General features: G+C 42.2%; 94 protein-coding genes, 2 tRNA genes and 1 pseudogene (2 of these 97 cut by a window edge). 61 read left to right on the top strand and 36 right to left on the bottom strand.

What is annotated here, in order from left to right:
* The 10 genes from ACQY1Y_RS02185 to ACQY1Y_RS02230 all read left to right on the top strand — a co-directional run.
* On the top strand, positions 1–7,635 hold the 3' portion of the coding sequence (locus ACQY1Y_RS02185) for an SDR family NAD(P)-dependent oxidoreductase (protein WP_430013877.1). 1,167 nt of this gene lie to the left of the window's left edge; the window shows 7,635 of its 8,802 coding nt (coding positions 1,168–8,802); its start codon lies beyond the left edge, outside the window; it ends in the stop codon at positions 7,633–7,635.
* 14 nt (positions 7,636–7,649) lie between these two features.
* Positions 7,650–8,966, top strand: a complete 1,317-nt coding sequence (locus ACQY1Y_RS02190) for an aminotransferase class I/II-fold pyridoxal phosphate-dependent enzyme (protein ID WP_016517172.1) — start codon at positions 7,650–7,652, stop codon at positions 8,964–8,966.
* Positions 8,967–9,063: 97 nt separating this feature from the next.
* Positions 9,064–10,182 (top strand): amidinotransferase, encoded by a 1,119-nt coding sequence (locus tag ACQY1Y_RS02195; RefSeq protein ID WP_430013878.1) that lies wholly within the window; start codon positions 9,064–9,066, stop codon positions 10,180–10,182.
* Between the two features lie 10 nt (positions 10,183–10,192).
* Positions 10,193–10,858: a GAP family protein gene (locus ACQY1Y_RS02200; protein WP_430013879.1), complete on the top strand. Its 666-nt coding sequence runs from the start codon at positions 10,193–10,195 to the stop codon at positions 10,856–10,858.
* Positions 10,859–10,950: 92 nt separating this feature from the next.
* A complete protein-coding gene (locus tag ACQY1Y_RS02205) occupies positions 10,951–11,547 on the top strand; it encodes a TetR/AcrR family transcriptional regulator (RefSeq protein WP_430013880.1) in 597 nt (198 codons plus the stop codon).
* Positions 11,537–12,844 (top strand): ABC exporter membrane fusion protein, encoded by a 1,308-nt coding sequence (locus ACQY1Y_RS02210; protein WP_430013881.1) that lies wholly within the window; start codon positions 11,537–11,539, stop codon positions 12,842–12,844. The genes ACQY1Y_RS02205 and ACQY1Y_RS02210 overlap by 11 nt, the downstream gene beginning before the upstream one ends.
* A gap of 22 nt (positions 12,845–12,866) precedes the next feature.
* Positions 12,867–14,030, top strand: coding sequence for an ABC transporter permease DevC (gene devC, locus ACQY1Y_RS02215; RefSeq protein ID WP_016517167.1), 1,164 nt, complete (start codon positions 12,867–12,869; stop codon positions 14,028–14,030).
* Positions 14,031–14,050: 20 nt separating this feature from the next.
* Positions 14,051–14,758 (top strand): DevA family ABC transporter ATP-binding protein, encoded by a 708-nt coding sequence (locus ACQY1Y_RS02220; RefSeq protein WP_125732551.1) that lies wholly within the window; start codon positions 14,051–14,053, stop codon positions 14,756–14,758.
* Positions 14,759–14,819: 61 nt separating this feature from the next.
* Positions 14,820–14,911 (top strand) — tRNA-Ser (locus tag ACQY1Y_RS02225).
* A 19-nt stretch (positions 14,912–14,930) separates the two neighbouring features.
* Entirely contained in the window at positions 14,931–15,737 is an 807-nt protein-coding gene (locus tag ACQY1Y_RS02230) for a radical SAM protein (protein WP_430013882.1), read from the top strand.
* Here the strand turns inward: ACQY1Y_RS02230 and mrdA are convergent.
* Together mrdA and ACQY1Y_RS02240 are read right to left on the bottom strand one after the other, a co-directional pair.
* Positions 15,734–17,608 (bottom strand): penicillin-binding protein 2, encoded by a 1,875-nt coding sequence (gene mrdA / locus ACQY1Y_RS02235; protein WP_430013883.1) that lies wholly within the window; start codon positions 17,606–17,608, stop codon positions 15,734–15,736. The genes ACQY1Y_RS02230 and mrdA overlap by 4 nt on opposite strands.
* 597 nt (positions 17,609–18,205) lie before the next feature.
* Entirely contained in the window at positions 18,206–19,315 is a 1,110-nt protein-coding gene (locus ACQY1Y_RS02240) for an S-(hydroxymethyl)glutathione dehydrogenase/class III alcohol dehydrogenase (protein WP_190538150.1), read from the bottom strand.
* 83 nt (positions 19,316–19,398) lie between these two features.
* On the opposite strand from ACQY1Y_RS02240, the gene ACQY1Y_RS02245 reads away from it, so the two are divergent.
* A complete protein-coding gene (locus ACQY1Y_RS02245; protein WP_430013884.1) occupies positions 19,399–23,037 on the top strand; it encodes a tetratricopeptide repeat protein in 3,639 nt (1,212 codons plus the stop codon).
* 226 nt (positions 23,038–23,263) lie between these two features.
* Here the strand turns inward: ACQY1Y_RS02245 and ACQY1Y_RS02250 are convergent, their stop codons facing one another.
* A complete protein-coding gene (locus tag ACQY1Y_RS02250; protein WP_002749954.1) occupies positions 23,264–23,614 on the bottom strand; it encodes a hypothetical protein in 351 nt (116 codons plus the stop codon).
* The gene (locus ACQY1Y_RS02255) at positions 23,615–23,923 is read right to left on the bottom strand and encodes a hypothetical protein (RefSeq protein ID WP_008198070.1); all 309 of its coding nucleotides are present in this window, start codon (positions 23,921–23,923) and stop codon (positions 23,615–23,617) included. It lies immediately after the preceding gene.
* Between the two features lie 312 nt (positions 23,924–24,235).
* On the opposite strand from ACQY1Y_RS02255, the gene ACQY1Y_RS02260 reads away from it, so the two are divergent.
* Positions 24,236–24,733, top strand: coding sequence for a DUF29 domain-containing protein (locus ACQY1Y_RS02260; protein ID WP_002798842.1), 498 nt, complete (start codon positions 24,236–24,238; stop codon positions 24,731–24,733).
* 235 nt (positions 24,734–24,968) lie between these two features.
* On the opposite strand, the gene ACQY1Y_RS02265 is transcribed toward ACQY1Y_RS02260, so the two are convergent.
* The 3 genes from ACQY1Y_RS02265 to ACQY1Y_RS02275 form a co-directional block, all read right to left on the bottom strand.
* Positions 24,969–25,382 carry a toll/interleukin-1 receptor domain-containing protein gene (locus ACQY1Y_RS02265; protein WP_002736736.1) on the bottom strand — a complete coding sequence of 138 codons (414 nt, stop codon included), beginning with the start codon at positions 25,380–25,382 and terminating at the stop codon, positions 24,969–24,971.
* A gap of 56 nt (positions 25,383–25,438) precedes the next feature.
* The gene (locus ACQY1Y_RS02270; RefSeq protein ID WP_002735722.1) at positions 25,439–25,882 is read right to left on the bottom strand and encodes a toll/interleukin-1 receptor domain-containing protein; all 444 of its coding nucleotides are present in this window, start codon (positions 25,880–25,882) and stop codon (positions 25,439–25,441) included.
* 105 nt (positions 25,883–25,987) lie between these two features.
* Positions 25,988–26,296 carry a hypothetical protein gene (locus ACQY1Y_RS02275; RefSeq protein WP_430013885.1) on the bottom strand — a complete coding sequence of 103 codons (309 nt, stop codon included), beginning with the start codon at positions 26,294–26,296 and terminating at the stop codon, positions 25,988–25,990.
* A gap of 321 nt (positions 26,297–26,617) precedes the next feature.
* Here ACQY1Y_RS02275 and ACQY1Y_RS02280 point away from each other — a divergent pair, with 321 nt between their 5' ends.
* The 8 genes from ACQY1Y_RS02280 to ACQY1Y_RS02315 all read left to right on the top strand — a co-directional run bounded on the left by ACQY1Y_RS02280 (position 26,618) and on the right by ACQY1Y_RS02315 (position 36,370).
* Entirely contained in the window at positions 26,618–26,968 is a 351-nt protein-coding gene (locus ACQY1Y_RS02280) for a DUF433 domain-containing protein (protein WP_190720862.1), read from the top strand.
* Complete coding sequence (locus ACQY1Y_RS02285; protein ID WP_002793699.1) at positions 26,946–27,308, top strand: DUF5615 family PIN-like protein; 363 nt, start codon at positions 26,946–26,948, stop codon at positions 27,306–27,308. The genes ACQY1Y_RS02280 and ACQY1Y_RS02285 overlap by 23 nt, the downstream gene beginning before the upstream one ends.
* Positions 27,309–27,544: 236 nt before the next feature.
* Complete coding sequence (locus ACQY1Y_RS02290) at positions 27,545–28,165, top strand: restriction endonuclease subunit R (protein WP_430013886.1); 621 nt, start codon at positions 27,545–27,547, stop codon at positions 28,163–28,165.
* 204 nt (positions 28,166–28,369) lie between these two features.
* Entirely contained in the window at positions 28,370–29,536 is a 1,167-nt protein-coding gene (locus ACQY1Y_RS02295; RefSeq protein WP_430013887.1) for a SpoIID/LytB domain-containing protein, read from the top strand.
* 138 nt (positions 29,537–29,674) lie between these two features.
* Complete coding sequence (gene metH, locus ACQY1Y_RS02300) at positions 29,675–33,238, top strand: methionine synthase (protein WP_430013888.1); 3,564 nt, start codon at positions 29,675–29,677, stop codon at positions 33,236–33,238.
* 234 nt (positions 33,239–33,472) lie between these two features.
* On the top strand, positions 33,473–34,075 hold the full coding sequence (locus ACQY1Y_RS02305) for a J domain-containing protein (RefSeq protein WP_193957229.1): 603 nt from the start codon (positions 33,473–33,475) through the stop codon (positions 34,073–34,075).
* Positions 34,076–34,077: 2 nt separating this feature from the next.
* Positions 34,078–35,079, top strand: a complete 1,002-nt coding sequence (locus tag ACQY1Y_RS02310) for a hypothetical protein (RefSeq protein WP_046663498.1) — start codon at positions 34,078–34,080, stop codon at positions 35,077–35,079.
* 232 nt (positions 35,080–35,311) lie between these two features.
* A complete protein-coding gene (locus ACQY1Y_RS02315; protein ID WP_430013889.1) occupies positions 35,312–36,370 on the top strand; it encodes a D-alanine--D-alanine ligase family protein in 1,059 nt (352 codons plus the stop codon).
* A 142-nt stretch (positions 36,371–36,512) separates the two neighbouring features.
* Here the strand turns inward: ACQY1Y_RS02315 and ACQY1Y_RS02320 are convergent, their stop codons facing one another.
* The 5 genes from ACQY1Y_RS02320 to ACQY1Y_RS02340 all read right to left on the bottom strand — a co-directional run bounded on the left by ACQY1Y_RS02320 (position 36,513) and on the right by ACQY1Y_RS02340 (position 41,265).
* A complete protein-coding gene (locus ACQY1Y_RS02320; protein WP_002775607.1) occupies positions 36,513–37,256 on the bottom strand; it encodes a Uma2 family endonuclease in 744 nt (247 codons plus the stop codon).
* Positions 37,257–37,322: 66 nt separating this feature from the next.
* A complete protein-coding gene (ribBA, locus tag ACQY1Y_RS02325) occupies positions 37,323–38,999 on the bottom strand; it encodes a bifunctional 3,4-dihydroxy-2-butanone-4-phosphate synthase/GTP cyclohydrolase II (protein WP_103113197.1) in 1,677 nt (558 codons plus the stop codon).
* Positions 39,000–39,136: 137 nt separating this feature from the next.
* The gene (locus ACQY1Y_RS02330; protein ID WP_002736362.1) at positions 39,137–40,015 is read right to left on the bottom strand and encodes a phycobilisome linker polypeptide; all 879 of its coding nucleotides are present in this window, start codon (positions 40,013–40,015) and stop codon (positions 39,137–39,139) included.
* 176 nt (positions 40,016–40,191) lie between these two features.
* Positions 40,192–40,680, bottom strand: coding sequence for a phycocyanin subunit alpha (gene cpcA, locus ACQY1Y_RS02335; protein ID WP_002736555.1), 489 nt, complete (start codon positions 40,678–40,680; stop codon positions 40,192–40,194).
* A gap of 66 nt (positions 40,681–40,746) precedes the next feature.
* Positions 40,747–41,265: a phycocyanin subunit beta gene (locus ACQY1Y_RS02340; protein WP_002735500.1), complete on the bottom strand. Its 519-nt coding sequence runs from the start codon at positions 41,263–41,265 to the stop codon at positions 40,747–40,749.
* A gap of 294 nt (positions 41,266–41,559) precedes the next feature.
* Between ACQY1Y_RS02340 and ACQY1Y_RS02345 the strand changes: the two genes are divergently transcribed.
* From ACQY1Y_RS02345 to ACQY1Y_RS02380, 8 genes are all read left to right on the top strand, one after another.
* Entirely contained in the window at positions 41,560–41,751 is a 192-nt protein-coding gene (locus tag ACQY1Y_RS02345) for a hypothetical protein (RefSeq protein WP_133158939.1), read from the top strand.
* Positions 41,752–41,863: 112 nt separating this feature from the next.
* Positions 41,864–43,087, top strand: coding sequence for a M20 family metallopeptidase (locus tag ACQY1Y_RS02350; RefSeq protein ID WP_002793688.1), 1,224 nt, complete (start codon positions 41,864–41,866; stop codon positions 43,085–43,087).
* Between the two features lie 79 nt (positions 43,088–43,166).
* Positions 43,167–44,054, top strand: a complete 888-nt coding sequence (gene argB / locus ACQY1Y_RS02355; RefSeq protein ID WP_272105005.1) for an acetylglutamate kinase — start codon at positions 43,167–43,169, stop codon at positions 44,052–44,054.
* 168 nt (positions 44,055–44,222) lie between these two features.
* Positions 44,223–44,444, top strand: a complete 222-nt coding sequence (locus ACQY1Y_RS02360) for a DUF4327 family protein (protein ID WP_002749922.1) — start codon at positions 44,223–44,225, stop codon at positions 44,442–44,444.
* A 43-nt stretch (positions 44,445–44,487) separates the two neighbouring features.
* Positions 44,488–45,708, top strand: coding sequence for an efflux RND transporter periplasmic adaptor subunit (locus ACQY1Y_RS02365; RefSeq protein ID WP_430013890.1), 1,221 nt, complete (start codon positions 44,488–44,490; stop codon positions 45,706–45,708).
* Positions 45,709–46,315: 607 nt separating this feature from the next.
* On the top strand, positions 46,316–47,956 hold the full coding sequence (locus ACQY1Y_RS02370; RefSeq protein ID WP_430013891.1) for a DNA methyltransferase: 1,641 nt from the start codon (positions 46,316–46,318) through the stop codon (positions 47,954–47,956).
* Positions 47,957–48,213: 257 nt separating this feature from the next.
* Positions 48,214–48,429, top strand: coding sequence for a hypothetical protein (locus tag ACQY1Y_RS02375; RefSeq protein WP_002736470.1), 216 nt, complete (start codon positions 48,214–48,216; stop codon positions 48,427–48,429).
* Positions 48,426–48,845, top strand: coding sequence for a type II toxin-antitoxin system VapC family toxin (locus tag ACQY1Y_RS02380; protein ID WP_002736619.1), 420 nt, complete (start codon positions 48,426–48,428; stop codon positions 48,843–48,845). The genes ACQY1Y_RS02375 and ACQY1Y_RS02380 overlap by 4 nt, the downstream gene beginning before the upstream one ends.
* Positions 48,846–49,022: 177 nt before the next feature.
* Here ACQY1Y_RS02380 and ACQY1Y_RS02385 read toward each other — a convergent pair whose 3' ends face one another.
* The 3 genes from ACQY1Y_RS02385 to ACQY1Y_RS02395 form a co-directional block, all read right to left on the bottom strand.
* Positions 49,023–49,796, bottom strand: a complete 774-nt coding sequence (locus ACQY1Y_RS02385) for a hypothetical protein (protein WP_430013892.1) — start codon at positions 49,794–49,796, stop codon at positions 49,023–49,025.
* A 134-nt stretch (positions 49,797–49,930) separates the two neighbouring features.
* Positions 49,931–52,411: a CPBP family glutamic-type intramembrane protease gene (locus ACQY1Y_RS02390; protein ID WP_430013893.1), complete on the bottom strand. Its 2,481-nt coding sequence runs from the start codon at positions 52,409–52,411 to the stop codon at positions 49,931–49,933.
* A gap of 497 nt (positions 52,412–52,908) precedes the next feature.
* Positions 52,909–54,645 carry an IS1634 family transposase gene (locus ACQY1Y_RS02395; protein WP_430014635.1) on the bottom strand — a complete coding sequence of 579 codons (1,737 nt, stop codon included), beginning with the start codon at positions 54,643–54,645 and terminating at the stop codon, positions 52,909–52,911.
* A gap of 363 nt (positions 54,646–55,008) precedes the next feature.
* Here ACQY1Y_RS02395 and ACQY1Y_RS02400 point away from each other — a divergent pair, with 363 nt between their 5' ends.
* From ACQY1Y_RS02400 to ACQY1Y_RS02440, 9 genes are all read left to right on the top strand, one after another.
* On the top strand, positions 55,009–55,524 hold the full coding sequence (locus ACQY1Y_RS02400) for a hypothetical protein (protein ID WP_069475255.1): 516 nt from the start codon (positions 55,009–55,011) through the stop codon (positions 55,522–55,524).
* A 90-nt stretch (positions 55,525–55,614) separates the two neighbouring features.
* Positions 55,615–56,100 carry a DUF29 domain-containing protein gene (locus ACQY1Y_RS02405; protein ID WP_002737591.1) on the top strand — a complete coding sequence of 162 codons (486 nt, stop codon included), beginning with the start codon at positions 55,615–55,617 and terminating at the stop codon, positions 56,098–56,100.
* 106 nt (positions 56,101–56,206) lie between these two features.
* A complete protein-coding gene (locus ACQY1Y_RS02410) occupies positions 56,207–57,106 on the top strand; it encodes a lysophospholipid acyltransferase family protein (RefSeq protein ID WP_002737483.1) in 900 nt (299 codons plus the stop codon).
* A 141-nt stretch (positions 57,107–57,247) separates the two neighbouring features.
* A complete protein-coding gene (gene fabG / locus ACQY1Y_RS02415) occupies positions 57,248–58,024 on the top strand; it encodes a 3-oxoacyl-[acyl-carrier-protein] reductase (protein ID WP_002775997.1) in 777 nt (258 codons plus the stop codon).
* Between the two features lie 240 nt (positions 58,025–58,264).
* Positions 58,265–59,032: a UDP-N-acetylglucosamine--N-acetylmuramyl-(Pentapeptide) gene (locus ACQY1Y_RS02420; protein ID WP_002737281.1), complete on the top strand. Its 768-nt coding sequence runs from the start codon at positions 58,265–58,267 to the stop codon at positions 59,030–59,032.
* A gap of 31 nt (positions 59,033–59,063) precedes the next feature.
* Positions 59,064–59,801, top strand: coding sequence for a sulfite exporter TauE/SafE family protein (locus ACQY1Y_RS02425; RefSeq protein WP_002735178.1), 738 nt, complete (start codon positions 59,064–59,066; stop codon positions 59,799–59,801).
* A gap of 119 nt (positions 59,802–59,920) precedes the next feature.
* Positions 59,921–60,340, top strand: coding sequence for a tetratricopeptide repeat protein (locus ACQY1Y_RS02430; protein ID WP_430013894.1), 420 nt, complete (start codon positions 59,921–59,923; stop codon positions 60,338–60,340).
* Entirely contained in the window at positions 60,333–61,220 is an 888-nt protein-coding gene (locus tag ACQY1Y_RS02435) for a M48 family metallopeptidase (protein WP_002754507.1), read from the top strand. The genes ACQY1Y_RS02430 and ACQY1Y_RS02435 overlap by 8 nt, the downstream gene beginning before the upstream one ends.
* A tRNA-Leu gene (locus ACQY1Y_RS02440) sits at positions 61,199–61,283 on the top strand. Before ACQY1Y_RS02435 ends, ACQY1Y_RS02440 begins: the two co-directional genes overlap by 22 nt.
* Positions 61,284–62,062: 779 nt before the next feature.
* On the opposite strand, the gene ACQY1Y_RS02445 is transcribed toward ACQY1Y_RS02440, so the two are convergent.
* The gene (locus tag ACQY1Y_RS02445) at positions 62,063–62,533 is read right to left on the bottom strand and encodes a type II toxin-antitoxin system VapC family toxin (protein WP_103113143.1); all 471 of its coding nucleotides are present in this window, start codon (positions 62,531–62,533) and stop codon (positions 62,063–62,065) included.
* Positions 62,530–63,297, bottom strand: coding sequence for a hypothetical protein (locus ACQY1Y_RS02450; RefSeq protein ID WP_016515559.1), 768 nt, complete (start codon positions 63,295–63,297; stop codon positions 62,530–62,532). Before ACQY1Y_RS02450 ends, ACQY1Y_RS02445 begins: the two co-directional genes overlap by 4 nt.
* A gap of 299 nt (positions 63,298–63,596) precedes the next feature.
* Here ACQY1Y_RS02450 and ACQY1Y_RS02455 point away from each other — a divergent pair, with 299 nt between their 5' ends.
* Entirely contained in the window at positions 63,597–64,490 is an 894-nt protein-coding gene (locus tag ACQY1Y_RS02455) for a DNA adenine methylase (RefSeq protein ID WP_002736931.1), read from the top strand.
* 9 nt (positions 64,491–64,499) lie between these two features.
* Here ACQY1Y_RS02455 and ACQY1Y_RS02460 read toward each other — a convergent pair whose 3' ends face one another.
* The 6 genes from ACQY1Y_RS02460 to ACQY1Y_RS02485 all read right to left on the bottom strand — a co-directional run bounded on the left by ACQY1Y_RS02460 (position 64,500) and on the right by ACQY1Y_RS02485 (position 70,458).
* Positions 64,500–65,330, bottom strand: coding sequence for a restriction endonuclease (locus ACQY1Y_RS02460; protein WP_430013895.1), 831 nt, complete (start codon positions 65,328–65,330; stop codon positions 64,500–64,502).
* A complete protein-coding gene (locus ACQY1Y_RS02465; RefSeq protein ID WP_036386251.1) occupies positions 65,308–65,568 on the bottom strand; it encodes a helix-turn-helix domain-containing protein in 261 nt (86 codons plus the stop codon). The genes ACQY1Y_RS02460 and ACQY1Y_RS02465 overlap by 23 nt, the downstream gene beginning before the upstream one ends.
* A gap of 113 nt (positions 65,569–65,681) precedes the next feature.
* Positions 65,682–67,688, bottom strand: coding sequence for a transketolase (gene tkt, locus ACQY1Y_RS02470; RefSeq protein ID WP_430013896.1), 2,007 nt, complete (start codon positions 67,686–67,688; stop codon positions 65,682–65,684).
* An 82-nt stretch (positions 67,689–67,770) separates the two neighbouring features.
* Positions 67,771–69,021, bottom strand: coding sequence for a beta-ketoacyl-ACP synthase II (gene fabF / locus ACQY1Y_RS02475; protein ID WP_430013897.1), 1,251 nt, complete (start codon positions 69,019–69,021; stop codon positions 67,771–67,773).
* 69 nt (positions 69,022–69,090) lie between these two features.
* A complete protein-coding gene (gene acpP / locus ACQY1Y_RS02480; protein WP_430013898.1) occupies positions 69,091–69,345 on the bottom strand; it encodes an acyl carrier protein in 255 nt (84 codons plus the stop codon).
* Positions 69,346–69,738: 393 nt separating this feature from the next.
* Positions 69,739–70,458: a heme oxygenase (biliverdin-producing) gene (locus tag ACQY1Y_RS02485; RefSeq protein WP_002737675.1), complete on the bottom strand. Its 720-nt coding sequence runs from the start codon at positions 70,456–70,458 to the stop codon at positions 69,739–69,741.
* Positions 70,459–70,968: 510 nt separating this feature from the next.
* Between ACQY1Y_RS02485 and ACQY1Y_RS02490 the strand changes: the two genes are divergently transcribed.
* Complete coding sequence (locus ACQY1Y_RS02490) at positions 70,969–71,709, top strand: response regulator transcription factor (RefSeq protein WP_002736267.1); 741 nt, start codon at positions 70,969–70,971, stop codon at positions 71,707–71,709.
* A gap of 492 nt (positions 71,710–72,201) precedes the next feature.
* Here the strand turns inward: ACQY1Y_RS02490 and ACQY1Y_RS02495 are convergent, their stop codons facing one another.
* Both ACQY1Y_RS02495 and ACQY1Y_RS02500 read right to left on the bottom strand, forming a co-directional pair.
* The gene (locus tag ACQY1Y_RS02495; protein WP_002736451.1) at positions 72,202–72,369 is read right to left on the bottom strand and encodes a hypothetical protein; all 168 of its coding nucleotides are present in this window, start codon (positions 72,367–72,369) and stop codon (positions 72,202–72,204) included.
* 61 nt (positions 72,370–72,430) lie between these two features.
* Positions 72,431–73,594, bottom strand: coding sequence for an LptF/LptG family permease (locus ACQY1Y_RS02500; protein ID WP_002775983.1), 1,164 nt, complete (start codon positions 73,592–73,594; stop codon positions 72,431–72,433).
* A 207-nt stretch (positions 73,595–73,801) separates the two neighbouring features.
* On the opposite strand from ACQY1Y_RS02500, the gene ACQY1Y_RS02505 reads away from it, so the two are divergent.
* Positions 73,802–74,854 carry a dipeptide epimerase gene (locus tag ACQY1Y_RS02505; protein ID WP_430013899.1) on the top strand — a complete coding sequence of 351 codons (1,053 nt, stop codon included), beginning with the start codon at positions 73,802–73,804 and terminating at the stop codon, positions 74,852–74,854.
* The gene (locus tag ACQY1Y_RS02510; protein WP_430013900.1) at positions 74,847–75,890 is read left to right on the top strand and encodes a DUF1611 domain-containing protein; all 1,044 of its coding nucleotides are present in this window, start codon (positions 74,847–74,849) and stop codon (positions 75,888–75,890) included. The genes ACQY1Y_RS02505 and ACQY1Y_RS02510 overlap by 8 nt, the downstream gene beginning before the upstream one ends.
* A 267-nt stretch (positions 75,891–76,157) precedes the next feature.
* Here the strand turns inward: ACQY1Y_RS02510 and ACQY1Y_RS02515 are convergent, their stop codons facing one another.
* The 8 genes from ACQY1Y_RS02515 to ACQY1Y_RS02550 form a co-directional block, all read right to left on the bottom strand.
* Entirely contained in the window at positions 76,158–76,304 is a 147-nt protein-coding gene (locus ACQY1Y_RS02515) for a hypothetical protein (protein WP_184891194.1), read from the bottom strand.
* A gap of 325 nt (positions 76,305–76,629) precedes the next feature.
* The gene (locus ACQY1Y_RS02520; RefSeq protein WP_430014636.1) at positions 76,630–78,900 is read right to left on the bottom strand and encodes a tetratricopeptide repeat protein; all 2,271 of its coding nucleotides are present in this window, start codon (positions 78,898–78,900) and stop codon (positions 76,630–76,632) included.
* 646 nt (positions 78,901–79,546) lie between these two features.
* Positions 79,547–80,305, bottom strand: coding sequence for a hypothetical protein (locus ACQY1Y_RS02525; protein ID WP_430013901.1), 759 nt, complete (start codon positions 80,303–80,305; stop codon positions 79,547–79,549).
* Positions 80,306–80,346: 41 nt separating this feature from the next.
* Positions 80,347–81,024, bottom strand: a complete 678-nt coding sequence (locus ACQY1Y_RS02530) for a hypothetical protein (RefSeq protein ID WP_430013902.1) — start codon at positions 81,022–81,024, stop codon at positions 80,347–80,349.
* Positions 81,025–81,350: 326 nt separating this feature from the next.
* Positions 81,351–82,394: an IS630 family transposase gene (locus tag ACQY1Y_RS02535; RefSeq protein WP_069474877.1), complete on the bottom strand. Its 1,044-nt coding sequence runs from the start codon at positions 82,392–82,394 to the stop codon at positions 81,351–81,353.
* A gap of 112 nt (positions 82,395–82,506) precedes the next feature.
* Positions 82,507–82,746 (bottom strand): hypothetical protein, encoded by a 240-nt coding sequence (locus ACQY1Y_RS02540; protein ID WP_069475261.1) that lies wholly within the window; start codon positions 82,744–82,746, stop codon positions 82,507–82,509.
* 107 nt (positions 82,747–82,853) lie between these two features.
* Positions 82,854–84,659, bottom strand: coding sequence for an aspartate kinase (locus ACQY1Y_RS02545; RefSeq protein WP_069475262.1), 1,806 nt, complete (start codon positions 84,657–84,659; stop codon positions 82,854–82,856).
* Between the two features lie 322 nt (positions 84,660–84,981).
* Entirely contained in the window at positions 84,982–86,550 is a 1,569-nt protein-coding gene (locus ACQY1Y_RS02550) for an NAD(P)H-hydrate dehydratase (protein WP_430013903.1), read from the bottom strand.
* A 401-nt stretch (positions 86,551–86,951) separates the two neighbouring features.
* Here ACQY1Y_RS02550 and ACQY1Y_RS02555 point away from each other — a divergent pair, with 401 nt between their 5' ends.
* The 14 genes and pseudogenes from ACQY1Y_RS02555 (at position 86,952) to ACQY1Y_RS02620 (ending at position 100,008) form a co-directional block, all read left to right on the top strand.
* Positions 86,952–88,955, top strand: a complete 2,004-nt coding sequence (locus ACQY1Y_RS02555; protein ID WP_002775976.1) for an N-6 DNA methylase — start codon at positions 86,952–86,954, stop codon at positions 88,953–88,955.
* 3 nt (positions 88,956–88,958) lie between these two features.
* A complete protein-coding gene (locus ACQY1Y_RS02560) occupies positions 88,959–89,285 on the top strand; it encodes a DUF6883 domain-containing protein (protein WP_002749521.1) in 327 nt (108 codons plus the stop codon).
* 3 nt (positions 89,286–89,288) lie between these two features.
* The gene (locus tag ACQY1Y_RS02565) at positions 89,289–89,513 is read left to right on the top strand and encodes a DUF4926 domain-containing protein (protein WP_002735184.1); all 225 of its coding nucleotides are present in this window, start codon (positions 89,289–89,291) and stop codon (positions 89,511–89,513) included.
* A gap of 300 nt (positions 89,514–89,813) precedes the next feature.
* Positions 89,814–90,118 (top strand): annotated as a pseudogene (locus ACQY1Y_RS02570) (N-6 DNA methylase); the annotation flags it as partial.
* 135 nt (positions 90,119–90,253) lie between these two features.
* Positions 90,254–90,481, top strand: coding sequence for a type II toxin-antitoxin system Phd/YefM family antitoxin (locus tag ACQY1Y_RS02575; RefSeq protein WP_002742618.1), 228 nt, complete (start codon positions 90,254–90,256; stop codon positions 90,479–90,481).
* A 2-nt stretch (positions 90,482–90,483) separates the two neighbouring features.
* Positions 90,484–90,870, top strand: a complete 387-nt coding sequence (locus ACQY1Y_RS02580) for a type II toxin-antitoxin system VapC family toxin (RefSeq protein WP_130757333.1) — start codon at positions 90,484–90,486, stop codon at positions 90,868–90,870.
* Between the two features lie 17 nt (positions 90,871–90,887).
* Positions 90,888–92,189 (top strand): type ISP restriction/modification enzyme, encoded by a 1,302-nt coding sequence (locus ACQY1Y_RS02585; protein WP_430013904.1) that lies wholly within the window; start codon positions 90,888–90,890, stop codon positions 92,187–92,189.
* A 25-nt stretch (positions 92,190–92,214) separates the two neighbouring features.
* Positions 92,215–92,463 carry a hypothetical protein gene (locus ACQY1Y_RS02590; RefSeq protein ID WP_002737385.1) on the top strand — a complete coding sequence of 83 codons (249 nt, stop codon included), beginning with the start codon at positions 92,215–92,217 and terminating at the stop codon, positions 92,461–92,463.
* Positions 92,456–92,866 carry a type II toxin-antitoxin system VapC family toxin gene (locus ACQY1Y_RS02595; protein ID WP_016516241.1) on the top strand — a complete coding sequence of 137 codons (411 nt, stop codon included), beginning with the start codon at positions 92,456–92,458 and terminating at the stop codon, positions 92,864–92,866. Before ACQY1Y_RS02590 ends, ACQY1Y_RS02595 begins: the two co-directional genes overlap by 8 nt.
* Positions 92,867–92,928: 62 nt before the next feature.
* On the top strand, positions 92,929–93,117 hold the full coding sequence (locus tag ACQY1Y_RS02600) for a type ISP restriction/modification enzyme (protein ID WP_353734372.1): 189 nt from the start codon (positions 92,929–92,931) through the stop codon (positions 93,115–93,117).
* Between the two features lie 18 nt (positions 93,118–93,135).
* The gene (locus ACQY1Y_RS02605) at positions 93,136–97,362 is read left to right on the top strand and encodes a helicase-related protein (RefSeq protein WP_430013905.1); all 4,227 of its coding nucleotides are present in this window, start codon (positions 93,136–93,138) and stop codon (positions 97,360–97,362) included.
* A gap of 303 nt (positions 97,363–97,665) precedes the next feature.
* Positions 97,666–98,259, top strand: a complete 594-nt coding sequence (locus ACQY1Y_RS02610; protein WP_306766099.1) for an alpha/beta hydrolase — start codon at positions 97,666–97,668, stop codon at positions 98,257–98,259.
* On the top strand, positions 98,256–99,596 hold the full coding sequence (locus ACQY1Y_RS02615; protein ID WP_430013906.1) for a 16S rRNA (cytosine(967)-C(5))-methyltransferase: 1,341 nt from the start codon (positions 98,256–98,258) through the stop codon (positions 99,594–99,596). The genes ACQY1Y_RS02610 and ACQY1Y_RS02615 overlap by 4 nt, the downstream gene beginning before the upstream one ends.
* A gap of 1 nt (position 99,597) precedes the next feature.
* Positions 99,598–100,008, top strand: a complete 411-nt coding sequence (locus tag ACQY1Y_RS02620) for a TerB family tellurite resistance protein (protein WP_430013907.1) — start codon at positions 99,598–99,600, stop codon at positions 100,006–100,008.
* A gap of 68 nt (positions 100,009–100,076) precedes the next feature.
* Here ACQY1Y_RS02620 and ACQY1Y_RS02625 read toward each other — a convergent pair whose 3' ends face one another.
* The gene (locus tag ACQY1Y_RS02625) at positions 100,077–101,711 is read right to left on the bottom strand and encodes an alpha-D-glucose phosphate-specific phosphoglucomutase (RefSeq protein WP_430013908.1); all 1,635 of its coding nucleotides are present in this window, start codon (positions 101,709–101,711) and stop codon (positions 100,077–100,079) included.
* A gap of 293 nt (positions 101,712–102,004) precedes the next feature.
* A complete protein-coding gene (gene pruA / locus ACQY1Y_RS02630; RefSeq protein WP_430013909.1) occupies positions 102,005–104,974 on the bottom strand; it encodes an L-glutamate gamma-semialdehyde dehydrogenase in 2,970 nt (989 codons plus the stop codon).
* Between the two features lie 400 nt (positions 104,975–105,374).
* Here pruA and ACQY1Y_RS02635 point away from each other — a divergent pair, with 400 nt between their 5' ends.
* On the top strand, positions 105,375–106,559 hold the full coding sequence (locus ACQY1Y_RS02635) for an NAD(P)H-quinone oxidoreductase subunit H (RefSeq protein WP_002760089.1): 1,185 nt from the start codon (positions 105,375–105,377) through the stop codon (positions 106,557–106,559).
* Positions 106,560–106,677: 118 nt separating this feature from the next.
* Here ACQY1Y_RS02635 and ACQY1Y_RS02640 read toward each other — a convergent pair whose 3' ends face one another.
* Entirely contained in the window at positions 106,678–106,857 is a 180-nt protein-coding gene (locus ACQY1Y_RS02640) for a hypothetical protein (protein ID WP_430013910.1), read from the bottom strand.
* Between the two features lie 126 nt (positions 106,858–106,983).
* Between ACQY1Y_RS02640 and ACQY1Y_RS02645 the strand changes: the two genes are divergently transcribed.
* The 5 genes from ACQY1Y_RS02645 to ACQY1Y_RS02665 all read left to right on the top strand — a co-directional run.
* On the top strand, positions 106,984–108,336 hold the full coding sequence (locus ACQY1Y_RS02645; protein WP_430013911.1) for a hypothetical protein: 1,353 nt from the start codon (positions 106,984–106,986) through the stop codon (positions 108,334–108,336).
* A complete protein-coding gene (locus tag ACQY1Y_RS02650) occupies positions 108,318–109,337 on the top strand; it encodes an AAA family ATPase (RefSeq protein WP_430013912.1) in 1,020 nt (339 codons plus the stop codon). The genes ACQY1Y_RS02645 and ACQY1Y_RS02650 overlap by 19 nt, the downstream gene beginning before the upstream one ends.
* Positions 109,338–109,345: 8 nt before the next feature.
* Positions 109,346–112,063: a formylglycine-generating enzyme family protein gene (locus tag ACQY1Y_RS02655; protein WP_430013913.1), complete on the top strand. Its 2,718-nt coding sequence runs from the start codon at positions 109,346–109,348 to the stop codon at positions 112,061–112,063.
* A gap of 506 nt (positions 112,064–112,569) precedes the next feature.
* A complete protein-coding gene (locus tag ACQY1Y_RS02660) occupies positions 112,570–114,918 on the top strand; it encodes an HD family phosphohydrolase (RefSeq protein ID WP_430013914.1) in 2,349 nt (782 codons plus the stop codon).
* Between the two features lie 35 nt (positions 114,919–114,953).
* Positions 114,954–115,343 carry the 5' portion of a Uma2 family endonuclease gene (locus ACQY1Y_RS02665; RefSeq protein WP_430013915.1) on the top strand. Its footprint extends 252 nt past the window's final position, so the window shows 390 of its 642 coding nt (coding positions 1–390); it begins with the start codon at positions 114,954–114,956; the stop codon falls past the right edge of the window.

Here is a 115,343-nt window from a genome sequence, read left to right on the forward strand (position 1 = left end):
AATGCTCAATTATTAGTTGGTTGTGGTCACGCTTGGTTATCAGAAAAAATTGTAATTGTAAATCCTGAATCTTTAACTGAATGTCGAGATGGGGAAATAGGAGAAATTTGGGTATCTAGTGACAGTGTAGCTCAGGGTTATTGGAATCGACCCGAACAGACAGCAGAAACTTTCAAAGCTTATTTAGCTGATACCCAGGTTAGACCATTTCTGCGGACAGGAGATTTAGGATTTTTACTGGCTGGTGAGTTATTTATCACAGGAAGACTCAAGGATTTAATTATTGTTCAGGGACGTAATCATTATCCTCAAGATATTGAATCCACCGTCGAAAAAAGTCACCCAGGATTGCGGCAAGGGTGTGGAGCAGTATTTTCAGTGGAAATTGCTGGTCAAGAAAGGCTAGTAGTTGTTCAAGAAGTCGAACGAAGCTATCTGCGTAAATTAGACTCACCAGCGGTAATTGAGCAAATTATTCGCTCTGTTGCCGAAGAACATCAACTAGATGTTTATGCCGTGGCACTGCTGAAAACAGCAAGTATTCCCAAGACATCTAGTGGCAAGATTCAACGTCAAGCTTGCCGAGCTAGTTTTCTAGCAGGAACTCTTAATGTGATTGGCGATTGGAGTAAGAATCCTGAACATAAGAATGGATTTAAGCAGCTTAAATCAGATATTAACTCTCTGCTAAAACAAGTCAAAAGTTATCAGGTTGTTGAAGAATTCTCTGAGGTCAGTCAGAATCAAATTGTGTCCGATACTCAAGAATCAATTGAAGAGTGGCTAATTAAAAAAGTGGCAGAGATCTTGCAAATAGCACCAGAAAAAATAGATATTCAACAAGACTTAGCAAGTTATGGACTGAGTTCTTTAGCGGCAGTAAGTCTTTCGGGAGAGCTTGAGCAATGGCTGGGGAAAAGTGTATCTCCTATGCTGGTTTATGAATATCCTAGCATTCATGCGGTTGCTCACTATTTAGCCCTAAATGGATTAAGTTCTGAAGCTCTAGCTACAACTTCATCCACAGTCGCTCAAAAAACCTCATCACAACCTCAAAATGAGCCGATCGCTATTATCGGTATTGGCTGTCGTTTTCCTCAAGCTAAATCTCCAGACGCATTCTGGCAACTATTACGCCAAGGAGGGGATGCAATAACAGAATTATCTTCTCAAAGATGGAATCATCAAGAACTGGGCAATTTAAACCCCATAAATGGTGGATTTTTAGATAATGTTTATGATTTTGATCCTCAATTTTTTGGCATCTCACCTCGGGAAGCAGTGGAAATGGATCCCCAGCAAAGACTTCTCTTAGAAGTTAGTTGGGAAGCTCTCGAAAATGCTTGTATTGCCCCCGAAACTTTAGCAGGGAGTCAAACAGGTGTATTTGTTGGCATCAGTAGTGATGATCATGCTCGCTTGTTATCTAAAGATAATGAGTCTATAGGCACTTACTATGGCACGGGTAACGCTTTTTGTGTGGCGGCTAATCGTTTATCTTATTTTCTAGATTTCCATGGGCCTAGTTTAGCTATAGATACGGCCTGTTCTTCCTCGTTAGTTGCTGTCCACGAAGCTTGTAAGAGCTTAACAGATGGGGAATGTCATCTCGCATTAGCAGCCGGGGTAAATTTGCTGCTATCTCCCCAATTAACTATTAATTTCTCAAAAGCAGGGATGTTAGCCGCTGATGGTCGCTGTAAAACCTTTGATGAACGTGCTAATGGCTATGTAAGGGGCGAAGGTTGTGGGGTGGTTATCCTCAAACGCCTAGAGAAGGCTATTCAAGACGGCGATCGCATTTATGCAATTATTCGCGGTTCAGCAGTTAACCAAGATGGTCACAGTAATGGACTAACTGCACCCAATAAACAAGCTCAACAAGCTGTTATTAAAAAAGCCTTAGCCAAAGCTCAGGTAAGCGCCAAAGATATTAGCTACGTGGAAGCTCATGGTACAGGTACATCTTTAGGGGATCCGATTGAGCTTAATGCTCTCAAAGAAGTATTAATGGAGGATCGTCAATTAGATCAGCCCTGTTGGATCGGCTCTGTAAAAACTAATATTGGTCATCTCGAAGCAGCCGCAGGAATTGCCGCACTGATTAAAGTTTGCCTCGCTTTACAAAATCGTGAAATTCCTCCTCACCTTCATTTGCAAAAACTCAATCCTTATATTTCTCTAGAAGGAACTTCCTTATCTATTCCTACTCAATTACAGCCTTGGAAAAAGGGTAAAAAAGGGCGATTAGCTGGGGTATCTTCTTTTGGTTTTGGTGGCACTAATGCTCATGTTATTTTAGAAGAATTTGTTCCAGAAACCTTGGAGCAAGAGCAAAATAAACCATCTCTTGCTATCTTGACTATTACCGCTAAAACTAAGTCATCTTTGCGAGAATTAGTATCAAGTTATCACAATTATCTTCAAGCAAATCCGCAAATCAACTTACAAGACTTTTGCTTTAGTGCTGATGTGGGGCGCTCGCATTTTCATCATTGTTTAGCTATTCAAACTGAGTCTTTAACTCAATTACAATCCCAGTTAGAGGCTATTATTGAGGGCAAAGAAGCTGGGGGAATTTTGACCGGTGAACTATCGCACCAGAAGCACCAGAAAATTGCGTTTCTTTTTACAGGTCAGGGGTCACAATATATCAATATGGCCCGGGAACTTTATGAGACTCAACCTACTTTCCGTAGAACCCTTGAACACTGTCAAGAGATTCTTAGTATCTATTTAGACAAACCTTTGCTATCTATTCTCTATCCTCAAGAGGGAGAGAACTCACCCATAGATGAAACAGCTTACACCCAACCCGCCTTATTTGCCATAGAATACGCACTCGCTCAATTATGGAAATCTTGGGGTATTGAACCTAGTGCAGTTATGGGTCATAGTGTAGGAGAATATGTGGCCGCTTGTATTGCCGGGGTGTTCAGTCTTGAAGATGGGTTAAAACTCATCGCTTATCGAGGTCGTTTAATGCAAGCATTACCGTCTAACGGTAAAATGGTAGCAGTTACTGCCGACGAAGAAACTGTCAGACGTGCCATTATTTCTTATGAAAAACAGGTTTCTATCGCTGCTATTAATGGGCCATCTAGCATTGTTATTTCTGGGGACAGTCAAACCGTTGATGCAGTAGTCGCTAATTTAGATACCGAATGGGTGAAGACAAAAACCTTACAAGTTTCTCATGCTTTTCACTCACCTTTGATGGAGCCAATATTGACCGAGTTTGCCAAAATTGCCCGAGAAATCACCTACTCAAAACCAAATATTAGCTTAATTTCTAATGTCACTGGTAAAATAGCGACAGCCGAAATAGCTACGCCTTCTTATTGGGTAAATCATATTCGCCAGACCGTAGAGTTTGCCGCAGGAATGAATACACTAGCGAGCCACGGTTATGAGGTTTATCTAGAAATTGGTCCCCAACCCATTTTAATAGGAATGGGAAGTCATTGTATTCCAGAAGGCAAGGGAGTATGGTTGCCAAGTTTGCGATCTAGAAAATCAGATTGGCAACAAATGTTACAAAGTTTGGCAGAATTATATGTTAAAGGAACACCTGTAAATTGGACTGGATTTTCAAAAGATTATTCCTATCATCGTTTGAGTCTGCCAACTTATCAATTTAGCCGACAATTGTATTGCCATGGCAGTATATTGTCCGACTGCTCCACTACAAGAGTTGAGTCAACCAATGGTAAAGGACATATTTCTCACAACAATCCTCAGGGTACTCAGCAATTTGAGTTATACTCTAGCAATGGCAATGGACATCTTCATCCTTTAATAGGAAAACGGTTACATTTGCCACTAAAACCAATTATCTTTGAATCTCAAATCAGTCAAGATTGTCCCAATTATATTCAACACCATCAGATTCAAGCAACCACTATTTTCCCTGCTACTGCTTACTTAGAAATGGCTCTTGTCGCTGGGATCAATGTTTTTAAATCCGACTCAATCAGCCTAGAAGATGTGAAGATTGAGCATCCCTTATTTTTCGAGGGTAATCAAGTCAAAGACATCGAGTTAATTCTGACTCCTCAAGATTCCCAGACTTATACCTTTGAAATCTTTAGTCTTAATCCTGTTGGCGATTCTTGGACACTTCATACTTTGGGTAAAATTATCAAAGTAACAGATATTACTCAACCCAGTCCAGTCAACTTAGAAAACTTATCAATTGATTCTCTTGAATCCGTAAATGTTGAAGATTATTATCAACAATTACAACAACGAGGAATGGACTACGGAGCAAGTTTTCAAGCCATTACAGACCTGTGGCAGTATGAAGGAATGGCTCTCGGACAGATTCAGTTACCAGAATCCTTAGTTAATGAAGCTTGTAACTACAAATTACATCCCGTTTTACTGGATGCTAGTTTACAAGTATTAGGGGCGGCTTTATCAAGAGAAGACTCTGGCGATGCTTACCTACCTGTGGGTTTAAAGCAATATCAAGTCTATGGTTCTGTACCCCTTCATCTATGGAGTAGAGTTAAGTTAAATCAAGACTCTTCTGAGCCTTCCCAAACCATCACCGCAGATGTGGATTTATTTGATGACAGTGGGGTACTGCTTGCCGAAATTCAAGGATTATCAGTTAAGCGTATTAGTTCTCAAAAACTGGGGCAAGTTGTGCAAAAAGAGGAGACAGAAAACTGGTTATATGAAATAGTCTGGCGACCACAAAACCGTGATTTGAACTTACCTTTAACCGGAGCAGAAAATCTTGGCACTTGGTTACTGTTTACCAAGGGTGATGGAATGGGTTCATCTTTAGCTAATCAACTAACACAATTAGGTGAATATTGTATTCTCGTTTCTGTTGGCTCTCACTATCAAAAGCTAAACCCAGAAAGTTATACAGTTAATCCTCTTGTTACCGATGATTTTACCAAACTTTTCCAAGAGAGCTTAGAAAATAAACCTCCCTTAAAAGGAATAGTTCATTTATGGAGTTGTGAGAATAATTCATCTACAGATTTATCTCTAGAAGCCTTACAAAAGGCGCAAGAAATAGGCTGTGGTAGTGTCTTGTCTCTAGTTCAAGCTTTAACTCAAAAACGAGGTACAAATTTACCCCGTCTGTGGTTAGTTACTCAAGGTGCACAAACTTTAGATCCCTCAGACACATCCTTAGCTATTGAACAAGCGCCTTTATGGGGACTTGGCCGAACGATCGCCCTAGAACATCCAGAATTACAATGTGTATGTGTGGATCTAGAAGCATCATCAAATCCTAACCAATCCCTACTTTTAGCGGAAATATTAGCTCCTGACAGCGAAAATCAGGTTATTTATCGTCAAGAAATCCGTCATGTTTCTCGACTGGTGCGACATAGCGCTCAATCCCTAAATGTTGAGAATCAACTGGGAACTAAACCATTCCAAGTTAAAATATCAAACTATGGGATCTTAGAAAATCTGACCCTAGAACCCCTTGAACGTCGCCAACCAGGGCCACTTGAGGTAGAGATACAGGTCTATGCGGCTGGACTTAACTTCCGAGATGTTCTTAACGCGCTAGGACTTCTGAAAGAATATACCCAACAGTTAGGGATTTCTTCTGCTACTGAGATCCCCTTTGGTGGAGAATGTGCTGGTAAAATCGTCGCAGTAGGGGAAAAAGTTTCTCATTTCAAGGTTGGGGATGAAGTCATTGCCGCTATGGCCGTAGGTAGTTTGAGCAGTTTTGTCACCGTAAACGCTGCTTTTGTAGCAACTAAACCCGTTAATATGACTTTTGAAGAAGCTGCTACTCTTCCTATCGCCTTCTTGACAGCTTACTACGGATTACATCATCAAGCCAAAATTCAAGCGGGCGATCGCGTGTTAATCCATGCCGCCGCCGGTGGGGTAGGACAGGCCGCCGTTCAACTCGCTCAACAGGTAAAAGCAGAGATTTTCGCCACTGCTAGTGGGAGTAAGTCTCAATTCCTGAAATCTATAGGGGTAGAACAAGTAATGAACTCCCGCACCCTAGATTTTGCTGATCAGATCCTATCTCTTACCCAAAATAAAGGGGTTGACATCGTTTTCAACAGCTTAAATGGTGAATTTATTCCCAAGAGTCTTGACGTATTAAACACAAAAGGGCGATTTATTGAAATTGGCAAAATTGGGATTTGGGATGAAAACCAAGTCTTGCAAAAATGCCCCGAAGCTTCTTATCATCCCTTTGATCTATTAGAACTAGCCGAAAAAGACCCGAACTTAATCACACAAATGCTCAATCAATTGATGGAACATTTTCAACAACAAACTCTCAAACCTTTACCTTACAAAGTGTTCCCCATCGTGCAAGTAGTAGAAGCATTTCGATATATGGCACAGGCCAAACATATCGGTAAAGTTGTGATTTCTCTGCCAGTTTTAGAACAAGCGCAAACAATCCGTTCTGATAGCAGTTATTTAATTACGGGAGGTTTAGGAGCATTAGGGTTAAAAGTAGCTGATTGGATGGTTTCTCAAGGTGCTAAATACTTAGTTCTCACCGGACGAAGTGAACCAAATACAGAAGCTATCACATTGATTGAACAATGGAAACAGGCAGGAACTGAGGTAGTTATCATCAAGGCGGATGTTTCTAAACAAGAGGATGTTCAAAAATTATTCCAGAAAATTACAGCATCCTTACCCGTTATGCGTGGAATTGTTCATGCAGCAGGAGTGTTAGATGATGGACTCTTATCACAACTAGATTGGCCACGTTGTACCCGTGTTATGGCTCCCAAAATAACAGGAACATGGAATCTACATTGTTTTAGTTGGGATCTACCTTTAGATTTCTTTGTCTGTTTCTCGTCCATAGCCTCATTAATGGGTTCACCGGGTCAAGGTAACTATGCCGCAGCTAATGCGTTCATGGATGCTATAGCTCACTATCGCCGGAGTTTAGAACTACCCGGATTAAGTATTAACTGGGGTCCTTGGTCTGAAGGGGGAATGGCTACCCGTCTTGATAGTTATTCACAAGACCGTTTTGCTACTCAGGGACTGGATATGATTTCACCCCAACAAGGATTACAAATATTAGAGGAACTATTAGGGCAAAATGCCGGACAAGTCGCGGTTATGCCTGTCAACTGGTCTAAGTTTCTTAATAGTCATAAAGGAGCGAAACCTCCCTTATTCAAGGAATTAGCTTCCTCCCCAGAACAGGGAGATAAAATGCCACAAGTAAAACAAAATACGCTGGTCTGCCAATGGCAAAACTTGAATCCTGACTCACGCCTTGATTGGCTCATAAATTATCTTAAAAATGCTGTGGCGCAGATTTTCGGTTTGGAACTCTCTCAGATTAATATTGAGCAGCCTTTACAAGATATAGGTTTTGACTCTTTGATGGCTGTTGAATTGAAGAATCGGTTAAATACCGATTGGGAAGTTGAAATTCCTCTAGTGAAATTCATTGAGGGTGTTACTGTTACCAGTTTAGCCCTACTTCTGAATGAGCAAATCCTAGAAACTCACCAAATTTCTTCTGATAAACCATCAGCTAATTCCCAGAACTCTTTACCAACTCATTTTGACCATTCATCAGAACTGATGTTGAAACAGATAGATCAACTTAGTGATGAAGATGTTGATGCTCTACTCAGTTCGATGTTATCTAAATAGGAGACAAATTCACCATGGCTACAAATATTGATACTCTAAATCAACTTTCTTCCTCTCAAAAGCGTCATCTTTTGAGCCAACTCATCCGAGATAAATCAGCCTCACAAAAATCGGTAAAATCCCATGTATGGGGTAATAAAAAATTTCTTGAAGACTCTGAAGCCAGCGGATTTCTTTATGGAGGGATTCCGGTTATGGATGGGATGAGTGGCTCTCATATTAAACGGGATGGACGAGAACTGATTAACTTATCAGGGATTAATTTTCTGGGATTACAACAAGAACAGCATTTCATTGATATGTTTTGTGAAAATACCCGTCAATATGGATTAGCCACTGGGGGTTCTCGTCTTACTCAAGGAGTTTGCCGTCCTCATATTTTACTTGAACAAAAGATGAACGAAATATGGCAAAAAGAATATACCTTAACTTTTGGAACTGGGGCTTTAGCTAACATCGGTTTTATGAATGCCATGACCAGTTCTTTTGGATTTGATGAAACGGTAACAATAGATAACCATGATGTGGTCTTTGTATTGGATCGAGATTGTCACTGGAGTTTATGGAATCCCCTATCTGGACTAAAATTTGGTTCTCAGGTTTTCGCTTTCAAACATAATGATCCTTCCTCCCTTGAACAAGTTTTAAAAACGATTCAATCCCCTAAAATTGTTGTGGTTTTTGAAACGGTATATTCTTCGGATGGAAGCATTGCCCCTGTGGATCAATTACTTGATATATGTGAACGTTATGGGGCTTTATCTTATGTTGATGATGCCAATGGATTTATGATTTATGGTAATCCTAATCGACCTTTTTATAAGGAATATCAAACTTTAAAGAGAGCCACTTTTATTATGGTTTCTTTTTCTAAAGCAGTGGGAATTGAAGGCGGAGCAATCAGTGGACCCGAAGAATTTGTTAAATCTTTTGAGATTCTTTCAGGGACTTCATTATTCACGGCTACAATGCAGCCAGCAACAGCAGCGACTAATCTGGAAATTATCAACTACTTGGAAAGTCATCCGGAGATCATGGATAATTATCTCAAGCGTTGTTTACAACTGCGAGAAAATTTAATTGATTTAGGTTTTCATCTTAATGATACACCATCCTATATTACTTCAATTATTATTGGTGAGGATGAAGTAGCTGAACAAGTACGACGAGATTTACTGGAAATGGGGTATTGTATTCCTATATTCCGTTATCCTGCCGTAGAACGTGGCAAAGCTTTAATCCGATTAATGATCAATAATAAGCATACTGATGAGGATATTAATCTGTTTGTTGAAGCTCTCAAAAAAACCCGAGATCACTATCAATTTTAAAGCCGACAATATCCAACTTCTGTCAATTAAGTTACCATCACAAAACTGGAAAAAAAGGGTAACTTACCCGATTCACAAAACAAAAAGGAGAAAAATGATGATTGCCAATAATTTACAAGCAGAAAAATGCTCAACTCTTAACGCCACTGTCAACTCTTATAATGAATGGGATCCTTTAGAAGAGGTAATCGTTGGAAGTTTGGATAATGCGATGTTTCCCCCGAATCATCTTAGTGTTAACGCCACAATTCCTCAAAGTTTATCAAAAATATTGATGTTATTTGGTAGCCGACGTTATCCAAAATTTTTAATAGAAGAAGCCAGTAAGGATTTAGAACATTTCATCCATATTTTAGAATCTGAAGGAGTTACCGTCCGTCGTCCCGATGTTATGGATTTTAGCGTGACCTACAAAACCCCTGATTGGAAATCAAAAGGGTTATGTACTGCCTGTCCGCGAGATGGTTTGTTAGTATTGGGAGACGAAATTATTGAAACCCCGATGGCATGGCGTTCTCGATATTTTGAACTCCACGCTTACCAAACATTATTAATTGAATATTTTCAAAAAGGTGCACGATGGACTGCCGCACCTAAACCCAAGTTAACCGATCGACTCTATGATCGCAACTATCAGATACCTCAAGAAGGGGAACCGATTCGCTACGTAATCACGGAATGCGAACCTGTCTTTGATGCGGCGGATTTTATTCGCTGTGGTAAGGACATTTTTGTTACGAGAAGTAACGTGACAAATGAGATGGGAATTCAATGGCTAGAACGCCATGTTGGGGATAAATTTAATATTCATAGAGTCGAAAGTAAATGCCGACAACCAATGCACATTGATTCTAGTTTCATGCCTCTGGCTCCTGGAAAGTTATTAGTGAACCCAGATTATATTGATGTTGCTAAAATCCCAGACATTTTTAAATCTTGGGATATTCTCATTGCTCCTAAACCCGATATTGTCACAGGAGGTTTTTTCAATGCCAATGCTAGTATGTGTAGTTTATGGATTAGCATGAATGTATTAATGCTTGATGAAAAAAGGGTAATCATTGAAAAACATCAAGAAACGATGATTCGATTTCTCAAAGATCATGGATTTGAGCCAATTCCCTGCCCTTTCATGAATTACGCGCCTTTCGGTGGCTCTTTCCACTGCGCTACCTTGGATATCCGTCGTCGAGGGACACTACAATCCTATTTCTAGTCTTAATCCAATGCTTACCTTGACCATTTTGTGGCTGGCTTTTATTGATAGCATCAATCCCACCCCTATTGCCATCGCTATCCTGATATTTTTGTATCGGGGGACTGGGGGAGTTTCGGCTTACGTCTATGGTATTTTCTTGACTACTTTGGTTCAATCATTCGTTTTTTACTTCGGATTAAGTGAACTGCAAGAGATAATATCGAGACAACACCTATCTTCTGTTAACTGGGGCTGGCTGTTAATTCTTGTTGGAGGGATGGTCAGTGCTTATGGATTATATCGCTGGTGTCATAGAAAGGAAATTCCAAATCTAAGGAGGTGGGACTCTCTCCCCCCCTTAGATTACGCAAATCGACTCAAATTCTTGGCTTTTGGTAGCGCGACAACCCTCGCGGAGACACCAGGAGCATTCCTACTGATTCTGGCTATTATTGAAATCAGAAAACTAGCAACTCCTTTCGTGTTTTTACCATTTTACTTAGGTCTTTATGCTACGATTTATACCTTGCCTATTATCGCTTTAAATTTTGCAGCTATTTGGCAAGAAAGACGATTAAAAATTTGGCTGAGTCGACGAAAAAACTGGATCTATATCCGATTAAATATCCTACTCAGTTTATCTTTGCTTGCTCTTGGTGTTTTTTGTTTGGCACTCGGACTAGGACAGTTATAAGTACATTATGTTTGCTCAAAGCCTTATAACTGATGAGTTTATTTATAACGGATGTATGGTATAATTAAATCAGTAGTTGAGGAAGCCGAAGTATGCCCAAAGTCGTAGATCACCAGCAATACCGTAAGGAACTATTGAGCAAGAGCTTTAACCTGTTCGCACAAAAAGGTTATGCCACTGTCACCATGCGCCAAATTGCTCAAGAGCTTGGAGTTTCAACCGGCACACTTTACCACTACTTTCCGAGCAAGGAAGCTTTATTCTTACAGTTGGTTTTAGAGCAAACACAGGAAGATACTCTTAACTTTCAATCTGCGACGAAAGATACTGGTGCTTTGTCAGAGCGAATAGCTACACTGATGGAATTTGTAGACCACAATAAAGATTACTTTTGTCAACAAATTCTAATTTGGATTGATTTTTATCGAACAAAAGAGCCTCAAGAGTTTTTTGAAAATGAGATTTTAAAACAAGCTAACAAAAAAGTTCGAGAGGTTATTAGAGATTATTTACACTTAGAAGATCAAACAGTTGTTAATTTAGTTGTCAACCTACTTCACGGTTTACTTTTGGTAAGACTATTTGAGGGAGAAACCATATCTTTTTCTGAGCAGGGTATCTTACTCAAAAACATGATTACCAGTTATCTAGAGCAAAAACAAAACGGAAGAAATAGCTATGAAAAATGATTCATTATCCAAGCATTCTCATCCTTTACGCTGGATTTTAGCCATTGCTATTGCTGCTACAACTATCACCAGTGTGGGGGTAGTTTATCAAGTTTTCCCCCTCAGATGGAATAATTCATCGCCCTCTGAATCAAAAGCAACAACGCCCCCCATTACTAAAGTAGCAGCATTAGGAAGATTAGAACCGGAAAGTGAAGTTATCCGTCTAGATGCTCCCTTGCCTTTAGATGGCGATCGCGTAGAACAATTATTAGTTAAAGAAGGAGATAAAATAGTCACAGGACAAATAATTGCGATTTTAGATTCTCGTAACCGTTTACAATCAGTAGTTAAACAAAATCAAGAACAGTTAAAAGTAGTTCAAGCGCGTCTAGCTCAAGTTAAAGCAGGGGCAAAGGTTGGAGAGATTAATGCTCAAAAAGCGACGGTAGAAAAGGCTAAAGCTGATTTAGAGGGACAAACTAGAGAGCAAAAGGCAACTATAGCCAAACTACAAGCACAGTTACAGGGAGAAAAAGCCACACAAAAAGCGACAATTGCCCGTTTACAAGCAGAACTAGAAAATGCTAAAACTGAATGTCAACGTTATCAGATGTTATATCAAGATGGAGTCGTATCTAGTTCTGATTATGATAGTAAGTGTCTCAATCAAAAAACCCTGCAAGAAAGTCTCAAAGAAGCGCAAGCAGATCTACAACGTATTATTACCACTTATCAAGAACAGATCGCCGAAGCTCAAGCTAACTTAGAGCGTACTAAGGCAACAGGAATACAGCAAATTCAACAAGCAAAAGCTACCCTTAATCAAGTGGCTGAAGTTCGTCCAGTTGATCTACAAATAGCGCAAGCAGAAGTTGATAATGCTGTGGCTAATTTACAACAAGCACAAACGAACTTAAATCAAGTTTATATCAAGAGTCCTATTAACGGACAAATTCTCAAAATTCATACGCGAGTTGGCGAAAAAATTGGTGATTCTGGTTTGCTAGAACTAGCACAAACAAATGATATGGTGGCTGTAGCAGAGGTGTATCAAACTGATATTGATAAAGTGAAACTGGGACAACAAGCTGTCATTACTAGCCAAGCTTTTTCGGGTAAATTAAAGGGTACTGTCTCTCAAATTGGTTTACAAGTAAATCGGCAAAATGTCTTTAGTAGTCAACCAGGAGAAAATCTAGATCGCCGAGTCATAGAAGTCAAAATTCGTCTCAATTCTCAAGATAGTCAACGGGTAGCCAGCTTAACTAATTTGCAAGTACAAGTGGAAATACAAGTTGACAATCCTAATTCCTAAACCCTTAATATTGAGCCAGTATATGCCCAAGAAACTGTTCCGTAAAACTCCCTTAGCATGGCATCAGCTAATGAAGAAAAAAATTCGTCTTTTCGTCGCAATAGCAGGAATTGCCTTTGCTGATATTCTGATGTTTTTCCAACTAGGAATGTTAGATGCTTTGTTTGATGGATCCGCAAAATCTTATCAACTTTTACAAGGGGATCTAGTCTTAGTTAACTCTCAGTTTCAAACCCTATACATAGTTAAACAATTTCCCAGAGAGCGATTATTTCAAACCCTCGCCTATGAACAAGTTGAATCAGTGTTGCCTATCTATATGGGTTTTGCTCAATGGCGTAATCCTCAAACTGAGATTAATCGTACTATTTTAGTTTGGGGCATTGATCCAGTTAACCCACCTTTATCCTTAGTAGAACTTGAGGAAAATCAAACAAAATTAAAACTACTTAATCGGGTATTATTTGACCAAAGTTCTCGACCAGAATACGGACCAATTACTGATTTATTCAAACAGCAAGAAAATCTAGAAATCCAAGTTAATGATAAAACTGTAGAGGTAGTTGGTTTATTTAATATAGGAGCTTCCTTTGTAACTGACGGGAATGTCATTACCAGTGATTCAACTTTTCTTAACCTTTTTCCTGATAATAAACCTGAGCAAATATCTATGGGTCTTATTAAATTAAAACCGGGAGTAAATGTTCAAGAAATTCAAGCAAAAATTACAGCAAATTTACCCAAAGATGTAAAACTACTTACTCCATCTCAATTGGCACAAAATGAAATTCATTATTGGAGCACTCAAGGAATCGGCTTCATTTTTAGTTTAGGGGTGATAGTAGGATTTATTGTTGGTATTGTGATTGTTTATCAAATTCTTTATTCTGATGTGTCAGATCATCTACCAGAATACGCTACTATGAAAGCTATGGGTTACAGCGATCGCTACTTACTTGGTGTCTTAATGCAAGCTGCCTTATTATTAGCTATTTTGGGTTATATCTCCGGCTTTTTCCTGTCTTTAGGACTCTATCAAGTTGGTTCAAGTGCTACTCAATTACCAATTATGATGAAACTTGGACGCGCTGTAATGGTATTAATATTGACAATTACTATGTGTGCTGTTTCTGGAGTGATCGCCATGAATAAACTGCGTTCTGCTGACCCAGCGGATATTTTTTAGTTTCGAGGATAGTTACAACTATGGAAATGCTGCAAATTGAATCTGTAACTTCATTAGAACCTGTTATATCTATCAATTCTCTTAATCACTATTTTGGCGAAGGAAAACTGCGTAAACAGGTATTATTTGATATTAATCTTAATATTAATCTAGGAGAAATTGTCATCTTAACAGGTCCTTCCGGCTCCGGCAAAACTACCCTACTAACTCTGATGGGGGGGTTACGTTCCGCTCAAGAAGGGAGTCTCAAAATTTTGGGACAACAAATATATGGAGCAAGCAAAAACCAATTAACCCAGCTTCGTAAACAACTTGGCTATATTTTTCAAGCACATAATTTAATGAGTTTTCTGACTGCTAAACAAAATGTTCGCTTATCTCTGGAACTTCATGAAGAATTTCTTCATGAAGATTTAGACGCCAAAGCACAAGCGATCTTAGAAACAGTTGGCTTAGGAAACCGAGTCGATTATTACCCAGAAAATTTGTCTGGGGGACAGAAACAACGAGTGGCGATCGCTCGCGCCCTCGTCAGTCATCCCAAATTAGTCCTCGCTGATGAACCGACCGCGGCCTTAGATAAACAATCCGGGCGCAATGTGGTGGAAATCATGCAGAAATTGGCAAAAGAACAAGGTTGCACGATTTTACTTGTCACCCACGATAACCGGATTTTCGACATCGCCGATCGCATTGTCAATATGGAGGATGGTCGTTTAGGCGATTAACTGCCCAAAAATTACTTGCCAAAAATCGGCCTTTTATGTTAGACTAAAATAATGTCATCTTGGAGAGGTGGCAGAGTGGTCGAATGCGGCAGATTGCTAATCTGTTGTACGAATCGTAAGACCGTACCGAGGGTTCGAATCCCTCCCTCTCCGTCTTCTTTCGGTATTTTCGATGACTGCTCGCCAAGATTATTTCTGCTCCGTATATGGTCCGGTTGCCTCTTGGCGTTTCGGCAGTTCCTTGGGCATCGATCCGATTGGTTTAGTTTCTACCTGTTCCTTTAACTGTGCTTACTGTCAGTTAGGAGAAATTGAGCAAAAAACCGAGCAACGAAGAGTTTTTATCACCAGCGAACAAATTAGCAGCGATTTAAGTGCTTTTGCCCCCTGGGACGTGGATATAGTCACTCTCAGTGGTAGCGGGGAACCCACCCTCGCCCTCAATTTAGGGGAAATAATGGCCACCGTCAAGGAAATAACCGAGCGGCCGGTGGCGGTCTTAACCAATAGTACCCTTTTGGGAGATGCCCAAGTGCGTCAAGACTTGAGCAAAGCTGATATCGTCGCCGCTAAAATCGATGCTGTTTCCGAGGCCCAATGGCGACGGGTTAACCGTCCAGTCCCTGGCCTAGATTGGCAGATTCTTTGGTCGGGATTAAGACAATTTCGCCAAGAATGGTCGGGAAAACTAGCAATTCAAACCATGGTGCTGGCCTCTTGGTCGCCCCAAGAGCAAGACCGATACATCGATTTGATGCAACAGCTACAACCGGATGAAATTCAACTTAACACCCCGACCCGTCCCCGGGCCAGACAAAGACAACTGGAAACCCGCGGTAATAATCCCCTCACCGCTGCCGACGGAATGCAAATTCTCAAACCCGTAAACGCTGAAATATTGGCAATTTGGGCGGAAAAAATCGCCACGGCGACGGGAATTACCGTGCGCTGTGTGCCGCTTACCGCCACAGGTCTCTAAGGCTTCGGCCGAGGTTTTTCTTCTTTGGGTTTGACATTAAAATAAGCCTCCATTACCTGACGTACCATAGGTGCGGCCACTTTACCACCACCACCGCCGGAATGTTCCGCAAAGGCGACCACGACAATTTCGGGCTTATCAAAAGGCGCGAAAGCTCCAAACCAAGCGTGGGACTTGCCTGGAGGTGCTTCTGCTGTGCCGCTTTTGCCCGCTACAGGCGGTAAAGCGGGGTCCGATAGGGCCCGCCCCGTTCCTTCCGCTACCACGGCTCTCAGGGACTTTCTCAGGGTGTCTAGGGTGCTAGGTTTCATGTTCAAAGACTTGCGCCATTCCTTAACATCCCGGGCATCCTGTAAAAGGTGCGGTTTCACCAAAAAACCGCCGTTAGCGGGGACAGCAAACATCACAGCTACCTGTAGGGGAGTCGCTAGGGTAAATCCTTGACCGATCGACATATTAATCGTATCCCCTACGGACCAATCCCAGTTTTTAAAATTACGCAGTTTCCAATCGCGATCGGCAATTAACCCCGGAGTTTCTTCCGCTAATTCTATCCCGGTTTTCTGACCGAAACCGTAGCGCCGAGCCGTGGCAATTAAAGCCGGTCCCCCCACCCCGCGACCAATTTGACCGTGAAAAGTGTTACTACTCATGGCCATGGCCCGGACAAAACCGATCGGACCAAAACCAGCGTGATTCCATTCTCCAAAAGCTGTCCCCCCCACATAAAGGGCAGCAAAGGTATTTAAGACCGTATTGGGGGGAAATTTCCCCGATTCCATGCCAGCAGTGGCAGTGACGACTTTAAAGGTGGAAGCGGGGGGGAATCCTTGGAGAGCGCGGTTAACAAACGGGTTGCCCTCCGCTTGTAGTTTTTTCCAAGTGGCGGTGGTAATTGGGGCCGAGAAAACATTGGGATCAAAACTAGGATAACTGACCATGGCCCGCACGGAACCATCCCGGGGATCGATCGCCACGATCGCACCCTTGCGTTTTCCTAAAGCGGCCTCGGCGGCTTTTTGGAGTTTTAAATCTAGTGTCAGGGTGACATCTTGCCCCGGTTTAGCAATTTTTTGGCCGAGAATTTGGATTACTTGTCCCGATCCGTTGACCTCTAACTGCATTCCGCCCCATTCTCCCCGCAATTTTGACTCGTAGGCGGCTTCTACACCCATTTTACCGACGACATCTCCCAACCGGTAGCCCTGGGGTCTTTTGGCTTGATATTCCTCTGGGGTTAGTTCCCCGGTATAACCGAGAATATGCGCCCCGATTTTACCATTGGGGTAGTAGCGCACTGATTCCACGTCCACTTCAATGCCGGTTAATTCGTCTTTGTATTCCTCTAGGGCGATAATTTGGGCCGGAGTTAAACCCCTAGCGATGCGGATCAGGGTGGAGGGGTTTTCGTCCGCTTCGTTAATGCGTTTTTCTAGGTCGCTTCTGGGAATGCCTAAAATAGTGGCTAAACGGTCAAGATTGAGTTTTTGAGCGGGATTACGCTGGGATTTGGGCCAAATATAGGCTGCATGGGTTAAACGGGCCGTAGCCAAAACTTTGCCATTGCGATCGAATAAGTTGCCCCGGACCGGAGGTTTGGGAAGAATGCGAATCCGGTTATTTTCTGCCCTTTCTCGGTTAATTTGCCCTTGCTGCAGTTGTAAATAGGCCAATCGCGAGCCAACTCCTCCTAGCAGGACAAGGCTAATTAATCCCATAATTAGCCATGACTGACGCTGACGACCGACTAGACGCTCTTTATCTTTGATTTTATTCTGTAATTTATTCGGTGCTGGCCGCGTCGGCGAGGTGAGCGTTTTTTTCCGTTTCAGTTTGACTTTGGTTTTTGATAGGAGTCCGCTATTACGCATTTGCTTAAAGTTAAAAATTTAAAAGTTATTAGTCATCAGTTAGGGACTTGCGTGGGAATAATATCCCAGCCAGAAAATCGCTCTGTAGAAGAATTAGACCAGCCAGATGGCACATTATCAAAGCGCAAGTCCCTAACATCTCGAAGGCTCTCGCCCTACTTAGGGTGATCAGCAAACCTGATCGATCGGAGGGCGCAAGCTTTGCGCCCCTACAGTAACGGATTTTGTCCACAATGTAGGGGCGAACTGCGTTCGCCCAAAAGGTACATTATCAAAGCGCAAGTCCCTTATCAGATTTGAGTTCTAAGTGAGTAGTTTTAAATAGCACTTTCCTGATGTCTTTTCACTGTTTACTGTTCACTGAAAAAGACGCAATACTAGGTGATTTAGCTCCTCTCTTGACTAAAGTTCAGGGTATCTGCAATATATCTTAACAAAATAAGTGTAAATACTGGGAGTGGAAGGAACCACTCCAGACACAGAGGACACAAAGATTGATCGCTTCTATAGTAAGTTAAAGAGAGTCAGGAAACTGGCGCAGACATATAGTTAAGAGTTTGTCAAGTGTTTCTTAACTATATCTAACATTATCCCTGTTCAAAATGTAATCACACTGCGGATAGAATCCCCTTGGCGCATCAGGTCAAAGGCCTCGTTAATTCTTGCCAGGGGTAGAACATGGGTGATTAAATCATCGATGTTAATCTTGCCGTCCATGTACCAATCGACTATTTTTGGTACATCTGTACGACCCCTTGCCCCACCAAAAGCCGTACCTTTCCAGACGCGTCCGGTGACTAATTGAAAAGGACGGGTACTAATTTCCTGGCCGGCCCCGGCTACACCGATAATAGTGGCAACACCCCAACCTTTATGGCAACATTCCAAAGCTTGACGCATAATCTGGACATTGCCGATACACTCAAAACTATAATCGGCCCCACCTTTAGTTAAATCCACCAGATAGGCCACTAAATCCCCCTCGATTTCTTGGGGATTAACAAAATGAGTCATCCCGAATTTGGTCGCTAAAGCTTGTTTCTGGGGATTGATATCGACCCCGACAATCATATCGGCCCCCACCAAACGGGCCCCTTGAATAACGTTTAAACCGATACCTCCCAGACCAAAAACCACCACTTTTGCCCCCGGTTCCACTTTAGCGGTATTAATCACCGCACCGATACCTGTAGTGACTCCGCAGCCGATATAACAGACTTTTTCAAAGGGAGCATCCGGGCGAATCTTGGCTAGGGAAATCTCCGGCAGTACGGTATAGTTAGAAAAAGTCGAGGTTCCCATGTAGTGATAAAGCGGCTGACCATCGAGGGAAAAACGACTGGTTCCATCTGGCATTACTCCCCGACCTTGGGTAAGACGAATCGCTTGACAGAGATTGGTTTTAAAGCTGAGACAGTATTCGCACTGACGACATTCGGGAATGTATAGGGGAATAACATGATCCCCCACTTTTAGGCTAGTGACACCTTTTCCCACTTCTACCACGATTCCGGCCCCTTCATGGCCTAAAATTGAGGGAAATAAGCCTTCAGGATCGGCCCCAGAGAGGGTATAGGCATCGGTGTGACAAACTCCCGTGGCTTTGATTTCTACTAACACTTCCCCCGCTTGCGGTGCTGCTAATTTTACCGTTTCAATAGTTAGGGGTTTTCCCGCTTCTAGGGCAACTGCCGCTCGAACATCCATAGGCTCAAAGCAATAGGTTTTTTCCAGTATAATACCGTTAAACTGCTGAAGAGTTGTAATAGAACAATTCTCAACTTATCTCTATGTTAGTCCTCACCATCCGCGAAGAAGGAATTAACGATGGTGGCTTTACTGCTACTCTCAATTTTGATAGCGGTAACAGCTACCCAATTACGGTTACTGACCCCTTTACTAACCAAGAAGAAAAAGACCTAGAATGGTACTTTGAGGAATGGTTAGTATTTCCCACCCTAGACACGGATAAGGCGCAAAAAGCCGCCAACAGTGTCCAAAACTATGGCGAAAACCTATTTAAACAGGTTTTCCAGAGTAATTTAAATGCTTATGGGGAATATCGAGACTTGCGAAAGCAGTTAAGTCAACTGCAAATTATCATCGAAAGTCAGTCGCCAGAATTTCAAGCTTTACATTGGGAAGCGCTGAAAGATCCTGATTTACCGCGTCCTTTTTCTATAGATTGTATCATCTCCCGCCAGCGTCGAGGGGCTACAGTTGTCCCGGTGCAAATGGCCACTTATCCTACTATCAATCTTCTGGTGGTGATTGCGCGTCCTAATGAGGAATCTGATGTTAACTATCGCACGATTTCCCGTCCTTTACTAGAACTGGTAAATAGTAGTGAAATACCGGTAAAAATTGATATTTTGCGTCCCGGAACTTATGAATCACTAACCAGACATCTGGATGAGAAGGGAGAAGGATACTATCATGTTATTCATTTCGATGTTCATGGCGGATTGATGGAATATGAACAGTACCAAAGACAGGTTCACGGGGATTCTTGGCGCTATCAAAGGGGATGGGGACTGGAGGATTTAGCAGAATATGAGGGAGTAAAAGCTTTTCTGTTTCTGGAAGGAGAAGAAAAAGGTCAAGCGACTCCGGTAGAAGCGACGGAATTAGCGAATTTACTCACTGGGAAAAATATCCCTATTTGTATTCTCAATGCTTGTCAGTCAGCAAAGCAAATTTCCCAGGAATCAGAAGACTATCGGGAAACCAGTTTAGGAAGTCGTTTGATGACTGCGGGAATGCAAGCAGTGGTGGCGATGGGATATTCGGTGACGGTTTCTGCAGCTAAGTTGATGATGAAACCAATTTATCAGCAATTATTGAACGGAAAAGACCTAACGGAAGCGATGCGAAAAGGACGGTTAGAGTTATTCAATAATAAGCAACGCCGCGCCTATTATAATACGATAATAGATTTAGAAGATTGGTTATTACCGGTGATTTATTGTCGCGGTAAAATTAATCTCAATTTGCGTCCATTTACTCCAGAAGAGGAGGAAAAATACTGGGAACATATCGGCAATCAATATGTCTTTCCTTTACCAGAATACGGCTTTGTGGGAAGGGATTTAGAAATTCTCAAGATGGAAAAGGCGCTGCTGAAACATAATATCCTTTTACTCAAAGGAATGGGAGGGACAGGAAAAACTACTTTACTCAATTATCTACGAGAATGGTGGCAGAAAACCAACTGGGCGACCCATATTTTCTATTTTGGTTATGATAGAAAAGCTTGGACGTTAGAACAGATTGTCTATGAAATCGGTCAGGGAATTTATAATCGTTTTGAACAGGCGAGTTTCCAAGCGATGAACCTGAAAGCGCGGGTAAAGAAACTAGAACAAAAACTCCGCAGTGAGGCGTATATTCTCATTTTAGATAATCTGGAGTCGGTGACGGGACAACCGTTGGCAATTCAGAATACTTTACCGGAGAATGAAAGGGAAGAAATCGCCGAATTTCTCAAGAATTTGGTCGGGGGAAAGACGAAGGTGATTTTGGGTTCTCGCAGTGAGGAAACTTGGCTGCAACGCAGGACTTTTAAGGAGAATATCTATCAGTTACAAGGATTAGACCAAGAGTCGAGAACTGAATTAGCGGAGAGAATCTTAGAACGTCAGGCGAAGAGTCGGAAAAATGCGATTAAAAAGGATGATTATTTTAAACGCTTGATGAAGTTGTTGGCGGGGTATCCGTTGGCGATGGAAGTGGTATTAGCGAATCTGAAGCGACAGTCACCGGAGGAGATTTGGCAAGGGTTACAGTTGGCGGAATTAGCTGATGTGGGGGATGAGAATAAGACTAATAATATCATCAAATGTGTGGAATATTCCCACAGTAATTTGTCGGAGGAGGCGCAGAAGTTGTTACTGTGTTTAGCTCCTTTTAGTGGGTTTATTCACAGGGGTGTTATTCCTATTTATAGTCAACAACTACAGCAATTAGAACCTTTACAAGGCTATCAGTTTGATCAATTTGATGAAGCGATTGAAGAAGCGATTCATTGGGGTTTGCTTTCGCCGATGAGTGAAGAATTGCCGAGTTTATTGACTATCCAGCCCATTTTTCCCTACTTCCTGAAGACGAAGTTAAAGGAATTAGCACCAGAGACACAAGCAGCAATTTGGGAGGGTTTTAAGAATCATTACCGAGACTTGGCAGGTTATTATGGTAACTTACTAGATTCCAAAAATCCGCAAGAGAAGCAGTTAGGGATATTGTTCTGTCGCTGGGAGTATGAAAATCTGTTTAATGCGTTGCAAATCGCCCTCAATCAGCAAGAGAGCGTATTGACTATTATTAATTGCTTGCATAGTTATCTGAAGTTAACCCAAGATACTCAGACTAATTTAAAGCTCCTAGAGTTCGTTCTCGAAACTTTTGAAAACTATCCCCCTGAAGCCAAACAAGGGCAGGTGGTACTAGAAATCATTGCTATAATTGCCGATGCAGGAAGCAAATATTTACAAAGTAAAAATTATCAGAAAGCGAAAGAGATTTACCAAAAAAGCCTTGAATTACTCAAGCCAATTAGTGAAAGTTACAGTCAATCTAAGCAATCTTTCCAAGCCAGCACCCTGCACAATTTGGGAGCAGTAGCGCAAGAATTGAGGGAATGGGAGCAAGCCCGAAGCTACTACCAGCAATCCCTTGAGATCTTCATTGAATATGGGGATCGCTATGAGCAAGCCAAAACCCTGCACAATTTGGGAATCGTAGCGCAAGAATTGAGGGAATGGGAGCAAGCCCGAAGCTACTACCAGCAAGCTCTTGAGATCTTCATTGAATATGGGGATCGCTACGAGCAAGCCAGCACCCTGCACAATTTGGGAGCAGTAGCGCAAGAATTGAGGGAATGGGAGCAAGCCCGAAGCCACTACCAGCAAGCTATTGGGATCTGCATTGAATATGGCGATCGCTACTCCCAAGCCATCACCCTGCACTGTTTGGGAGTGGTAGCGCAAGAATTGAGGGAATGGGAGCAAGCCCGAAGCTACTACCAGCAAGCTATTGAAATCGATATTGAATATGGCGATCGCTACGAGCAAGCCAGCACCCTGCACCAGTTGGGAACGTTAGCGGAAGAATTGAGGGAATGGGAGCAAGCCAAAAGTTATTACCTGCAAGCTATTGAGATCAAGATTGAATATGGCGATCGCTACTCCCAAGCCAGCACCCTGCACAATTTGGGAAATGTAGCCAAAGCAGTTGGGGAATTGAGCCAAGCCAAAAGTTATTACCTGCAAGCCTTACAAATTTGGGCAGAATTTAACGATAGTTACATGATACAAACCTATTCTTTGCCTCGTCTTGTTGCTCTTTATCGGCAAACGCAAGATGAGGAGATTCTTGTCGGTATTGCTTCTGTTTTGGGGGTTGGGGTTGAGGAGGTGCGGGGTTTGGTCTAACTCCCCCCTAATACTAAATCTGGCTTTAAAAAGAGAGGGTGATGAGGTGATGGGGTGATGGGGTGATGATCCTCCCTCACTCCCTCACGAACCTGGCTTGTTGTTGCGCTTCAGCGCTAACTATTTCGGGCTTGCTGAAAAAGTAAGGGCGAAGTATTCGGATAGGAAATCTACGGTTTCAGCGATAGGTTATCGCCCGAATGCTTCGCCCCTACAATGTTGTGATCTACGGATGAGGTGTAATAGCGAGAATGGTGATTTCCCCCGAATGAGGTCCATAGCACCAGAAAATTCGATAGGCTCCCGGTGTATTCTGTTGGGCGTAGGCTTCAAAAACCTTCTGTGTTGAATCATAAGGGTTGTCGAGGGAATTAAATTCGTGGGTTTTTAGTCCCGGATGTCTTGGGTTTGTACTGAGGAGCTTGAGGGCTTTTGTTACCTGTTTGTAGAGACCCTCTTGTTTCGATGCTTTTGTCCTACCTTGAGCTAGGCGAGTCTTTTGAGCCTGTTCCGCTTCTGCTCGCAATTCAGATAGAGTATTTCGAGCTTCCTGTGTCTGTCGTAAAGAAAAACTCACCTACTCCTCGACCTCTTCAGGAATAGATGCAGCAAACTCAAGCATAGCGTCTAAATCGACGGGTTCTTCAGCTAAATTTCCCGTGCTGGCTTCCGCGAGCCCCCGTTTGAGCGACTCGCGGACACTAGGATTCTGAAATACCCATAGCTCTTGCTCTGGAATCGCCACCATGGGAACCAAAAGAAGTTCCCCGCTTGTATTCATCAGTATCCGATAGTGACGGTTGCTACATTGAGTCCCAAGGCTAATCCGTCCCCAAGCATCAGCCTGAATATCTTCTTTAATGAGCGAAAAATTCTGATACTCCATCACGTCTCCTCCTCTCTTCATATACTTATTCTAGATAAGTTACCCAATTTGGGCAATAGGGTTATGTCCATTTAGCTTCTCACTATCTAAAGAAAACAGGTTAAACTTGTTCGGGCTGGAGCCTTGACAACAAACCCAGTTTGTTGTTGCACTCTCTTCGCTAAATTCTCTCCCCTTTCCTTGTAGGATAGGGTTCAGGGGAGAGGTCAATAATTAAGAATCCAATGCGATCGCAATATCTGGTAATGATCAAGTATAATAATAAATATGAAGACCAAATTATTCATCTACCGTTAACTTAATCAAAGCCAAATGAACTTATTAAAACAATCGGACATTCAAGAAAATCCCACAACACTTTACGAACAAGATCTTCAGTTGTGGATTGAGCAAACTATTCATCAATTACAGAATCGACAGTTTGAACAACTGGATATAGAAAACTTAATTGAGGAGTTAAAAGATTTGGGTAAGTCAGAGAAACGCGCCTTAGAGAGCAACTTAATGGTCTTGTTGATTCACTTACTCAAATTAAAGATACAGCATGATGCTCCTGAGACAATGAAAGCAAGTTGGTATAATTCAGTAGATGAGCATCGCCAGCGCGTTCAAGATGATTTACTTAAGACTCCCTCTCTTAAATCTTATCTCTTAATCTCCATCACACAAGCCTATTCCAGCGCTCGTAAAGTCGCCATCAAACAGGGTAAACGCGCTCAATTTGGTATTCGTATTCCCCAAGAAAGTGAGTATCCCCTCGCTTGTCCTTTCACACCTGAACAGATTCTAAATGAGGACTTTTACGGATAAAAACGAAAGTAAACATTATCAATAATAAAACCATGAAACCAGAATAAGTACCTAAGCAAAATTAATTACACATATCTAACCACCTCTTGCCTCTTGCCTATCTTCACTAGGAAATTAATTTTGCACGACTACTTATCAACCATGAAAACAGGTGATATTGTTTTAATGATTAAATTATCATTGAACCCTAACGCACCATCTTCATAAAATTGGTTTGTTACGCTACAAACTACTACTAAATATAGATATAACCCAAGCCAAAGACACGAAGCAAATCTCGGCATCCTTCTTCAAAATTATCATTAAAATTAATAATTTGGAAGCTAGGTAAGACCCAAGAAAGTTTTGTATATTCACAAGGTTGATAGAGAATTGGCAAAATTTTATCTTCAAAACGCTGATCTTGTAAAGTAAAAATTAGTTCTCGCTTTACCCACATAGAATCGACCGCATCAGGAGAGAGAACGATAATAAACCAATCACATCGCCTCAAAGCTTTCCCAATTTCATCATGCCATTGCTGTGCGCCTAAAATATTAGTTTCACTATACCAAACGGGAACTCCATGACGGCGTAATTCATTGGACAAATGAGAGACAAACTCTCGATTTTTGCTAGAATGGGAAAGAAAAGCTTCTTGGGGAATCATCTCATACCTATAGTTAAAATTAGACAAAGCATAGCTTGGGATGAGACAAGCCAAATCTAAAAGTGGTGTATCTCATGAGTCAGTCCGTCGGAGCTTGTCGTATTTTTAAGTGCCTGTGTAATTTCTTTCAATTCTTGATTGTCTTGTTCAAGATTAGGGACGAAAATCATTGGAAATTTTTTGAGAATCCAAGGAATATGTTCTAGGTTTGAATTATCTGAGGAAGAGACAATAACAGGAATGATACGACCTTGATACTTTTCTTCTCCAATTGCATAACTAATATCAGAAACAACATTAAAAGGCTTCAGTGATTCTGGTGTTAATAAGACTATCATTGCTTCAGATTCTTGTAAGGCTTTACCTATGTTATTAGCCCAGTTTTCCCCGGGTAACATTTCAGCAGCATCCCAAACTTGAAAGCCATCTTCTTTGAGAGAATCAGCAACTCTCTTAGCTAACTTAGCCTCAGTAAAGGCATGACTAATAAAAACTTTCATATTCTTTCTAGCTTCCTCGATATTTAAATTAATTCAACTGATTTATTCATAATCTGCTGACAATTTACTAAGAGTATAGCGTTTTTAGTCGCTAGAGAAACTCATTTACTCCTCGACTTCATCAGGAATAGATTCAGCTAACTTAAGCATAGCGCCTAAATTGACTGTTTCTTCAGCGAAATTTCCTGTGCGGGCTTCTGCGAGTCCCCGTTTGAGCGACTCGCGGACCCTAGTATTCTGAAAAGCCCATAGTTCTCCCCCCAGAATCGCCACCATGGGAACCAAAAGAAGCTCCCCGCTTGCATTCATCAGTATTCGATAGTGACGGTTGCTACATTCAGTCCCAAGGCTAATCCGTCCGCAAGCATCAGCCTGAATATCTTCTTTAATGAGCGAAAAATTCTGATACTCCATCACGTCTCCTCCTCTCTTCATATACTTATTCTAGATAAGTTACCCAATTTGGGCAATAGGGTTATGTCCATTTAGCTCCTCACTATCTAAAGAAAACAGGTTAAACTTGTTCGGGCGAGAGCCTTGACAACAAACCCAGTTTGTAGTCGAAGCTCTCTTCGCTAAATTCTCTCCCCTTTCCTTGTAGGATAGGGTTCAGGGGAGAGGTCAATAATTAAGAACCCAATGTGATCGCACTATTCGGCAACGATCAAGTATAATTAAGATAACAATTTTACTTAAAAAATAAAGTTAAGTTTGAATCTTCAATTAGGGTAACTCATGCAACTCGAAGACTATTTTAATTTTCTTGCTCCTAACGATATTCGGCTAAAAGGAACCCGCGTCGGTATTGAAACCATTTTACACGATTTCATTTACCAAGCCAAAACTCCCGAAGAAATTGCTAATACTTATCCATCTTTAACCCTCGAACAGGTATATGCGACGATTCTTTATTATCTTCATGAAAAAGAAAAAGTGAGCCAATATATCGCCGACTGGCTAGAATGGGGGCGAAAAATGCGAGAAGAACAGCAAAAAAATCCTCCGCCTGTGGTTGAACGACTGAGAAAATTGAAAGCTGAAATAACAGCCAAGCAGAAAGCTAATGACACTGAAATATTTAATTGATGAAAATGTTAATTCGGTGTATCCTCAACAATTGCGTCGCCGAGAACCAGAAATCATTATTCGAGTAGTTGGTGAACCAGATACACCAAAATTAGGTACATTAGATCCAGAAATTTTGATTTGGTGTGAGGTAATGGGTTTTATTTTAGTGACAAATAATCGTGCCTCTATGCCCGTTCATTTAATAGCTCACTTCAGGCAAAATCGTCATGTTCCTGGAATTTTTATTCTCAATCAAGATTTAAGTGTTGGTGATAATTTGTTAGAATTAATTGTAATTGCTAAAGGCTCTTTTGACAATGAATATGAAAACCAAATTATTCATTTACCGTTAACCTGATCAAATTGAAATAATCTTATTAAAATAACTAAGAATCCCAATTCACGATCGCTACGAACCCGGTTTGATGAGGATATTTTCGTTGCTGTGACTGATATTTTGAGGATTGGGATTGAGGAGGTGCGGGGTTTGCTGGAGGGTTAGGATGGGTTTTGGGCGTAGGGATTGTTTGGGCGCAGGGTGCGTGTTTGCGGCTATCAATTCAGTTAACGTAAATCTTAATTAAGGAGGTAAATATGGTTCAAATTTTACAAGCGAAAGAAGTCACTCTTAGAAATTTAATTAATCATTTTCAACTACAGTTTATAGAAGATAAGCATTTTTTTGGGGAATGGCAGCAAGACCTAGAAGCAATCTCTGAACAAGAAAAAGAATTGTTAGATAAAATCAAAACAGGTTATTTAAACTTATTGAATTATCCTCCCTTTTTAGAAACTTCGGTGAGGATGAAGGTTTTAGACCCATTATTATTTATTGGTAACTTTTATCTATTTCCCTTTCACATTAAAGCGGAAGAGTCCGTTGAAATTATTACAGAAGATCAAGATTTAATAATTAAAGGAAGGTTAGATACTTTAATTATAAAAGAGCAATTATGGGTAATGATTATTGAATCAAAACGGGTTATTTATTCCGTTGAAGTAGGTTTACCGCAATTATTAGCTTATTTAATGGTCAATCCTCATCCCAACCGTCCTAATTATGGAATGTTGACCAATGGTTCCGAGTTTTTATTTGTTAAATTATTATGGGACGGTAAACCTTTATACGGAACCTCTCGTTTATTTGCCATGAGAAATCCGGGGGATTTATATGAAGTTCTCAAAATCCTTAAACATCTCTGTCAACTAATTTGAGTATCAAGATAATCAGTACCTACAAAATCATTACTCTCCTATTTCCCTCTGTTGTATAATTTGCTCTGCAAGGAACAAATCAGTAGGCATAAATAAAAATTATCAGGATTTTTTCGGCTTTTCTTGACTATTTCAGCCTGATTTGTCCTGACAAGCTCAAGAATACGAGAGTTTTTGTCTAGAATTGCCCGGCCTGAGAGGGGAATGGTAAAGTTAGATAAGAAAATTAAAGATGGTGTGATTAAAGTGAAATTTGCTGCTAGTACCTATTTTTCCCTGCTGCGCCATTGTGCCGTTCCTTTGTTGTCGATCGCCACTTTTACGCCAATTCTCTTAACTTATTTAGCCAAGGAAAAACCAGAAACCCCGCAACCCCAGGCAAATCTAGAGACTGCTGCCTCCCCTGCTCCTATTATCCCATCTCCGATCGCCCCCTTAACCGCGCCATCACCGAAACTATCCCCCTCTCCCCAATCTTCTGCGATTCCAAAATCAGCACCCTCTCCTCAGTCTTCCCTCTCAGCGCCGAAAAAAATAGCACCATCGGTTCAAACGTCCCCTAATACTTCCCCCAATACTTCCCCCGCTGCTGCTGCCAAACCGGTAACTAGACAACCCTTAGTGGTTCCCGCTAATTATACGCCGCCGGTCCTAGAAATTCGCGTAGCGATTAAAAGGGATGTGGCCAGTGTTTTGATTGGAGTTAACGGGCCGGCGGTGATCACCGACCGTCAAGGTCGCGGTTTAAAAACGATTGCCACTAACGAGGGTTTACCGGTGATTGCCAGTGCCAATGGCTTAAAAATGGGCGATTTATCGCTGCCAGAGGTGATTTTTGTGCAGCCCACCAGTGCCGATGGTTTAGTTTATGTGGATGATGGTTGGTATCGGGGTAAAGTGCTGCTGGTTGCCCAAGGCGATCGCTTGTTAGTGGTCAATCATGTTAATTTAGAGGCCTATCTCTATAGTGTGGTGGGGAGTGAAATGCACTCCACTGCGCCAATGCACGCTTTAAAGGCACAGGCGATCGCCGCTCGTTCCTATGCCCTAGTACACATGATGCGCCCCGCTAATGCTTGGTTTCATCTGGGCAATACCCAACGCTGGCAGGTATATAAAGGCATTCGCTCGGAGTATCAATCGACTCACCAGGCGGTTAATGCCACTGCTGGGCAGATTCTCAGCTATAAAGGGGGTGTAGTCGAGTCTCTTTATGCTGCCACCGATGAAATTGTCGCTTGGGCCCACGGTGGTCGCGGTATGAGTCAAACTGGGGCTTATAAATTAGCGGAAAAAGGCCTAGATTATCAACAAATTCTCGGTAATTATTATCCCGGAGTTGGTTTAGCCCGTCTAGTGCTACAAAATTAGATTGATTGGCTTTCTCGACTGAAAACTCAAATCTGATCACTGATAACTGATCACTGATAACTGAAATGCCGACCATAGCAGATTTCTAGTAACTGTATTACAATAAACTTTCAAAATGCTATAGCAGTAAATCTCTCTATGAATAGCCCCTTTCTCGACTACCTCAACGGTCCCAAGCATCCCGTCCTCGTCTTTGATGGAGCGATGGGAACTTCCCTACAAAGCCAAAATCTGACGGCCGAGGACTTTGGTGGGGCAGAATACGAAGGTTGTAACGAGTATCTTGTCCATACTAAACCTAGCGCCGTAGCGAAAGTCCACGAAGCCTTTTTAGCCGTGGGTGCGGATGTGATTGAAACCGACACCTTCGGGGGAACCTCGATAGTTTTAGCCGAGTACGATTTAGCCGATCAAGCCTATTATCTCAACAAAAGCGCCGCCGAACTGGCCAAAGCTTGCGCGAATAAATACTCTACCCCCGAAAAACCCCGTTTTGTGGCGGGTTCCATGGGGCCGGGGACAAAACTGCCCACTTTGGGTCATATTGACTTTGATACCCTCAAAAATGCCTATGTGGAACAGGTAGAGGGTCTGTATGATGGCGGAGCAGATTTATTATTAGTAGAAACCTGTCAGGATGTCCTGCAAATTAAAGCGGCTTTAAATGCTATTGAAGAAGTATTTCAGAAAAAAGGTCAACGATTGCCCCTAATGGTTTCGGTGACGATGGAAACCATGGGAACGATGTTAGTAGGAACGGAAATTAACGCCGTTGTCTCTATTTTACAACCCTATAAAATTGATATTTTGGGACTTAACTGCGCCACTGGTCCAGATTTAATGAAACCCCATATTAAATATCTCTCGGAAAATTCCCCTTTTATTGTTTCTTGTATTCCTAACGCTGGTTTACCAGAAAATGTCGGCGGTCAAGCGCATTATCGCCTCACTCCCGTAGAATTAAAAATGGCTTTAATGCACTTTATTGAAGATTTGGGAGTACAAATTATCGGCGGTTGTTGTGGTACTCGTCCCGACCATATTCAAGCTTTAGCGGAACTAAGTCAGGGTTTAACTCCGAAATCTCGTCATTATCATTATGAACCCTCCGCCGCTTCTATCTACAGTACCCAACCCTATATTCAAGATAATTCTTTCCTGATTGTCGGGGAAAAATTAAACGCCAGTGGTTCTAAAAAATGTCGGGAACTTCTCAATGTTGAAGACTGGGATAGTTTAGTATCGATGGCGAAAGCGCAGGTAAAAGAAGGAGCGCATATTCTCGATGTCAACGTCGATTATGTGGGCCGGGATGGGGTGCGCGATATGCACCAATTAGCCTCTCGTTTAGTTAATAATGTCACCCTACCTTTAATGTTAGATTCCACCGAATGGGAAAAAATGGAAGCGGGGTTAAAAGTAGCGGGGGGTAAATGTATCCTCAACTCTACTAACTACGAAGACGGGGAATCGCGTTTTTATCAAGTCTTGGATTTAGCGAAAAAATACGGCGCGGGGGTAGTAATTGGAACCATTGATGAAGAAGGAATGGGACGCACTGCCGAGAAAAAATTCCAGATAGCTAAACGGGCCTATTATGCGGCGATAGAATACGGAATTCCTCCCTACGAAATCTTTTTTGATCCTCTAGCTTTACCGATTTCTACCGGTATCGAAGAAGACCGAGAAAATGGCAAGGCTACTATCGAAGCAATGGGCCGAATTCGCCAAGAACTGCCCGAATGTCATATTCTTTTAGGTGTGTCTAATATCTCTTTTGGGTTGAATCCGGCAGCGCGTCAGGTATTAAATTCCGTCTTCCTCAACGAAGCGATGCAGGTGGGGATGGATGGGGCAATCGTCAGCGCCAATAAGATTCTTCCTCTGGCAAAAATTGAACCAGAATATCAGCAAATTTGTCGGGATTTAATCTATGATAATCGTCGTTTTGATGGCGATATATGTGTTTATGATCCCCTGACCAAGTTAACCGAATTATTTGCGGGAAAAACTACTAAAAAAGACCCCTCTACTAATGCTAATTTACCCGTGGAGGAACGCTTAAAACAGCATATTATTGATGGGGAAAGATTGGGACTGGAAGAGGCTTTAAAGCAAGCTTTACAGGACTATCCACCCCTAGATATTATTAATATTTTCCTCCTGGATGGGATGAAGGTAGTGGGTGAGTTATTTGGTTCGGGACAAATGCAGTTACCTTTTGTTCTTCAATCGGCCCAAACTATGAAAGCAGCCGTCGCCTTTTTAGAACCCTTTATGGAGAAAAAAGAGGGTGATAATAATGCCAAAGGGACTTTTATTATCGCAACGGTTAAAGGGGATGTTCACGATATTGGTAAAAACTTAGTTGATATTATCTTGACCAATAACGGCTATAGGGTGATTAATTTGGGCATTAAACAACCCGTAGAAAATATCATCGAAGCCTACAAAGAACATAAGGCCGATTGTATCGCCATGAGCGGTTTATTGGTGAAATCGACGGCTTTTATGAAGGAAAATCTAGAGGTTTTTAATGAAAAAGGAATCACCGTTCCTGTTATCCTTGGCGGGGCAGCTTTAACTCCCAAATTTGTCCATGATGACTGTCAAAAAACCTACAATGGACAGGTTATCTATGGTAAAGATGCCTTCTCTGACCTGCATTTTATGGATAAATTAATGCCCGCTAAAGCTGGCGGTCAATGGGATGATAGTAAAGGCTTTTTAGGTAAGTTTGCCGAGGCAGAAAAAACCCCGGTTGTTGCCGAAGAATTAAAGGTTAATCCCGATACTATTTTTACCGATGGCAGCGTCAACCAAGAATTAGTTATTGATACCCGTCGGTCCGAAGCGGTGGCAGTTGATATTTCCCGACCAACACCGCCCTTCTGGGGTACTAAAATATTAACGGCAGCAGAAATTCCCATCGAGGAGGTTTTCTGGTATTTGGACCTACAAGCTTTATTTGTCGGTCAATGGCAATTCCGCAAACCCAAAAGCCAATCGAAGCCAGAATACGACCAGTTTTTACAGGAAAAAGTTCATCCAATTCTGACAGCATGGAAAGAGAAAATTGTCAAGGAAAATTTACTAAACCCCACATTAATTTATGGTTATTTTCCCTGTCAATCCTCTGGTAATTCCCTGTTAATTTACGATCCCGAATCGATACAAGCAGGCGAAAAACCCGAAAATCTGCAACCGATCGCCATTTTTGAGTTTCCGCGCCAGAAATCCGGTCGTCGTCTCTGTATTGCTGACTTTTTCGCCCCGCAGGAATCCGGTATTATCGATGTTTTCCCGATGCAAGCGGTGACAGTGGGGGAAATCGCCACAGAATACGCTAAATCTCTCTTTGATGCCAACGAATATACCGAATACCTCTACTATCACGGCATGGCTGTCCAAACCGCCGAAGCCATGGCCGAATGGACTCACACCCGCATCCGTCGCGAGTTAGGTTTTGCAGAGTTCGATCCCGATAATATCCGCGATATACTACAACAGCGTTACCAGGGTTCTCGCTATAGTTTCGGCTATCCCGCTTGTCCCAATATTCAGGACCAATACAAGCAACTAGATCTGTTAGGATGCGATCGCATTGGGATGTATATGGACGAAAGCGAACAATTGTACCCAGAACAATCCACCACCGCCATTATTACCTATCACCCCACCGCTAAATACTTTAGTACCTAATCAGTGATCAGTTATCAGTGATCAGATTTGAGTTTTCATTGCAATTATCGACTTAGATCTATAATATGCCAGCAATTTTTTTGATTATTAACCACATGACAAAGTGGCCACTGCTGTGGTACTAATTTAGGATAGGAAGTTTTCGGGAGTCAGTCGTCGGTCGTTCATACCAAATTAGCCTACACTTCATCTTGATAGGAAAGGCTAGATTTTTTGCAGCTTCTTAGGGAAATTATGACCACTAATCCTCTTAACTCGCTCATTTTAGAGCAGATTAGTCATATCTGTGAGCAATACTCGATCGAAAGTCGTATTCTCGAAGATTTTGCCGATTTTGTCATCAAAAACCACCGTAAAAAGTCTCCTAAACCATCGTTAACTAAATCAAAAACTACAGCCACCACCACCACAGGCCCAAAAGTTAAACCTTTAACTCTAACGCAACTTAAACAGGCAGTTTATGCCTATTTTGAGGTTAGTAATACCACAGAACTAAAAAAATCGAGTATGTTTCAAATGGCTACTAGAGCCTTTGATAACATCAATTTATCTCAGCGAGAAAGTTGGGAGGTTATCTACAGGAAATATATCGGTATTCTTCCTGAAGAAGATTACGAACAGGGGAAAGATTGTATCAACGGTATCAATATTTTTAAATATTTTCGTCCCTATCGTGTTTTCGATCTTGATCCAAATACTGCCAGCAAGGAAGACATTAAAAATGCCTATTATCGTCTTTCTAAGATCTATCATCCCGATAACCAAGAAACAGGAAACTCTCACATCTTTGATCGTTTGACTGTGATGTATAAATCTATCACCACGGAGATAAAATAATCATGCCTCAGAAAGCAAATACCTTCCTGATCCGGGATACCGAATTAGCTCAATGGTTTTCTATTACTCTTGAAAAACTAGAAAAAATTGTTGATATTTTTGATGCTGATCCTAATGATGATTGGGATTTAGTTGAAGGTGTCGATTATCAATTTGTCAACAAAAAAGATAAAGTTAGAGTGTTTTCTTTTGAAGGTGCTTTAAAAATTGCTTCCTATATCGAGAAGAATGAAAAGCGAGGAATTATATACAGATTTAGAGAATTTTTTACTAAGCACGATCAAAAAATTCGTCGCTCCTTAGCACGAAAATTAATTTTTGCTGAACTCACTGACTCCGGCGAAATTCAAGTTTATAAAGGACGGCCTATGATTCATAAACAGAGTTTGCGGCGAATTTTAAAAACTAATGGAACCAAGCTAAATAAAACCGTGAATCATCTTCAGCAAAGAACTGATAAACCTCTAGAATTAGGAGTAGATTTTTACGAAGATGAAAAAAGAGAGTTTTGGTTCTCTGAAAGTGGAATAGTGATGATTTCTAAATCCATGAGTGAAACTTTGACGAATAAATCGCGCCAAGAAATGTGTAAAATGATTGCAATGGAGTTTCCTCTTGCCTTTAAAGAAATTCAGGAAAATCTAGATGACGATACCAAACAAAAAATCGAGATTGAAAAGGCTAAAAAACGAGCTAAAACTAGAGATAAAAACACTTGTCAGGTGACAGGGCAAAAACCGGATAGAAATAATAAATTTAATCTCGCTGTCCATCATCTTTACTCTGCCCAGAAATATCCCCATCTAGCGACATTAGATCTGAATTTGGTGACTATTAAAGAAGAAATTCACCAAGAATTCCACGGTAATTTAGGGGGATTTCATCAACCTTGTACCATCGAGGATTTTATCGAATTCTTGCACGTTTACTATCCCGAACATCATGGTAATTTAGCCTTAAAACTTCAGAAAACTAAGAAAAAACTGGAAAAATTAGCTAAATAATCATTCAATTTGGGGGTGTGAATAGCTCCAAAGTGATTATCGATTTTTTTAGGGAAAGAACGACCAAATTTCATCATGAGCGATAATTAATTTATCTTGAGGTTTTGCCAAAACTCCTATCTCACGAGGAACAGCCGCATCTAAATCATTGGCAACTATTGTCAACTCCGCCCATAGTATATATGATAGTTGAACTCTAATTTAGGATCTAGCTGGGTCTAGAGAGGATAATATGGATAAGATCAAGGTAGGATTGTTGTTTGGTGGTCGATCGGGAGAACACGAGGTATCTATCAATTCGGCTCGATCGATCCTGCAAGCTTTTAATTACCCCGAAAATCTTGACAAATACGCCGTTATCCCCTTCTATATCGATAAAAATGGCTGTTGGCATTCGGCAGCAACTGCTAGACAAATTTTAACCTCTGGGCAACCCCTAGCTATTGAGAGTAATATAAAAGTCAATATCTGGCAATTTCCTCCAGAAGTGAGCGAAATTGAGGTCTGGTTTCCAATTCTCCACGGACCGAATGGAGAAGATGGCACTTTACAAGGATTACTCACTCTCATGCGGGTTGCTTTTGTGGGTAGTGGGGTACTGGGTTCATGCCTAGGCATGGATAAAATTGCCATGAAAACTGCTTTTGCAGCCGCTGGATTACCCCAAGTTAAGTATAAGGCCATAACCCGCTCGCAAGTGTGGTCAAATGCCTGTGTTTTTCCGCAATTGTGCGATCAAATCGCCGAGGAAATAGGTTATCCTTGTTTTATTAAACCGGCTAATTTAGGTTCTTCGGTGGGTATTAGTAAAGCACGCAACCGGCAAGAATTAGAGGCTGCTTTAGATAGTGCTGCTAGTTATGATCGACGGATTATTGTTGAAGCAGGAGTAACCGCAAGGGAGATCGAATGTGCGGTTTTAGGTAATGATAATCCCCAAGCTTCTTTGGTGGGAGAAATTACTTTTGATAGTGATTTTTATGACTATGAAACTAAATATACTGATGGGCGATCGAGTATGGTGATTCCCGCTAATATTCCCGATAAAATTGCTAATCAAGTGCGAGAAATGGCTGTAGAAGCATTTAAAGCTGTGGATGCTGCGGGATTGTCGCGGGTGGATTTTTTCTATGTGGAAAAGACTGGGGAAGTGTTTCTCAATGAAATTAATACTCTGCCGGGGTTTACTAATTTTAGTATGTATCCCCAACTCTGGAAAGCCACCGGTTTAGAGTTTGATAAATTGGTCGATAAGTTGGTACAATTAGCCTTAGAAAGACAGGAAAAATAAGGTTAAATTACCACCATTTCTAGGATAGGAATTACCTATTAAATAGAAGATAAATTTTGTCTTTGATCCCCCCTTGATCCCCCCTTAATAAGGGGGGAAACTGACAATTTTTAACACCTAACTACTTAGAGATATTGATCAATCAGATAGTTTCGGGATCAATGCCCAATTCTCGTAATTTTTGGGCTAATCTTTCCCTTTCCAAGATAGCTTGTTCTTTTTCTAAAATAGCCTGTTCTTTTGCCTTTCGTTCCTGTTCCTTTTCTAAAAAAATCTGTTCCTTTGCTTGTCTTTGCTCTAATTCAGCTTCTTGGGGAGTGGGAACCAATTGACCATCGACGGTAAAATAACGCAATTTACGGTCAAATATGCCTAAATATAGTTCTAACTGTTCACTCCATAAATAGCCGTTTTCATTAGCAGCAATAGCCTGATATTGTCCCGCAATTAATCTAAATCCTTGCAGTTCTAAACTTTCAGGATCAAACCAGAAATAGTTAGGAGTCCGAAAGGTATTTTGATAGAGATTTTTCTTTTTATTGCGATCAATATTAGCAGTGGATGGGGAGAGAATTTCCACGATCACATTGGGATATTTACCCCCTTCTCCCCAAACCACCCAACTTTTGCGGGGACGTTTTTCTGTATCTAAAACCACAAAAAAATCAGGACCACAAAAATCACGTTTTTTTAGTTGTTCTTCGTTATAGTAGATGGTAAGATTACCCGAAGCGTAGTAATTAGTTCTTTGTTGCCATAACCTTTCTAAACAACCGATCAGAATTGTAATTTGTTGTAGATGTAGATCACTTTCCAAGGGTGGTTCATCACTCCATAAATCGGTGGGGGGACAGGTAACTTCCGGTAAAATGTCGAGAGTTGTCATAGGTTTTCCCCGTTACACTAGCTTTGTTTAATTATAACTGTTACGCTCTTTTCTGGTCATAGAAAACTAATTTTTTGCTGAATCACGAGTAAAACTGTAGATAATTTGGGTAGCTAATTGTGGTAATTGTGAGAAATCTTCATCGGACATTTTTTGACGATCGAGTTTCATTTGTAATCCCGTCATCGAATCGTCTCCGTCGGAAATTAAAAATTCTAAGCGTTCAATTTCCGACCAATCTTTAATGTCATTTAATATCTTGTCAATAACCAGAAGATAAGGATGGGAAGGATTTTTATACCAATTACTGCTGACACCCTGACGAATATCTAAACCTAAATGTACGATCAAAGGGGCGCGATCAAAAAGGGCATTGGCTACCGGTCGGGTTTCTTCTTGGAGAGATAATTGATTAGCGCGACTTAACTGCCGTAATTTCTCCAATTGATGATATCTTTGCGAAATTGACGGCGGATTTTCCCCCCAACTGAGAGCGATGGTGACTAGATAGGTTTGTAGGAATAGATGCCCTAACTTTTCCGCTTTTGTGGCCAAATAATTGGAATTATAATCATTAGCCTCGATCAGCAAAGGTACTCGCTCGACTATTTCCAAACCATAGCCTTTTAATCCGGCAATTTTACGCGGATTATTGGTAATTAAACGAATATTTCTCACCCCCAAATCGTTGAGCATTTGCGCTCCCATGCCGTAATCGCGCAAATCGGCGGGAAATCCTAACCTTTCGTTGGCTTCCACCGTATCTAGTCCTATATCCTGTAAAGAATAGGCTTTTAGCTTATTAATTAAACCAATTCCCCGGCCTTCCTGTCGCAGGTAAACCACCACCCCTAAACCGTTGTTTTCAATCATTTTTAAGGCACTTTGTAACTGTTGCCGACAATCGCAACGCAAGGATCCCAAAGCATCCCCAGTCAGGCATTCTGAGTGCATTCGTACCATTACAGGTTGATCATCAAAGAGAGCGGGATCGCCTTTCACAATAGCGATGTGTTCGGTTTGATCTAATAAATTTCGGTAGGCATAAAGCTGAAAAGTGCCGAATTGACTGGGAAAATCACAGACTGTTTCCCGATGGACAAAGCGATCGTGTTTTAAGCGATAACTGATCAGATCGGCAATGCTGATTAACTTTAAATTATGTTGACGAGCGTATTCAAATAGTTGCGGTAAACGGGCCATGGAACCATCGGGATTTTGTATCTCACAGATAACTCCCGCCGGATACAACCCGGCTAACCGAGCTAGATCCACGGCTGCCTCCGTATGACCGGCGCGTTTTAAGACTCCACCGGCTTTAGCACGAATCGGGAAGACATGACCGGGACGGGTGAGATCGTCGGGACGAGTGACTGGATTAATGGCAACTTGTACGGTTTTCGCCCGATCTTCTGCTGAAATGCCAGTTTTAACCCCTAAGTGGGGAGCAGCATCGATGCTAACAGTAAAAGCGGTTTGATTGCTATCGGTGTTTTTTGTCACCATCAAGGGTAATTCGAGAGCATCAAGACGCTCTCCCGTCATTGCCAGACAGATTAAACCGCGAGCTTGCACTGCCATGAAGTTAATCAGATCGGGGGTGGCAAATTGGGCCGCACAGATTAGATCTCCTTCATTTTCGCGATTCTCATCATCAACTACTACAATAGCCCGTCCGGCTTTGATTTCCGCTAAGGCAGTATCGATAGAGTCAAAAGCGATCGAAGTGACAGTCACAGGCATTAAAACGATAGAACTATTTTCATTCTACAGGTTTGCTCGATCTGCTGAGGTTCAATTTCTGTCAGTTCCCTAGAAAGAAGTCTCCCGGTGAACCTGACGGCTGCCCGGGAGACTTTTAGTTATCTTAAGCTAGAAAATTAGTTCAAACTAGCGGGGGTGATGCTGGCAACTTTGCCACCGAGACGGTTGATCTGTTGCAGGGTGTTATTTAACTGTTCAAAGGGGACGATAATCGCTTTGCTACTGCGACGGACACGGGGATAACCCGGTTTGCTAATAGCGGCAATTTCCACGCGATAGAGCTTACCCACATCACCATAGGCCACACTACCACCCAGAGCTTTACTGGGGGTGTTGCGTTGAGCAGAGGGACGATAGGCCCAACCATCGCTGCCACCGGAGGGACCGACTACTGCCGAAGCACCGTTTTGAGCTAATTCCACCGCTAAACGGGAGGTTTTGCCGGCAATCTGAGAGCGATCGCTGTTGGCATAACCGCGATAGAGTTGGAACATCCGGGTAAATCCCACGGTTTTTTGACCGGGTTGGCTGGCAAAACCACGATAGTAGGGAACAATACTATCGCCGAAGTTTTCGGTATATTCGGCGGAATCGATGTAGGAGTCGATATCGGCCTCGAATCCTTTGTTTTCGTAGAGATCGAGGTGATAGACCACTTCCGACTCATCGTAGGGAGCGCGACCTAAAAGATGTTTGATATTAAGTTCGATGACGCGGGTTTGGAAGTTACCGTAGAAGAATTTGTTCTTATACAGTTCCGATTTGGCCACGGCGCGGACGAATTCCCGCACGGTGATCGAACCGTTGCAGAGTAAGGATTCGGCACTGGTAAGGCGCTCGGAACGCATGATATAGTCATTGCCTAGCACCTGACGATAGACGGCGCGAATAACCGCCTGTGCGTCGTCACGGGACCAATCGGGACGTAATTCCACGGGAGCAACCTCGCTAAAAGCGGTTGTCCCTAAACGGGAAGCTGAGGTAGTAATTGCCACTAAAGTTCTCCTACAAAAAAATGATCATTTTCTGACCCCTCAAAACTAGGGGAGGATCAGTTCGATTACCTGGCCGCCTTGACGATGGATATAACAAGGTCTGGAAGAACAGGTGATTGCTAACCCTTTTGCTAACAACCTCCTGTCTTTCCAGACCAGCAGTTTTTTCGATTGGACTAGCTGAGAGCGTTGATAGCGTAGTCGATATAGGAGTTGGCTTCTACCGCAGGGTCGCCACTTAAACCATGGTTGGCTTTGATATATTTGAGAGCTTCGATGTACCAGCTAGGAGACAGGTCGAAGGTGCGGTTGATTTCGTCGATACCAGCGATGAGGTACTCGTCCATCGGACCGGTTCCACCAGCAACTAAGCAGTAGGTCACCATGCGGAGGTAGTAACCGATGTCACGAGCGCATTTTTCTTTACCGCGTTGGTCCGCCGCAAAGTTAGCCCCTTGCATTTGGGTGGTGTAGGGGTACTTGTTGTACACAGCTTGAGCAGCGCCAGAGATCAAAGAATTGGCTTTTTCGGTCAACACTTTAGCGGCGCTGAGGCCAGCAGAAGCTTGACGAAAACGACCGAAAGCAGTTTGGATTTCGGTGCTGCTTAAGAAACGACCTTGAGAATCAGCGGCTGCTACGGCTTCGGTAAGGGGGGTTTTCATTTTTTGGTATCTCCCAATAATCTTGCAATAAGTTTCCTACGGTTTAATTGAGACTAGCCCCAGGGACTAGGCGACAGCAGCGGCGGCGCGGTCGAAGTAGCTGGCAATTTCAGACATTAAAGCACTGCAATCGCCGGGGGTGATACCGTTGCGATCGTTAGCAATGGATAAAGCAGCTTCTTTCATTTTGCTTACGCCAGCAGCTACGGAAGCTCCTGGTACTCCCAAAGCTACATAGGTTTCGCGCAGACCATTTAAGCAACGATCATCGAGAACACTGCCGTCGCCAGAGAAGGTAGCGTAGGTAACATAGCGCAAGATGATTTCCATGTCGCGTAAGCAAGCGGCCATACGACGGCTGGTGTAGGCATTACCACCGGGGGTGATCAGTTGGGGCTGTTCAGCGAACAGGCTACGAGCGGCGTTGGCAACGATGGTGGAAGCGTTACTGGTGATCCGGTTAACAGAGTCCATCCGTTTGTTGCTGTCGGCAACCATGGCGCTGAGAGCGTCTAGTTGCGAAGAGCTTAAATATTCGCCACGAGCATCAGCTTGGGATACTACCCGGGTGAATGCGTCAAACATTGTGACAATCTCCTAAATTTAAATGGGATTTGCTTGCAATTAAAATTTTCCCTCTTAAGGGATTTCACGGTGAGTCTGGACGAGCCTTGACCGTGATTGTTGCGATTTACTTTAAGAAACCTGAAAAAACTTCACTGCTCTCTCATAAATCACCTAAGGAGGTTAAACAAGTATCCAGCTTAACTTTTGTCTGTTATCTTGGCCCCTCAAGTTAAATTTATACACTGCTGTCGAAACTTTGTTTGTTACATATTATTAAGTTTTTTGCTGTCTTTTTGTAACGGTCACTTAACAATGACTCGATCGAGTTGGTCATCAATTCCTGACATGGCTCAAAGCCTCTCACCGTCAGGAAATCAGAGACAGCAAGGCTTTAAGGGTATAAAGGGCAGCAAGATAGAAAATTTAAGCTTTTTTTTATATTTTCCCGCTTTCCCTTCCCCTATTGCCCAAGGATTGCCCTTTCCGGCGCTCAAATTACGATGAAGTTTTGTAAAGAAGGGTGTGGGCTGTGGGGAGAACAAAGCTGTCTCCTGTCCCCTGTCTCCTGAAGTTAAACTAGAAACCAGTGATCAAAAAAACTAGCCGTCCGAACCCGATGATTTCCTCCTTTCCTGTCCCCAATAGCTTAAATTGCCCTCAAATTCGCCTTGCTATTCGTTCTCTACAGCCGCAATTAGTCCACTGGCGCCGACAAATACACCAAAAACCAGAACTAGGCTTTCAAGAACATCTCACCGCCTCCTTAATCAGTCAAACCCTGACTAAATACGGAATTGACCATCAAACCGGTATCGCCGGCACCGGAATTGTCGCCACCATCGCAGGCAGTCAACCGGGGCCAGTTTTAGCCCTGCGGGCTGATATGGATGCACTACCGATCGCCGAAGAAAACCAAGTCCCCTATCGTTCCCAACATCCGGGCCAAATGCACGCCTGTGGTCACGATGGTCACACAGCGATCGCCCTCGGTACAGCAGTTTACCTAGCACAAAACCGTCACGATGTCAAGGGGATAGTAAAAATTATTTTCCAACCCGCCGAAGAGGGGCCGGGGGGGGCGAAACCGATGATCGAAGCGGGAGTGCTGAAAAATCCCGACGTGGAGGGAATTATCGGGCTACACCTCTGGAATAATCTGCCTTTAGGGACAGTGGGCGTAAAAAATGGTCCTTTAATGGCGGCGGTGGAATGTTTCGATCTCCAGATTCAAGGCCGGGGAGGCCACGGGGCAATTCCCCATCAAACCGTCGATTCACTACTGGTGGCGGCCCAAATCGTCAACGCCTTGCAAACCATCGTCGCCCGCAACCTTAACCCCCTCGATGCCGCCGTGGTGACTGTGGGTAAATTAGCGGCGGGAAGCGCTAGAAACGTGATCGCCGATAGTGCTAATCTCAGTGGGACGGTGCGCTATTTCAATCCCCAGTTAGGGGGCTATTTCCGACAACGGATGGAAGAAATTATCGCGGGCATCTGTCAAAGTCACGGGGCCAGTTATCAATTCGATTACTGGCAATTGTATCCCCCGGTAATCAATCATGATCGGATGGCGGAATTAGTGCGCTCCATCGCCGCACAAGTGGTGGAAACCCCAGCCGGAATCGTTCCCGAATGTCAAACCATGGGAGGGGAAGATATGTCCTTCTTTTTACAGGAAGTACCGGGCTGTTATTTCTTCTTGGGATCCGCCAATCCCGAATTAGGATTAGCCTATCCCCACCATCATCCCCGTTTTGATTTTGATGAATCGGTGTTAACCATGGGAGTCGAGATTTTTGTCCGTTGTGTCGAAAAATTCTGTAGTTCTAAGACTTTCTAGCAATCCGTTCAAGGTGAACAGTTTTTGTCAAACCCGAAACCGCTAAACTGGTCACTGAATCAGACAGGTAAAAAAACGCATGAATAATAATATCCAGGAAAACGATGCCCAACGGGTGAAAATCCTCAGCGAAGCCCTACCCTATATACAAGAATTTCGCGGTCGTACTGTCGTGGTTAAATACGGTGGTGCGGCCATGAATAACAGCGATATCAAAGACACGGTCATGCGAGATATCGTTTTTCTCTCCTGTGTGGGGGTTCGTCCCGTGATTGTCCACGGTGGCGGTCCTGAAATCAATAGTTGGCTGGATAAATTGGGCATTGAACCCCAATTTAAAGACGGTTTACGCGTCACCGATGCCGCCACCATGGATGTGGTAGAAATGGTGCTGGTGGGGCGCGTCAATAAAGAAATTGTGGCCCTGATCAATCAAGCCGGCGGTAAAGCGGTAGGATTATGCGGTAAGGATGGTAGTCTGATCACTGCTCGTCCCGTGGGTAAAGAGGGCATTGGTTTTGTGGGAGAAGTGAGCAGTGTCGATACTAGCGTCGTCGAATCCTTGGTCAATAGTGGCTATATTCCCGTGATTTCTAGTGTGGCCGCCGATGAAACCGGCCAAGCTCATAATATCAATGCCGATACGGTAGCCGGAGAAATAGCGGCGGCTTTAGGGGCGGCTAAACTGATTTTGATGACCGATACAGCCGGAATTTTAGAGAATTACAAGGATCCTTCCACTTTATTGGCTAAATTAGATATCCAACAAGCCCGGGAGTTGATTCAAAAAGGTATCGTTGCCGGCGGGATGATTCCCAAAGTTGGCTGCTGTGTGCGATCGCTGGCTCAGGGAGTTCAGGCCGCTCATATTATCGATGGTCGTCTTCCCCACGCCCTTTTACTGGAAATTTTCACCGATCGAGGCATCGGTTCCATGATTGTGGCCTCCGGTTATACTAATCTATAGTAGTAATTACCGTACTTTTGGTTAAAAAGACTTGCCCAAAACCACAGATATGGTGTAAAAGTAAGTTAATAAACGCGCTTCTCGCTCCTTTGTAATGGCAAAAGTCTTAGTCTTGAGTTAGTTTAGTCGGGAAGCGCAAAATCCGAAGTATTCATAGCAATTGAATTTATGACCAAACAAGCTGTAGCTCACCCGATGGTGAAGTTTCAACGCAAGGCTAGCAAGTGGATAGATGCAAAAGTAGTCAAACCTAGCGATAGTATCTGGAAACTGGCTCTTTTATACGGAGATGAGTGGGGATACTGGAAGCAAGAGCTGCTCGATTTCGGTTTCTCCATGCAAGACCCTCTCAGCGAAGTGGTAGCGGTAGAAGCTTGGGACGAGGAATAAGCGACCATCGACTCAAAAGCAGCTTTCTAGCAAGATTATCGCCATGGGATCGACTCCGATTATCCTTTCCGCTCTGGTTATTTTATCCTTAAGCGCGAGTTGTTCTCCCGGGACCGAAACCCAACCACCGTCACCAGCGGCCCGTACTACTACCGTCAACGTCACCACCGCTAAACTGGCAACCATCGGACGCAATCTCGATTACACGGGAACTACCCGACCTTTAAAAGTAGTTTCTCTGCGATCGCAAGCCACCGGTCAGTTACTTAATCTCGTCGTCGATGTGGGAGATGAGGTGCAATTAGGACAAATCCTCGCTCATGTTGATGATCGTCTCCTTGCCACCGTTGTCCGGCAAGAAAAAGCCGCCCTGTCCGCCCTAGAAGCGGAATTAGCCCGGGCGAGAATTGAAGTCAGTAACGCTGAAATTGAAGTGGAGCGCCTACAACTACAATACCAACAGGCCAAAAATGATGGCGAGCGCCTGCAAAAATTAGCCCTAGAAGGAGCGATTCCCCTGCAACAGGGCGAAACAGCCCAAACCACGGCGGCAGTGGCTTTAAAAGCCGTTAATAGCGCGAGATCGAGAATTAAAGTCGAGGAACAGGTGGTGGCGGCAATTATCGGCAGAATTGCCGCCCAAAAATCGGTCATCGCTCAGGAACAACAACGTCAGGCCTACGCTATTCTTAAATCACCGGCGACGGGGATAGTTATCGAAAAACTAAAAGAGCCGGGGGATTTAGTCAGTATCGGCGATGAAGTCCTCAAAATTGGTGATTTTCAACAGGTCAAGGTAGTAGTATTATTATCGGAATTGGATTTAAAAACGATTAATTTAGGACAAACGGTTAATGTCAGCCTTGATGCTTTCGGTGAGAGAAATTTTTCCGGTCGCATCAACAGGATTTTTCCCCTCAGCCAAGGCACGGCCCGGCGGATTCCCGTGGAGATTACTCTACCCAATGGGGATGGTTTAATTAAAGGGGGATTATTGGCCCGGGTGCGGTTTAATAATAATTCTGCCCCTCAGGTGATTGTCCCCGAAACAGCAATTGTCAGTCAGGGGGAATCCCCAGCCATTTTCGTCCTTTCCGAGTCTAACTCGCAAGTGCAAAAACGTCCCGTTCGTCTCGGTCAAGCGCTCGACGGTCAAGTAGAAATTATCACCGGACTTGAACCGGGGGAGCGTTTCGTCGTTAATAGTAGTAAACCTTTGCAAAATGGCGAAAAAGTCCGGGTCAGTATCCTGAGTAATCCTTGATTAGTTGGGGATTGCTAAGTAGTTAGGTATTAAAAACTGTCAGATTACCCCCCTTATCAAGGGGGATCCCCCCGCCTATCGGCACCCCCCTTATCAAGGGGGGCAGGGGGGATCAAACCCCCCTTATCAAGGGGGATCCCCCCGCCTATCGGCACCCCCCTTATCAAGGGGGGCAGGGGGGATCAAACCCCCCTTATCAAGGGGGATCCCCCCGCCTATCGGCACCCCCCTTATCAAGGGGGGCAGGGGGGATCAAACCCCCCTTATCAAGGGGGATCCCCCCGCCTATCGGCACCCCCCTTATCAAGGGGGGACTAAGGGGGGATCAAACCTAAAATCCATTTTTAATTTAATTATAACCAGCTACTTAATTCCTCTTGACAAAATCCCAGCACTTGACATATACTTATTTATATAATAGGAATCCGTGCCTGCCTGCGACCCCCTCATTTTCAGGCAAGATAGACTTAAGAAAATTAAATTTTGAGCGCACATGATGCGCTTCTACTATTGGTACAATCATATTATTCTCTGGAGCGATTGCATTCGTCCTCTTTAAGGGGGAATAATAATACAATTGAGAATGCAGTCAATCCCCCCAATCTCTATGGTCAATAAACTATACTACGGTGATAACCTAGAAGTGCTGCGGAAATATATCAAAGATGAATCGATCGATCTTTGTTATATCGATCCACCCTTTAATTCTAAACGCAATTACAACCAAATTTATAACAACTTAGGCAAGGAAGATCAAGCACAAGCACAAGCGTTTGTAGATACCTGGACATGGGATAATCACGCTAACGAAGCTTTAGAAGAAATTCAAAGCAACTATCAAGGTAAATTTACCAGTCAGACTATCGATTTAATTGACGGTTTAACCAAAGTTTTAGGTAAAGGTAGTCTTCTCGCTTATCTGGTGAGTATGACTCTGAGGATCGTGGAAATCCATCGAGTTTTAAAATCTACCGGTAGCTTTTATCTCCACTGCGATCCTACTGCTAGTCATTATTTAAAAATAGTTTTAGATACTATTTTTTGCTCTCAGGGGGGTGATTATATTGCTGAAATTACTTGGGAAAGAACATCTGCTCATTCAGATTCCAAGACTTTTGCTAATACCACTGATGTTATTTTTTTATATTCCAAGCGAATTTTGATGTTTAATCAACAATTTAAGCCATATTCAGAAGAATATCTGAAAAAATATTATAAGCATCAAGATGGCAAAGGAAGATTTTTAGATAGAGATTTGACTGCTGGTGGACTGTCAGGTGGTGGTTATAACTATGATTGGAAAGGAATTAAAAAGCTGTGGAGATGCCCTATAGAAACAATGCAGAAATACGAAGAACAAAATAAATTATATTACACAAGAAATGGTACTCCTAGATTAAAGCAGTATTTAGAAGAAATGCCTGGAGTACCACTGACAAATTTATGGAATGATATTCCTCCAATTAACTCACAAGCATCTGAAAGATTAGGATATCCCACACAAAAACCGGAGGCATTGTTAGAAAGAATAATCAAAGCAAGTAGTAATAAAGGAGACATAATTTTAGATGCCTATTGTGGGTGTGGAACGACTATCGCTGTAGCAGAGAGATTAGAGAGAAACTGGATTGGAATTGATATAACCTATCAGAGTATTAGCTTAATGTTAAAGCGATTAGAGGACTCCTTTGGTAAAAATGTTTTAGATAAAATTGAACTGAATGGTATTCCCAAAGATATAGAATCAGCCAAAGCATTAGCCACTAAACCCGATGATCGTACCCGCAAAGAATTTGAGAAATGGGCGGTTTTAACCTATAGTAATAACCGGGCTGTGATTAATGACAAAAAAGGGGCAGATAAAGGAATCGATGCTATTGCCTATTTTCAGGGAGATAAAGACAATCGGGAGAAAATTATTTTTCAAGTAAAATCTGGTAATGTCAAATCAGGAGACATCAGAGATCTACAGGGAACTATGACACTACAAGGGGCAGCCCTGGGTATATTTATCACCTTGAAACCCCCTAGCAAAGATATGGTTCAAACAGCCAAATCTGCGGGAATTTATCGCGGTCGTTACATGAGTCAAAGTGTGGATAAAATTGAGATTGTGACGGTACAAGAAATCCTTGAACAGAAAAAACGTCTCGATGTTATCCTCACCTTTGAAGTCCTGAAAGCTGCCGAAAAACAAAGGGAAACCCAAGGACAACAAATGAGTTTAGATATACCCTTTCCCGAATAAAACTCTTTTTGTTATTTTTGGGGATAGGGTGTTAAAAAGTTCCAAACCGACCCTAAGGAAGATATTCCCTGTAGAATGCTAGATTATGCCACCAGACTCTATTGACGCTATCCCCATAAACCTATCCATTCAGTGGTTATTTATCGGGTGCATCTCATATTTTTGGCTCTCTCGTAAATTATTCTATTAAGTGCTATAATTTTATTGATGAAAGAATTTTTGCTGGTAGCTAGTTAAGCTTAGAAGGAGTTGATATTATGTTAGTTAAAGGAATTAAAAAAGGCAAAAATATTGAGTTATTAGAGGAAGTTGATTTTCCTGATAATGAAGAGGTATTAGTGGAAATTAGAGAGGTTAATGATTTTTGGTCAACCTTGCAAGATTTTAGGCAAAGAGTAGATTTGGCAAGTCTTGATGATGATACTTTTGATAATTTACGCGACAATTCAACGGGGAGAGATGTTCGTTTATGACTCTCAAATATTTGCTAGATACTAATATTTTGTCAGAGGCTAAACGACCTCACCCGAATCAGAAGGTCATGACGAAGCTAAGATTATCTAAACGGGAAATAGCCACAGCTACTCTGGTAATCCATGAGCTATTATTTGGTTGTTTTCGACTTCCTCTGTCTAAAAAACGCCAAGACTTAGAGGATTATGTAAATAACGTTATTTTAGCCAATCTACCTTTATTCGATTATGACTTAAAATCAGCCCAATATCACGCACGGGAAAGGTCAAGGCTGTCTAAAGTCGGTAAAAGTCCTGCTTTTGTTGATGGTCAAATAGCGTCTATTGCTTTTACAAACAATTTGAGTTTAGTTACCAATAATGTTGATGATTTTAAAGATTTTAAGGGTTTAATGATTGAAAATTGGTTTATCTAATCTGTAATTGTTCTGTGTTAAGTAGCTGGTTATAATTAAATTAAAAATGGATTTTAGGTTCGATCCCCCCTGCCCCCCTTGATAAGGGGGGTGCCGATCCCCCCTGCCCCCCTTGATAAGGGGGGCATCTGACAACTTTTAACGCCTACCTACTTAATACTCGATAAATCATTTCAGCTAAAAAGGTCTGGGGTGAATAATCTTAGCCGTCACCTTTCCCACCCCATAATGCTCCCCCAGAAAGGTAATCACCGCATGAAAGAGATTTTTTGTTGTGGGCGGAAAATAGTTGTAAGGCCATAAAAAAACGTTGAAAGGCCGCGCTCCCAGTTGCTCTCTATATCTAAAAGTATCTCGCTCCGACAAACTCACCACCGCACCGAGTCTTTGGGCCAGGGCGATACAGTTCTGAAAATTTTGGGTGGCATAACATTGAACGTCAAGCTGATTGCACCGACCGCGCTTGACTAAATCCGCCTGAAATGGCTGAATGCTGCAAAAAATCGGTTTCTGGTACTGAAAATCTAGAGACTGGAACTCCTCCTCCGAATAATGGGCAAAAAAATGGTCATCGACCTGAATCCCATCGCCATGGCGAGCCTCGTGGATCAGTCCGGCGACGGTCAGGGAACGATACTGGGGCGACTGAACCCAGACCACCGGCATTAACTTGTACTCTCGCGCCTCCCAAGTCACCCGCCTCTGTACCTCATCGGACACCCCCCGAAAATCCAGGAAGACCACCTTATAGTTTTGGCTTTGGATGTCTTTCATGACCTGGCCGAGGGTATTAGTGGAGGAATAAAACCGAATTTGAGGTTGAGAAAGCCAAGTTCCATTGGGAACTCCGGCGATCGCTAATCCTGGACAGAGGCATCCCCACAAAGTTGCCACCCAAATTGCCGTTTTCTGAGATAGTCGTCGGTACTCCCCGGTCATTAACCTATCCATTGTTCGCATCTTCCCTCCGATTTTTCCACTCCGCTCTACATACTGTAATTCTCAATCCGCCCATTTCTCCATTTTCTCTCCCTGTTGATAGAGTTCTTGGCAGTAAGCTAAGGTATTGTCCGATCGAGACAAGATTAAAAACTGCCACGCTTCGATCGCCGTGTCAGTCGAGATAGACCGTTCAAAAACAGCAACCAAACCACCACCACTAACCAATGCACCACCGAGATCGTCCAGAGAGAACCGGTCAGCCAATAGACAACAGTGCAAGTTAATCCCAATAAAGCCGCTAAAATCAAGAAAATAGGCTGAAAAAAAGTCGGATTGCCCTTTTTGTAAAAAATAATTGCATTGAGGGGATGATAGACGGTAAAAAGCGTGATGCTGACCAGAGCAGAGAGGATCAGGTTAGCAGTGGAAGTTGCCGTTTCGGGATGGGGAATTAACAGCACCCGAAAGACGAATTCCTCCCACAATGCCGGGGAGAAAAAACAAAAGACGAGCATTTTCAGTATCTCTAACGGTCTCCGTTCGGGGGAGCGCCAACGTAAAAAACCCGACCAGAAACCGATAGTTAAGGCGATCGCACCGTATAATCCCAATCCAATCGCCGTCACCCCCCAATCCCGACCGGTAAGGGGCAGCACGATCGCTCCCAGGCTGCGACGGAGCATCGGCGCGATCATCGGCATTTCCCCGAATAACTTGGTCGGTGCGAGGGGTAAAATCTCCGGCATCGCTCCCCCGACCTGATTAGTACGGAGGAACCAGAGAGTAGCTCCTGACCGCAAGAAAATCTCACCGATCACATCATTGCTGCCTCGCGGTAACATCGATCGCCAGCTTAGTAGAGCGTTGGCCAGTGTATTTTCCCGAATCAAGCCTTTTCCGCGACTATCGGTGATACCGGCGAGAATTTCGGCGTTTTGCCGCCAATCAGCCCGGATCACCCCCCGGGGAGCTAATACCCGTTCCAAACGATCGCCCAATTGTCCCAAACGTTGAAAACGCAAAGTTTCTGGGTCATCGGCATGGGTTGTCAACCAAGCGGCGATCTGCGGATCGGTTTCAAACTGGTGGCGCAGGGTAGCGATCGTGATATAAAGGGCCTGATTCGAGTCCTGCACGCAGGAAGTCGCAGGAGTAACGCTAGAAACCCCGGTCCCGTCCCCGATCCGGTAGCGAGCCATCATGATCTCTAACTGCTTGCGGAATTCTGTCAGGGGGGACAGAGAAACCCCGCCAAAGTTGTAATCCTCCAAGAGGTCTAATTTTACGATCGCATCGGATAGGGGTCGGGAATTAAGCCATCCCCGCTCTAAACTACCCGTATAGTTCGCCCAACTCTGATATCCCGATAAAATCCCCTGGGGATTGTGTGCATACACCTGATCGTAATCGAGCTGCCACTGCAGCTCTCCCGTCTGGGCATCCCGAATCACTTCGTAGAGAAAATAGGAAAAATGACCTGTTACCGTTGCCAATTGTATTGATTCGCCTTTTTTACCGCCGATTCCCCCGAAGAGATGAATTCCTATGCCTTTATCGCCCTCTTTCCATGATTTTTTTTCACCCTCCGGCAGGACTGTTACCCGACTGGCGGTTCCTTTGCGGGCGGGGGTATCGTTCCAAGTGCCACGGGCGATGTAATCTTGGCCCGATCGCAGCCCAGTCAGGGTTTCCGTCGGCTGCAGTTGAAACAGCGATCGAGGTTTGATTGCTTGAACGGTAAAGAGGTTATCCCGTCCCTGCGCCCCGTAGATATACCAGCCCTCCTTTCCTTCGCTTGCTGCTGCTAACTGTCGAGGGGTCGAGATAAAACGTCCTCCAGAAACTAAGGGTTGTTGGGGAATGCGGATCACTTCCGAGCTGCCGTCGAATTTTCCACTGTCGCGGTTATAGTGTTGCACTCGGAAAAGTTCGCTGCCACAGGGGGGTGAACCGGGGCAAACCTTGGGGATGTCGCTGGAGGTTCGGGGGGGAGCTTCGCCGATAATTTTCACCAATGCCACAAAGCGCCCAGTAACGATCAAGGGCATTCGCTCCACTTGTAATGACGTTTCCCCGATTTCTGCATCGGGAAAGCTGACCACCACATCATCGAGCGGTCGCGATCCGGCGAGCGCTTGCAGTGGTCCGACCCCTGAACGACCATTCAAGCGAGTCGGTAGGATATTTCCCTGTTTTTCACTCTCGATCGCCTCCGGGGTGAAGCGAATATCCTTAGTAACCAGTCCTAAATATCGAGCCAGTGCCGGGGATTGCCGCCAACCTAAACGAACTTTTTGACCGACTAAATCCGGCTGGGGTGCTTGGTAAACCTGCAACCAAGTCCAATCTTCCCCCGGTGTGGCGGAATATTCCTCCGGTTTTGGCAAAATCAGGCGACCGATCCAGGGGGCGATCGGGCGATACCATCGCGGATCGAGGGATTGCTTTAGGGGAAAATAGCCCGGTTGATTGACCGCTAACCGACTCATGATCCAGTAGTCAGCCTTGGCTTCTTCCACAGGCCGCGGACTGAACAGAAAAACCGCTAGAGCGATCGCTGCTAGGGAGAGAAGTATCCAGACAATCCGGGAAATCGTTCTTTTCATGGCATAGCTGACGCTCATAGATCGAGTCAGGTTTCTCCAGCCTACAGCCTTTATACTAGGGTGTGCTGAAAAAGTTTGTTGGTCGGGTTAAGGAGTCAGGAGTCAGTAGCCGGTCGTCAGGAGTCGGGAGTTTCAGGCTTTGTTGCCCTCTCTTTTTGTACCAATATATGTATTATAAGAAGGAAGGATAATGCAAGGTTTTTGAGAGTCCCAATCCGATTTTCGCAGCATGAACATCGGATTTTAACAGGTCAAAAGCCTTATTTTAAAAGGGTTTTACCATTATTCAGCAAACCCTATGCTAAATCCGTTGAGTATAGGCTACTTATCAGGAGAGGCACTCATGCAAAAGGGGGAATAAATAATCAGTTTTTAATAACCGGATTTAGTATTGTAAAGTTTCAATACAAATATAGTCAGATATAGTCAGGCGTGGTAATATATCTGGACTTCCCCGTTGACAAAAGGCCATAACCTATGCTGTAGGAGGGATTAAGAGAATTTCCGCCGCCCCGTTACTGGGTACAAATCAGGGAAACTCCCAATAAATCTAACGCTTTTTGTTGCAGTTGGGTCGGTCGAGTTATCTTAGAAAAACGATAACTTCCCTCCCTAATCGTACATTCCACTGTATTCAAGCAAATTGTCCCCAGGTCTTCCAACAAAGTCCGAAAGCTATGCACAGGGAGGTTCTCTTGATTCCGTTTTTTTCTCTCTTTAGACTGAGCGGATTCACTCCGATTGGCTTTAATCACATTCAGAGAACCATCATCAATTTCTTCATCCTCAAATAACAAAGGAGCCAAGCACTGTTTTAAATGCCATTCCACATAATAAGCCAACATACATAAAAAGATATGAGCTTTGACTCTATCACCCTTATAATGATAGATAGGACGTACCTTTAAATCAATTGACTTATAACAGCGAAATGCCTCCTCCACTTGAGACAAACTTTTATAAGCTTTAACCGTCGTCGCTGCATCCATCAAAGTTGACTCCAGAGAAGTTCTTAACACATACACACCATCCAAAGCCGTTTCTTGAGCGATTAATTCCCGCTGACGCTGATAAGAAAAGCCTTCCTCTGTTATCTCTAAGTTATAGTATTTATTGACCTTAAACTGATTAAGAACCTTGCCCACTCTCAAAGCTATCTTATCTTGACCCTTTAAAGCTCTTTTCTCCCTTTGAGTCGCCTGAACAATCAAATCTAGTTCCTTCTCTACCGCTTCTAATAATGCCTCTCTTTGTAGTTGATTTTTCTGGGCGATTAAGGGATTCCGACAAGCAATTAATCTTTCATCGGGATAATCTTCACTCTCAAATTCCACCAAGTTTACCTGATCAAATAATCCTAATTGAATCACTTCTACCTCAGCCAGTTTCCGAATTTGAGGCTTAGTTAAACCAGTAATATAGTCTAATCCTTCTATGGGTTTTACTAATTCGTTGATTTTCGAGTTAGTTAAAATTCCTCTATCGCTTACCCAGACCACATTCTCAATCACCCAACCCTTTCTGACTTTCTCAATTTGTCCGCTTAAAGTAGCACCGTCTGAAGTGTTTCCTTCAAATACTTCTACCGCTATCGGACAACCCTTGGCTGAACAGAGCAGACCAAAAACTATCTGAGTTTTCCCTTTCTTTTTATCTCGGTTATAACCATATTTTCCCAGTTCACAACCATTTCCTTCTAGGTAGGTAGAAGTGACATCATACAAGACTAATGTTCCTGATTCTAAGTGTTTAATTGCTAGGTGCTTCTCAATTTTCTCTTGTTTTTCTAATAACCAATCTAAGGCGTTATATAATTCGTCTTCATCGGCTTTCTCTAAGTCTAACAATTGTCCTAAACTCTGACTACAAGTCTCGCTATTAAACCCTCTCGCTGTGGCTAGTTTCGATTTAGGATTGATGATTCTTGCCACAATCATCGCCACCACTAAGTTTCTGATTCGTGAGGATTTTTCACTGATTATTTTATCTAAACCTAATTTTTTAATCGTCTCTAAAATAGCCATTACATGACCATGAGGAAGACTTCTAATCACTTCAAAATGATTGGGAATGCCTTCAGTCATGGACAGTGTTGCGCCTTTAAGAGCCAGTTTCAGATTGTCGATAATATCATCGGGTAATTTTGAGAGATTGGCCAGGGTTCTTTTTTTGACTTGATCTCCTTCTCGGTAGGACTCCCGAAGAAGAACGGCGGGGGGGGAATTACGGTTAGGAACTTTTTCTATATACATGGCTATCATTCTAGCAAATAGAGAGAATTCTTGTCCATTAAGAAATGTTACAAATTACATGGGTACATTAAGAAAAGTTAAGGGGCGTATCCATTGATGGATAAGGGTTTTCGGCTATTATAGTATATATGTATGGGGGGAAGTTCAGTTATCTACAAGCATAGCATTTTCCAAAAGTGATAAAAGAAATGTAAAGTTATTTTATAGTAGTTGTCTTTGGTGTCTGTCTGTGTTACAATTACCACAGCTAGTGATTATTAACACTTAGCTGTAGATAAATCATCTTTTTTGAATTGAAATAACGGACTAACCGTGAAACTAATGAAAATTCAAAAAATTTTAAAAGGATCAATGTCGTAGACATTGATCCTTTTAAAAATCCCTTTAGCAACGACTCCTCTGCTCTTGTTCGGTAACAATGCTAAAGCTGAACCAATTAACCAGATTATTTTGGCTCAATCAAAACGGTGCTTGGAACCGGGAGAAAGAAAACAAATTACTTATCAAATTGAGGGGATCGAACGGGAAATAAAACAGCTAGAAGATAGAATAAAAGAACTGGAGAAGAAATTCTCGGACTGGCAGGAGGAGAGGAGGAGATTATATCCATTGTTTGTGCGTTATACAGTTGTATATCCTCGCGAAAACGGTGGAAGACGACATCCTAAAGACCAGGAAATAAAACGTGAGTATGAATATGCTGGACAACAGCTGATTTCAATCAATAAAAAGATGGACGAAATAAGTGCAAAAATATCGAAACTACAAAATACCATCTCATCCCTGCAACGATATCTGAACTTGCCTGACTGTGTCAAGAACCCTTGTCCTTGGAATGATATGGTATGTCAGAATTTGTATGGGGTGCCTGCGCGGTGATTTTTCCCGTGTCACTATCAAAATTAGGAGAAAGTGGCCTAATATATATATGAGGGTGCTTATTTCCTATTAAAAACCGCCAACAACCCAATGAAAACTTTAAATCAGAATCCCTGGCAAGTAGAGGGAGGAGAAACCCTGCCCCTACTTTACGAAATTGATCAACACCTTTGGTTAGAGGAAACAATAAAAATCCTCAAGGAAAATCGCTTAGATGAATTAGATGTAATCCATTTAATTGAGGAATTAGAAAGCTTGAGTAAAAGAGATAAAAACCGAGTCAGTAGCTTACTTGAACAAGTGATCAGGCATTTATTACTTTTACACTATTGGACAACAGAAGCAGAAATAAATCGGAATCATTGGCGAGCAGAAATTATCAGTTTTCGCACGCAATTAAGAAAATATTTAACGACGAATTTACAGAATTATTTAGCTGAGGAATTACCGATAATCTATCAGGATGCTTTCGATTATGTTCAACAAAAAACTGGTTTTTCTGGCGATTTTCCCTCAGAATGCCCTTACAGTTTAGAACAGTTATTAGATAAAAATTGGTTCAACTGTGAAGATTAGACATTAAAGATGATAGAATCATCAAGGAAAGCCGTTCTCAAACGATGGGGTTTTTAACCGAAATTTGCGATAATTAAGATGCGCTTAAATTATCAACTGGGCATCAATGCAGATTTTTAGTTCTTTTGTCTCATCTACGGCGACTTTTGCCGAATTATCCCTACAAGCAGCCAAGGCCCCTGTTGATACCCTCACTGGTTGGTCATTAGAGGATCGCGATCCGCAAGTGATCGAAAAATTTGTCCCCCTTCTGGATTGGTTTTATCACCATTATTTTCGCGTCGAAACCGATGGTTGGGAAAATATTCCCCCCTCAGGACAAGTATTATTCATCGGCTCCCATAACGGCGGTTTAGCGGCTCCCGATATGTTTATGATGATGTATGATTGGTTTCAACGCTTTGGCAGCGATCGCTTAGTCTATGGTTTGATGGATTCGCGAGTCTGGCGATTTTTTCCATCCCAAGCGCATCTAGTGGCCCAAATGGGAGCTATTCATGCTCATCCGAAAATGGCGATCGCTGCCTTGGATAGTGGCGCTAGTGTCCTAATTTATCCAGGAGGTGCTACGGATGTTTTCCGTCCCCACAGTTTAAGAAATAAAATTCATTTTGCCGGTAATCAAGCTTTTGTTAAACTAGCTTTACAGTACGAAGTGCCGATTATTCCCGCCATCTCCCACGGCGCTCACTCGACCCTGTTTGTCCTCGACGATATTTATCCTCAATTAAAAGAATTACATGAAAAGGGTATGCCTTGGCCTTTCGGTATTGACCCCGGGACCTGTCCCATCTATTTCGGTTTACCCTGGGGACTAGCTATCGGTCCCTTGCCGAATATTCCCTTACCCGTAGCGATACAGACGCGGGTTTGTCCCCCAATTATTTTTGAACGTTACGGCAAAAAAGCGGCCCGGGACCGCCGTTATGTACGCGAATGTTATGAGAAAGTCTGTTATTTGATGCAGCAACAACTCGATCAATTAGTGGCGGCCAATTCCCCCTGATACTATACAGGAAAGTGGGGACAGAGCGATCGCCATTGAGGATTGCTGCGGTCAGATTAACCCGCTTGTGAGATAATGAATTGTTTTGAGCAAAGTTATCAGTACAAAGTTTTCTCTTGAGATTTGACGATTATTTGGGGAATGCAGAAAATTATGAAACTATTACCCGCAGAATGCCAGCATTTACAAGACAAAGTAGCCATAGTAACCGGGGCCTCGCGAGGGATCGGTAAAGCGATCGCCTTGGAATTAGCCAGCCAGGGTGCTACTGTAGTGGTGAACTATGCTAAATCTAGTAGTGCTGCCGATGCCGTTGTCGAAGAAATTACCGCGGCCGGGGGAAAGGCAATAGCTCTACAAGCAGATGTGGCTAAAAGCGAAGAAGTGGATAATTTAGTGGACAGTACCAAGCAAAAATTCGGTCATATTGATGTCTTAGTTAATAATGCCGGTATTGCCCGGGATACGCTAATGTTAAGAATGAAATTAGAAGACTGGCAAGCGGTCATCGATCTCAATTTAACCGGGGTTTTTCTCTGCACTCGCGCCGTCGGTAAATTGATGTTAAAACAGAAAAGCGGCCGCATAATTAACATCACTTCTGTATCTGGTTTGATGGGTAATCCTGGTCAATCTAATTACAGCGCCGCTAAAGCCGGTGTTATCGGTTTAACGAAAACTTTAGCCAAGGAATTTGCCAGTCGAGGCATCACTGTTAATGCCGTGGCCCCTGGCTTTATTGAAACTGATATGACTCATGACCTCAAAGCAGATGAAATTCTCAAATATATCCCCCTCTCCCGTTACGGAAAACCGGAAGAAGTCGCCGGCATGGTGCGTTTTTTAGCCGCAGATCCCGCCGCTATTTATATCACTGGTCAAGTCTTTAACGTCGATGGTGGTATGGTTATGGCTTAATTCAGTTATCAGTTATCAGTTATCAGTTATCAGTTATCAGTGATTAGTTATCAGTTATCAGTGATTAGTTATCAGTGATTAGTTATCAGTGATTAGTGATCAGATTAAAGTTTTAAGTTTTAAGTTTTAAGCTTTAAATGATATTATTCACCGCTCACTCTTCACTCTTCACTCTTCACTAATTACTGTTTACTGTTTACTAATTACTGATTACTGTTCACTGATTACTGACAACTGAAAATGACTTACTGTTTAGGAATTATCAATCGTTTTGGCATTGTTATGGGGGCGGATTCTCGCACGAATGCGGGAGTCGATTATATCTCGGCCTATCGGAAATTATTTGACTTTTCGGTGTCGGGAGAAAGGGTAATTATGGTCTGCACATCGGGGAATTTATCGATTAGCCAAGGCGTGATTCACGAACTAAAAAGAGATCTGCACAATCAAGAGGATAAAAGTCTCCATTCTCTGACTCATCTCTACGATATGGCCCACTATATCGGTGATAAAAGTCGTCAAGTACAAGCTAGGGAAAGGACTTGGCTAGAACAAGATAATATTGATTTCCAATGTAACTTTATTCTTGGGGGACAAATTAAAGGAGAAGACCCGCAATTATTCCTGATTTATTCCCAGGGAAATCATATTCAAGCCACCAAAGAAACGCCCTTTTTACAGATAGGTGAAACTAAATACGGTAAACCGATTCTCGATCGCACCATTACCTATGATACACCCCTAGAGGAAATGGCTAAATGTGCCTTACTTTCCATCGATTCGACCATGAAATCGAATATTTCTGTCGGACCGCCTATCTATTTGAGTATGTATGAAGCTAATAGCCTAAGCCTACGTCATAAGTTACAATTGCGTCTAGGAGATCCCTACCTAGCCAAAATGCGGAAACTCTGGGAGGATTACGTCCGGCAAGCTTTCGAGGCTATGCCGAATGTGGAATGGCATTATACTGATGAAGATCCCAAAGAAGATATCATAATAGATTAAGTAACTCTTTGTGAATTAACTTTACAACTCGATGATCATTGTTACCTTGATGTTGGCAGGTAGTCTAGCTTGGTTTTTTAGTACCCTTGCTGGTGGGGGCAGCCCCCTGATTCTACTCCCCGTTTTAGGTTGGTTTCTCGATGCTGCCGTCATTCCTCCGGTTTTGACCACGGGGATGCTAATCGGTAATGTCCAACGCATGGGAATGTATTGGCGCGCCATTGACTGGCCCTCGACGGTGTGGTATTTACCCGGGGCAATTATGGGATCTACCCTCGGCGCTTTTGTGTTTGCCCATTTACAATTCAAATGGTTGCCGCTAGTTTTGGGAATTTTTCTGGTTTTATCCTCGCTTAAACAATTATTTCCCCAACAAGAAAATCCTTTTTTTGAGATTAAAACTTGGTATTTTATGCCCTCGGGATTTATCTACGCTTTCCTGTCAGGATTAGTCGGTAGTACCGGCCCGATGATGAACCTATTTTATATTAACTATGGGCTAGTTAAAGAACCAATGGTGGCAACGAAATCCGTTCACATGGTAGTAGTTCATGTGGCCAAATTAATCGCCTACGCAGCCTTTGGAGTTTTACATCTGCCTTTTCTTGGTTACGGTTTATTGTTAGGATTAGCAGCCTGGCCAGGCAATTGGTTAGGACAAAAAGTTTTAGAAAAAATGAGTCCCCAGCAATTTAAACAAGCAGTGATGTTATTCGTTTCGATGAGTGGCCTATTGATGATCTGGCGAGAACGCGGCATCGTCTTTTAAAATTTTGCTGACAAGGGGACAAATTTTGCTAGAATACTAAATAAAGGCAAATTGTACTAAAACAGTGTAATACGCCGATCACCGTTAGATTTGCTCCTTGATTAACCCCCTAGCTGAAAATGACAGAAATCGCCAATTTTACCCTCGAACAAGGTTTAGAACGCTACCAACAGGGAGAAAACGCTGCCAGTTTATTGCCAGAATTTAAAGAATTAAGCGATCGCACTCCTAAAAATGCCGCCGTTTGGTCCTGTTTGGCTTGGTTATATATGCTCACCGATAAACCGGAATTAGCCCTAAAAGCCGCCCAAAAAGCCGTTAAACTCGATAAAGTTTCCCCCCAAAACCGGATCAATTTGGTTTTGGCTATGTTAGAAACCAAAACCGCCGGAGTTAGAGAACATATCGAACTGGTGCAACAATTAGTTAGTTTAAACAAAGAAGTTCGCCAAGAAGTGGATGAAAATATCGCCGATGGTTTAGCTAGAAAACCCGATTGGAAAAGTTTAGAACGCGTCAAAGTTTGGTTAAATGAATAAGAATATGGAATTATCAAAACAGTTATTACTAGGCTTAAAAGCCAATGATTTTCGGCATCCCATCGACCTAGAGGCGACTAACTCCCTTAAACAGTTGCCCGGTTTAGATATAGCCGTGAGAAGTTTGTTAGGTTCCGTCGCTGAGGAATTCTTTTACCTAAATAATATTGCTGCTAGTGTTTTGGTGGGGGAAAAACAATTACCCGACCTGCATAATCTCCTCCTAGAAGCTTGCCGAGTTCTCGACTTAGAACCACCTCAATTATACATTCAACAAAACCCCGTTCCTAACGCTTATACCTTCGCCATGCGCGGCAAAAAACCGTTTATGGTGATGCACACTTCCCTAATTGAAATGCTGACTCCCGCAGAAATTCAAGCGGTAATCGCCCACGAATTAGGTCATCTCAAATGTGAACACGGCGTTTATCTGACTTTAGCCAATATTATGGTCCTAGCGGCGGGATTGCTGCCCAATTGGGGGACAATGTTAGCACGATCCCTACAGGAGAGAATGTTAGCATGGGTGCGCTGCGCCGAGTTTAGTTGCGATCGATCCGCTTTATTGGCAGTTCAAGACCCAAAAATCGTCATGTCGGTGTTAATGAAGTTAGCCGGAGGTTCCCCCAGTCTCGCACCTTTATTAAATTTAGAGGCTTTTATCGATCAGGCCAAGTCCTACGATGCCGTCAGTGCCTCGGAAATGGGCGAAATGTTAAAGGGTTTGCAAACCCAACAGTTAACCCATCCCCTCCCCGTCCTGCGTGCGCGAGAAATCGATCGTTGGGCCAGTTCCCCCGATTATCACAATTTGTTAAAGGGGCCAAAAATGGGTTATAATGATAAAACTAATGCCAAGGGCGAATGGCGAAATTGGTAGACGCACCACACTCAAAATGTGGCGAGGCAGCCCCTCATGTCGGTTCGAGTCCGACTCCGCCCATTAAAATGACAAAAACCAAGCATAAGAATTTATGGTGCGTTACCGCAATTCTAACCTAGTGTCAGCATTCTTCCCTCGCTTTTAGCGATGGCATGAATGATGATCAGTATATAGACAATTCCCGAAAGCTGTGTTGTAATATCGGCATCCTGATTTGGAGAATAATCGATGTCAGAATACTCAAAACCTTTCGACAACATAAAAAAGACTAAACTGTTTAAGGATAATCAAGCTGGGGCAAGAGTAGGGCTGGCTGGTGGAGCTTGAGCAGCTATAGCCTTAGCAGGAATGTTACCATTTACAGCCCCTGTCTTAACTTTTTGCGGGCTTGGCGGGATGCTGGCTGGAATGATGACAGAACGCAGTATAAAAAAGGAGTTGACAAAATTACTGGTAAAAATAAATAATCCCATCAGACAAAATAAATAAAATTTTGGGATAATTAGGGATGAAATTACAGTTGTGATCCTGGCATTTCTGGCGAGAACAATTGATATTATTGGTTTGATTTGCTGTTAAATCTTTACTCCTGACAACGTACATTTTAAAAGGGCTTCTTCTTGATTATTAATATTAATTTTGCTTAAAAATATTTGCTCTTTTGGTGTGGGCTTCCAAACAAATAGTCCTGTTTCTAAATTGGTCTGAAAGAAAGCATTGGCAAGAGATGTAATCACTAAATCAAAATCTGTTTTAATATGAAGGTATTCCTATCAATTTAGACCTTTTGTGTTCGGTAATTCGATTTGTAATTTTCCTACGCGAGAATGGGTATTTTTTCAAAAAAGATCAAGTTGAACTTCAAAAAAAGGTTTTCTAATTATTAAAGGAGGATCACCGATTTCTCCAGAGAGTTTCAGCAAGCCATCATCAAAAGTATCTAAAACATCCACTCTGGCTTTAATTGCCGTCGCCACATGAGTTGCATCTTTAGGTTTTAGTGCCTGATATTGCCACATCAATTCTCTGGCTAGTTCGCCAACTTTTCTGTCCACATCATAAATATAAATCCACTCATGTCGGAAAAAATCAGAGATTTTTTCCTCACTTTCTTTAGGTAATTTTGGCTGTCCTTTTTCTAATTTCACCACTTCAATAAAAGTAAGAGCAGAAGTCACAATTATTACCTGACCATTTTCAGCTGCTTTGAGAACAGAAATACAATCATTAATTTTATCCTTTTCATTTTTCAGGAAAGCTAAAAAAACACAAGAATCCCAGTAGTGTAGCTTTTTTGTTGGACGAATCACTTACTTCCTCCCCAAATTCCGATCATTTCCTCAATGGTAGGTAAATCTTTTTCCTGAGGAAAAAGATCAATTGACTCAACTTTAATACCGATTTTTTCCCCATCTTCTCTAGAGGTAACTATCCCCGATACAGAGACTCTTTTTTCTAGATATTCTTTGATATTATCAAGTAAATTTGGTTCAAAGTAACATTTAACACTTTTATTAGTCAATAAATTGTAAACTCTAAAAATAGGTTGACGACTTACATCAATAGCTTTAAGCACACCTTCTACAGTACCAAAACTTTGATATTTTCCCCCGATAATTTCATCAACATTAGCAATCAAAGCTTGATTCAAGTCGATACACCTCGAATCAAAGCCCAATTGCACCATAAACTCATCTCTTTTTGCCAATATTGCTAATGATCGCGCACTTTCTAAAGCTCGATCAGAAAAATACTCAGGGCGAATCGGATGTTCTAAAATTGTTACTATTCCCCTTTCTACAGTCTTAATAACTTCAGAAATTTGACTAGGTGTAATCTGATCTTGAGGCATTCCTTCTAAAGTAAGATGAATGCTGCCACTATGAATTTGAGAGATTCTCCAATTTATCAGGGGGCGATTTTTGTTAGCAAGGGTTTTATCTACTTCATGGAGTAGTATTGCTAATTGTTCTTGAGCCTTGATAAATTTATCAAAAGACAACAGTGAGCCTTCTATATCTAGTGTTAGGCTCTTGATTGTTTCCTTCGATATAGGGCTTTCCCCTTTAGTCATGGCTCTAGGAATCGTGATAATTATCTCAAGTGTAAAGGTTTTGGCTAACTACTAAAGCTTCCTACTTTACATTTTTACATGAACTAACCCTAAAGCCTAAACTAGGTTGACCTATAACCACAAAAAAACCCGCTTGCGCGAGCTTTTTCCACAAAACCAAAGTTTTAATTAACCTAACAACGCTTTTGCCTTCGCTACCACGTTATCCACGGTAAAACCAAACTTCTCTGACATTCCTAGAGAAAATATCGTAATTTTGTTAAAATAATCTCAAAGAAAAGCCTCTAAAATCAAAGGTAATGTCCAAAATCGCTAAAAAACTTAGTAATTCTCCTTTTCGTTATCCTGGCGGTAAATTTTATGCCCGTAAGCTAATCTTAGCTTGTCTTCCTAGTCACCATAAGTATTGTGAACCCTTTGCGGGGGGAGCATCTATATTCTTTGCTAAGGAAAGTGTAGCAGAGAATATTCTCAATGACAAAGATGAGGAATTAATGAACTGTTATCGACATATCAAAGATCATCTTGATAGTCTAATTGAATTATTAAAAGATCTAAACGCTACCAAAGAATTACACAATTATTATAAAAATGAATTTCAACCAGCCAATGACCTAGAAAGAGCCATGCGTTGGTATTATCTAAATAGAACTTCCTACTCAGGAATTATGAAACTTGAAAATTGTTATTGGGGCTATGGTGATAAGTATTCTATGCGTCCTGAAAACTGGCCTTCTCACCTAAAAACCACTTCGGAAAAACTGCAAAATGTCAATTTATCTTGTTTAGATTTTGAAGATTTAATCAATCAATTACCCGATGATTACTTTTTATTTGTCGATCCTCCTTACTTTCAAGCAGATCAAAATAAATTCTATTCCTGCTTCTTCAGTCTAGAAGATCATGAAAGGTTATGTAAGACGTTGAAAAAACATCAACATCGATTTAAATTTCTTTTGACTTATGATAATTGCTCCGAAATTAGAGAAATGTATGATTGGTGTATTTCTTTACAAGATAATGAATGGAATTACACTATTAATCGAACTGATGATCAAAAAAATGGTTTAAAATTAGAACATGGTTATCAGAGTGAAAGACGCAAGGGCAAGGAGGTATTTATTGCTAATTATGATCTTCAGAAACCTGCAAGATTTACACCTCTACAATTAAGTTTATTCGATGTATCTTGATTCCTAATTTTAATCAAGTAAATCCTCTATTTTTTCTATCGGTAGCCATGGTTGTAGAGGTTCAGCCGTATTAACATCAAAGAAAATTTTGGGATAATTAGGGATGAAATTACAGTTGTTATCGTGGCATTTCTGGCGAGAACAATTGATATTATTGGTTTGATTTGCTGTTAAATCTTTACTTCTGGCAACGTACATTTTTAAAAGGGCTTCTTCTTGATTATTAATATTAATTTTGCTTAAAAATATTTGCTCTTTTGGTGTGGGCTTCCAAACAAATAGTCCCGTTTCTAAATTGGTCTGAAAAAAAGCATTGGCAAGAGATGTAATCACTAAATCAAAATCTGTTTCAATATATTGATCTTTGTGAATATTTAGGCTTGTTGAAGGTATTCCTATCAATTTAGACCTTTGTTCTGCTGCTTTGTATCCTAAGGTTCTTGATCTCATACATTTGACTTCAATAAAAGGTCTGATACCTCCCTGAAGACGGAAACTACCTTTTTTGGCTAACTTACATTCAGCAGAGTATTTTTTGGCGTTTTTTTGATTGATAATAGCTACATCTATATCGTGAGAACCAGCTTGAGGATTTAAGCGAGGATTAGTAACTAAATAATTATTTGCGAGTATTTTTGACAGTTCATCTTGTACAGTGAACTCAAAAAACTTGCCACGAATCATAGGAATAACTTTTGGATCATTGAGAACTTCTGTAATATATTTGATATTCAAACTATAACTCTTACAAAAACTTTCTATTTTTTCAAACCATTCCCATTCAAGCTCGTTATCATGCAAAAACTGCTCAAGCAATTTAATCAAATCTTCTGACATCATCAGTATTTACATCGGAATTTATAGACATAGTGTTAAAAAGCTCCGAAAGACTTATGTTTAATGCTCTACACAAAGAAATCAAGCATAGTAAAGAAGGATTCCTTTTACCACGTTCAAGAAGACTGATGTAAGTTCTATCCAAATTGGCCGCTTCGGCCAACCTTTCTTGGGATAAACCCTTTTGAATGCGAGCATTATGTAAACATCTGCCAAATTGAGCTAAATTGTCCTTTGCCATGCTTCGATTAAACTGCCTGACGTGACCCCTAGTCCACTGACTGACAGTCACAATAGAAAAACAAAAAAATGAGCCAGATTTTTCTGACTCATTACAGCTAAGATTTCAGGTAATTAACCTAACAACGCTTTTGCCTTCGCTACCACGTTATCCAGGGTAAAACCAAACTTCTCTAGAATCACACCTCCTGGAGCAGAAGCGCCGAAGGTATCAACCCCCAACACATCCCCCTCATCGGTGATGTAGCGATGCCAACCCATAGTTGAACCCGCTTCCACCGCAAGACGTTTTTTCACTGCTTTCGGCAGTACCGATTCTTTGTATTCTGCCGATTGTTCCTCAAATAGCTCCCAACAGGGCATAGAAACGACGCGAGCTTTAATTCCTGCTTCTTTCAACACCGCAGCCGCTTTATCGCAGAGATACAACTCGCCCCCCGTACCGATGAGAATGACATCGGGAGTACCTTCACAATCGGTGATAATATAAGCACCTTTAGCCACACCCGCAAGGGAAGTTCCCGCTAAATTGGGCAGATTTTGACGGGAGAGAGCCAATAAAGTCGGGCGTTTCTTTTCGCTCACCGCTACTTTATAAGCGCCAGAAGTTTCCGTACCATCTCCCGGACGCATGACTAACAGGTTAGGAATAGCGCGCAGAGAAGCAACGTGTTCCACGGGTTGGTGAGTCGGTCCATCTTCCCCTAGGGCAATGGAATCGTGAGTCATTACCCAGATGACGCGAGTTTCTGACAATGCCGATAAACGGATAGAATTCCGCATATAGTCGGTGAAAATCAGGAAAGTCGCCCCGTAGGGAATCAATCCCGTGTTATGGAGAGCAATACCGTTACAAATCGCCCCCATCGCGTGTTCCCGCACGCCAAAATGGACGTTACGCTCCTGATAACTGCCTTTTTGGAAATTACCAAAATGCTCTAATTCGGTGTAGTTAGAGTGGGTTAAATCCGCTGAACCGCCGATTAAACCGGGTAAAACCCCCGCAAGGGCATTTAAGCAGATTTCCGAGTGTTTACGACTAGCGAGCGCCTTATCTTCGGGTTTATAAACCGGTAAAGCTTGCTCCCAACCTTCCGGCAGTTGACCGGTGGTTAACTGCTCAAATAAAGCCGCTTCTGCGGGATATTTAGCCTGATATTCGTTAAATAACTTATTCCAGTCCGTTTCTGCCGTCGCTCCCTTGTCCACTGCTTGCCGGAAACGATTTAACACCTCATCGGGAACCACAAACGGCTCGTATTCCCAACCTAAGGCTTTCCGGGTTAACTCGATTTCTGTTGCTCCCAAAGCTGCCCCGTGAACATCGGCGGTATTAGACTTATTGGGGGAACCATAACCGATGGTGGTGGTGATTTTAATCATCGAGGGTTTATCGGTGACAGCTTTGGCAGCCGCGATCGCATTAGCAATGGCATCTAAATCGGTGTTACCATTCTCGACGTGCTGAACGTGCCAACCGTAGGCTTCAAAACGCTTGCTCACGTCTTCGGTAAAAGCGATATCGGTGGAACCATCGATCGAGATATGGTTATCATCGTAGAGAGCGATTAACTTGCCTAAACCCCAGTGACCGGCTAAAGAACAAGCTTCCCCGGAAATCCCCTCCATATTGCAACCATCACCCAAAATGACATAGGTGTAATGGTCGATAATTTTGGCATCCAGTTTATTGAAACGGGCCGCTAAATGGGCCTCTGCTAGGGCCAAACCGACACCATTGGCAATCCCTTGACCCAGAGGACCGGTGGTCACTTCCACCCCTTCCGTGACGAAATTTTCGGGGTGGCCGGGGGTTTTCGATTTCCACTGCCGGAATTGTTTAATTTCCTCTAGGGGAACGCTATCGTATCCGGTCAGGTACATCAAAGCGTACTGCAGCATACAACCGTGACCGGCGGAGAGAACAAAACGATCGCGATTGACCCATTGGGGGTTTTTCGGGTTAAAACGCAGGAATTGATCCCAGAGGACAAAGGCCATGGGAGCGGCTCCCATCGGCAGTCCGGGGTGTCCCGATTTAGCTTTTTCTACGGCATCCACCGCTAAAAAACGTACCGCATTAATACAAAGTTCTTCGAGGGATTGGGAGACTACAACCATAATGTTTTTTAGAATGAACTACAAAAATAAGACCAGGTTAAAGAGGGAGCCACTCACAGATTACTCTTTCAGGGGCATCGACTCAAGCATATTTTCTAAAAGCTAAGGTGACGTTATGGCCACCAAATCCAAAGGAGTTGGAGAGGGCAGCGTTAACTATCTGCTGACGACTTTCGTAGGGGACGTAATCAAGATCACAATCGGGGTCAGGATTGTCCAGGTTGAGAGTCGGGGGAATCCGATCATTAGCGATCGCCATTACCGTGGCCACGGCTTCAATACCGCCAGAACCGCCTAAAAGGTGGCCTGTCATCGATTTGGTGGAACTGACGGGGATTTGGTAGGCCGATTCTCCTAAAGCTTTTTTAATCGCCTTGGTTTCCGTGGGATCATTGGCCCCCGTACTGGTCCCGTGGGCGTTGATATAGCTAATTTCCGCCGGAGTTAAACCGGCATCTTTGATCGCTAATTCGATCGCTCTGGTGGCCCCACGACCGTCGGGAACCGGTGCCGTCATGTGATAGGCATCGCAAGTCAGACCATAACCGATCATTTCGGCGTAAATACGCGCCCCACGAGCTAAGGCCGTTTCTAATTCCTCTATAATCAAGATTCCTGCCCCTTCCCCCATGACAAAACCATCCCGATCCTTGTCAAAGGGACGACTGGCCCGGGTGGGGTCATCGTTGCGGGTGGACAGGGCCTTAGCGGAGGCAAAACCAGCCAATCCTAGGGGAGTAACGGCGGCCTCCGTCCCACCGCAGATCATCGCTTTGGCAAAACCCCTTTGTACTACACGAAAAGCATCGCCGATGGCATTGGAACCAGCAGCACAAGCGGTCACGGTACAGTTACTCGGTCCCTTGGCTCCCGTATGGATAGCGGTTAAACCGGCGGCCATATTGGCAATCATCATCGGGATCATGAAGGGACTACACCGGCCCGGACCTTTTGTCAAGTAAATTTCCTGTTGATCCTCCAGCACTTTTATACCACCTACGCCCGTACCGATTAGTACACCTATATCATCGGCATTGAGAGCGTCGATAACTAATCGCGAATCTTGCAGTGCTTGCAAACTGGCGGCGACGGCAAATTGAGCGAAACGGTCCATGCGCTTTGCCTCTTTGCGATCCACATATTCGTGGGGGTCAAAACCCCGCACTTCCCCAGCAATGCGACAAGCGTGACGGGAGGCATCAAAGTGGGTGATTAAACCAATGCCACTTTTGCCGTTGATTAAGCCTGTCCAATAGTCTGCTAGATTATTGCCGAGGGGAGTGATCGCACCCATCCCCGTGATGACAACCCTTTTTAATGGCAATTCTGTCATGTTTGTTCAAAAATAAGGGCAGATTTTGCCCCAGATATTTAATCCTAATTGTCAATTTTCCCGCAATAATTAGGCGGTTGCTCCTACTTTCTCGTTAATATAATCGGCAGCTTTGCCCACAGTGTCAATTTGTTCGGCTGCTTCGTCGGGAATTTCAATATCAAATTCTTCCTCTAAAGCCATCACCAACTCGACCACATCAAGGGAATCAGCTTTCAGATCATTAGCAAAGCTTGCTTCGGGAGTAACTGTATCCGGATCCTCTACTTCTAATTGTTCCACAACAACTTTTTTAACTCGATCGAAAATGTCTGCTTTACTCATGGATGTCAATTTTTATCCGCTGGTTTACCAGACTCTAGCCCCTAGGGTCTGGGGAAATGGGGCGGTGTTACCATTTCCAGCAATAAATTTCGGTTAGCTTTTTCACTGACCATTTTTCATCTTACTGGAAGTTGTTCCCCTCTTGATGAAGTTTTTTTGCGATCATCAGGGAAATTGGGGTGTAGGGTGTGGGGTAGTGGGGTATGGCGTGTGGAGTGTGGGGAGAATAAATAAAAATAATCTCCCGAATCCTGACTCCTGACTCCTATCTCCCGAATCCTGACGACCGAATAAAAAGCAAAAATATAACGGATAACTCTGAAATTAAGATAATAATCATGGCTGACCATTACCCAAATTTTAGAATTTCCGTTTTTTTGGTTTTCTTGACTACTATTCGGCGGTGGCCAATCCGGTTTCGGTGCTGCCGGTGCTGCGACGACGGGTGAGAGTATTAAAGAGCATAATTCCGATCGCTTTGATTAGATTACCTTCCAACTCTTGGAACATTTTCATGTTCATGCCAAAAGCGGCGTTAGCTTCGGTGACAATGCGATCGGCCATGGCTTGATCTACTGGTAACTCGTCGAGGGTTTGACGATAGTGGTTTTTATAGGCTTTTTCGTCGGTAATATCTTTGAAATCATAGAAAGCTGTGCCACCAGTTTCCAGATTCATCGCTTTTTCGGCGATTTTTTTCAAGATTTGCCCCCCGGACAGATCGCCGAGATAACGGGTATAGGAATGAGCGACTAATAATTCGGGTTCTGTTGTGGCGATTTCCCGAATCCGGTCAACGTAGGCCTGACCTGCGGGAGATAAAGCGATCTCGTTGCGCCAATTTGGACCATAATAAAAATATAAATCCTGTTCTAGCGCATTTTTGCGATTGAGTTCAGGAAAACAGATTTTAGAAACGACGGGATGACTACGAAGTTTTTCCATCTCCTCTTCCATGGCCGAATAGACGAAGTAGAGGTTAGCCACCAGTTTGCGATAGGAAGTTTTTTCCACCACACCTTTGAGAAAACACTTGACAAAACCGACGTTTTCTGCCATGGTGTGAGATTTTTTCGTGCCTTCTCGCAGTTGAGTTGATAAATTAACGCTCATATTATGATCACCTGTTGGGATGAGTAGAATGGATCGGGTTCGTTACAGATGCTTACTAAAACCGCCTATTTTGGTAGATTAAACTGAATCGATCGCTAATTTTATTAAGAATTTTTACAGTGCCGCCGGGGGAGCTTAGGGGGAAAAGTTAGCTCTAGCAGGACTTGAGCGCCGGTTGAAACTGGTATTGAGCCAGATGGCGAAATTGTAAAGATTAGTGAAAAACTGCTGCCTAGGTCATCTTGGGGAGAGAGAGGCTAGGACATAGCACTAATATCGATTATCGAGCAACATTCTTCACACTTCTTATTAATTCTTAACATTCAGGAGACTTAGATCAGCAAAATTTCACAAATTAAAACCGAATTTAGCAATCATGCTTATAATCAGTACAGGATTCTTTATGTTGTGCTAAACTCAAGCCCTTGAGAGACAAAGCCCTAGTTGCGATGTCAGCGAGAACACATTTAGCAACCCCCTACCCAAACCCTTAGTCATAACACTCTGGTAATGCCCCGAATACTTGTAATCGATGATGATCCTGCGATCGCGGAATTAGTCTCCATCAACTTGGAGATGGCGGGTTATGACGTTAACCCCGCAGAGGACGGGATTAAAGGCCAAGCCTTGGCCGTCCAGTTACAACCCGATTTAATCATGCTGGATTTAATGTTGCCCAAAGTCGATGGTTTTACTGTCTGTCAGCGTTTGCGACGAGATGAACGCACGTCAGACATCCCGATTTTGATGCTGACAGCCTTAGGACAAACCCAAGATAAAGTGGAAGGTTTTAACGCCGGTGCCGATGATTACCTGACCAAACCTTTCGAGGTGGAGGAAATGTTAGCTAGGGTACGCGCTCTCCTGAGACGCACCGATCGCATTCCCCAAGCCGCTAAACACTCAGAAATACTCAGTTTTGGGCCTTTAACCCTGGTTCCCGAACGTTTTGAGGCGGTCTGGTTTGAAGGTGTGGTCAAGTTAACCCATCTAGAATTCGAGTTACTCCACTGTCTTCTCCAGCGTCACGGTCAGACCGTTTCCCCCAGTGATATTCTCAAGGAAGTCTGGGGATACGATCCCGATGATGATATCGAGACTATTCGCGTTCACATTCGCCATCTGAGAACGAAACTAGAACCCGATCCCCGCCACCCTCGCTATATTAAAACCGTTTACGGTGCGGGTTATTGTCTGGAGTTACCCACCAATGAACAGGTGGTGCTTGATTCATCGGCGGCAACAGTTTAAACGGGGAGCGATTGTCTAAATAGGCAATAGGGACTATTGTTTCCTCGCTCCTCCTCCTCTTCAGATTGAGAAGGTTTGACCGGCGGTTCGGTTTTGATGGCTATGGCTGAGGCCTCTTTTTGGCCCTGACTATAACCAGGGGAAAACACCCCTAGCAAGTCAGGACAATGGCGGGAGTAATTACTGGTTGAATTTAGTATCAGCAGAAGTCTCTCGCTTTTAGCCATGGGACGGCGCTTTTAAACGGGAGAATTACTTCGCCTTAGGGTTCCCCTCATGAATGCTGAATATATGGGGTTTGCTGAAAAAGTCGCTCAAAGAATTATGCTATTGAGTGCCAATAAGTAGGGAGACGCAATTGTTTGTAGGATAGGTTAGCGGTAGCGTAACCCATGCAGGCCGAGTGCCGATTACAATAACGATAGACTCCTATTATCTCTTTTAGCCAATTGTGGGGAGAAGGCGAGGGGAAAACTCGCCTATTTTCAGGGTTTATTGACCTTCCCGACCGATTTGACGCTCGATAGTTTCGATAGCGGCATTTAATCCCGCTAGACGGGTTTCGAGGTCGTCGCGCATCCATTTGAGGAATGTTAATTTACGCTCTTGACATTCTTGGCGGGAAGTGCTGCCACAAGTGTTGAAGAAAAAGGGAAACATAGATCTAAGGGGTCTGCTATAACTCTACGTCTCCTATCTTGACGAAAATTTTCAAAAAAGTCTAACCGTTAAGTCGCCATAATAACCAGAGACCTAAACCAAAACCGAAAAAGTTAGGCAGCCAGGCAGCTAGGAAGGGGGAGAGGGTGGCGGTTAGTCCCAAGCTGCCGACAAGGAAGTTTAAAAGATAATAGAGGAAAACAATGGCGACACTGAGACCGAAACTGGTTCCCCGACTGATTCTTTGCGGTAGAGAACCCAAGGCACAGCCGATGGTAGCAAAGACGATACAGACAAAGGGAAAGGCGATTTTTTGCTGGATTCGCACTTGAAAAAACCTGACTCTTTTCTCATCGCCACTGAGTTTGAGCAGTTGCACATATTCGATCGCCTGTGGTATGTTCATCTCGTAGGGATCGCGGCTTTGACGAGCAAAATCGAAAGCAGAGCGAGATAAAGCGATTTTTTCGGTTTTAAAGGGGATAACTTGGCTATAGGAGGCGTTAGGGGGGGTTAATTCATAGATAATGCCGTTAAAAAAGTCCCAGACGTTATCGACGGCATTCCAACGGGCCGAATCGGCGATAATAATTTGATTTAATTCTTCTTTTAGCCAACGGATAACGGTGACGGTTTTCATCTTTTCACCGTCGAATTGTTCGGCATAAAATAAACTTCTTAAATTGCGATTAATCGTACCATTTTCTAGGGTTTTTATTTCATAATCGGGATAATAAAAGTCTTTATTTTTCCAAAAATTTGCTTCTTTATTAATTTTCTGCACTAAAATTTCTGTGGCTCGATAATTAGCATTAGGAACCACATATTCGTTCAATAAAAATGTTACCACTGTAACTATTAAACTCAGGCAAAAAGTGGGTATAAAAAGACGGTAAAGAGTGACTCCACAGCTTTGCAGGGCAACGGTTTCACTATCACTACTTAAACGACCGTAGGTGATTAAAGTGGCCAGCAAAAGAGAAACCGGCAGGGAATAAGTAACAAATTCTGGCACTTTTAACAGGAGAATTTCTAGGGCCGAGACAAGGGGTAGATTAGCATCAACTACCTGATTAGCTAAATCGGAAAGATTGCCGATCGCTACTCCCAAAGAGGCAAATAAACCAACACTAAATAAAAATGGGGGTAGTAGTTGGCTGATCAGATAGCGATCAATGAGGGCAATACCTCCATTTACCCAGTAAGAAATCTTTTTCTTAATCATTGATTTTGGTTAACTCACTCCTCTTTCATCCCATTTCCTAACCCGCAGCCGTCTTGCCTATCCCTTCGGTTAGCCTATCATATTTTGTCTTTGACGAAAAACACCGCCGGAGGTTGTATGATTGCGGGGAGAGTGGACAGAAGTAAGGATTTGGGTAAGTGTAGATAATTTTTCTGTTCCTATTCCCCGATCATCCCTAGGTGAATTATGCTGCTAAACTGGCAAACTTTTACTATTCATAAACGAGTACCTTTAACGATTAGTCGCGGCACTACCAGCGAAAATACTAATATCTGGCTGCAAATTAGCGAGGAAAATATCGAAGGGTGGGGGGAGGCATCCCCTTTTAATATTACCAGCGAGGAGAAAAAACCCGATAAAATCCTGCAAGAATTAAACTCGATCGCTCCTATTTTACAATCTTTTCACCCCTGTCAACGCCAAGAAATTGAAAAAATTTTATGGCAAAATCAGATATCTTCGGCTACTCGTGCCGCTATTGATACGGCACTGCACGACTGGTTAGGCAAAAAAGCTAATTTACCTCTCTGGCAAATTTTTGGACTCGATCGCTCTTTAATTCCGCCGGTTTCTGTTACTATCGGTTTAAATTCTCCAGAAAATGTGGGGAAGAGGGTGTTAGATTGGCTAGAAATCGGCGATTTTAGCTTATTAAAGGTCAAATTAGGCTCACCGGACGGGATAGAAGCCGATCGAGCTATAATTCTGGCTATTAAAGAAATTGTCCCCCATTTGCCCCTAACTGTCGATGCTAATGGTGGTTGGAGATTTAGCGATGCGGTGAAAATGTGCCAATGGTTAAAGGAAAAAGGCGTTATTTATGTGGAACAACCCCTATCCGTGGGACAAGAACGAGATTTAATTGATTTATACCAAAAATCGCCCCTACCTATCTTCGTCGATGAAAGCTGTTTTTCTAGTCAAGATATCCCGAAACTGGCCGATCGAGTCCACGGCATTAATATTAAACTAATGAAAGCCGGTGGATTAGCCGAAGTGCAGAGAATGATTCATATTGCCCAAGCTTGCCAACTGCAAATTATGTTCGGATGTTACTCTGACAGCAGTTTAGCCAATACTGCCCTAGCACATCTTGGCCCGCTTGTCAACTATCTTGACCTAGATAGTCATTTAAATTTACGCGATGATCCCTTTACGGGTTTAAGCTTAGAAAAGGGACGTTTACAACCAAATAATTCACCCGGTTTGGGTGTTAGTTTACGGACAGAAGATGACTAATTATTTGACTCCTGACAAGAAAGTAGCGATTCTTCTCCACGAAGGAATCAAAGGAACTCGCGGCAAAACTGGGTTAAGTTATCTGCGTTACGGAAAAGCGCAGGTAGTGGCGATTATTGACGCAGAAAGCGCCGGCAGTACCTTAAAAGAAGTGGCCGGAATCGATCGCCCCTTGCCGATTGTTGCTAATGTTAGGGAAGCTCTAACCTATCATCCCGATACCCTGTTAATTGGCATCGCACCCTCAGGAGGCATTTTACCACCCCATTGGCTAGAAGAAATCAAAGAGGCGGTAAATACAGGGTTATCCCTCGTTAATGGACTCCATACACCCCTAAAACCCCTTTTTTCTCAGCTTAAACCGGATCAATGGATTTGGGATATCCGTCTGGAACCCCAAGACTTAAAAATTGGGCAAGCGCGGGCGAAAAATTTAACCTGTCAGCGTATTCTAACGGTAGGGACGGATATGAGTGTGGGCAAAATGTCCACTAGCATCGAATTACACCGATTTGCCCAAGAAAAAGGGCTAAAATCGCAATTTTTAGCCACTGGACAGGGGGGAATTATGATCGCGGGAAAAGGTGTACCCTTGGATGCGGTGCGCGTCGATTATGCTGCTGGTGCGATCGAGGCTTTGGTGTTAGAATCAGCAGAAAATAACGATATTCTGTTTATTGAGGGTCAAGGCTCCCTATTACACCCTGGATCCACTGCTACCTTGCCCTTAATGCGTGGCAGTCAACCAACGGGGTTAATTCTCGTCCATCGCGCTGGACAAATTCATATCAAAGATCTACCCGATATTCTCATCCCTCCCCTAACGGAAGTGATTAAACTCTGCGAAATGACTGCCAGCGCTGGGGGAAGTTTCGGGGAGGTGAAGGTAAAAGGGATTAGTTTAAATACTTTTCATCTTAGTCCGCAGGCGGCAGTTAAAGCTATAGAAACTGTGCGGGAGGAAACGGGGTTATTTTGTACCGATGTTGTCCGTTTTGGCGCTCAAGGGTTATTATCAGTGATCAGTGAGCAGTGAGCAGTTATCAGTGATTAATTCAATCACTGTCAATGATAGGTGATGCGTTACGACTAAATCTGGATGTTGTCAAATTTTCTCTTGACAAAGGCGACTTGACAGGATACTATATTCATAATGGAAAATCCGTGCGCCTACAGACCCTATTTTCCAACAGTCTTAACTATGATTTATGTGATTATGTGATTGACTATGATTCGTTCATTCAATCAATCTTCATCTCTAATCCACTCTTAACTAGCTCCCTAGTCATAGTCCATCAGATGATTACATCAACCACTGTCGATGGTGGTGGGTTACTGGACTAGGTAATAGGTGTAGGGGTAATTCATGAATTACCCCTACAATAACGTTTGTCTGGATGTTGTTAAATTTTCTCTTGACAAAGGCGACTTGACAGGATACTATATTCATAATGGAAAATCCGTGCGCCTACAGACCCTCTTTTCCAACGCTCTTAACTATGATTGGTTCATTCAAGGCTCTCTTGGATTTGGTGGGTAAAATGTATTCTAAGATACAGTCCTGCTGGCGAGGGAATGGAAGGAACCACAAAGGCACAAAGGACACAAAGATCGATTATGTTGTAGGTTAAGCTTATCGCACAGAACCTGGAAGATTCCTATAATAAGTCTAAGCTGTGATTTGAATGATTGAGTGAATGCTATGATTGTGTTGTATTTGGCAAGTCTTTATCAATGATCAATTATAGTCTATCCCATAATTCCATAAATCACAGTTAAGGCGATGGATGTTGCTGTTGTCGCATTATTTGTAAGTTTTCCCGAATTGTAACAGTATTAGGATGATTCTCCCCTAATGCTTGGGTAGCAATATTAATCGCTTCTAGATAGAGAGGTTCTGCTTCTGTGTACCTGCCTTGGGAATAGTACAATCCTGCTAAATTGTTGAGGGAAGCTGCCACATCGGGATGATTGTCTCCCAAGAGTCGTTTTCTCAAATCTAATGCTTCTACAAGGAGAGGTTCCGCTTCTTTGTACCTGTCTTGGGAATAGTATAATGCTGCTAAATTGTTGAGGGAAGTTGCCACATGGGGATGATTGTCTCCTAAGAGTCGTTTATGCAAATCTAATGCTTCTAGATAGAGAGGTTCCGCTTCTGTGTACCTGCCTTGGGATTGGTACAATAGTGCTAAATTGTTGAGGGAATTTGCCACATCGGGATGATTGTCTCCTAAGAGTCGTTTTCTCAAATCTAAAGCTTCTAGATAGAGAGGTTCTGCTTCTGTGTACCTGCCTTGGGATTTGTACAAGTATGCTAAATTGTTGAGGGAAGCTGCCACATCGGGATGATTGTCTCCTAAGAGTCGTTTTCTCAAATCTAAAGCTTCTAGATAGAGAGGTTCTGCTTCTGTGTACCTGCCTTGGGAATTGTACAAGTATGCTAAATTGTTGAGGGAAGCTGCCACATAGGGATGATTGTCTCCTAAGAGTCGTTTATGCAAATCTAAAGCTTCTAGATAGAGAGGTTCTGCTTCTGTGTACCTGCCTTGGGAATCGTACAATCCTGCTAAATTGTTGAGGGAAGTTGCCACATGGGGATGATTGTCTCCTAAGAGTTGTTTTGTCAAATCTAATGCTTGTAGATAGAGAGGTTCCGCTTCTGTGTACCTGCCTTGGGATTGGTACAATAGTGCTAAATTGTTGAGGGATTGTGCCACATCGGGATGATTGTCTCCTAAGAGTCGTTTTCTCAAATCTAATGCTTCTAGATAGAGAGGTTCCGCTTCTGTGTACCTGCCTTGGGATTGGTACAATAGTGCTAAATTGTTGAGGGAATTTGCCACATCGGGATGATTGTCTCCTAAGTGGGTTCGAGTTGCGGTTAAACAATCTTGATAGTAGGGTTCTGCAGCAGCATACAATCCTTGTCCTTCATAATAACGAGCTAAACCTGTATAGGACCAAAATAAATCCTCATCAGCAATATATTCTGAATATTCCTTGACAGATGCTTGCAGATGGGGAATGAAAGGTGTAAATTCTTCAACTTTTTTCAGAGTCGGATTCTGGGGCATTTCCGCCGATTTCTTCGCCATAATAATACAATAACGGCGTTTTGCGGGTTCTGCGTGGGATGATGCTTCTAACTTATCCCGAAAATAGCGACGCAGCAGGGTATGAATTTCATACCAACCATCACCCGTATCCTTAACCAAACTCAGATGGACTAAACTATCGGTTAACCATTCCTCCACTGTATCCCCATCCTCATCGGGAAATAAATCCAGAATCATCCCCTTGGGAAAGGGCGCAAGAGCGAATAAACTGAGGTAAAGTGCCAAAATTTGGGCTTCTGGTTCGCTGTTCAACTCCTCCCAACTGAGATTAAAGGCAGCTTTCACCCCTCTTTCCCCAGTCATTTCTGTATCAAACTTGGGATTTTTGGCTAAGATTGGCTCATCTAAGCCTTTTTCGGCTAATTTCTGCCGTATTTTGCTAATTTTCCAATCCTGTCGCTGTTTTAGCAGCCTTGCCACCAATTCTAACCCCAAAGGTAAATAACCTAAATCCTGACAAAGTTCTTTAGCTTGTTCTAACTCGGCATCAATGCGTTCATTTCCTAGATAAATTTCTAATAATTTTAATGCCTCTTCTGCTGTTAACAGGCCTAGGTTTATTGTATGTATTGCTTGTGATAAATAGTGAAAGCGAGTTGTAATTAATACCTTAAAGCGTTTATCTTGTTTTGGTGGTAAGTAAGGCTGAATTTGTTCATAATCTCGTACATCATCAAAGATTATCAATACATCTCCTTCTATCCAATGTTGCCAACAGTAGCGGACTCGTTCCGTCAATGTGCCTTGATCTGGTAGCATTAACTTAAGATATTGACTCGCAAAGTCAACAATCTGAATCCCTGGGTCATTATTGAGGGCATTTAACCAACATATTCCCCCTAAAAAAGTTTTATTATCCCACTCTCTCCAAGCATACTGTAACGCTAATTCTGTTTTTCCAACTCCCCCCATCCCACTTAAAGCAATCATTGTATATTGATTATCTTCATTTAAAAAGTCATGAATTTGTTGTAATTCCCTTTCTCTACCAATAAATTCCCTACTCCCACGATTCGGTAAATTATGATTAGATAAAACATTGATTTTATCACCAACTACATTGTCACCGTTACCATAAAAACCATGACCCGAAAATACGTTGAAAATATTAAGAGTATCTTCTGTGAGGAACAACCGCAACGAAAACCAAGAGTTTAAATCGGGCATAACTCGAATTGCTGTACTATGAAATGGACGAGACATCCACCAGATTTGTCTTAGATTAAATTGGGCTAAATTCTCTCGATTAAAATTAATTACCCGTAAAGCTTCCACCAAGGGAATTTCTTTGACGAAGGCTGTTTCAAACCCACTAATAGAAACCACACCTGATGCTATATTTTCTAATTCTTTAAAAAGAAAATTAAACACAACAGAAGGGTTTTCCAAAAGAGGCAATTTAATTTCATGAAAAGGGATTTCTTTTTCTTTAAATTGATTCCGCAATTCTCTAATTACTTTTTGACGGGAAAACTCCGAAGAAAATTCGACCCGTGCTAAACTTCTGGAACACCTTTGACTCCACAATAACAACCGTGCTATAGTATCGGCAATACTTCCCGGAATTAATTCAGATTTATTTGCTTGATGTACCACCAGGAACACCTCCTTGAGAAGAAAAAGGAATAATATTTTGAGAATTTAAAATATCTACGACCAAAGGATGCACCCCAAAACACCGTTCACCGTTACCTTTATCTAGTTCTTGAATCGCCCGATCATTTAGTAAAGCATATAATATTTCATTAGGAATTTGTGCTTTTTTATCCCCGTCGTAAATTCGCTTTAAAAGTGCAGCTTTATCGTCATAACTAACGTGATCAATGTCAAAATTACTATCCCCTAAACGACGTTCGTATTCTGTTCTTAAATTGCTAATAGCAATGTTAACAGCATCGGCATCAATCGTTTTTTTATTATCTAGAATTGCCGTATCTGAGGCATAATTTACTAAATAAAAAATATCCCTAATATTGCCTCCAGAAGCTACAATAATACGTTCTATCTGTCCCTGCTCAAATAAGTCAGAATTAACTCGTACTTCTAATACTTTTCTCACAGCACTTCGTCCTTGTTGATTGGGAGAGTGATTTTGTTGTTGATGAAAAACAGCCGTATCTGGAATGATCAGACTATTTTCAGGGAGAAAAGCTAGACGAATCGCTGGAGATGAATTATACAATGCAATTGGTAAATTAAAAATAAGATGAATATTTAAGTCTTTAAAAATATTAGAGTATTTAATAAATAAATCTGTAATTCTTTCCGTTGGAATACCTGCTTTATCAAAATCTTCACCGATTATTAACCATTGACGTTTTTCTTTTTCTTGCAATTTTTGATTACAATCATCAAGGAGTTGATTGGCAACGAAAATTAAATCATTAAATCATTAAATCGACGAATGCGATATTCTACTACTTTTTTTTCTCTGGTTGAAGCAAAGCGTAATTCACCCTTAAGAGAAGCAAAAAGTCCTAACATTTGCGACCAAAGAGAATCCCCTTTAATACCTCCTCCTGCTTCTATTGTAACTTTGCTTTCTCTAGTTTCTTTATGGGTAATTTCTTCTTGATTAAACCAATTCAAGAGATTTTGTAAATTTTCTTCCCTTGGTCTTTGAGCAATTGCAACCGTTTGTTCGACAATTTCAATTACCATCAACAAAACAACATCAAGGGGATTAAAATTAAGAGGATCAAGATCACTTAGAATACTAAATCGAATAGCACGAAATTTATTGTCAATCTCAGCATCATTAATTAAGCGGGTTAATTCTGTTGATTTACCTACCCCTGGATGTCCCATTAAACAAGCTTTATAATAGTCTTTAGCTTCTAAGGCTCGTTCTAATCCTAGTTTGAGACGTTTGATTTTATCCCCACCTCTAACCTCATTCATTTCCTGTCGATAAAAAGCATCAATTTCTCTCTGGGTTGTCAGGGGGGAGGGAGATAAGGTTAAATGGATTTCTTTGAGAGAAGTGGCTGCTTGAAAACGAGTGAGAGAGAAGTTTTCCATAAAAATTGGCTCTTCTAGGTTCTGTGTGAGCATGGTATAATGATAACACAGAACGGGAGGTGGGTTATGTGGATAAATGACTCTTCTCGACTTTGTGTGATAATTTTTGCTTATGGAATCGCAAAATGTTTACCGGACAAGACTTTTAAGACTATTTTGACGTTCGGCGAAGCTCGGTCGAGCTGCAGAAGAAACTATCAGTATAGATCTCGTTTCCACACAGAAACCGGAAGAGCCAAAATTTAGCAATCAAAAGTTGAATAGATGGTATTTATTAATTCTAAACTGCTATTACTTTAATTTCTTCTAGCTTTGCTTAAAATTGCTAATTTTCCTCTTGATCAGCAGTAAGCTATACTTTAGACGTTCATAATCTGAGATTTATTAAACTTCTGAAATCGTAGAGTCAGCAAGGAATCCAGTTCTTTTTTATGTTTCAGATGGGCATCATTCAGACATTCATAAATGGCTGAAGAAAAGTCAGAAAAGTTTTCATAATATTTACCATGTAAACATTTCTTTTTGACAAATTTCCACAGCCTTTCAATTAAATTTAGATTAGGCGAATAAGACGGCAGATAGAGTAGCTCTATTGACAAAGAAAGAGCCAATTCTTCAACAATTTTACATTTCTGATAGCGGGCATTATCTAAGACTAGAGTGATGGGAATCATTAGTCCTAAAGCAGCTATTTTTTCAAGAAGTTCACAGACTTGAGTTGCCGTAATATAAGTGTCATTAGTAACTAGAATAACTTCATGAGTTATTGCATTTAATGCTCCTAAAACATTGAAGCGTTTACGCCCGCTCGGTGACTTAACAAAAAGTCTCTCAAAACACCAAACAAAACCGAGAAATGCTCCCATGACGAAGTGAGCGGCATCAACAAAAAAAACAGCCCTTTTTCCTTCTTTAGCCTCATTTAGTCTGGGTTCTAGCTTTTTTTCTTTGTAGTCTTCTTGTTCATCTGGGTCAGCTTTAGAAGGAAGAGAACCTATTTTTAAACATTTCATTCCCAAGGATTTTAAGAATTTCCTCACTTGGGTAGGACTTCGTTTTATCCCTGTCAATTCTTCTATTCTATATACAGCTTCATTTATTGTGGCTGGTGGATTTTTCTCGAAATATTTTTTGAGTGTTTCTCTTTGAGACTCTAATTCACTTTTAGGGCGATAGAAGTTGATTTCTTTTAATTTTTCTATTCCGCCCTCTTGATAATCTCGAAGATAGGTTAATAAGGTATTTGGCGAGATTCCTGCTAACTGACAAATTTTTTTGTGCGGTATCTTTTGGCTTTTTAACCAGAGAACTTCCATCTTCAGTTGAACCCGGGGATGAGGATGATGAAATCTTTCATAATACAGTGAGTTCTTTTCTTCTTCCGTGAATTCTAGGTTAATCATGTTTTTAATGAGTGCTTTGCTTCTAATTATGACTCTTGAACTATATTATTGTCTTTGAGTAAAAAATGCAAGTTATAACCGTGCAAAGTATAGTTCGCATTTAAAGTTCTAGTTAAGATAAGGGAACAGGGAACAGGTCAAAACAAATATCAAATTTAGACGCATAACAGCTTATCCACCAACTCAGCAAAAAATGCGGCGTTGCTGAATGACAGTAAAATTTTTCCATATTTTCAATAAACTTACCTGTTTGTTGCCAAACTTTCTCTCCCACTTTTTCACCAGTTTTCTCTAACGCTTTAGTGGCAATAATCGAACCAACTGCGATCGCTGCTCCTGTAAGAGGGTCCATAGATAAAATAGGGGTGATGAGGGTTAACTTACTTAACTGGTTTTTGGGGGGTTAAGTTGCCAACAATTAAACAACTCTTACCCCCATCATAGAACTTGTAATTTCATTTAGGCGGGTACTTCAATTTTACCCTGTCCGGCCAATCCAAAAGCCGCGTGAACCACTTGTAGGGCCCTGACTCCATCTTCCTGATTCACCACACAACTGATTTTTATATCAGAAGTAGCAATCATCAAAATATTAATTTTCTCCTTTGCTAAAGCTTCAAAAAAGCGTGCTGCTACCCCCGGTTGTCCTTCCATTCCCGAACCAACAATGCTCACTTTCGCCACATCATTATTAACCACCACTTCCTGTAAACCCAAACTTTCCGATAGTTCTAAGAGGATTTTTTGGGCTAAATTAGCATCAGCTTGGGGTAAAGTAAAAGCGATATCCCGTCGGGGAATACCATCGACAATGCGACAGCGTTGGGATTGAATAATCATATCAACACTGACATTTTTTGCCGCTAAAACCGAGAAAATTCTCGCCGCCATCCCGGGGCGATCGGGGACGTTACGAATGGCCATTTGTGCCTGATTATTATCTAGGGCCACTCCCCGTACTGGGACTAAATTTTTAGGGATTTCGCAATGAGCAACTTTAGCAGAATATTCCACTTGAAAAGCATCACAAAGGACTTTAATTGCTTTTTCTCCGTCCGCTTCATCGATGACACAACTGACTTTTACTTCAGAAGTGGAGATCATTTCGATATTAATTGCCGCTGCGGCCAAAGTGCTAAATATTTGGGCAGCAATTCCCGGCCGGCCGATCATACCGGCGCCGGTAATGGCGATTTTAGCGGCCCCGGATTCGATGATCACTTCCGCTTCCTCTGTATTAGTGGGATGGGAACGTAAAACCGGTGCGATCGCTTCGGCCACGGATTGGGCTTTTTTCAAGGCATTTCCCATCACCGTAAAGGCGATATCGTTGCTGTCACCCTCGTGAATCGATTGAATAATTAAATCCACGTCCACCTGTTGATGGGCAATTTCCCCGAATAAACGGGCAGCGATACCGGGACGATCCGGAACCCTTAAAAGGGCGATTTTCGCCTGATTACCCTCAAATTCCACCGCATCCACTGCTTTTGTCAATTCCAATCCTTGCAGGGTGCGCGGTTTCGGTGCTGGGGATGTCACCCAAGTACCCGGATCCTCTGTCCAACTGGAGCGGACAACCAAGGGAACCCCGAAGTTTTTGGCGATTTCCACCGCTCGCGGGTGGAGAACTTTCGCCCCTAAACTGGCTAATTCGAGCATCTCATCGCAGGTGATTTGGTCTAAAAGACGCGCTTCGGGGACTAAACGGGGGTCAGTGGTGAGAATACCGGGTACATCGGTGTAAATTTCGCAAAAATCGGCTTTTAAGGCGGCTGCTAGGGCCACGGCCGAGGTATCGGACCCACCGCGCCCCAAGGTGGTAATCTCTAGTTGATCACTATCGCTGACACCTTGAAAACCGGCGACAACAACTACTTTACCCTCCGATAGATGACGGGAAAGGCGATCGGTTTTAATTTCTAAGATACGGGCCCGACTATGTTCGGATTCCGTGACAATTCCCACCTGAGCGCCGGTTAGGGAGATGGCCGGTTGTCCGATTTCCTCTAGGGCCATACTCATCAAGGCGATTGTTACCTGTTCCCCCGTGGATAATAACATATCCATCTCCCGGCGCGAGGGTTCGGCGGCGATTTGTTTGGCTAAATTGACCAATCCATCGGTGGTTTTACCCATGGCAGAAACGACCACCACCACGGTATTTCCTGCTATTACCGTATTTTTGACCCGTTGAGCGACCGATTGAATGCGTTCCACGGAACCTACCGATGTACCACCGTATTTTTGGACAATTACAGCCATAGTTGTCAGCGCTAGAGACTTTCTATCTTTGTTCAATCTCCAACTTATCAAAATTCCTTAACGATAAGTGGTTTTGGTTAACATTCCTTATGTTTTATCAAATGCCGACTATCTAAATTAGTCCTTAAGACTGCACCGGAGAAGGGAGCGCCAGAGCTAGGTTGAGGCAGTCCGAGCATTTGTACTAAAATGTCAATAGGCAGTTTAAATACAGTACAATTATGCTATTTTAATAGTATTTTTATCGTTTCCTCGTCTTATTTCTGCGTTTATTAGGTGGATATTATGAAAGATATTTTCATGTTAGATACAGTAACAATTATCAATTCTGATCCCCCCGCCTATCGGCACCCCCCTTATCAAGGGGGGCAGGGGGGATCGAATCTTTAAGGGCGGCAAATAAATAATTAGCTAAAGTTACTCCATCTACTCCTAATTCTGTCCTTTCTTTGGCCGCTAAAATGCCGGCTTGAGCGTGTAAATAAGCTGCTAATGCGGTTGCTTCTGGGGCATTATCCGGCATTTGGGTTAAGAATCCGCCGATTAGTCCCGTTAAAACATCACCGCTACCACCTCGCGCTAAAGCGGAGGTACTTTCGGGGATTATATACATTTTACCTTCCGGGGAGGCGATTATAGTTCTGGCTCCTTTTAATAAGACAATTGCACCACTTTGTTGAGATGCTTTTTGAGTGATATTAATCCTATCTTGAGAACCTGAGAAGTTAGGAAATAAGCGTTTAAATTCTCCCCAATGAGGCGTTAAAATTGTCTTATTCTGGCGAGATGATAATTTTTCTATACCCAATTGAGCCAAAATATTTAAAGCATCGGCATCGAGTATAATCGGTTTATCACTGTCTAAAACCTGTTCGATAATAGCGGGATTTTCTGTGGTTAATCCAGGACCACAGGCGAGGACATGATAATTATTTAATTCTAGGGGAAGTTCGGCAATAGCTCCCGTGGCAGTTTCGGGACAATCGATAATTAATGCTTCTGGTAAATGACTAATTAATAAAGATTTAAGGGCAGCAGGAACAGCAATAGAAAGCATTCCTACACCACTACCTCGCGCTCCTAATCCGGTGAGAATTGCTCCCCCTGCATAACGACGAGAACCACAGATAATTAATAAATGTCCCTGCTGATATTTATGGGTAAGTAGAGGACGGGGTAAAGGTAAATAAGGGCGAATTAGATCGGGATTAACTCTCAGAATTGGGGGTGAATCTTGTAGAATTGTTTCTAGGTCAAGGGGACTAATTCCTATATCAATTAACTCCACTTTGCCTAGATAGGGTAAGGCCAAATCTTGGAAAAAAGCTCGCTTCCAGAGTCCCAAACAAAAGGTATGAGTGGCTTTAATTGCTGTGCCTAAAACCTCTCCGGTGTCGGTGTGAATTCCTGAAGCAATATCGATACTAATTATCGGTTTTTGCCAACTATTAATTTTATCGACTAATTCGGCAATATCTCCCGATAAAGTCCTTTCTAAACCAAAACCGAAAAGACCATCGATAATTAACTGACAATCCTCCAAAGATTCTAAAGTTTCCTGAAAAATTAAGCCTAAATGCTTGACATAATTAGCCTGTTGTGCAGTTAAATCCTTGAGTTTGGCGATCGGACAAAAAAGAGATACTTGATAACCAGCGAGATGTAATTCTCTAGCAATCACGAGAGCGTCGCCGCCATTGTGACCAGGGCCAACGATAACGCCGATTTTGGGGAAATTAGCCAAAGAATAGGACTTTTTAAACTGTTGTGCCGTTAACAGGGCTGCCTTTTCCATCAAAGCGGCCACAGGCATACCGGAGGCAAAAATCGCCCCTTCAATGCGACGCATCTGCTCGCTATTAACCACGTTTGACCGATAATTGTAGCTCATTGCAGGGATAAATTGCCTGTTAACAGGTCTAGATAACTTTTTTGCCGAAAAACTGCCAATTAGCCCGCATTTTCACCAGCTAAAGGCTGGGTTGGGTGATAATAGCCAGATCATTCTGTCTAGTTTCCGCTTGACGGTGAGCAGTGGATATATTAATTAAGTAGGTAGGCGTTAAAAACTATTAGATGCCCCCCTTATTAAGGGGGGATTAAGGGGGGATCGGCACCCCCCTTATTAAGGGAGATCCCCCCGCCTATCGGCACCCCCCTTATCAAGGGGGGCAGGGGGGATCGGCACCCCCCTTATTAAGGGGGGATTAAGGGGGGATCGAACCTAAAATCCATTTTTAATTTAATTATAACCAGCTACTTAATATTATCATTTTATAGGATAATTGTCTTATGCCTATCACTGCCGCCCAACTAAAAACTATTGTTACTGGCGATGAGTCCGCTAGAGCCGAATCTCTGCGAACGATCCTTAACTATCCCGTACTAGAAAGGGACTCCCAAGGGTCAAGGTTTTGGTATTTGCGTCCGGGGGGCAACCCAGAAGATGCCGCAGAAACTTGTCCTATTGCTGTTGGTTTTTATCAGGAATTAAATCGAGGGACAGACCAAGAAATTAAGCAGTTTCTCACTTCAGAGCCACAGCAACAGGAAATCTATGGTCACTATATTGGCAGAATTGCTGAGGATCAACCTGTCATGTATTTACTTTTCCCATTTTCCCCTTTTGAAGAGGAGTTAGGGGGAATTAAAAATCAAGCTAGAGTAGCTTTTATCTTACCCACTGAGGGGGGATTACGGCAGCGGGGGATTCAAACTTTTGCCTTTGAGGATGAGGATTTAAGGGCGAGGTTAGCACGGTTACATTGGGATGAATTAGCAGATAAAATTCTTGAAAAAGCTCTTAATTTAATCCCGCAAGTTGATTGGATTTTCTATAAACCTGCTGAAACTGCTCAGGAGTTAGCCCACGAATTAGCCGCAGTTACCCAACGCATTGAACGGGCGATACCTGATGTTTATAGTCAGGAAAATCAAGGGGGTTATTTACATAAATTATTAGAGAGTTTTCGGAAAGAGTTATTGCCCAATCTCAAGCTAAATTCTGAGGATCAGAAAGATTATAGTTTTAGTGATATTTACGCTCAAACTATTGCTTATGGTTTGTTTACGGCGCGGGTATTTAGTTATGTCAAGAATCCGAAACGAGATTTTAATCGCTACCATACCTGGCAAGAATTACCAGAAACTAACCCTTTTTTAAGGCAGTTATTTAAAGATGTTTCCCAGCGTCCGGCGGCGGAGTTGGGGGATGAGTTAATTGATAGTATCGGTGAGGCGTTTGGCATCCTCAGAGCGGCAAAAATGGAGGCAATCTTAACGGATTTTCGCAATAAGATGAACCGCGAGGATATTGTTATTCGCTTTTATGAGGACTTTTTAGCGGCTTATAAGCCTCAAATGCGGGAGAAAAGGGGGGTTTATTATACTCCTGAACCTGTGGTGTCTTATATAGTGCGTTCCGTTGATGAGTTGATTAAGGATAAGTTTAATAAACCGTTGGGAATTGCGGACCCAGAGGTGATGATTCTTGACCCTGCTTGTGGGACGGGGACGTTTTTATTATGGGTATTTCAGTTGATTCATAAGCGGTTTGAGGAGAATCCGGTCGCGTTGACGGCAGGGTTAGCAGATAAGTCTTGGTCGGGGTATGTTTCGGAAAGGTTATTACCTCGGATTTTTGGCTTTGAGTTGTTGATGGCTCCCTATGCAATTTGTCATCTAAAGTTGGGGTTATTTCTGGAGGAGACGGGTTATCAGTTTGCGAGTGGCAAGCGGTTAGGGGTTTATTTAATTAACACTCTAGAGGATATTAAGCTAAGGGAAGAAAAGCAGCAGTTAACTTTAGCTTTACCCCAAATGGAGGAGTTAATAGCAGAGGAAGCAAAAGCAGGTTCTCGGATTAAGAAAAATGAACCGATTATGGTTGTTATTGGCAATCCGCCTTATTCTGGTCATTCGGAAAATAATAATGAGTGGATCAAAAATTTAGTTAATGATTATTACTTTATTGATGGCAAGGGTTTAGGTGAGAAAAATACGAAATGGTTACAGGATGATTATGTTAAATTTATCAGGTTTGCACAGTGGCGAATTGATAAAAGTCAAAAGGGAATTTTAGCTTTTATTAATAATCATGGTTTTTTAGATAATCCTACTTTTCGAGGCATGAGACAACAGTTAATTAATACTTTTGATGAGATTTTTATTTATGATTTACATGGTAACAGTAAGAAAAAAGAAACCGCTTTAGACGGTAGTAAAGATGAAAATGTTTTTGATATTCAGCAGGGGGTTAGTATTGGTATAATGGTAAAAAGCATGGATGTAAGTTAACTCATGGCTTTGCTTGATCCTAAGACGGTTATTTCTCCAGCTAAATTGAAAGATTATCTTTTAGTGTTATTGCCTAAAGATGATAAATCACAATATTTAGCTCAAGCTGGTTATAATCAAGATAATTGGGTACAATTAGAAAAAGATTTAAGAGAGCAAATCCTTACTTTAGAAGCAACTCCTACCACTAAAACTAAATATGGTCAAAAATATGAAATTATTGGTAATTTAAGAGGAGTTAATAATAAGATTCTCTCAGTCAAAACCATTTGGATGGTTACACCTACTGAAACAAAATTTGTTACTTTATTTCCGTTTGAAGGAGGTTAGAGCATGAAATTTAGTTTATTTACCCAAGTTCGTTTAATTGAAGATTTACCTGAGTATGGTTTAAGTCAGGGTGATTTGGGTACTATTGTTGAACATTATCCCAATCCTGAAGGAGAAGATGGTTATAGTTTAGAGGGGTTAATTCCTCTAAATACGGTAGAAGTGTCTGAATCTCAAATTGAGTTGGTGTCCATGGGGATAACGAAAAAACAAGCAGTTTCTTTTTAGTGTTATTTTTGCATGACAAGTTCGGTAGAACCCAAATATGTTCTAATATAATGGAGTAAAAATATGAACCTTTTGCTAGAGATGAAGCAAAAGCAACAAGTGATTTAGATTTATTAGTAGAATTTCAAAGAAAAGTTACCTTTAATAAATATATGGAAGTTTTTTTTAGAAGATAATTTGGGGTTGTCTGTAGATTTAGTAACAAAAAAAATGTTAAAAACCCAAGTTATTAACTCTATCAAAGAGGAGGCTATTTATGTCTCGTAGTTTAAAGCTATATTGTGATGATATCTTAATTAGCGGTTGGGGGTTTATTTAATTAACACTCTAGAGGATATTAAGTTAAGGGAAGAAAAGCATCAGTTAACTTTAGCTTTACCTCAAATGGAGGAGTTAATAATAATCATGGCTTTTTAGATAATCCTACTTTTCGAGGCACGAAACAACAGTTAATTAACACTTTTGATGAGATTTTTATTTATGATTTACATGGTAACAGTAAGAAAAAAGAAATTTGTCCTGATGGTAGTAAGGATGAAAATGTCTTTGATATTCAGCAGGGGGTTAGTATTGGTATAATGGTAAAAAGCTTAATGACACCATGAAGCTACCAAACCCTGAAGGAGCTATACTAGGAGATAAGCTAGAATGTTATTGTTTGAATTTTCAGCATAGCGTAGGCAAGTATAAAGCCTTTCGGTTAAACTAATGTTTGTATTGTTTATCAGTGGGGTACACTAATGAATACAGTTGAATTAAAACAAGCAAAGAATCAATTTAATGATTTATTGGAAGCTGTCCTGAAAGGTGAAGAAATTATTATTACAGAAAATAATCAACCTGTAATTAAATTAAGTCCTGTCAAGTTAGCCAAGAAACCACCGCGTCAACCCGGAAGTGCTGCGGGAAAAGTTTGGATAGCCGATGATTTTGATGCTCCTTTAACTGATTTTGCGGATTATATGTAATTATGCTCAAAGTTTTAATAGATACTCATGTATTTCTTTGGTATGTCACTAATAATAAACAATTGCGAGATAACCATAAAATTATGATTAATGAAAGAGAAAATCTGGTTTATCTTAGTCAAGCTAGTATTTGGGAAATGGCTATCAAATATAGTCTAAGAAAATTAACTTTTGATACACCTTTTCGAGAATTTATTGAGTCACAAATTCAGATAAATGATTTTCAGATTTTGCCTCTTAATTTACTACATTTTGAACAAGTAGCTCAATTACCTTTTCAGCATCAAGATCCTTTTGACCGGATGATTATTGCTCAAGCAATAGCCGAAAATGTTCCTGTTATTAGTTATGATCAGGTATTTGATTGTTATATAGTTAAACGTTTATAAAAAGAGGAGGTTTAATCATGGCTAAAATCTATCACGCTCATTTATACGGTTTAAGAGAAGATAAATATCAAATATTAAAAGAAAATACGGTTAACTCTACTGATTTTCAGGAGGTTAACCCTCAATCTCCTTTTTATTTGTTGATTCCTCAAGATACTGATTTATTTGGTGAATATGAACAAGGATTTAAACTAACAGAGTTTATGAATGAATATTCTTTAGGATGTCTTACTAAAAGAGATAAATTAGTAATTAATTACTCTATTAATTCAGTAAAAAAACAAATCGCCAGTTTTCTTGATCCAGAGAAAACGGACAATCAGTCTGCACAAGAATTTAATTTAAGACTTGTTGATAACGATATGTGGAACACAAATATGGCAAGAAAATCTGTAGATGTTAATCAAATAGTTAAATATATTAAATCCGAGTGTTTTAGACCGTTTGATAATAGATTTATTTTTTATCACGAAAAGTTTGTTGCTCGTTTAAATCGTCGTATTATGCAACATTTAGATCAGAAAAAGAATATAGCATTAGTAACTGTTCGTCAGTTAGCTTCATTACCATTTGAGCATATATATGTAACTGATAATCTTACCGATCAACATATTATCTCTGTTAGAACAAAAGAGGGGGGGGTAATTTTTCCCCTCTACCTCTACCCCGACTCCGATAAAGCTCAAGAACTCCAACAAGAAAAACGTCCCAACTTCTCCCCAGACTTCCTCAAAACCCTAGAAACAAAACTCGGCTACTTACCCACACCAGAAACCATCTTTTACTACATCTACGCCGTCTTTCATTCTCCCACCTATCGCAGCCGTTACGCCGAATTTCTCAAGATAGACTTTCCCAGAGTACCCCTCATCAGCAACGATAACCTATTCCGTCAACTCGCAGAATACGGAGAACAACTGGTACAGCTTCACCTGATGACATCTCCTAAACTTGATCCTCCCTTAGCCCCCTCTTCAAAAAGGGGGGGAGTGGAAGCCCCCCTTATTAAGGGGGGTTGGGGGGATCTATCTTTTGTGAGTAAAAGCGATAGAATTGTAGCGGCAGGACATCCCAAATATAGCAAAGGAGAAGTCCACATTAACAAACAAGGAGACTGTTTTAAAGGAGTACCTGAAGCAGTTTGGAACTTCTATATTGGCGGTTATCAAGTTTGTCAGAAATGGTTAAAAGACAGAAAAGGACGCACCCTATCAGATGAGGATATACTGCACTATCATAAGATAGTAGTAGCCCTAGCCGAAACCATCAAGTTAGTGCAGTTAATCGATGCTGCGATTCCGGGTTTTCCTATTGAGTAAATTTAGATTGATAAAGGATAAAAAAATGACAAAACAATTAACCGTTATTTTTGATGGTAAAGTCTTTCATCCTGAGACAGATATAGACTTAAAATCTAATACCCGTTACCTTATTTCCATCGTCTCAGAAGCAGAAATACCAGAAAAACCTTCAGGAGATGCTTGGGACATTTTAGAAGATATGGCTGGAACTATTGAAGCTCCAGAAGACTGGTCAAAAGAACATGATCATTACCTTTATGGAACACCGAAACGAGAGGTAAATGATGAGTAAAGAAAGACTGTTTATCGACACAGCATTTATTCAAGCAGTTCTGAATAAGCAAGACCAATATCATGCCCAAGCCTTAAAATTATTACCTAAGGTTAAAAATGCGTTAGAAGTTTGGACTACTGAGGCAGTTTTAATGGAAGTAGGGAATGCTTTAAGTACATTTAATCGTCAAAAAGCTGCTAATTTTATCAAACAATGTTACCATACACAAAACATGAGAGTTGTCAATATTAGCCCTCAACTTTTTCATCAAGGATTGACTCTTTATGAATCTCGATTAGATAAAAACTGGGGATTAGTTGATTGTATTTCTTTTGTTGTTATGGAGCAACAACATTTAACCGATGCTCTAACGACTGATCGTCATTTTATCCAAGCAGGGTTCCAAGTTTTATTAGTTTAGTAAACCTTTAATAATATTTCACATACCGAAGGAGATAAGGAGACATATCGATAATTTATTAAATCAGATTACCTCTTTTCTCATATCTTGGCGGTTATCAAGTTTGTCAGAAATGGTTAAAAGACAGAAAAGGACGCACCCTATCAGACGAGGACATATTGCACTATCATAAGATAGTAGTGGCCCTAGCCGAAACCATCAAGTTAGTGCAGTTAATCGATGCTGCGATTCCGAGTTTTTCCATCAAGTAAATATATCCAGCAAGATTTATGCTCGAAACCGTAATCCAAGACTTGATAAAACAACAACGCCCCTACTACCACCCTCAAGGGGATTATATCAAAGGAATTAATAATAACTATTGGCTAGTTTTTAAACATCGAGATGCAGAGAACCTTTTACAAAATATAGTGAGTTTTTTGGGATTAAAAAAACATTCTACCTATAAGCTATTTCGGATAGATATTAATATAGCCCATATCTTTGAATATACCCCTAAACGAGAGGGAAATATCCCCAGCATTGCCTTACTCCGCACCAGTAACTTAACCATTATTGAACAATTCTTAAACCTCGAAAATGCCAGCAAAGAAGAAAGCTTAATTCGTGGAACATTTATCGAAATAGAACATAAAAAAAGACGTAGATTTAATTTACCCGAACAGCTAGACAAATACAATCAATTTATTGCCGCCTATTTAGAACGTACTAAAATCTATAGAAGAAGTACCGCCTACTTTAATAGTGGAGTTCTCAAACTTTATGAAGAACCTCTTTTTAATTTAGTCTTAAATGAAGGTCAGATTAAACTCTTAATGGACTGGCAAGGCTTCACCAATAAACGAGATGTTCAAGAATTAGAAAAACTCCACAACCCCGAATATCGTCAACAATATATTACCCGAACTTTAACCGAATGTTTACAAGGACTAGCTGATAAAACCTTTAGCAGTACCACTATTCTAGCGGAATTAGTTAGGTTGGGAATCCTTACCATCAAACTTGTTAAAATGCAAGAAACTAGAGGTATTTATCATAAAAAAACAGGGATTTTAACCGATAGTTTAGGTAACTCTATTTTACATGAAGGCTCAGATAACTTCACTGGTGCTGCTCATAGTAGTAACGCCGAGAGTATCACCTTTTTATATTACTCAGACTCCTTAGATTTAGAGACAATTCAACAGTCAATAATCGAATTTGACCAAGAATGGCAAGAGCCAGAATTAAGCTTTGATTTAACTCAAGAATTTTTGCAACAAGTCTTAGTAGAAAAACAGCGCCGACAACAACAAATTCAACCTCAAATAGAGACAATTAGTCCTCAAGAATTTCCCGCAGGCGCAACTACAAATATTAAAATTAAGGGTAAAAACCTAGACAAAATTGAAGAAATTGAGATTCCCGATAATCCCTTAATCGCAGTAGAAATAGAGGAAAAACAACCCCATCTCCTAACAGGAACTGTCACCGTCGATCCCGAACATCCCTCCACTTCTTTAAAAACTTTTAGAGTCAAAGAGAAACAGGGAACTTATCAGATTACGCCAAATCAAGCCCCAACTATTAAACAAGAAATAACCTTACCTGAATGGGAAGAAATAGCCGGATTTAAACAAGCGATTGAACTAATCCTACAGGGAAAACAGGGAACCCCCGATGATTTTCTCTACTGGTTAGCCCAACAACGCCCCCACCTGCTCAACATTCAATCCAGTAACATTTTAGATCGACTGGTTAATCAAGACATCCTGTTTGAACATCAAAAATCCGGCGCACAACATTGTTTGAGAGTCATGCAGAACTTTGGCGTAGTGGTTTGTGCCGATGCGGTAGGCTTAGGAAAAACCCGCCTTGCGGCTGCGGTAACAAAACTCTACCTAGAAGAAAATCCTCAAACTAAAATTGCCATTATTGCTGCCAAAAAACTCCACCCGAACTGGGAGAGAGAAATGGCAGAATTAGGATTGATCGCCAAGAAACACTACGAACTCTACAATAAAAACCTAATGAGTCGTGGCGGCGATCGCTTTTATGATGAATTTACCCGCCATGGGGGTGCGGCAGATTTAGTCATCATCGATGAAGCTCATGAAGGCATCCGTAACTATAACAACCGCATCCATAAAACCTGCCTGCAAATTAAAGAACACGATCGCCAGATTGAAAGACAAAGATATTACCTGCTCCTGACGGCAACCCCTTGGAACAACCGCCGCGAAGACATCTATAACATCCTTTCTCCCTTTCTCACCCGTCCTGAAGGCTTCCAAGAATTAGGCTTTCCTCCCGAAGTCAAACAATGGTTTGCCAGCCGAGAAATAGGAATAGAAAACTTTACCGATACCACCAATATTTTCCGGCGCACCTATCGAGAACTCTTCTTACAGCGTACCCGCAAGATGTTGAGAGAAGCCACCCCAGACTTACAACTCTATGCCCAACGCCTTGCCCAATGGCTGCCCGTCCAATTTGAACCAGAAACCGAACAAGCATTAGAACGGATTTTCAGTCAGTTTGAAGATAATCTGTTTATTCCCTTTGCCGACCCGATCCGTTACTTAACCAGCACAGTGGAACAGCGTTCTTTACTGAAAAACCAGCGCCGGATGTTTTTACAACGGGCAGAGTCTAGTATGTATGCTCTACGACGAACCATTAAAAACTTTAGCGATCGCATTTCCTTACTCAAACAGCAACTCGAACAAGTCACCCCGGATGCCGAAGGGTTAAAACAATTTCTCTTACAACATTACAAATTTCAAGCTGAAAAAACAGGAAGAGAAACCGACTGGTTGGGGATAGAAGAAAATGGGGATGAGGATTATTGGGAAGAGGAAGAAGATGAAGAAGAAACTGACAGCAACAAAGGGGAAAAACGTCAACAGTTACGCCGCTCTATTGACCTAGCCACCGATAAACTGAAAAATAATCCCCTAGAAGCTAAAAATATCTATAACCGCATTCTCGCTGACTGTCATAGTGATTTAGAGCAACTACAGCAGATTTCAGTCCTCTTAGCCAATGAATTTGTCACCGACCACAAACGACAGCAAGTTAGCCGGAAAGTCATGGAATTAGTTGCTGATGGTCACAAAGTTTTACTAATTTCTACTTTCTCCGATACCGTCATTGATTACTACCGCTACATAAGCCAAAATCAGGTCATTGCCTCCAAAGGAATTGGCATGGCAATGGGCAGTCACAAACTTTACTACATCGATGAAAAATCGGTTAAGATTGCGCCAAACAACGCCCTCAAAGGAAACAACCAGCAAACCGGACTCCAGCGCCAACAATTATTCCGTTTATTTGCCCCCGAAGCCACTTGTAAAAACCCGAACGAACGCCCTTTACTAGAACAGGAAATAGCCGTCCTCATCGGTTCAGAAACCCTCTCCGTCGGTCAAAACCTGCAAGATGCCGACTATCTAATTAACATTGACCTCCCCTGGAATCCCATGGTCTTGGAACAGCGCATCGGCAGAATTGATCGCCCCAAATCCCATCCTTGCCAATATATTTACATCTATTACGCCAACAGTGAAAGTCAGCTACTCAGACAAGCGGGCCGACTAGCTAACCTGAATAAGAAACTAATTGGGGAACTGGCCAAAGATGACAAAATTCCCCATATCAGTAATGTAGAGGAGTTGGGCGCTTCCGTTTATGGGGATACCTACTTTGACGATCAAATTCTCCCCGGTTATATTGACTTCATCCACAGTCTAATTAAAGCCCGACAACTCGAACAAGAAAGTTTTCAAGAACAAACCTATCAAAAACAAGAAACTAGCCGCAACCTCTACAGTCAAAACGAGCTTTTGCATAGTGAAGAATTGCGGAAGCTCTACGAAAGATTAGGAGAAAAATATCAGCCCAATCCCCTAACTATCGGTCAATTTACCACCTCGGAATTACCCACCAGTGTAGTCGCCTTGACTCTTAATTACTTTGACCCTAATGGTCAACCAATTCCCGAACAAAATCAACTAATTTATTGGAACGATCTAAGCAGAGAAAATGATGGTTTGGGAGTAGCAATCGCCACAGCTTTTAAAACCCCTCAAGCCAGCCAGATTGTTCCCGCGAAACCAATCATTAACCTAGCCCAACAGCTTTATGAACAACTGGTTCAAGTTAAACAAAAATTAAGCCAAGACCTAGAAGAAACTGCTATTTTAGAAAATATCCAACTCAATTCAGAACGACTAAGTAGGATTCAAAAGCGCATCCAAACTATGTCAGCTTTTCCCGCCAACGTTAACCGAAAAATGGTTAAAAATACCCTAAATAAATTGAGCCAAGCTAAAGAAACAAAGAAAGTGCAAAAACTGCTCAAAGATTACACTGACGGTGAACCAAGCCAACTCGATGATCAAAAATTTATTCTGGGGTTGATTCAGGGTACAGAACAGCTTAATTTACTGACCTTTGATACTGCTAAACCTTCCAGTTTAAAACTTTCTCTTTCAGCCATGTTACTGAGAATTTGAACAGATTAATTTTTCAGCAAACCCTATAGAGGAGCGATCTTTGTGTCCTTTGTGTCTCTGTGGTTCCTTCCACTCGGTCTCGCGTAGCGAGCGCGTTGCGACCGCCAGCAGGACTGTATCTTAGAATACATTTTACCCACCAAACCTAAGAGAGCCATGAGGCAAGGAGCAAGGTTTTCTTTTCACTGATTACTGTTGACTGAAAAGACTCCCCCACAGCCATCTTACTCCGGGGAAAATCGCTATAGAATAGAGAGAAAAAAGAATTGCGAGGAAAAAACTCTGTCTTTTAACCCGATTGTCATTCCCCCTTCCCCGGAAAATCCCGCTCGCTATCTAGTGATCATGCTGCACGGTTGGGGTGCCGATGCCATGGATCTGGCCCCCCTTGCATCGATGCTGGATCTGGCTGATTGTCAATTTTTGTTTCCTAATGCTCCCTTTGATCATCCGCAAGTGCCGGGGGGACGCGCCTGGTATGCGTTAGAAACCTCCGATCATCAAGGTTTAGTCGCTAGTCGTCAACAGTTGCACGATTGGATTATTTCCCTAGAAGCAACTACCGGCATTCCCCTAGAGCGGACTTTTTTGACCGGTTTTTCCCAAGGGGGAGCGATGACCCTGGATGTGGGTTTATCCTTACCCTTGGCGGGATTGGGTTCCCTGAGTGGTTATCTGCACGGTGAACCCCATCCCCAAGGTCCACAAAATGTCTTAATTGTTCATGGTAAGCAGGATCCCGTCGTTCCTATCGCTGCCGCTCGTCAAGCCAGGGATTTACTGCTTGGTTTGGGGGTTAACGTCGAATATCACGAGTTAAATATGGGCCACGAAATCCCGATTCCGGCGCTGACTATATTACGCCAATTCCTCCGCAATCGTCTAGAAACTGCATGAATAATGCTCGTCAGCTGGCTTTGCTGATTTTACGCGATATCGATCGCTCCTCCGCCTATCCTGATCGCGCTCTTGATCGCCATTTGTCCGCTAGTTCCTTAAATTGTCTTGACAAAGCCTTGACAACGGAGATTGTTTATGGTATAATGCGCCGACAAAGAACTTTGGATGCGCTGCTCGATCGCCTGGGGAAAAAAACCGCAGCCCAGCAACCCCCGGATTTACGGCGAATTCTCCATATTGGTCTTTATCAACTGCGTTATCTCTCCCAGATTCCCCCATCAGCGGCGGTGAATACGGCGGTAGAATTAACTAAAATCAGTCATTTAGGCAAATTAGCGGCGGTGGTTAACGGAATGCTGCGGCAATATCTCCGTTTAACTGCTAATGGCGACGATCCTTTACTTTTACCGGAAAATACCGCTTCTAGATTGGGTATTCTCCACAGTTTCCCCGATTGGTTGGTGCAATTGTGGTTAGATCGCTTTAGTGTTACGGAAACGGAACAACTGTGTCAATGGTTTAATCGCTCTCCTGACCTCGATATTCGGATTAATCCCCTGAAAACTAGCCGAGAAGCCCTAGAAAATGAGTTAGAATCAGCCAATATAACTTTTCATCATCTTAAATTACCTCTAGCTTGCCGTTTAACCTCTGGTTTAGGCAATATTGAGCGTTTAGAGGGATTTCGAGCCGGAAATTACACCCTACAGGATATTAGCGCCCAATTAGTCACTTATCTCCTCGATCCCCAGCCCGGAGAGACAATTATCGACGCTTGTGCGGCACCGGGGGGAAAAACCACTCATATTGCCGAATTAATGGGCGATCGAGGTAGAATATTAGCCTGTGATCAAACGCCATCCCGTTTAAGACAGTTAGAAGCCAATATTAAAAGATTAGACTTAAAAGCGATCGAAATACATCTGGGGGATAGTCGCGATCGTCCCCAGTGGTGCGGCATCGCCGATCGTGTACTAATCGATGCTCCCTGTTCAGGATTGGGAACCCTGCACAAGCGTCCTGATATACGTTGGCGACAAACACCAGAAAATTTACCTGTACTAGCCAAACGACAGGGGGAACTTTTAGCCTCGGCTGCCACTTGGGTAAAACCGAAGGGAATCTTAGTTTATGCCACTTGTACTTTAAATCCGTTAGAAAATGAAAGAGTGATCGAGCAGTTTTTAGCCGCTCATCCCGATTGGAAAATGGCCACTCCTGACTCTAATTCATGCGTCTCAGAATACTATACAGAAACGGGAGCGATCGAAGTGTTACCCCATCGACATAATCAAGACGGTTTTTTTATGGCTAAGTTAGTCAAGGAAGTGTGAGATGAAAAATAAACAATTACTGAAAATTCTCATCGGTGTTGCTTGGATTGATGGTGTAATTCAACCATCAGAAAGAAGCTATTTAAGACAGGTAGCTGTGAGGGAAAAACTTGATGATGATCCGGAGATTAAACCACTATTATCGGAACTAAAACCAGTTAAAACTGGTGAATGTTATCGATGGTTAGAGTCCTATTTAGGCGATAATCCTAGTCCAGAAACCTATCAAGATCTAATAACATCGATTAGCACTTTAATCTATAGCGATGACGACGTGGACGTACAGGAAGCAAAATTATTAACCAAAGTGCAGAGTTTCGAGCCGACTCACGATAGCCATCGATCGATGTTAGATAAATTAGTGACGGGAATTCAAAAATTGTACCACAAAGCAATTACTGAAAGTAATTAAGGAGTAGCTATCAGTGATGAGCAGGTCAAAAAATTCCCCGATAAAAACTGATAGCCGCTCCCTAGATTTTAGGTAATAACCGTGGGTTGTTCCCGTCCGGTAGATTGACGAATTTGACCGATTTCTTCAGCTAAATCAATTAACGGCTGTAGGGCCTTTTGGGTGTCGATATCGTGTTTACTTGCGTCCGGTTCATAACTTTCTAGATAAACCCGGAGAGTTGCTCCTTTAGTTCCCGTACCCGATAGACGGTAAATAATCCGAGAACCATCGGTAAAACCAATGCGAATACCTTGATTTTTACTCACACTACCATCCACGGGATCCGTATAGCTAAAATCATCGGCATATTCCACTTCATAGTTACCAAATTGTTTACCCTTAAGGTCTAAAACCAGCTTCTGGAGACGTGCCATCATCTCTTTAGCCGGTTCTAAGGCGACTTCTTCATAATCATGACGAGAATAGAAATTACGACCAAATTCTTGCCAATGACTGCGAACAATTTCCTCTACAGATTCCCCTTTAACTGCCAAAATATTTAACCAGAAAAGAACCGCCCATAAACCATCTTTTTCGCGAATATGATTGGAACCCGTGCCGAAACTTTCCTCACCGCAAAGGGTTGCTTTCCCCGCATCTAACAAATTACCAAAGAATTTCCAACCGGTGGGAGTTTCATAACAGTCAATTCCCAGTTTAGCCGCTACGCGATCGGCCGCCGCACTGGTGGGCATCGATCGCGCCACTCCCGTGATACCATTTTGATAGCCCGGTACTAGATGAGCGTTGGCAGTTAGTACAGCTAAACTATCACTGGGGGTGACAAAAAAATTCCGACCGAGGATCATATTGCGATCGCCATCGCCATCGGAAGCGGCCCCAAAATCGGGTGCATCTTGACCAAAGAGAATTTCTACCAGATCATGGGCATAGACTAGGTTAGGATCGGGATGACCACCACCAAAATCCTCTAGGGGAATACCATTTAATACTGTACCTTTGGGCGCGCCTAAACGCTGTTCAAATAGAGCATAAGCGTAGGGACCCGTCACCGCATGGAGAGAATCCATGCACATTTTAAACTTACCAGAAGTGAGTAGGGCCTGAATGCGATCGAAATCAAAAATCTTTTCCATCATTTTGACGTAGGGAGTAACCGCATCGATCACTTCCACATCCATAGTTCCCAGTTTAAAGGAACTGGGGCGATCGAGATTAATATCGGCCCCTAAGAGGATTTTATAACTGCTAATCACCTTAGTCTCGGCATAAATTGCATCGGTGATATTTTCCGGGGCCGGTCCGCCGTTAGTAATATTGTACTTAATGCCAAAATCCCCCTCCGGACCGCCGGGGTTATGACTAGCGGAGAGAACAATACCGCCAAAAGCGTTATTTTCGCGAATTAACCCAGAAATAGCCGGAGTGGAGACAATACCATCGGTTCCCACGAGTATTCTACCGATACCGTTAGCGGCGGCGATTTTCAGGATAGTTTGAATAGCTTGACGGTTATAATAACGACCATCTCCACCGACAACTAGGGTTTGACCCTCGATACCGTCTAAAGTATTGAAGATAGCTTGAATAAAATTTTCCAGATAATGGGGTTGTTGAAAAACGGGAACGGATTTTCGCAATCCAGAAGTCCCCGGTTTCTGGTCACTAAAGGGTTTTGTGGCAACAGTTTCAATCGTCATAGTCTTTTCTTGATAGGCCGACGCAATTTTCAACTTAAGTATATAGCAGTAGGTTGACAGCCAAGAAATCGGGTAAGAAAGACAACGGTTCTATTGGGTTTGGTGAGTGAGTGGAAGGAACCACTCCAGACACAAAGGACACAGAGATCGATCGCTCCTATATAATTTAAACTGATCACACAAAGAATAAGAGAGCTAATCTAAGGATAGGGGGTTAAGATGGGTCTTAGCCAATAAATGAACCAGATTTGGGGGTATAAACCCCCAATAATAACCAATTTTAGCTATATCGCTTAATCGGCCCCTTCAATCGGTGCAAATCCCTGACGTTGAATATTCTCGCTGATGTGACGAGGTTCGAGGAATTGCAAGAGATAATCGGGACCCCCTGCTTTGGAACCTACCCCCGACATCTTGAAACCCCCGAAGGGTTGACGGGAGACAATCGCACCGGTGATTCCCCGGTTAATATAGAGGTTTCCCACTTCAAATTCCTGCATAGCTCGGTTAATATGGGCAGGAGTGCGAGAATATAAGCCACCGGTTAGAGCATAGTCGGTTCCGTTAGCTACAGCTAAAGCTTCCTCAAAATTGCTCACTTTGATAATTGCCACCACCGGACCAAAAATTTCCTCCATCGCTATTACCGCATCGGGGGGAACATTCTTAAAGACGGTGGGACTGACGAAGTAACCCACTTCTGGAATCGGCATTTCTAGAGCCAATTCTGCCTCTTTTTTACCAGTTTCGATATATTCCCGAATTCTTGCTTGAGCTTTCTCGTCGATAACCGGTCCTACTTCCGTACTCGGTAAATCCGTCGGCCCGATATTGAGGGACCTGGTAGCCTCGACAAAGCGATCAACAAAGCTATCATAGACGCTTTCCAGAACGATTATCCGCGAACAGGCCGAACATTTCTGGCCGGTGTAGCCAAAAGCGGACTTAACCGCACCGACAACGGCCTGATCTAAATCGGCACTCTCATCGACAATTAGGGCATTTTTGCCGCCCATTTCGGCGATAACTCGTTTTAGGTGTTTTTGACCCTTTTGCACGATAGAGGCATCTGTATAGATGCGACAGCCCACTTCTCGTGAACCGGTGAAGGCGATTAGGTGAACATCAGGATGGCTGACTAGATGCGCCCCCACTTGCGAACCTTTACCCGGGATATATTGGAAGACTCCGGCAGGAATACCCGCTTCTAGGAGAATCTCGGCAAATTTCGCCGTAATCACCGAGGAAGTCTCGGCGGGTTTCAATAGCGTGCAGTTACCAGCTACTAAAGCCGCTACTGTCATCCCCACCGCAATGGCTAGGGGGAAATTCCAGGGAGAAATCACTAAAGCAATACCCCGGGGTTGGTAGGAATAACGATTATTCTCGCCTGCTACGTCGAAATTATGCCCTAAATCCAGTCTTTCCATCTCGGAGGCGTAATAACGGCAAAAATCGATCGCTTCTGACACTTCCGGATCCGCCTGTTGGATAACTTTGCCCACTTCCAAACAAATCCAGGCCGATAACTCGTGTCGTCGCGCTTCCATCAAATCTGCCGCTTTTCGCAGTATTTCGGCTCTTTTTGCCACTGGAGTGCGTTTCCAAGCGGGAAAAGCCTGTTTAGCCGCTATGATCGCTGTTTCTGCCTGTTCCACCTCAATTAAGCCCACTTTCCCCACTATTTCCTGCGGGTTACAGGGATTAACGGAATTAATTTGAACATTGGTGGCGACGTATTCGCCGTTAATTAGGGGTAAATAGGTTTTACCGAGGGAATTTTTGACAAAAGTAAGGGCTTGACTCGCTTTATTTCGTAATTGCTCGTTGGCATAATCTGTGTCGGGGGCATTAGGAAAACCAGGGATAATCGGGTTATCCTGACCTAAAACCCGGGGGGCTGCGATTAAATCTTCCACGGGACGATCCTCCAAATTTTGCCTTAGGAAGGAACTATTAGCGGTATTTTCTAATAAACGGCGGATTAGGTAGGCCATACCGGGTAAGAGTTGTCCGTAGGGGGAATAAACCCGCACCCGATGACCCCGCTTCACTAAGGCTTTGGCTAATTGGTCGCCCATGCCGTACAATACCTGCATTTCAAAGCGACGACGGGGAATTTCTAAACTTTCTGCGATCGCACAAGCCAAGGCTTGCGATCGCACGTTATGACTACCGATGGCGGCGTATAAATATTGATGATTTTCCAATAATAACCGCGTCATCCGCTCATAATTGGCATCGGTGGCGGATTTTTCGTTATATACCGGCTGTGGCCAGTGATTTTGCCGAGATTTAATCGTTTCCTGATCCCAGTAAGCGCCTTTGACTAGCCGGACAGTAAGGGGATAACCGCGCTTTTTGGCCCAATTAATTAAATCTTGTAAATCTTGGGCAGAATCTCTTAAATATGCCTGTAGGGTGATGCCAATATCGGTACGACTGCGAAATTCTTCTTCTAGGAGTAATTCTTTCAGGATAGCCAGGGTGAGGTTTTTATAAACGTACTGTTCCATATCAAAATGGACTGCCACCCCTAACTCCTGAGCGCGTCGCAACAGTAGGCGAATGCGATCGCAAACTTTCTCCTTACTGCCAATCGGATCTATGGGATCAAACTGAGAATAAAAGGCAGTTAGCTTGACAGAAACCTGCACTTGTGGTAATAAGTCGCCGTCCGCTTCATCAATTTGGCTAACTTTATTCCATTTGGTCGCTTCTTGAGCCAAATGGGTCATTAAATCCAGATAACTTTGTAGATAAACTTGGGTTTCCGCTTCAGTAATTACCGCTTCACCGAGGAGATCTATGGTAAAAGCCATTTTTTCCTTCCGCAGACGGGTGACAGTGCGAGTAATTTGCCCTAGGTCTTCCCCGGCGATATACTTACGAGCTAAGGTTTCTACGGATTTACTGATCAGACTGGCGGCCGTTTGAGCCGGTAGGGAGTTAGGATCACTAAAGTTGAGGATACTTTTCAGCGCACTGGGCAGTTCTACGGAAGCATCACCGAGGTATTGTTGGAGATGATTAGCGATCTCGGCATTACTGCGTAAAGCGGGTAAACAGTCAATAAAACGGAATAATTGTACTCGTAAATTGGGGTTAGACATTGCCCAATCGAGTAATTTATCATCCCAACGCATTTGATCCTGTAAAGCAGACCAAAGACCTTTTTTTTCCCGAGTTTCGGCTAAAAGTTGTCTAGCGATCTCTTGGGTTTTAGTTTCGTAGTTTTGAGTTGAGTCGATTTGGATAACCACGGTGATTCAAGTAAAAAAAATTATCAACGGGATTCAGCTTTCAGCAAGCTACCGTCAGCCTTCAGCCTAAAATTCAGTTTTTGAGCTTTTTTAGCTGATTGCCGCTCTTAATGGCTCTTTTCTCTGGTTTATATTCTTACCGAAGGACTAATCAAAGCTAATAGCTGATCGCTTTTGCTGAACACTCTATTGTACTCGATCGAGCGGGGAAGTGGGGGTGTGGGGTGTGGGGTGTGGGGTGTGGGGAAGTGGGGAGAATAAATAAAAATAATCTCCTGACTACTGACTACTGATTACTGATTACTGATCACTGATTACTGATACCCGATAGTCCTTGTGTATTGTCGAAGCGTTTACTTATAATAACTTTAAAAAGATTTTCGGGATCATCGGTAGCCCTATGGCAAAAATTGAAACGAGAACAGAACCCATGGTTTTAAACATGGGACCCCATCACCCTTCGATGCACGGAGTTTTGCGCTTAATCGTCACCCTTGACGGGGAAGACGTGATTGACTGTGAACCCGTAATCGGTTATCTTCATCGGGGCATGGAAAAAATTGCCGAAAATCGCACTAATGTCATGTACGTTCCCTACGTTAGTCGTTGGGATTACGCCGCAGGGATGTTTAATGAGGCGATTACGGTCAATGCTCCCGAAAAATTAGCCGATATCGCCGTTCCCAAACGAGCGCAATATATCCGGGTGATTATGTTGGAACTCAACCGCATCGCTAACCATTTACTCTGGTTAGGCCCCTTTATGGCGGATGTAGGCGCACAAACTCCCTTTTTCTACATTTTCCGGGAACGGGAGATGATTTATGACCTCTGGGAAGCTGCCACGGGAATGCGGTTAATTAATAATAATTATTTCCGTATTGGTGGCGTGGCGGTAGATTTACCCTACGGATGGGTGGATAAGTGCGTGGATTTCTGTGACTATTTTGACCCCAAAGTGGACGAATACGAGAAATTAATCACTAATAACCCGATTTTCCGCCGTCGTATTGAAGGGATAGGCTGCATTACCAGAGACGAAGCGATTAACTGGGGTTTATCCGGTCCGATGTTGCGCGCTTCTGGGGTGAAATGGGATTTAAGAAAAGTTGACCATTACGAGTGTTACGACGATTTTGACTGGGAAGTGCATTGGGAAACCGCCGGCGATTGTTTTGCTCGTTATCTGGTGCGGATTCGGGAAATGCGCGAATCGGTGAAAATTATCCGGCAAGCACTGAAAGGTTTACCCGGTGGTCCCTACGAAAATCTGGAAGCAAAACGGATGGCAGAAGGGAAAAAATCAGCTTGGAATGATTTTGACTATCAATATATCGCCAAAAAAGTCGCCCCCACTTTTAAGATTCCTAAAGGTGAACATTATGTGCGCTTGGAAAGTGGTAAAGGGGAATTAGGTATCTTTATCGTCGGTAATGATGATGTTTTCCCTTGGCGTTGGAAAATTCGGGCCGCCGATTTTAATAATCTTCAAATTCTGCCTCATATCCTCAAAGGGGTAAAAGTTGCCGATATTATGGCGATTTTAGGCAGTATTGATATTATTATGGGGTCAGTTGATCGCTAAATCTCCTTCAGGGTGAGTTATCTTCTTAACTCACCCTCGTTTTGGCCTAGTTTTATGAAAAAAGCACATCGGCCTTTATTTCAGGTAATGTGCTTAAATCCCTAGCATTTATCTTCATTTAGTGGGTGTGAGTGTTTTTCCCCGCTTCCAATTGAACCTCAGTAATAGGGGGAAGAATCTTGCTTTCGGGAATCTTTAACTCCCCCACCTGAACACCCAAACTAGCCAAAGCAGTTAAAGTGGTGATGATGCGGCAAATCACGTCAATGTCCGCTTTATGTTTTTTCCAAAAATTCATAGATTTTGCTCCTGTTGCCTTATAGCTTGTTTTTTGAGGACAAGTTGATTAAAATGCTTTCAGCAAATGCTGGCAAAAGGGGATCAAAAAGTGGATCAGATGGTAGGTTGACGTTTGACGAGATTTATGTTAAGGTCTGGCGAAATCAGATTATGGGATGAAGATGTAGAAACCCTTCGTAAGGCTAAAGATGCTTATAAGGGAAACTATTCTTGTGCTTCGGAGAAAATAGAGAAAATATTAATAGAAGCAAGTCGATGGTTACTTGAGGCATTTCTCGAAGAATACCGTAGTCAAACAAAAACTTCCAGTTATACCATTCCATTAAATGTCTTGAAAGATTGGATGACAGAATCTCAGCCACAATCTAGAGCAACTAAAGAGGTTTTAGAACCAAAGGGTAAGAAATTGTACTTACAAAATAAATCTGATTTTAAAGGATTTGAAAATGAGAAGAAAAGCGAGTACAGAATTGAAGATATTAATGATAATTCAATTCATTTAACCTTAGAAGATATTAATGGTTTATTAGATTCGTCTATTTTAAAGGTAATTGGCATATCTGGAGATAGTTTGCGGTTTTGTACTGAAAAAAAATATGGACTAGGAAAAAAAGGGCAAAGAACCTCTAAACAGTCTTATATTGTTCAAGCTTATTGCGAAGTATTAGGCCTAGATTTTGAAAGCTTAGAATGTTGTCAACTTCATCATCAAAACCCAAAAGATCAACGAACAAATAATGAAAAGATTTATCGTGTTTTGACAAAATTTAATTATACTAATCTAGTAAATTTTACCAGTTCAATAGCCGCTAAAACTTTACGAGAAGGCACTATTTATATTCCCCCTTGTCCTCATACATATCGTGTTTTGTGTTTGCGTCGTTTAGAAAAAGAAATCTTGATCACTAATAATTTGCCAGTTAAACCTATTGTTTTTAAATTTCAAGGAGATGGTCAAGAAGAATGGGATAGCTATAGTCTTTGTGAACGTTTTTTAAGTAATTCTGGAGGAATTAAAAATTTAAAGACTAATAATTTTTGTTTGATTTTTGAAGGAATTGATTGTGCAGACTTTTCCCGTTTAAAGGACATTGATTCGTTTTGGCAAAACTTAATTACCAACGCTCGTAAAATACAAAATAGTCCCATTAAAGGCTTTTTATTAATGATTTGGTTAGATTATGGAGAAGGGAATGATTGGAGAGATAAGGACAAATTATCAGAATTTCCTATTCACCGCTTACAGATTGACTCTTGCTTTGAACAACGGTCTTTTCAGGAAATTATTCCTACTTTTGCTCAACAACTTCAGTTAGGTTGTGACTTACAGGATGAAACCACAGACTTATTTAAATCTACCTTGCAGCAATTATGGAAAAATAGCGATCAAGGCAAGATAGAAGACACACTGAAAGCTTTTTATCAACAATTTCAAGGACAATTATCGAGGGAAAATAGATGGCTAAACTATCCTTAACTTACACGGGAGAAATTCAACCTAAATCGGGACTTTATTATGAACCGATTCAACAGAAAATTTATCCCTATGACGCAGGTGATGAGTTAATAGAAGTTGTTAACTTGGCTATTGAATTGGGAATGCCTTTGTTACTAGAAGGTGAACCGGGATGTGGTAAAAGTCGTCTAGCTCATGCCTTAGTTTATGAATTTAATAATGGTCAGCAAAGTGGTTCTATAAAATATTATGAGTGGATAGTTCAATCTACAAGTAAAGCGGAAGATAGTCTCTATCAATATGATTATATTGGCCGTTTACAAGCTGCTCAAATTAGCGGAATTTTAAGCCAAAAAGAAATAGAAGAATCTTCTTCTGAGCAAAAAAATCCAGCTACTTCAAAGCAAAAAAATCCAGCTACTTCAAAGCAAAAAAATCCAGCTACTTCAAAAGATTGGGTTGATTTACAACCCTTGGGTAAAGCATTTGAACAAAGTCAAGATAAGCAAGAACAATCGGTAGTATTAATTGATGAAATAGATAAAGCAGATCGAGATTTTCCTAATGATTTACTTTTAGCCATTGAATCTCGTCGTTTTTTCATTAAAGAAACAGGAAAAACAATTCAAGCAAATGATCAAGCTTTTCCTCTGATTATAATTACCAGTAATCAAGAAAAAAACTTACCCAATGCTTTTCTGAGACGTTGCATTTATCACTATATTGAGCTACCCAACCAAGAAAGATTAAGAAAAATATTAACCGAACGGTTTACCGACGCTGAACAAGAGGTTATCATCAAAGCAGTGGACCGTTTTCTGGAAGTGAGAACATCACAAGACGAGACTAAATCTGAAGGAGAAAAAAAAGTTAGCACCAGTGAATTAATAGCCTGGTTTAAATCGTTGCTCAAGTACAAACCTGAAGAAATTATCGCCAAATTAAAAGAGGACAAATTACCCCACGCTAGTGTTTTACTAAAAAGCCGTACCGATGTACAAGATTATGGAACAAGAGGTTAAAAAAGCCAATGACATCCCCCCTACTTGACCTATTTTATCAACTCAGAGACGAAGAAGGATTTCTGCTGTCTATTGAACAATATTATCGGGTGGAAAATTACCTGATTCAAAAACTCGCCAATGATTCTGATATTGCTATTCAAGAAAATCCCAACTTAGACAATCCTAAAATTAAACTTCTTTGTCAAGCTTTATGGGTTAAATCCCCGAAAGAAAAAGAAAAGTTTGATCAGGCCTGGACAGAGATGCTACAATTCCAACCAGAAATAAATATAGAAATAGCCAAAAAAACACCTATTCGCCATCCAGAAGAATCGATTAGCAAAATCATAAACCCGATGGATGATAGGGAATCTCCCTCATTAGAAATTACTCCTTCTGGGGATACACAAATAGCACCGGAGACTTCATTTCCACAAATTGCCACAGCTATTGAAAAGCGAAAAAAAATCACATCCCTAGATAATCCTGATTATTATCCTATTGGCATCGCTAAGTTACAAGAAAGTTGGCAGCAACTGCGTCCATTACCCCTAGAAAGTCCTCGACAAACTTGGGATCTAAAAGCCACGGTGATGGCAACGGCTAAACGAGGTTTTTTTGATCAAATAATTTACCAAAAGAAACAACTTTATCGCCGAGAAATTATAATTTTTATTGATTGTTCTGACTCGATGATTCCCTTTGCAGGATTTGGGCGAATAATGAAGCAAACTTGGGCAAATGTTCCCCATTTTTACTTTGATAATCTGATTAGAGACGAGGTTTTACGACAAGAAAACGGTTGGGAAAGTCAATCTTTAAGCAAAGTTCTCTCTAACTATTCTCCTGAAGTAACCAGTTGTCTAATTCTTAGTGATGCGGGTGCCGCTAGAAAACGTTATGTAGAAGAGCGCTTGAGCGCAACAGAAACCCTTATCCGACGATTTAGCCGAAGATTTAGCCGAGTCGCATGGTTAAACCCCTTACCCTATCATCGATGGTATGGGACAACTGCGATCGATATTGCTGATTTAGCTGAAGATATACCCAATTTTTCCATGTTTGAACTAACCACAGAGGATTGGGAAAACTTGATAACATGGCTAAAAGAAGAAGCTATCCCACCACGTCATTTATTTAATCCTAATCAATTTCAACAAGGGGATAATTGGGATGAGGATGAAGATTTTTTTAGCCCAGAAAGCCGTTTAAGATTATTTGAAAAAGAAAACGAACTAAACACCAGAGAACTAGCGAAAAGAGCGGCTTTTCCCCTTGGTTTATCCCCTAATTTACTTTATTATCTGCGTCAACATCAAGATAAAAATAATCAAGCTCCTTGGTATGCGATCGCTGATATTTTACTCTCCAGTTTAGTCCGCAAAATAGATCGAGAACTCTATGAAATGTCTCCCGATGTTCGTAAACTATTATTAGAAAAATTAACCCCAGAGGAACTCAAATCTCTGGCCTATCAGTTACAAACCTATATTCAGGAACAAATCGGTGATTATTGCTCAAAATCGGTTTATTGGCAAAATCAACAATGGTTAGCTCTTGCCTACCTAAAACCCAGTCAAGCAGTCAATGAAATCAAACAGGTACTAGCAGAAGCTATCAAAAATAATAACCGAGTGCGTCTTGTGAGATTGACAGCTTTATTAGAAAATATATCGGCTGCTTTAGCCGATTATGAACCCTTGTTATTGCTTAATAAAACGATTGCCGCCTATTCTAGAGGGGATTTAAACCCCGTTGGCAATGTCCTTCAACTTTCCCCAGAAGACGAAGGAACCCTACAAAAACGTTTAATAGACGAAGTAGCCGCTATTGTTACCCGCGATGAAAACCTTTTTACCGCAGAAACGGTATTGGTTAATAAAACAGGCCAAGTTATCGAGAGAAAACCTGTTAAAGCCTATTTTTACGATGAAAACCTTGCGGAAGTTGGCAACTGGAAAAAAGCTCAAAACTATATCCGCATGATGTATATTCCCCAAGGAGAATTCTGGATGGGAACGGAAGATGAGGAAATCGAAAGACTGGTTAAAAAATTTGGTTGGGACGCACATAAAAGGGAAAGACCACAACACCTAGTCAAAGTCCCCGCTTTCTACATGAGTCAAACCCCGATTACCCAGGGCCAGTGGAGAGCGATTGCCGCAACTGCTAAAATAGACATCGACCTGAAGACAAACCCTTCTCGCTTCATAGGGGATGAGCTACCTGTAGAAAGAGTCAACTGGTATGAAGCAAGGGAATTCTGTAAACGACTATCAAGGGAAACAAAACCGGAATATCGGCTACCGAGTGAGGCAGAATGGGAGTATGCTTGTCGTGCTGGAACCACCACCCCATTCTACTTTGGGGAAACCATTACCGGGGAATTGGCTAACTACAATGCTGGCTATACCTACGCCGGGGAAGCGAAGGGAGAATATCGACAACAAACGACTCCCGTGGGACAGTTTCCCCCAAACGCTTTTGGACTGTACGATATGCACGGCAATGTCTGGGAGTGGTGCGCCGATACCTGGCACGATAATTATGAGGGTGCGCCGACGGATGGCAGTGTCTGGATAATATATGGGGCTGATAATCGTTCTCCGTTGCGGGGCGGTTCTTGGTACGACGATCCGAATTACTGCCGTTCCGCTTCCCGCGACAACAACGCCCGCCGCGTCTACTACCACTACTTCGGCTACGGTTTTCGGGTGGTGTGCGGTGCTGGGGGGACCCTGTAACCCTTTTTCTCTTTTTTTCCCGCCCAAAGGCCGGTCGATTTTGTAGGGGCGAACTGCGTTCGCCCACCGGCAATAATCGGCCCACCGGCAATAATCGGCCCACCCGTTTTTTGGGGATTTGGGGCGATTTTTGGGTTATTTGGGGTTATTTGGGGGGTTGGGCGCACGCGATGCGCCCCTACGGGTTTTTGGGTGAATTTGGGTTATTTGGGCGCACGCGATGCGCCCCTACGGGTTTTTGGGTGAATTTGGGAATTTGGGCGCACGCGATGCGCCCCTACGGGTTTTGGGGGAATTTGGGAATTTGGGCGCACGCGATGCGCCCCTACGGGTTTTGGACGCAGCGGAAGGCGAAAAACCCCCGCATCAAGTTAATCTAGATACCTTTCGAGAAAAAATTTTTTTGCACAGGGAGTCCTTAAAATAGAAAAGGGAACACAAAACCAAATTGCTGGTATTTTTCCTCTGGGCATGGTGGCGCAGTTTATAGAATTTAGCTGGAATTTATGAATCATTTTCTGCATTCTTTCACTGTTTTTCCTGATTCTGCCCGAAAATCTCGCTCTTACTCCCTGAGTAAACTGCGACGACCCTTAATCTTCCTGTTTACCGTCGGTTGTCTGACTAGCGTGGTCGGTTATCGTTTCTATAATCAGCCGAAATTGGCCGTCGGGACTATTTCCCCCGTCACGATTATCGCCCCCGAAGATGCCCGTTTTCAAGACCAAGAAACCACCGCCCTCAAACGCCAAAAAATTCGGGCTGGACTGCTTCCCCGGCTGAAAAGAGACCCCCAAACCACCGACCAGATCGAGCGATCGCTGCGAGACACTTTAGAGCAATTAAGTCAAATTCGCCCAATTCTGCGAAGAAATTCCATTTTAATGGGCAGGACTATTTCCAACGCCACAATGGAAACGCTGCTCACCTTTTCTGCCCCTCAATGGTCAACTCTACAAAGCCGCCTCAACTATGAAGAATCTTTTACAAACCTCTTGACAAAAGAGCAGGAATATGCTGTTAGCGAAATCCAAGCCTATCGTCAGCGCGTGACGAAGGGAAGCTTTGAGCAATTTATCGATCGATTGGAGCAATTACGGCAAATAAAGGAGCAAACCAGCCAAAATTATCGGCATTCCAGCTTAAATAAACTCAAATACGCCGATCTGATCACAGCAGCCCAAATGGGCGATCGAGAGTGGCAAAACCTAGAAAAAGCCATCCTGCAAGCGAGTCGCCGGATTTTGGTGCAAGGCATTCCCCCGGGGATTTCCACCAGTCACCTAGAGGATACCATCGCCGTGCAGATTAGCAGCGATCGCCTAACCGGTCGCCAGCAGTCTTTAGCCGAAAATATCCTTCTAGCGGCCCTGGAGGGAGAAGCGAACCTGATAGAAGATCGGGAGGCAACCAAAGAACAAGCCGCTAAAGCGGTGGAAGCGGTAGATATGGTCATGTCTAGCGCTCAAACCGGTCAAATTATCGTTAAAGCAGGCGAAAAAATTACTCAAGCTCAGTTTGTTCTCATCGATGGCTTTGGTTTGAGCGAACGGGGCATTAACTGGATGGGTTTAGGGTCAACGGCAATCCTTGTCACCAGCGCGATCGGGACTTTTTGTCTCGTTGCTCAGCGTCTCCATCGGCCTCTGCGTCACCGGGATTTTCTTCTCTTGGGTTTACTAAGTTTTACCACACCGATCCTAGCGATCGCCAATATTCCCTTTACCAATCTGGCAGCCGTGGGTTTATTAGTCAGCAGTTTCTACGGCCCGACTCTGGCCGTCACCCAAGTCCTCTTAACTGCCGGTCTTTCCCTATTCAGCATCCAAGGTATCAGCGCCGATTTAATCGCGGGGACGATAGGGGGACTATTAGCGGCTATGATAGCGGGAAAATTGCGTTCTAGGGATGAATTATCGCTGCTAGGGATGGGAATCGGAGTCAGTCAAGGGGGTGTTTATCTGCTCACTTACCTAATCGTTAGTGCCACGGCCAGCACGATCATCTATACTCTACTACCCACGGCGCTCGTCTATGGTCTATCGGGGATAGCTTGGACGGTAATCGCCCTAGGATTATCCCCCTATTTGGAACGCTGTTTCGATGTGGTCACTCCCATTCGTCTGGTGGAGTTGTCCAATCCTAATTGTAGTTTGCTCAAACGTTTGGCCACGGAAGCACCGGGGACTTTTCAACATACCCTTTTTGTCGCCTGTTTAGCTGAAGCGGCCGCCCGAAAACTGCACTGTAATGTGGAATTAATTCGCACGGGAACTCTCTATCACGATATCGGGAAAATGCACGATCCTCTCGGTTTTATTGAAAATCAAATGGGTGGCCCGAATAAACACGATGAAATTAACGATCCCTATGTCAGCGCCGAGATTATTAAAAAGCACGTTAGCGAAGGGTTAGTCATGGCCCGCAGACACGGTTTACCGCGAGTAGTCCGCGATTTTATTCCCGAACACCAAGGCAATCTCTTAATTTCCTATTTTTATCAGCAAGCTTTGCAAAAATCCGCCCAAAATGGTCAAGAATTCGTCGATGAGGCGGCCTTTCGCTACGATGGTCCGATTCCCCAATCGCGAGAAACGGCGATCGTTATGTTAGCCGATAGTAGCGAGGCCGCTTTGCGATCGCTGAAGGAGGCCTCCCCAGAACAAGCCATGGATATGATCAAAAAGATTTTTCAGGCCCGATGGCGCGATCAACAATTAGTAGATAGTGGTATTCGTCAGGAGGAATTACCAATTATTGCCGAGGTTTTTGTGCAAGTTTGGCAACAATTCCACCATCAACGCATTGCCTACCCGAAAGCAGTTTTAGAAGTCTCCTCAGCCAAAAAAAAATAAGAGATAACAGCAAAAAATCAAAAATAATTACCAAAATGTTACTAATTACTCTCAACGAAAATACTTTATCTTTATCTCCGGGCAGTCAAGTTATTTTTCCGCATCAGACTTGGGAAGATTACGAAAGATTACTGAGTTTACGTCTCCAGAAAACCTATCCTAAACTCTGTTTTAATCGCAAAACTCAAGAAATTCGGCTTATGTCTCCCTTACCAAGTCATGGCAAACGTATCAATCTTTTAAGTGATTTAGTAAAAATTATCCTTCGTCGTCAAGGCAAAGACTGGGAATGTTTTGATCCGATTACCTTGAAAATTCCGGGGGAAGCAGGAGTAGAGCCAGATACTTGTTTTTATATTGATAATAGAGAGGCAATTTTAGGCAAAGAGAGAATTGATTTAACTGTTGATCCTCCTCCCGATTTA

This window comes from Microcystis ichthyoblabe FBCC-A1114 (genome assembly GCF_050500245.1).
GTDB lineage: Bacteria > Cyanobacteriota > Cyanobacteriia > Cyanobacteriales > Microcystaceae > Microcystis > Microcystis ichthyoblabe_A.

Bases quoted from the DNA above. Each gene is read 5' to 3' on its own strand.
- ACQY1Y_RS02190 (WP_016517172.1), top strand. From the start codon at position 7,650: ATGGCTACAAATATTGATACTCTAAATCAACTTTCTTCCTCTCAAAAG.
- ACQY1Y_RS02195 (WP_430013878.1), top strand. From the start codon at position 9,064: ATGATTGCCAATAATTTACAAGCAGAAAAATGCTCAACTCTTAACGCC.
- ACQY1Y_RS02200 (WP_430013879.1), top strand. From the start codon at position 10,193: ATGCTTACCTTGACCATTTTGTGGCTGGCTTTTATTGATAGCATCAAT.
- ACQY1Y_RS02205 (WP_430013880.1), top strand. From the start codon at position 10,951: ATGCCCAAAGTCGTAGATCACCAGCAATACCGTAAGGAACTATTGAGC.
- ACQY1Y_RS02210 (WP_430013881.1), top strand. From the start codon at position 11,537: ATGAAAAATGATTCATTATCCAAGCATTCTCATCCTTTACGCTGGATT.
- devC (WP_016517167.1), top strand. From the start codon at position 12,867: ATGCCCAAGAAACTGTTCCGTAAAACTCCCTTAGCATGGCATCAGCTA.
- ACQY1Y_RS02220 (WP_125732551.1), top strand. From the start codon at position 14,051: ATGGAAATGCTGCAAATTGAATCTGTAACTTCATTAGAACCTGTTATA.
- ACQY1Y_RS02230 (WP_430013882.1), top strand. From the start codon at position 14,931: ATGACTGCTCGCCAAGATTATTTCTGCTCCGTATATGGTCCGGTTGCC.
- mrdA (WP_430013883.1), bottom strand. From the start codon at position 17,608: ATGCGTAATAGCGGACTCCTATCAAAAACCAAAGTCAAACTGAAACGG.
- ACQY1Y_RS02240 (WP_190538150.1), bottom strand. From the start codon at position 19,315: ATGGATGTTCGAGCGGCAGTTGCCCTAGAAGCGGGAAAACCCCTAACT.
- ACQY1Y_RS02245 (WP_430013884.1), top strand. From the start codon at position 19,399: ATGTTAGTCCTCACCATCCGCGAAGAAGGAATTAACGATGGTGGCTTT.
- ACQY1Y_RS02255 (WP_008198070.1), bottom strand. From the start codon at position 23,923: ATGGAGTATCAGAATTTTTCGCTCATTAAAGAAGATATTCAGGCTGAT.
- ACQY1Y_RS02260 (WP_002798842.1), top strand. From the start codon at position 24,236: ATGAACTTATTAAAACAATCGGACATTCAAGAAAATCCCACAACACTT.
- ACQY1Y_RS02265 (WP_002736736.1), bottom strand. From the start codon at position 25,382: ATGATTCCCCAAGAAGCTTTTCTTTCCCATTCTAGCAAAAATCGAGAG.
- ACQY1Y_RS02270 (WP_002735722.1), bottom strand. From the start codon at position 25,882: ATGAAAGTTTTTATTAGTCATGCCTTTACTGAGGCTAAGTTAGCTAAG.
- ACQY1Y_RS02275 (WP_430013885.1), bottom strand. From the start codon at position 26,296: ATGGAGTATCAGAATTTTTCGCTCATTAAAGAAGATATTCAGGCTGAT.
- ACQY1Y_RS02280 (WP_190720862.1), top strand. From the start codon at position 26,618: ATGCAACTCGAAGACTATTTTAATTTTCTTGCTCCTAACGATATTCGG.
- ACQY1Y_RS02285 (WP_002793699.1), top strand. From the start codon at position 26,946: ATGACACTGAAATATTTAATTGATGAAAATGTTAATTCGGTGTATCCT.
- ACQY1Y_RS02290 (WP_430013886.1), top strand. From the start codon at position 27,545: ATGGTTCAAATTTTACAAGCGAAAGAAGTCACTCTTAGAAATTTAATT.
- ACQY1Y_RS02295 (WP_430013887.1), top strand. From the start codon at position 28,370: ATGGTAAAGTTAGATAAGAAAATTAAAGATGGTGTGATTAAAGTGAAA.
- metH (WP_430013888.1), top strand. From the start codon at position 29,675: ATGAATAGCCCCTTTCTCGACTACCTCAACGGTCCCAAGCATCCCGTC.
- ACQY1Y_RS02305 (WP_193957229.1), top strand. From the start codon at position 33,473: ATGACCACTAATCCTCTTAACTCGCTCATTTTAGAGCAGATTAGTCAT.
- ACQY1Y_RS02310 (WP_046663498.1), top strand. From the start codon at position 34,078: ATGCCTCAGAAAGCAAATACCTTCCTGATCCGGGATACCGAATTAGCT.
- ACQY1Y_RS02315 (WP_430013889.1), top strand. From the start codon at position 35,312: ATGGATAAGATCAAGGTAGGATTGTTGTTTGGTGGTCGATCGGGAGAA.
- ACQY1Y_RS02320 (WP_002775607.1), bottom strand. From the start codon at position 37,256: ATGACAACTCTCGACATTTTACCGGAAGTTACCTGTCCCCCCACCGAT.
- ribBA (WP_103113197.1), bottom strand. From the start codon at position 38,999: ATGCCTGTGACTGTCACTTCGATCGCTTTTGACTCTATCGATACTGCC.
- cpcA (WP_002736555.1), bottom strand. From the start codon at position 40,680: ATGAAAACCCCCCTTACCGAAGCCGTAGCAGCCGCTGATTCTCAAGGT.
- ACQY1Y_RS02340 (WP_002735500.1), bottom strand. From the start codon at position 41,265: ATGTTTGACGCATTCACCCGGGTAGTATCCCAAGCTGATGCTCGTGGC.
- ACQY1Y_RS02345 (WP_133158939.1), top strand. From the start codon at position 41,560: ATGACTCGATCGAGTTGGTCATCAATTCCTGACATGGCTCAAAGCCTC.
- ACQY1Y_RS02350 (WP_002793688.1), top strand. From the start codon at position 41,864: ATGATTTCCTCCTTTCCTGTCCCCAATAGCTTAAATTGCCCTCAAATT.
- argB (WP_272105005.1), top strand. From the start codon at position 43,167: ATGAATAATAATATCCAGGAAAACGATGCCCAACGGGTGAAAATCCTC.
- ACQY1Y_RS02360 (WP_002749922.1), top strand. From the start codon at position 44,223: ATGACCAAACAAGCTGTAGCTCACCCGATGGTGAAGTTTCAACGCAAG.
- ACQY1Y_RS02365 (WP_430013890.1), top strand. From the start codon at position 44,488: ATGGGATCGACTCCGATTATCCTTTCCGCTCTGGTTATTTTATCCTTA.
- ACQY1Y_RS02370 (WP_430013891.1), top strand. From the start codon at position 46,316: ATGGTCAATAAACTATACTACGGTGATAACCTAGAAGTGCTGCGGAAA.
- ACQY1Y_RS02375 (WP_002736470.1), top strand. From the start codon at position 48,214: ATGTTAGTTAAAGGAATTAAAAAAGGCAAAAATATTGAGTTATTAGAG.
- ACQY1Y_RS02380 (WP_002736619.1), top strand. From the start codon at position 48,426: ATGACTCTCAAATATTTGCTAGATACTAATATTTTGTCAGAGGCTAAA.
- ACQY1Y_RS02385 (WP_430013892.1), bottom strand. From the start codon at position 49,796: ATGGATAGGTTAATGACCGGGGAGTACCGACGACTATCTCAGAAAACG.
- ACQY1Y_RS02390 (WP_430013893.1), bottom strand. From the start codon at position 52,411: ATGAGCGTCAGCTATGCCATGAAAAGAACGATTTCCCGGATTGTCTGG.
- ACQY1Y_RS02395 (WP_430014635.1), bottom strand. From the start codon at position 54,645: ATGTATATAGAAAAAGTTCCTAACCGTAATTCCCCCCCCGCCGTTCTT.
- ACQY1Y_RS02405 (WP_002737591.1), top strand. From the start codon at position 55,615: ATGAAAACTTTAAATCAGAATCCCTGGCAAGTAGAGGGAGGAGAAACC.
- ACQY1Y_RS02410 (WP_002737483.1), top strand. From the start codon at position 56,207: ATGCAGATTTTTAGTTCTTTTGTCTCATCTACGGCGACTTTTGCCGAA.
- fabG (WP_002775997.1), top strand. From the start codon at position 57,248: ATGCAGAAAATTATGAAACTATTACCCGCAGAATGCCAGCATTTACAA.
- ACQY1Y_RS02420 (WP_002737281.1), top strand. From the start codon at position 58,265: ATGACTTACTGTTTAGGAATTATCAATCGTTTTGGCATTGTTATGGGG.
- ACQY1Y_RS02425 (WP_002735178.1), top strand. From the start codon at position 59,064: ATGATCATTGTTACCTTGATGTTGGCAGGTAGTCTAGCTTGGTTTTTT.
- ACQY1Y_RS02430 (WP_430013894.1), top strand. From the start codon at position 59,921: ATGACAGAAATCGCCAATTTTACCCTCGAACAAGGTTTAGAACGCTAC.
- ACQY1Y_RS02435 (WP_002754507.1), top strand. From the start codon at position 60,333: ATGAATAAGAATATGGAATTATCAAAACAGTTATTACTAGGCTTAAAA.
- ACQY1Y_RS02450 (WP_016515559.1), bottom strand. From the start codon at position 63,297: ATGACTAAAGGGGAAAGCCCTATATCGAAGGAAACAATCAAGAGCCTA.
- ACQY1Y_RS02455 (WP_002736931.1), top strand. From the start codon at position 63,597: ATGTCCAAAATCGCTAAAAAACTTAGTAATTCTCCTTTTCGTTATCCT.
- ACQY1Y_RS02460 (WP_430013895.1), bottom strand. From the start codon at position 65,330: ATGATGTCAGAAGATTTGATTAAATTGCTTGAGCAGTTTTTGCATGAT.
- ACQY1Y_RS02465 (WP_036386251.1), bottom strand. From the start codon at position 65,568: ATGGCAAAGGACAATTTAGCTCAATTTGGCAGATGTTTACATAATGCT.
- tkt (WP_430013896.1), bottom strand. From the start codon at position 67,688: ATGGTTGTAGTCTCCCAATCCCTCGAAGAACTTTGTATTAATGCGGTA.
- fabF (WP_430013897.1), bottom strand. From the start codon at position 69,021: ATGACAGAATTGCCATTAAAAAGGGTTGTCATCACGGGGATGGGTGCG.
- acpP (WP_430013898.1), bottom strand. From the start codon at position 69,345: ATGAGTAAAGCAGACATTTTCGATCGAGTTAAAAAAGTTGTTGTGGAA.
- ACQY1Y_RS02485 (WP_002737675.1), bottom strand. From the start codon at position 70,458: ATGAGCGTTAATTTATCAACTCAACTGCGAGAAGGCACGAAAAAATCT.
- ACQY1Y_RS02490 (WP_002736267.1), top strand. From the start codon at position 70,969: ATGCCCCGAATACTTGTAATCGATGATGATCCTGCGATCGCGGAATTA.
- ACQY1Y_RS02495 (WP_002736451.1), bottom strand. From the start codon at position 72,369: ATGTTTCCCTTTTTCTTCAACACTTGTGGCAGCACTTCCCGCCAAGAA.
- ACQY1Y_RS02500 (WP_002775983.1), bottom strand. From the start codon at position 73,594: ATGATTAAGAAAAAGATTTCTTACTGGGTAAATGGAGGTATTGCCCTC.
- ACQY1Y_RS02505 (WP_430013899.1), top strand. From the start codon at position 73,802: ATGCTGCTAAACTGGCAAACTTTTACTATTCATAAACGAGTACCTTTA.
- ACQY1Y_RS02510 (WP_430013900.1), top strand. From the start codon at position 74,847: ATGACTAATTATTTGACTCCTGACAAGAAAGTAGCGATTCTTCTCCAC.
- ACQY1Y_RS02515 (WP_184891194.1), bottom strand. From the start codon at position 76,304: ATGAATATAGTATCCTGTCAAGTCGCCTTTGTCAAGAGAAAATTTAAC.
- ACQY1Y_RS02520 (WP_430014636.1), bottom strand. From the start codon at position 78,900: ATGATTGCTTTAAGTGGGATGGGGGGAGTTGGAAAAACAGAATTAGCG.
- ACQY1Y_RS02530 (WP_430013902.1), bottom strand. From the start codon at position 81,024: ATGCTCACACAGAACCTAGAAGAGCCAATTTTTATGGAAAACTTCTCT.
- ACQY1Y_RS02535 (WP_069474877.1), bottom strand. From the start codon at position 82,394: ATGATTAACCTAGAATTCACGGAAGAAGAAAAGAACTCACTGTATTAT.
- ACQY1Y_RS02540 (WP_069475261.1), bottom strand. From the start codon at position 82,746: ATGGACCCTCTTACAGGAGCAGCGATCGCAGTTGGTTCGATTATTGCC.
- ACQY1Y_RS02545 (WP_069475262.1), bottom strand. From the start codon at position 84,659: ATGGCTGTAATTGTCCAAAAATACGGTGGTACATCGGTAGGTTCCGTG.
- ACQY1Y_RS02550 (WP_430013903.1), bottom strand. From the start codon at position 86,550: ATGAGCTACAATTATCGGTCAAACGTGGTTAATAGCGAGCAGATGCGT.
- ACQY1Y_RS02555 (WP_002775976.1), top strand. From the start codon at position 86,952: ATGCCTATCACTGCCGCCCAACTAAAAACTATTGTTACTGGCGATGAG.
- ACQY1Y_RS02560 (WP_002749521.1), top strand. From the start codon at position 88,959: ATGGCTTTGCTTGATCCTAAGACGGTTATTTCTCCAGCTAAATTGAAA.
- ACQY1Y_RS02565 (WP_002735184.1), top strand. From the start codon at position 89,289: ATGAAATTTAGTTTATTTACCCAAGTTCGTTTAATTGAAGATTTACCT.
- ACQY1Y_RS02575 (WP_002742618.1), top strand. From the start codon at position 90,254: ATGAATACAGTTGAATTAAAACAAGCAAAGAATCAATTTAATGATTTA.
- ACQY1Y_RS02580 (WP_130757333.1), top strand. From the start codon at position 90,484: ATGCTCAAAGTTTTAATAGATACTCATGTATTTCTTTGGTATGTCACT.
- ACQY1Y_RS02585 (WP_430013904.1), top strand. From the start codon at position 90,888: ATGGCTAAAATCTATCACGCTCATTTATACGGTTTAAGAGAAGATAAA.
- ACQY1Y_RS02590 (WP_002737385.1), top strand. From the start codon at position 92,215: ATGACAAAACAATTAACCGTTATTTTTGATGGTAAAGTCTTTCATCCT.
- ACQY1Y_RS02595 (WP_016516241.1), top strand. From the start codon at position 92,456: ATGAGTAAAGAAAGACTGTTTATCGACACAGCATTTATTCAAGCAGTT.
- ACQY1Y_RS02605 (WP_430013905.1), top strand. From the start codon at position 93,136: ATGCTCGAAACCGTAATCCAAGACTTGATAAAACAACAACGCCCCTAC.
- ACQY1Y_RS02615 (WP_430013906.1), top strand. From the start codon at position 98,256: ATGAATAATGCTCGTCAGCTGGCTTTGCTGATTTTACGCGATATCGAT.
- ACQY1Y_RS02620 (WP_430013907.1), top strand. From the start codon at position 99,598: ATGAAAAATAAACAATTACTGAAAATTCTCATCGGTGTTGCTTGGATT.
- ACQY1Y_RS02625 (WP_430013908.1), bottom strand. From the start codon at position 101,711: ATGACGATTGAAACTGTTGCCACAAAACCCTTTAGTGACCAGAAACCG.
- ACQY1Y_RS02635 (WP_002760089.1), top strand. From the start codon at position 105,375: ATGGCAAAAATTGAAACGAGAACAGAACCCATGGTTTTAAACATGGGA.
- ACQY1Y_RS02640 (WP_430013910.1), bottom strand. From the start codon at position 106,857: ATGAATTTTTGGAAAAAACATAAAGCGGACATTGACGTGATTTGCCGC.
- ACQY1Y_RS02645 (WP_430013911.1), top strand. From the start codon at position 106,984: ATGTTAAGGTCTGGCGAAATCAGATTATGGGATGAAGATGTAGAAACC.
- ACQY1Y_RS02650 (WP_430013912.1), top strand. From the start codon at position 108,318: ATGGCTAAACTATCCTTAACTTACACGGGAGAAATTCAACCTAAATCG.
- ACQY1Y_RS02655 (WP_430013913.1), top strand. From the start codon at position 109,346: ATGACATCCCCCCTACTTGACCTATTTTATCAACTCAGAGACGAAGAA.
- ACQY1Y_RS02660 (WP_430013914.1), top strand. From the start codon at position 112,570: ATGAATCATTTTCTGCATTCTTTCACTGTTTTTCCTGATTCTGCCCGA.